The organism is Daejeonella sp. AP26 (assembly GCF_056680515.1).
On the sequence record NZ_CM155286.1, the window covers coordinates 4,669,411 to 4,784,753 of the forward strand.

At 42.6% G+C, this 115,343-nt stretch carries 102 protein-coding genes (2 of these 102 only partly in view); 66 read left to right on the forward strand and 36 right to left on the reverse strand.

Annotated elements, in window-relative coordinates:
- Window positions 1-277 carry the 3' portion of a BrxA/BrxB family bacilliredoxin gene (locus tag AC1MCB_RS19900; RefSeq protein ID WP_479966474.1) on the forward strand. The gene continues 134 nt to the left of window position 1, outside the view, so 277 of the gene's 411 nt are visible here — the last part of the coding sequence; its start codon lies off the left edge, out of view; it ends in the stop codon at window positions 275-277.
- A 236-nt stretch (window positions 278-513) separates the two neighbouring features.
- Here the strand turns inward: AC1MCB_RS19900 and cdaA are convergent, their stop codons facing one another.
- A complete protein-coding gene (gene cdaA, locus AC1MCB_RS19905; protein ID WP_479966475.1) occupies window positions 514-1,305 on the reverse strand; it encodes a diadenylate cyclase CdaA in 792 nt (263 codons plus the stop codon).
- 72 nt (window positions 1,306-1,377) lie between these two features.
- Complete coding sequence (gene folP, locus AC1MCB_RS19910) at window positions 1,378-2,241, reverse strand: dihydropteroate synthase (RefSeq protein ID WP_479966476.1); 864 nt, start codon at window positions 2,239-2,241, stop codon at window positions 1,378-1,380.
- Between the two features lie 50 nt (window positions 2,242-2,291).
- Between folP and AC1MCB_RS19915 the strand changes: the two genes are divergently transcribed.
- Genes AC1MCB_RS19915 through AC1MCB_RS19930 form a run of 4 tightly spaced genes read left to right on the forward strand, consistent with a single transcriptional unit; the run spans window position 2,292 to window position 5,623 of the window.
- The gene (locus tag AC1MCB_RS19915; protein WP_479966477.1) at window positions 2,292-2,834 is read left to right on the forward strand and encodes a DUF1599 domain-containing protein; all 543 of its coding nucleotides are present in this window, start codon (window positions 2,292-2,294) and stop codon (window positions 2,832-2,834) included.
- Between the two features lie 26 nt (window positions 2,835-2,860).
- Complete coding sequence (locus AC1MCB_RS19920; RefSeq protein ID WP_479966478.1) at window positions 2,861-4,018, forward strand: BT_3928 family protein; 1,158 nt, start codon at window positions 2,861-2,863, stop codon at window positions 4,016-4,018.
- On the forward strand, window positions 4,018-5,076 hold the full coding sequence (locus tag AC1MCB_RS19925; RefSeq protein WP_479966479.1) for an ABC transporter permease: 1,059 nt from the start codon (window positions 4,018-4,020) through the stop codon (window positions 5,074-5,076). The genes AC1MCB_RS19920 and AC1MCB_RS19925 overlap by 1 nt, the downstream gene beginning before the upstream one ends.
- A gap of 40 nt (window positions 5,077-5,116) precedes the next feature.
- Complete coding sequence (locus AC1MCB_RS19930) at window positions 5,117-5,623, forward strand: shikimate kinase (protein WP_479966480.1); 507 nt, start codon at window positions 5,117-5,119, stop codon at window positions 5,621-5,623.
- Window positions 5,624-5,658: 35 nt separating this feature from the next.
- On the opposite strand, the gene AC1MCB_RS19935 is transcribed toward AC1MCB_RS19930, so the two are convergent.
- Together AC1MCB_RS19935 and AC1MCB_RS19940 are read right to left on the reverse strand one after the other, a co-directional pair.
- A complete protein-coding gene (locus tag AC1MCB_RS19935; RefSeq protein ID WP_479966481.1) occupies window positions 5,659-6,267 on the reverse strand; it encodes a hypothetical protein in 609 nt (202 codons plus the stop codon).
- A 530-nt stretch (window positions 6,268-6,797) separates the two neighbouring features.
- A complete protein-coding gene (locus tag AC1MCB_RS19940; protein WP_479966482.1) occupies window positions 6,798-7,307 on the reverse strand; it encodes a phosphoribosyltransferase family protein in 510 nt (169 codons plus the stop codon).
- Between the two features lie 163 nt (window positions 7,308-7,470).
- Here AC1MCB_RS19940 and AC1MCB_RS19945 point away from each other — a divergent pair, with 163 nt between their 5' ends.
- Window positions 7,471-8,184, forward strand: coding sequence for a head GIN domain-containing protein (locus AC1MCB_RS19945; RefSeq protein WP_479966483.1), 714 nt, complete (start codon window positions 7,471-7,473; stop codon window positions 8,182-8,184).
- Between the two features lie 89 nt (window positions 8,185-8,273).
- On the opposite strand, the gene AC1MCB_RS19950 is transcribed toward AC1MCB_RS19945, so the two are convergent.
- The 8 genes from AC1MCB_RS19950 to kbl all read right to left on the reverse strand — a co-directional run bounded on the left by AC1MCB_RS19950 (window position 8,274) and on the right by kbl (window position 14,565).
- Window positions 8,274-8,669 (reverse strand): hypothetical protein, encoded by a 396-nt coding sequence (locus AC1MCB_RS19950; protein WP_479966484.1) that lies wholly within the window; start codon window positions 8,667-8,669, stop codon window positions 8,274-8,276.
- A gap of 65 nt (window positions 8,670-8,734) precedes the next feature.
- Entirely contained in the window at window positions 8,735-10,189 is a 1,455-nt protein-coding gene (gene rlmD, locus AC1MCB_RS19955) for a 23S rRNA (uracil(1939)-C(5))-methyltransferase RlmD (RefSeq protein ID WP_479966485.1), read from the reverse strand.
- A 434-nt stretch (window positions 10,190-10,623) separates the two neighbouring features.
- The gene (locus tag AC1MCB_RS19960; protein WP_479966486.1) at window positions 10,624-11,199 is read right to left on the reverse strand and encodes a TetR/AcrR family transcriptional regulator; all 576 of its coding nucleotides are present in this window, start codon (window positions 11,197-11,199) and stop codon (window positions 10,624-10,626) included.
- Between the two features lies 1 nt (window position 11,200).
- Window positions 11,201-11,617 (reverse strand): Rieske (2Fe-2S) protein, encoded by a 417-nt coding sequence (locus AC1MCB_RS19965; RefSeq protein ID WP_479966487.1) that lies wholly within the window; start codon window positions 11,615-11,617, stop codon window positions 11,201-11,203.
- Complete coding sequence (pheS, locus tag AC1MCB_RS19970) at window positions 11,617-12,651, reverse strand: phenylalanine--tRNA ligase subunit alpha (protein WP_479966488.1); 1,035 nt, start codon at window positions 12,649-12,651, stop codon at window positions 11,617-11,619. The genes AC1MCB_RS19965 and pheS overlap by 1 nt, the downstream gene beginning before the upstream one ends.
- Before the next feature lie 7 nt (window positions 12,652-12,658).
- Window positions 12,659-13,072: a type II toxin-antitoxin system VapC family toxin gene (locus AC1MCB_RS19975; protein WP_479966489.1), complete on the reverse strand. Its 414-nt coding sequence runs from the start codon at window positions 13,070-13,072 to the stop codon at window positions 12,659-12,661.
- Window positions 13,062-13,331, reverse strand: coding sequence for a DUF6364 family protein (locus AC1MCB_RS19980; RefSeq protein WP_479966490.1), 270 nt, complete (start codon window positions 13,329-13,331; stop codon window positions 13,062-13,064). Before AC1MCB_RS19980 ends, AC1MCB_RS19975 begins: the two co-directional genes overlap by 11 nt.
- 43 nt (window positions 13,332-13,374) lie before the next feature.
- Window positions 13,375-14,565, reverse strand: a complete 1,191-nt coding sequence (gene kbl, locus AC1MCB_RS19985; protein ID WP_479966491.1) for a glycine C-acetyltransferase — start codon at window positions 14,563-14,565, stop codon at window positions 13,375-13,377.
- Window positions 14,566-14,716: 151 nt separating this feature from the next.
- Here kbl and AC1MCB_RS19990 point away from each other — a divergent pair, with 151 nt between their 5' ends.
- The 14 genes from AC1MCB_RS19990 (at window position 14,717) to AC1MCB_RS20055 (ending at window position 38,074) form a co-directional block, all read left to right on the forward strand.
- The gene (locus tag AC1MCB_RS19990; RefSeq protein ID WP_479966492.1) at window positions 14,717-17,173 is read left to right on the forward strand and encodes a DUF5686 and carboxypeptidase regulatory-like domain-containing protein; all 2,457 of its coding nucleotides are present in this window, start codon (window positions 14,717-14,719) and stop codon (window positions 17,171-17,173) included.
- 79 nt (window positions 17,174-17,252) lie between these two features.
- Window positions 17,253-18,977 (forward strand): glycoside hydrolase family 26 protein, encoded by a 1,725-nt coding sequence (locus tag AC1MCB_RS19995; RefSeq protein WP_479966493.1) that lies wholly within the window; start codon window positions 17,253-17,255, stop codon window positions 18,975-18,977.
- Window positions 18,978-19,066: 89 nt separating this feature from the next.
- Window positions 19,067-20,023 (forward strand): oxygen-dependent tRNA uridine(34) hydroxylase TrhO, encoded by a 957-nt coding sequence (gene trhO / locus AC1MCB_RS20000; protein ID WP_479966494.1) that lies wholly within the window; start codon window positions 19,067-19,069, stop codon window positions 20,021-20,023.
- Window positions 20,024-20,221: 198 nt separating this feature from the next.
- The gene (locus AC1MCB_RS20005) at window positions 20,222-22,210 is read left to right on the forward strand and encodes an LTA synthase family protein (protein ID WP_479966495.1); all 1,989 of its coding nucleotides are present in this window, start codon (window positions 20,222-20,224) and stop codon (window positions 22,208-22,210) included.
- Window positions 22,211-22,349: 139 nt separating this feature from the next.
- On the forward strand, window positions 22,350-24,074 hold the full coding sequence (locus tag AC1MCB_RS20010; protein WP_479966496.1) for a family 43 glycosylhydrolase: 1,725 nt from the start codon (window positions 22,350-22,352) through the stop codon (window positions 24,072-24,074).
- A gap of 97 nt (window positions 24,075-24,171) precedes the next feature.
- A complete protein-coding gene (bglX, locus tag AC1MCB_RS20015) occupies window positions 24,172-26,451 on the forward strand; it encodes a beta-glucosidase BglX (RefSeq protein WP_479966497.1) in 2,280 nt (759 codons plus the stop codon).
- A gap of 109 nt (window positions 26,452-26,560) precedes the next feature.
- Entirely contained in the window at window positions 26,561-26,692 is a 132-nt protein-coding gene (locus tag AC1MCB_RS20020) for a hypothetical protein (protein WP_479966498.1), read from the forward strand.
- A gap of 260 nt (window positions 26,693-26,952) precedes the next feature.
- Complete coding sequence (locus AC1MCB_RS20025; protein ID WP_479966499.1) at window positions 26,953-29,970, forward strand: SusC/RagA family TonB-linked outer membrane protein; 3,018 nt, start codon at window positions 26,953-26,955, stop codon at window positions 29,968-29,970.
- 9 nt (window positions 29,971-29,979) lie between these two features.
- A complete protein-coding gene (locus AC1MCB_RS20030) occupies window positions 29,980-31,464 on the forward strand; it encodes a RagB/SusD family nutrient uptake outer membrane protein (protein ID WP_479966500.1) in 1,485 nt (494 codons plus the stop codon).
- Window positions 31,465-31,484: 20 nt separating this feature from the next.
- Complete coding sequence (locus AC1MCB_RS20035; protein ID WP_479966501.1) at window positions 31,485-32,318, forward strand: LamG domain-containing protein; 834 nt, start codon at window positions 31,485-31,487, stop codon at window positions 32,316-32,318.
- An 88-nt stretch (window positions 32,319-32,406) separates the two neighbouring features.
- Window positions 32,407-34,074, forward strand: coding sequence for a glucoamylase family protein (locus AC1MCB_RS20040; protein ID WP_479966502.1), 1,668 nt, complete (start codon window positions 32,407-32,409; stop codon window positions 34,072-34,074).
- A 38-nt stretch (window positions 34,075-34,112) separates the two neighbouring features.
- Complete coding sequence (locus AC1MCB_RS20045; protein ID WP_479966503.1) at window positions 34,113-35,489, forward strand: glucoamylase family protein; 1,377 nt, start codon at window positions 34,113-34,115, stop codon at window positions 35,487-35,489.
- 4 nt (window positions 35,490-35,493) lie between these two features.
- Window positions 35,494-37,251, forward strand: a complete 1,758-nt coding sequence (locus tag AC1MCB_RS20050; protein WP_479966504.1) for a family 43 glycosylhydrolase — start codon at window positions 35,494-35,496, stop codon at window positions 37,249-37,251.
- A gap of 46 nt (window positions 37,252-37,297) precedes the next feature.
- On the forward strand, window positions 37,298-38,074 hold the full coding sequence (locus AC1MCB_RS20055) for a carboxylesterase family protein (protein ID WP_479966505.1): 777 nt from the start codon (window positions 37,298-37,300) through the stop codon (window positions 38,072-38,074).
- Window positions 38,075-38,127: 53 nt separating this feature from the next.
- On the opposite strand, the gene AC1MCB_RS20060 is transcribed toward AC1MCB_RS20055, so the two are convergent.
- From AC1MCB_RS20060 to AC1MCB_RS20075, 4 genes are all read right to left on the reverse strand, one after another.
- Complete coding sequence (locus AC1MCB_RS20060) at window positions 38,128-38,349, reverse strand: DUF2442 domain-containing protein (RefSeq protein ID WP_479966506.1); 222 nt, start codon at window positions 38,347-38,349, stop codon at window positions 38,128-38,130.
- A gap of 107 nt (window positions 38,350-38,456) precedes the next feature.
- Window positions 38,457-39,182 carry a YebC/PmpR family DNA-binding transcriptional regulator gene (locus tag AC1MCB_RS20065; protein WP_479966507.1) on the reverse strand — a complete coding sequence of 242 codons (726 nt, stop codon included), beginning with the start codon at window positions 39,180-39,182 and terminating at the stop codon, window positions 38,457-38,459.
- Window positions 39,183-39,241: 59 nt separating this feature from the next.
- A complete protein-coding gene (locus tag AC1MCB_RS20070) occupies window positions 39,242-40,186 on the reverse strand; it encodes an NAD-dependent epimerase/dehydratase family protein (RefSeq protein WP_479966508.1) in 945 nt (314 codons plus the stop codon).
- Window positions 40,187-40,262: 76 nt separating this feature from the next.
- Complete coding sequence (locus tag AC1MCB_RS20075) at window positions 40,263-42,344, reverse strand: lamin tail domain-containing protein (RefSeq protein ID WP_479966509.1); 2,082 nt, start codon at window positions 42,342-42,344, stop codon at window positions 40,263-40,265.
- Between the two features lie 370 nt (window positions 42,345-42,714).
- Between AC1MCB_RS20075 and AC1MCB_RS20080 the strand changes: the two genes are divergently transcribed.
- Window positions 42,715-43,707 (forward strand): aspartate-semialdehyde dehydrogenase, encoded by a 993-nt coding sequence (locus AC1MCB_RS20080; protein WP_479966510.1) that lies wholly within the window; start codon window positions 42,715-42,717, stop codon window positions 43,705-43,707.
- Window positions 43,708-44,097: 390 nt separating this feature from the next.
- On the opposite strand, the gene AC1MCB_RS20085 is transcribed toward AC1MCB_RS20080, so the two are convergent.
- Window positions 44,098-44,310, reverse strand: a complete 213-nt coding sequence (locus AC1MCB_RS20085) for an addiction module protein (RefSeq protein ID WP_479966511.1) — start codon at window positions 44,308-44,310, stop codon at window positions 44,098-44,100.
- A gap of 155 nt (window positions 44,311-44,465) precedes the next feature.
- A complete protein-coding gene (locus AC1MCB_RS20090; RefSeq protein ID WP_479966512.1) occupies window positions 44,466-44,591 on the reverse strand; it encodes a hypothetical protein in 126 nt (41 codons plus the stop codon).
- Between the two features lie 435 nt (window positions 44,592-45,026).
- On the opposite strand from AC1MCB_RS20090, the gene AC1MCB_RS20095 reads away from it, so the two are divergent.
- The 19 genes from AC1MCB_RS20095 to AC1MCB_RS20185 all read left to right on the forward strand — a co-directional run bounded on the left by AC1MCB_RS20095 (window position 45,027) and on the right by AC1MCB_RS20185 (window position 62,765).
- Window positions 45,027-45,857, forward strand: coding sequence for an endonuclease/exonuclease/phosphatase family protein (locus AC1MCB_RS20095; protein WP_479966513.1), 831 nt, complete (start codon window positions 45,027-45,029; stop codon window positions 45,855-45,857).
- 80 nt (window positions 45,858-45,937) lie between these two features.
- Window positions 45,938-47,353 carry a D-alanyl-D-alanine carboxypeptidase/D-alanyl-D-alanine endopeptidase gene (gene dacB, locus AC1MCB_RS20100; RefSeq protein WP_479966514.1) on the forward strand — a complete coding sequence of 472 codons (1,416 nt, stop codon included), beginning with the start codon at window positions 45,938-45,940 and terminating at the stop codon, window positions 47,351-47,353.
- Window positions 47,354-47,505: 152 nt separating this feature from the next.
- A complete protein-coding gene (locus AC1MCB_RS20105; RefSeq protein ID WP_479966515.1) occupies window positions 47,506-47,955 on the forward strand; it encodes a DoxX family protein in 450 nt (149 codons plus the stop codon).
- Between the two features lie 166 nt (window positions 47,956-48,121).
- Complete coding sequence (gene crtD / locus AC1MCB_RS20110; RefSeq protein ID WP_479966516.1) at window positions 48,122-49,657, forward strand: 1-hydroxycarotenoid 3,4-desaturase CrtD; 1,536 nt, start codon at window positions 48,122-48,124, stop codon at window positions 49,655-49,657.
- A gap of 63 nt (window positions 49,658-49,720) precedes the next feature.
- On the forward strand, window positions 49,721-50,344 hold the full coding sequence (locus tag AC1MCB_RS20115) for a lysophospholipid acyltransferase family protein (RefSeq protein WP_479966517.1): 624 nt from the start codon (window positions 49,721-49,723) through the stop codon (window positions 50,342-50,344).
- A gap of 1 nt (window position 50,345) precedes the next feature.
- Window positions 50,346-51,437 (forward strand): glycosyltransferase family 2 protein, encoded by a 1,092-nt coding sequence (locus tag AC1MCB_RS20120; protein WP_479966518.1) that lies wholly within the window; start codon window positions 50,346-50,348, stop codon window positions 51,435-51,437.
- Window positions 51,434-52,069 (forward strand): carotenoid biosynthesis protein, encoded by a 636-nt coding sequence (locus tag AC1MCB_RS20125; protein WP_479966519.1) that lies wholly within the window; start codon window positions 51,434-51,436, stop codon window positions 52,067-52,069. The genes AC1MCB_RS20120 and AC1MCB_RS20125 overlap by 4 nt, the downstream gene beginning before the upstream one ends.
- Window positions 52,070-52,198: 129 nt before the next feature.
- Window positions 52,199-52,390, forward strand: coding sequence for a hypothetical protein (locus tag AC1MCB_RS20130; RefSeq protein WP_479966520.1), 192 nt, complete (start codon window positions 52,199-52,201; stop codon window positions 52,388-52,390).
- Between the two features lie 130 nt (window positions 52,391-52,520).
- Window positions 52,521-53,369, forward strand: coding sequence for a 4-hydroxy-3-methylbut-2-enyl diphosphate reductase (locus tag AC1MCB_RS20135; protein WP_479966521.1), 849 nt, complete (start codon window positions 52,521-52,523; stop codon window positions 53,367-53,369).
- Between the two features lie 31 nt (window positions 53,370-53,400).
- Window positions 53,401-54,069: a fatty acid desaturase gene (locus AC1MCB_RS20140; protein ID WP_479966522.1), complete on the forward strand. Its 669-nt coding sequence runs from the start codon at window positions 53,401-53,403 to the stop codon at window positions 54,067-54,069.
- 87 nt (window positions 54,070-54,156) lie between these two features.
- Complete coding sequence (locus AC1MCB_RS20145) at window positions 54,157-56,541, forward strand: TonB-dependent receptor (RefSeq protein WP_479966523.1); 2,385 nt, start codon at window positions 54,157-54,159, stop codon at window positions 56,539-56,541.
- A gap of 2 nt (window positions 56,542-56,543) precedes the next feature.
- Window positions 56,544-57,560, forward strand: a complete 1,017-nt coding sequence (hemH, locus tag AC1MCB_RS20150) for a ferrochelatase (RefSeq protein WP_479966524.1) — start codon at window positions 56,544-56,546, stop codon at window positions 57,558-57,560.
- Window positions 57,561-57,829: 269 nt separating this feature from the next.
- Window positions 57,830-58,285, forward strand: coding sequence for a DUF1569 domain-containing protein (locus AC1MCB_RS20155; RefSeq protein ID WP_479966525.1), 456 nt, complete (start codon window positions 57,830-57,832; stop codon window positions 58,283-58,285).
- 59 nt (window positions 58,286-58,344) lie between these two features.
- A complete protein-coding gene (locus tag AC1MCB_RS20160; RefSeq protein ID WP_479966526.1) occupies window positions 58,345-58,737 on the forward strand; it encodes a VOC family protein in 393 nt (130 codons plus the stop codon).
- 301 nt (window positions 58,738-59,038) lie between these two features.
- On the forward strand, window positions 59,039-59,347 hold the full coding sequence (locus AC1MCB_RS20165) for a YdhR family protein (RefSeq protein ID WP_479966527.1): 309 nt from the start codon (window positions 59,039-59,041) through the stop codon (window positions 59,345-59,347).
- A 155-nt stretch (window positions 59,348-59,502) separates the two neighbouring features.
- Window positions 59,503-60,075, forward strand: a complete 573-nt coding sequence (locus AC1MCB_RS20170; protein WP_479966528.1) for a dihydrofolate reductase family protein — start codon at window positions 59,503-59,505, stop codon at window positions 60,073-60,075.
- 152 nt (window positions 60,076-60,227) lie between these two features.
- Complete coding sequence (locus tag AC1MCB_RS20175; RefSeq protein ID WP_479966529.1) at window positions 60,228-60,791, forward strand: DUF4256 domain-containing protein; 564 nt, start codon at window positions 60,228-60,230, stop codon at window positions 60,789-60,791.
- Window positions 60,792-60,838: 47 nt separating this feature from the next.
- Window positions 60,839-62,104 (forward strand): M20 family metallopeptidase, encoded by a 1,266-nt coding sequence (locus AC1MCB_RS20180; RefSeq protein WP_479966530.1) that lies wholly within the window; start codon window positions 60,839-60,841, stop codon window positions 62,102-62,104.
- Window positions 62,105-62,120: 16 nt separating this feature from the next.
- Window positions 62,121-62,765 (forward strand): trimeric intracellular cation channel family protein, encoded by a 645-nt coding sequence (locus AC1MCB_RS20185; RefSeq protein ID WP_479966531.1) that lies wholly within the window; start codon window positions 62,121-62,123, stop codon window positions 62,763-62,765.
- Window positions 62,766-62,816: 51 nt separating this feature from the next.
- Here the strand turns inward: AC1MCB_RS20185 and AC1MCB_RS20190 are convergent, their stop codons facing one another.
- Window positions 62,817-64,478: an FMN-binding glutamate synthase family protein gene (locus tag AC1MCB_RS20190; RefSeq protein WP_479966532.1), complete on the reverse strand. Its 1,662-nt coding sequence runs from the start codon at window positions 64,476-64,478 to the stop codon at window positions 62,817-62,819.
- A gap of 302 nt (window positions 64,479-64,780) precedes the next feature.
- Between AC1MCB_RS20190 and AC1MCB_RS20195 the strand changes: the two genes are divergently transcribed.
- The 7 genes from AC1MCB_RS20195 (at window position 64,781) to AC1MCB_RS20225 (ending at window position 70,378) form a co-directional block, all read left to right on the forward strand.
- A complete protein-coding gene (locus AC1MCB_RS20195; RefSeq protein ID WP_479966533.1) occupies window positions 64,781-65,308 on the forward strand; it encodes a DUF2975 domain-containing protein in 528 nt (175 codons plus the stop codon).
- A 2-nt stretch (window positions 65,309-65,310) separates the two neighbouring features.
- Window positions 65,311-65,532, forward strand: coding sequence for a helix-turn-helix domain-containing protein (locus tag AC1MCB_RS20200; RefSeq protein ID WP_479966534.1), 222 nt, complete (start codon window positions 65,311-65,313; stop codon window positions 65,530-65,532).
- A 4-nt stretch (window positions 65,533-65,536) separates the two neighbouring features.
- Window positions 65,537-66,145: a sugar O-acetyltransferase gene (locus tag AC1MCB_RS20205; protein WP_479966535.1), complete on the forward strand. Its 609-nt coding sequence runs from the start codon at window positions 65,537-65,539 to the stop codon at window positions 66,143-66,145.
- Between the two features lie 54 nt (window positions 66,146-66,199).
- Window positions 66,200-66,736 carry a MepB family protein gene (locus AC1MCB_RS20210; protein WP_479966536.1) on the forward strand — a complete coding sequence of 179 codons (537 nt, stop codon included), beginning with the start codon at window positions 66,200-66,202 and terminating at the stop codon, window positions 66,734-66,736.
- A 240-nt stretch (window positions 66,737-66,976) separates the two neighbouring features.
- On the forward strand, window positions 66,977-67,840 hold the full coding sequence (locus AC1MCB_RS20215) for a UDP-2,3-diacylglucosamine diphosphatase (RefSeq protein ID WP_479966537.1): 864 nt from the start codon (window positions 66,977-66,979) through the stop codon (window positions 67,838-67,840).
- Window positions 67,841-67,939: 99 nt separating this feature from the next.
- Window positions 67,940-69,025 carry a glycosyltransferase family protein gene (locus tag AC1MCB_RS20220; protein WP_479966538.1) on the forward strand — a complete coding sequence of 362 codons (1,086 nt, stop codon included), beginning with the start codon at window positions 67,940-67,942 and terminating at the stop codon, window positions 69,023-69,025.
- A 3-nt stretch (window positions 69,026-69,028) separates the two neighbouring features.
- On the forward strand, window positions 69,029-70,378 hold the full coding sequence (locus AC1MCB_RS20225; protein WP_479966539.1) for a GH1 family beta-glucosidase: 1,350 nt from the start codon (window positions 69,029-69,031) through the stop codon (window positions 70,376-70,378).
- A 248-nt stretch (window positions 70,379-70,626) separates the two neighbouring features.
- Here AC1MCB_RS20225 and AC1MCB_RS20230 read toward each other — a convergent pair whose 3' ends face one another.
- The 3 genes from AC1MCB_RS20230 to AC1MCB_RS20240 form a co-directional block, all read right to left on the reverse strand.
- Window positions 70,627-70,863 (reverse strand): TlpA family protein disulfide reductase, encoded by a 237-nt coding sequence (locus AC1MCB_RS20230; RefSeq protein WP_479966540.1) that lies wholly within the window; start codon window positions 70,861-70,863, stop codon window positions 70,627-70,629.
- Between the two features lie 12 nt (window positions 70,864-70,875).
- Window positions 70,876-71,001, reverse strand: coding sequence for a hypothetical protein (locus AC1MCB_RS20235; protein WP_479966541.1), 126 nt, complete (start codon window positions 70,999-71,001; stop codon window positions 70,876-70,878).
- Between the two features lie 100 nt (window positions 71,002-71,101).
- Window positions 71,102-71,911 (reverse strand): sulfite exporter TauE/SafE family protein, encoded by an 810-nt coding sequence (locus tag AC1MCB_RS20240; protein WP_479966542.1) that lies wholly within the window; start codon window positions 71,909-71,911, stop codon window positions 71,102-71,104.
- A gap of 461 nt (window positions 71,912-72,372) precedes the next feature.
- Between AC1MCB_RS20240 and AC1MCB_RS20245 the strand changes: the two genes are divergently transcribed.
- The 3 genes from AC1MCB_RS20245 (at window position 72,373) to AC1MCB_RS20255 (ending at window position 76,220) form a co-directional block, all read left to right on the forward strand.
- Window positions 72,373-72,855 (forward strand): GyrI-like domain-containing protein, encoded by a 483-nt coding sequence (locus AC1MCB_RS20245; protein ID WP_479966543.1) that lies wholly within the window; start codon window positions 72,373-72,375, stop codon window positions 72,853-72,855.
- A gap of 19 nt (window positions 72,856-72,874) precedes the next feature.
- Complete coding sequence (locus tag AC1MCB_RS20250; RefSeq protein WP_479966544.1) at window positions 72,875-73,258, forward strand: nuclear transport factor 2 family protein; 384 nt, start codon at window positions 72,875-72,877, stop codon at window positions 73,256-73,258.
- A gap of 367 nt (window positions 73,259-73,625) precedes the next feature.
- On the forward strand, window positions 73,626-76,220 hold the full coding sequence (locus tag AC1MCB_RS20255) for a BamA/TamA family outer membrane protein (RefSeq protein WP_479966545.1): 2,595 nt from the start codon (window positions 73,626-73,628) through the stop codon (window positions 76,218-76,220).
- A gap of 532 nt (window positions 76,221-76,752) precedes the next feature.
- Here the strand turns inward: AC1MCB_RS20255 and AC1MCB_RS20260 are convergent.
- Window positions 76,753-78,996, reverse strand: coding sequence for a PAS domain-containing protein (locus tag AC1MCB_RS20260; protein WP_479966546.1), 2,244 nt, complete (start codon window positions 78,994-78,996; stop codon window positions 76,753-76,755).
- Between the two features lie 325 nt (window positions 78,997-79,321).
- Here AC1MCB_RS20260 and AC1MCB_RS20265 point away from each other — a divergent pair, with 325 nt between their 5' ends.
- Entirely contained in the window at window positions 79,322-80,059 is a 738-nt protein-coding gene (locus AC1MCB_RS20265; protein ID WP_479966547.1) for an MBL fold metallo-hydrolase, read from the forward strand.
- 139 nt (window positions 80,060-80,198) lie between these two features.
- On the opposite strand, the gene AC1MCB_RS20270 is transcribed toward AC1MCB_RS20265, so the two are convergent.
- Window positions 80,199-80,909, reverse strand: coding sequence for a DUF4197 domain-containing protein (locus AC1MCB_RS20270; protein ID WP_479966548.1), 711 nt, complete (start codon window positions 80,907-80,909; stop codon window positions 80,199-80,201).
- Between the two features lie 167 nt (window positions 80,910-81,076).
- The gene (locus AC1MCB_RS20275; RefSeq protein ID WP_479966549.1) at window positions 81,077-81,766 is read right to left on the reverse strand and encodes a GNAT family N-acetyltransferase; all 690 of its coding nucleotides are present in this window, start codon (window positions 81,764-81,766) and stop codon (window positions 81,077-81,079) included.
- Between the two features lie 239 nt (window positions 81,767-82,005).
- On the opposite strand from AC1MCB_RS20275, the gene AC1MCB_RS20280 reads away from it, so the two are divergent.
- The 7 genes from AC1MCB_RS20280 to AC1MCB_RS20310 all read left to right on the forward strand — a co-directional run bounded on the left by AC1MCB_RS20280 (window position 82,006) and on the right by AC1MCB_RS20310 (window position 88,551).
- A complete protein-coding gene (locus AC1MCB_RS20280; RefSeq protein ID WP_479966550.1) occupies window positions 82,006-82,182 on the forward strand; it encodes a hypothetical protein in 177 nt (58 codons plus the stop codon).
- A 739-nt stretch (window positions 82,183-82,921) separates the two neighbouring features.
- Window positions 82,922-84,400, forward strand: a complete 1,479-nt coding sequence (putP, locus tag AC1MCB_RS20285; protein ID WP_479966551.1) for a sodium/proline symporter PutP — start codon at window positions 82,922-82,924, stop codon at window positions 84,398-84,400.
- Between the two features lie 109 nt (window positions 84,401-84,509).
- Window positions 84,510-85,322 carry a subclass B1 metallo-beta-lactamase gene (gene bla, locus AC1MCB_RS20290; protein ID WP_479966552.1) on the forward strand — a complete coding sequence of 271 codons (813 nt, stop codon included), beginning with the start codon at window positions 84,510-84,512 and terminating at the stop codon, window positions 85,320-85,322.
- Between the two features lie 164 nt (window positions 85,323-85,486).
- Window positions 85,487-86,524: a sialidase family protein gene (locus AC1MCB_RS20295; protein ID WP_479966553.1), complete on the forward strand. Its 1,038-nt coding sequence runs from the start codon at window positions 85,487-85,489 to the stop codon at window positions 86,522-86,524.
- Window positions 86,525-86,647: 123 nt separating this feature from the next.
- The gene (locus AC1MCB_RS20300; RefSeq protein ID WP_479966554.1) at window positions 86,648-86,854 is read left to right on the forward strand and encodes a hypothetical protein; all 207 of its coding nucleotides are present in this window, start codon (window positions 86,648-86,650) and stop codon (window positions 86,852-86,854) included.
- Between the two features lie 337 nt (window positions 86,855-87,191).
- Window positions 87,192-87,719 carry a hypothetical protein gene (locus AC1MCB_RS20305; RefSeq protein ID WP_479966555.1) on the forward strand — a complete coding sequence of 176 codons (528 nt, stop codon included), beginning with the start codon at window positions 87,192-87,194 and terminating at the stop codon, window positions 87,717-87,719.
- 160 nt (window positions 87,720-87,879) lie between these two features.
- On the forward strand, window positions 87,880-88,551 hold the full coding sequence (locus AC1MCB_RS20310; RefSeq protein ID WP_479966556.1) for an alpha/beta hydrolase family protein: 672 nt from the start codon (window positions 87,880-87,882) through the stop codon (window positions 88,549-88,551).
- 32 nt (window positions 88,552-88,583) lie between these two features.
- On the opposite strand, the gene AC1MCB_RS20315 is transcribed toward AC1MCB_RS20310, so the two are convergent.
- From AC1MCB_RS20315 to AC1MCB_RS20345, 7 genes are all read right to left on the reverse strand, one after another.
- Entirely contained in the window at window positions 88,584-90,893 is a 2,310-nt protein-coding gene (locus tag AC1MCB_RS20315) for an aminotransferase class III-fold pyridoxal phosphate-dependent enzyme (protein ID WP_479966557.1), read from the reverse strand.
- A gap of 5 nt (window positions 90,894-90,898) precedes the next feature.
- Entirely contained in the window at window positions 90,899-92,863 is a 1,965-nt protein-coding gene (locus tag AC1MCB_RS20320; RefSeq protein WP_479966558.1) for an MGH1-like glycoside hydrolase domain-containing protein, read from the reverse strand.
- Window positions 92,864-92,876: 13 nt separating this feature from the next.
- On the reverse strand, window positions 92,877-96,002 hold the full coding sequence (gene lacZ / locus AC1MCB_RS20325) for a beta-galactosidase, LacZ type (RefSeq protein WP_479966559.1): 3,126 nt from the start codon (window positions 96,000-96,002) through the stop codon (window positions 92,877-92,879).
- An 85-nt stretch (window positions 96,003-96,087) separates the two neighbouring features.
- Window positions 96,088-97,620, reverse strand: coding sequence for a RagB/SusD family nutrient uptake outer membrane protein (locus AC1MCB_RS20330; protein WP_479966560.1), 1,533 nt, complete (start codon window positions 97,618-97,620; stop codon window positions 96,088-96,090).
- 94 nt (window positions 97,621-97,714) lie between these two features.
- On the reverse strand, window positions 97,715-100,807 hold the full coding sequence (locus AC1MCB_RS20335; protein ID WP_479966561.1) for a SusC/RagA family TonB-linked outer membrane protein: 3,093 nt from the start codon (window positions 100,805-100,807) through the stop codon (window positions 97,715-97,717).
- 593 nt (window positions 100,808-101,400) lie between these two features.
- Window positions 101,401-103,062 carry a helix-turn-helix transcriptional regulator gene (locus AC1MCB_RS20340; protein WP_479966562.1) on the reverse strand — a complete coding sequence of 554 codons (1,662 nt, stop codon included), beginning with the start codon at window positions 103,060-103,062 and terminating at the stop codon, window positions 101,401-101,403.
- Between the two features lie 390 nt (window positions 103,063-103,452).
- Window positions 103,453-103,908, reverse strand: coding sequence for a hypothetical protein (locus AC1MCB_RS20345; protein WP_479966563.1), 456 nt, complete (start codon window positions 103,906-103,908; stop codon window positions 103,453-103,455).
- A gap of 371 nt (window positions 103,909-104,279) precedes the next feature.
- On the opposite strand from AC1MCB_RS20345, the gene AC1MCB_RS20350 reads away from it, so the two are divergent.
- From AC1MCB_RS20350 to AC1MCB_RS20375, 6 genes are all read left to right on the forward strand, one after another.
- Window positions 104,280-104,648 (forward strand): VOC family protein, encoded by a 369-nt coding sequence (locus AC1MCB_RS20350; RefSeq protein ID WP_479966564.1) that lies wholly within the window; start codon window positions 104,280-104,282, stop codon window positions 104,646-104,648.
- Between the two features lie 338 nt (window positions 104,649-104,986).
- Window positions 104,987-105,166: a hypothetical protein gene (locus tag AC1MCB_RS20355; protein ID WP_479966565.1), complete on the forward strand. Its 180-nt coding sequence runs from the start codon at window positions 104,987-104,989 to the stop codon at window positions 105,164-105,166.
- A 138-nt stretch (window positions 105,167-105,304) separates the two neighbouring features.
- Window positions 105,305-105,457 carry an ATP-binding protein gene (locus AC1MCB_RS20360; RefSeq protein WP_479966566.1) on the forward strand — a complete coding sequence of 51 codons (153 nt, stop codon included), beginning with the start codon at window positions 105,305-105,307 and terminating at the stop codon, window positions 105,455-105,457.
- 281 nt (window positions 105,458-105,738) lie between these two features.
- Window positions 105,739-106,395 carry a DUF4331 family protein gene (locus AC1MCB_RS20365; RefSeq protein ID WP_479966567.1) on the forward strand — a complete coding sequence of 219 codons (657 nt, stop codon included), beginning with the start codon at window positions 105,739-105,741 and terminating at the stop codon, window positions 106,393-106,395.
- 22 nt (window positions 106,396-106,417) lie between these two features.
- Window positions 106,418-106,951, forward strand: coding sequence for a DUF4331 family protein (locus AC1MCB_RS20370; protein WP_479966568.1), 534 nt, complete (start codon window positions 106,418-106,420; stop codon window positions 106,949-106,951).
- 73 nt (window positions 106,952-107,024) lie between these two features.
- Window positions 107,025-107,681: a HupE/UreJ family protein gene (locus tag AC1MCB_RS20375; protein WP_479966569.1), complete on the forward strand. Its 657-nt coding sequence runs from the start codon at window positions 107,025-107,027 to the stop codon at window positions 107,679-107,681.
- Here AC1MCB_RS20375 and AC1MCB_RS20380 read toward each other — a convergent pair.
- The 4 genes from AC1MCB_RS20380 to AC1MCB_RS20395 all read right to left on the reverse strand — a co-directional run bounded on the left by AC1MCB_RS20380 (window position 107,673) and on the right by AC1MCB_RS20395 (window position 114,411).
- Complete coding sequence (locus tag AC1MCB_RS20380) at window positions 107,673-108,953, reverse strand: tetratricopeptide repeat protein (protein WP_479966570.1); 1,281 nt, start codon at window positions 108,951-108,953, stop codon at window positions 107,673-107,675. The two genes, AC1MCB_RS20375 and AC1MCB_RS20380, sit on opposite strands and share 9 nt — an antisense overlap.
- A gap of 201 nt (window positions 108,954-109,154) precedes the next feature.
- Entirely contained in the window at window positions 109,155-111,095 is a 1,941-nt protein-coding gene (locus AC1MCB_RS20385) for a KUP/HAK/KT family potassium transporter (RefSeq protein WP_479966571.1), read from the reverse strand.
- Window positions 111,096-111,148: 53 nt separating this feature from the next.
- Window positions 111,149-112,900 carry an ATP-binding protein gene (locus AC1MCB_RS20390; RefSeq protein ID WP_479966572.1) on the reverse strand — a complete coding sequence of 584 codons (1,752 nt, stop codon included), beginning with the start codon at window positions 112,898-112,900 and terminating at the stop codon, window positions 111,149-111,151.
- A gap of 212 nt (window positions 112,901-113,112) precedes the next feature.
- A complete protein-coding gene (locus AC1MCB_RS20395; RefSeq protein ID WP_479966573.1) occupies window positions 113,113-114,411 on the reverse strand; it encodes a sigma-54-dependent transcriptional regulator in 1,299 nt (432 codons plus the stop codon).
- A gap of 370 nt (window positions 114,412-114,781) precedes the next feature.
- Between AC1MCB_RS20395 and AC1MCB_RS20400 the strand changes: the two genes are divergently transcribed.
- Together AC1MCB_RS20400 and AC1MCB_RS20405 are read left to right on the forward strand one after the other, a co-directional pair.
- Window positions 114,782-114,961, forward strand: a complete 180-nt coding sequence (locus tag AC1MCB_RS20400) for a hypothetical protein (protein ID WP_479966574.1) — start codon at window positions 114,782-114,784, stop codon at window positions 114,959-114,961.
- Window positions 114,962-115,128: 167 nt separating this feature from the next.
- Window positions 115,129-115,343: the beginning of a helix-turn-helix domain-containing protein gene (locus AC1MCB_RS20405; RefSeq protein ID WP_479966575.1), read on the forward strand. 793 nt of this gene lie beyond the right edge of the window; the window shows 215 of its 1,008 coding nt (coding positions 1-215); its start codon is at window positions 115,129-115,131; its stop codon lies off the right edge, out of view.

Sequence of the window (115,343 nt, forward strand, 5' to 3'; positions counted from 1 at the left end):
TTGCGGTTGTGCTGCAGCTAACGCTCGTCCCGCTGCAAAGATTGCCACCAAGCAAGAAAAGCGCCCTGATAAATTCATAACTGTTTTCGCAGGAATGGAAAAAGAGGCCGTTGACGCAGCACGCAGCAACATGTTGCCTTATCCTCCATCTTCGCCGTCTATGGCTTTATTTAAGGATGGTAAATTAGTTCACATCATCGAACGCCACCAGATTGAAGGTCGCCCCGCACAAATGATCGCTGATAACCTGATTCAGGCGTTTGAGCAATATTGCTAAGGCTTTATTTGGATTGCACCGATTTCAGGGGATTACACCGATTTAAGAATGATTATCCTGATTAATTGTGAACATCGTAATTATAGGATTTAAAGATTGAAGAAAGATTACACCGATTAAACAGTGTAATCTTTTTTTTTTCGGTGCAATCTCTTAAAATCGGCGTAATCATCCCTAAAGAAATCCTGCTAATCCCTCAATCTAACAAATTCTGATAAAGAAAAGACAAATCTTAATCAAAAGTCTTTATTCAATAATTTCTCCAGCTCCATAAAGGTCAGATTCATCTTCACCCGTCCTTGTTTGGCATAAGCTATTTCTCCGGTTTCTTCCGAAACTATCACCGCTACCGCATCACTCATTTCCGACACCCCGATACCAGCCCGGTGACGTAAGCCAAACTGTGGTGGTAGCTGATCGTTTTCAGTAAGGGGAAGGATACAGCTTGCACAGCGAATCTTATTTTCAGAAATAACTACAGCCCCGTCGTGCAGCGGACTGTGTTTTTGAAAGATACTTTCAAGTAATCTCTTGGAGATTCGGGCTTCAACTATTTCCCCGCTATTCTGATAAAATTGCTCATCGAAGTATTTGGCAAACACTAATAATGCGCCTGTGCGGCTCTTCTGCATGCTTTTACAGGCGTCAATGATCGGCTTGATCCTGGCTAAATTATTCTTCTCAATTTCTTTACGTCCAAAAAGAAACATCCACCATGCTTTATCTTTCTGTAAGGAAGCATTCTTACCGATCAGCAGCAGGAAGCGCCTGATCTCCTGTTGAAATACTACAATAAGGGCAATAAAACCTACACTGACAAACCCGCCGAGTATCTCGGTCAGCAAACGCATATTGGCCTGCTTCACCACTAGATACACGACGTAAATAATTACAAGTCCGAAAAGTATATTAAGGGCGATAGTGCCCCTGATGAGGTTAAATACATAATAAATAATAATTGCTACCAGCAAAATATCTACTATATCTAAAAATCGTAAGTTGAGGAATCCGAAGTCAAAGCCTTCCATAGGGCCGAAAATTACAAATTTGAATTCGGATTCCTGAGGCTTAAATGGTTCAGCGGGCTAAGCATCCAGAGATTAACCCCTTGCAACTGACTTTTCAACTATTGTGATAGCTTCCATAGCTTCCCGCACATCATGAACACGAAGGATTTTTGCTCCCTTTAATAAGGCGATTGTATTGGCAACAGTAGTGCCATTCAAAGCAAGATCAGTAGTAGTGTTAAGCGTTTTGCTGATCATTGATTTTCTGGACATGCCTGCTAAAACCGGCAGCTCGAGTAATTTAAACTGGTCCATCTTGCCCAGAAGCTCAAGGCTTTGGTCTGCTGTCTTTGCAAATCCAAAACCCGGGTCTAGAATAATATCAATTACCCCAAGTTGTCGCAAAGTATGGATCCTGGTAACGAAGTACTGATACACTTCGTCGAAAATATCAGCGTATTGCGATTCGCTGACCATGGTCTGCGGCGTTCCTTTCATGTGCATCAGAATGTATGGCACTTTAAGGGAAGCTGCGGTTCTGAACATGTCGTCATCCATCTCACCGCCCGATATATCATTAATGATATGCGCACCCTCATTAATTGCCGCCTTTGCAACTGACGCCCGGAATGTATCTATTGAAATTATGGCTTCAGGGTATTCTTTCACGATCGCTTTTAACACCGGAATAAGCCTGTCAATCTCTTCTTCAGCACTGATATGCTGAGCATTCGGCCGCGACGAGTAAGCGCCCAGGTCAATGAAAGTTGCCCCCTCGCCCAGCATTCTGCCAGTCTGTTCTAGAGCCTTGTCAATCGAGAGGGTTTCACCGCCATCATAAAAAGAGTCCGGAGTGATATTTACAATCCCCATCACTTTGGGACTACTGAGATCAAGCAATCTGCCGCGAACATTAAGTGTTGACTTCTGATGAAAAAATGTATTTTTATCGCTCATACTAACAAAATAGCGATAAATTCATCGTTTTATCAAACAATACCTTCGTTTTGGCAAATAACACTTCCGCAGAATATCTATCAGTTATCAAAGTTTGCAAAGAACTCTTCATTAAGAAGACCAACGATTACGGAACCGCCTGGCGCATCCTCCGGATCTCATCCATTACCGACCAGATTTTTATCAAAGCGCAGCGTATCAGGACACTGGAAGAAAAGAAGATATCGAAGGTAGGGGAGGATATTACCTCCGAATACATCGGAATTGTTAATTACTGTGTGATTGCCATGATGCAAATGGATATGGAACCCGACAGTTTAACCGAGATACCGGCCGAAATTGTTAGCCGTATGTACGACGAGAAAGCGAAAGAAACCGAGGAACTCATGTTTGCCAAAAACCATGACTACGGCGAAGCATGGCGGGATATGCGCATTAGTTCTCTGACAGACCTGATCCTAATGAAGCTGCTCAGAGTAAAGCAGATTGAAGATAACATGGGGCAGACTTTAGCATCCGAAGGAGTCAAAGCAAACTACCAGGACATGCTAAATTATGCTGTATTCGCGCTTATTAAACTAGGTGTAAAGTAATTTGATCTGACAAGAAACCATTTTATATGAAGAAACTTTTAATAAATTTTAGTCGCCTGTTTACAGGCATACTTTTTATTTTTTCCGGCCTCATCAAGGCAAACGACCCTTTAGGTTTTGGTTATAAGCTTCAGGAATATTTTGAGGTCTTTCACACCTCTTTTTTGCATGATTACGCTACTGCGATAGCAATCCTGCTATGCACACTCGAGATAATTTTGGGCGCCATGCTGCTTCTAGGGTTCTTCGCCCGCAAAGTTGCCTTAGGCTTATTGCTGCTGATTATATTTTTTACGTTTTTAACCTTCTACTCGGCATTTTTCGAGGTAGTTACCTCCTGCGGCTGTTTTGGCGATGCCATTCCGTTAACACCATGGCAGTCCTTCAGCAAAGACCTGGTGTTGTTATTCTTTATTGTGATCATCTATTTGAATCGCGACAGCATCCGGCCGGTGATCACTTCGGTGAAAGCCCAGCAGGTGATCGTTGCTTTTATCATCTTTATTTCTCTCGCATTCAGTTTATACACCTATAACTTCCTGCCGGTGCTTGATTTTCTGCCTTACAAAAAGGGGAACAACCTGCCGTCGTTAATGGTAATGCCTGCAGGAGCAGAACCTGATCTTTATGAGATCACCTATACTTTAAAAAATAAAGAGACCGGCGAAACCAAGACCATGTCGGACAAGGAGTACCTGAAAACCGAAATCTGGAAAGATAAAAACTGGGAGATCTTTGGTGATTCGGAGAGCAAGCTTATTAAGAAGGGTTACGATGTGAAGATCAAAGACCTGAAGATCAGCGACTCAATGGGTACCGATTATACTACCGAGATTGTCGAAAACCCGTATTACAACCTGGTTATAGTAGCTTACGATCTGGATAAAGCCAATTTGAACGCTATAGGAGACCTGAACGCGATAGCCATGAATGCTGCGGAGGATTTCAATATCCGTACGGTTTTACTTACTTCAGCATCTGCAGAAGGTGCAGAGAAATTCAGCAAAGAGAATAAGCTGGTGATGGAGATCCTTTATGCGGATGCTATACCGCTAAAAAGCATGGTACGGGCTAACCCCGGACTAATGCTCTTAAAAAATGGAACTGTGATAGATAAATGGCACTTTCATGCTGCGCCATCCTATGATCAACTTGCCAAAACCTATTTCGAAAAGAATCAATAATGTTGCGTTACGCCCTTCAGAAGATCATTTACGGACTGGCAGTATTAGCCGGAATTGTAGTGGTGGTTTTCTTCCTTTTCAACATCTTACCCGCCGATCCTGCCCGAATGACCCAGGGCCAGCGCTCCGACGTGCAGTCGCTGGAAGCGGTACGTAAAGAGTTCGGACTGGATAAACCGATTCCCATGCAGTTCGTATACTATGTAAACGATCTGATGCTGGTAGCCGTTCATGAACGGGATTCGGCGTCCAAAGAAAAATATCGGTATGTGGAGCTTATACCTTTCAGTAAGGAGAAGGCTATAGCGCTTAAATGGCCCTACCTGCGCCGGTCGTACCAAACAAAGCGCGACGTAAGTAATATCCTGGCAGAAACAATACCGAACACTTTTATATTGGCTACAACCGCCATGATCTTTGCCACCTTTATTGGCATCTTTCTGGGAGTGATCTCTGCCGTAAATAAAGACACCTGGATAGATCGTTCAGCTAATGCCTTTGCGATCCTGGGCATCTCGGCGCCATCGTTCTTTGCGGGTATTATTATTGCCTGGCTCTTCGGCTTTGTATTGGGCGATTATACCGGGCTCAACATGTCCGGAAGCTTATATAATTACGATCCCTTCCGGGGGGAAGTGATGAACTGGAAAAATCTGATTCTTCCGATGATCACTTTGGGATTGCGCCCGCTGGCCATCATCGTTCAACTTACCCGAAGCGCCATGCTGGATGTACTGAGCCAGGATTATATCCGCACAGCCAGGGCCAAAGGCTTGAGCAACCGCCAGGTAATTTACGGACACGCCTTAAAGAATGCCCTGAACCCGGTGATCACTGCTATATCCGGTTGGTTTGCTTCTTTGCTGGCCGGCTCCTTTTTCGTAGAGTATATCTTTGGCTACAACGGTCTTGGCAAAGCCACCGTGGATGCACTCGAACTGTCCGACTTCCCGGTAGTAATGGGCTCCATTCTGTTTGTCGCCTTTATATTTGTGATCATCAACATCCTGGTCGATATAGCCTACGCATTCATCGACCCAAGAGTAAAACTGGCTTAACTTCTCAAATCTCATATCTCACCTCTCAAATCTCCCTAAGATGAAAATATTTCTAATCGGTTTTATGGGAAGCGGTAAAAGTACAATGGGCCGCAAGCTGGCGAACTTCCTTCATTACGAGTTTGTCGACCTGGACAAACTGATTGAGCACAAAGCCGGGATGAGCATTGCCGAATACTTCAGTAAGAATGGCGAGGAAAGTTTCCGTGAGCTGGAAAGAGATACTTTACAGCAAACCGAATTTAACAACAATGCGGTAATAGCGACCGGTGGCGGCGTACCCTGCTACTTCGACAATATGGATTGGATGTATAAAGAAGGGAAGGTTATTTACCTCTCCATGGAACCAAAAGCACTTGCAGATCGGTTAAAGCACTCCAAAGTTTCTAGACCATTAATCAAAGACCTTAACCAGGAAGAGTTGATAGAGTTTATCACCCAAAAATTAACAAGCCGAGATGTGTATTACAAGAAAGCTCATTATATTGTTAGCGGTCTGGATCTGACGGCAGAAAAGCTAGCCAGGTATCTGGGACTTCCGTCCTGATTTGGGGGACATACAAGAATAAAAACGATGTCGATCTAAAAATTATACCCAATCCCCATTCTAACCCCTAATTCTCCGATTCTTTCCGGGTGATTATTCGTGCTAACCACTGCATGTTTCTGGAAGAAAGGGTTTACGAGGATCGTTATCTTGTTAAAGTCGTATTTACCGCCCGCTCCAAACCCATAGCCCACGCCAGATTGTGAATTGAGCCCTCTTGTTTCGGATGCATACATATCCGTTTCAAGGTCGAAAATAACGCCTGCGTTCACAAAAAGATATTTCAGAAAGGTTAGGTTGCCGTAAAGCGGTACCGAAACCATTCGAACATTGTATTGATGAGTTGGTGCTGGCTGCCCCGTATACGTTGGAGCTGACTTAATTTTGTTTGATGAATATTCCAAACCTGTTTCAACAGAAAATGAGTTGTTCAAATTCCGTGTATACCTGATCCCAAATGCATTGGCACCTTTTCCTTCATTACTTCCCCCGCCTGCCATGTGCTGACTTTGAAAAACTTCATTAGATGAGATACCGGAGATAATGGCAATTCTGTTTTTTGTCTGAGCACTGGTGAGGCTACTAACCAGTGAACTCATTAAAACTGTCACAAATAGTATTGAATATTGATGTCTCTTTTGCATGCAATACTGATTGGAGGTATCCATGAAGATAATTAAATTTTTACGAATCTGTAGGTTTAATTTTAATTTAAAAGAAAAACAACATCGCTGCTTTTCGGCTCCTTTCGGGGCAATTAAAACCTATGAAACACGCATTTCAGTTCTGTCTGAGTTAGTCAAATGTCCGTGTCAATTCATTAAATCCGTAGTAAAGCCGGCTATCATCTCGGGTCCTTTCCCAACTTCAATTATGACCAGTGGCAGGATGACAATATATTAACTATGTGCTTACAGGGTCTTCACTATATTCTGATCGAAGGATGACATAGTAAGCATATAGTAAGCATATAGTAAGCACATGGTAAGTGAGAGGCCAGAGAGGAGGATGAATGGGTGTGCTTTCTTAACAGATTGCCTGGATAGACATGACGTAAAAGAGCACAAGACGCTGTGACCTCCTGGCTGCTAATTATTCTTTTTAATTTTGGAATTTTGCTGTAACTGCAGAGCTTGAAAGGCTGTACTGCCGATTAACTGGTGGTTAATTTGGCTTAGCTTAAATACACCGCATCCTTTTCGCCTTTTTCGTCCAGCACGACCGTAACATGTTCTTTCAATACGGTGGCTAGTTCCAGACCTGTGAAATCTGGTGATACCGGGAAGATCCGGTGATTGCGGTCAACTAATACGAGTGTTCGAAGTTTTTTGAGGGGCACATCCAGGAAGATACCCAGCCCGTAAGCGAGGGTGCGGCCGCTGTTCAACACATCGTCTACCAGGATGATCACTTTATTCTGCACCGATTCTGCTGTGAAGTCTGTATCAGCTTTCAGATGGGTACTGGTCTTATCCAACTCGATCTTCATAAGCAGAATTTTAATATCTGAGATCTTTTCAATTACTTTCTTCAGGCGTTTGGCGATGGTATAACCATGATCAACAATGCCGGCAATCACCAGGTCGGTTTCATGCAGGTTATCTTCAAGTATCTGGTAAGCCATCCGGTCTATTTTCTGACTGATTTGTTTTTCATTGAGGATCAGCAGTTTGCGTTCGTGCATATTGATAGTGAATTTCGTTTGATCTGTTATTTCTTCAGATTGCTCCGAGAACAATTACAGGCATGAAAATTACATAATTCCGGATGATTTGCCAGTTTTAATTATCATTCGCGGTGCAACCTTTCCAAAGGCCAAACGTCATGTATTTAAAAGCAACAAGAAAATGAAAAATCTTTTGAGACTAAGCGCCGTGATCGCTTTAATCACGGTTAGCACGGCGGTGTTCGCCCAGGACGAGATGATCCGCGAAGAGCGAAAGGTTTCCGGCTTTTCCGCCATTAAAGCAGCAGGCATAGCCAGTGTTTACCTTGAAAAAGGTAGTCAGGAGAAAGTGAGTATTGAGGTAAACGACCAGGAATTTAAAGATCATCTGGTTGTTGAAGTAATTAATAAGGTGTTGGTTATCCGGATGGACAACAAAGAGAAAAGGGAACATCGGAACCAGAATGTGAAACTTAAAGTTTACGTCACTTATAAAGAACTGAATAGCTTACTGGGCACCGGTGCAACCAATTTCTATGCGGACGATCAAATAGACGCTGATCAGTTTGACTTGAAACTTTCCGGAGCTAACAACAGTAAATTAAATATCCGTGCGAAGAAACTGGAAGTGGAAACCAGTGGTGCATCCAATGCTACGTTAAGCGGCCATGCTGATGATCTGCTGGTGAGATCTTCCGGAGCTTCCAACTTGAAGGCATATGATCTGAAAGCTGGTAATGTGGTGGCAGAAACAAGTGGAGTGGCTAATGTATATGTGTCCGCAGAAGATTCACTGGAAGTTAAAGCAAGCGGTCTGTCGAATATTAATTATAAAGGGGATGCTAAACTGCTAACTAAGGAAGTATCCAAGATGGCGAACGTTAAAAAGCAATAAGCCGTTTAGATTTATTGAAGCCAGCTATTTCGGAATCAGTTTTCTGATGTGAAATAGCTGGCGTTTTTATGCTTATTTGATCAGGATAACTAATTATACGGGAAGAAGATAAAGTTAGCGCCTTCAGGGACGATTACAAATAAGCACATAAAGTCACCAGGCTCTTTAAACTGCTTGATGAATTTATCTTTCTTTTCCGGATGAATGATGCCACGCTCTACAAACTCTTCTATGGTTGAAGCCTGGATGGTCCAGCTCATATTTAACTCGTCTTTGTCAAGGATCATTTCACCCAGCTTGACTTCATGCTGATGTGCCACAAAAATAGGGTAGAGGGATATTCCTTCAGCCATTATTTCAATGGCGACTTCCTTGATAGACTCGCTGTAAACTTTCAGGTCGGCTTCGAGGCTTTTCAACGGGCTTTCTGTTGCCTGGTTGTTTTCCCTGTTATTTTCCTGGTCTAATAAGTCTTTTAATTCCATGATTAAAGCTTGTAAACTTTAAAGGTCGAAAGCACCCGAAAAGTTTTATTGTAAGGTTTTTTAAGTTATAGATTTTGAGCTGAAAGTTCTTTTTTCAACGTTAACAGGACAACATTTTCAACGTGCTGGGTATGCGGAAACATGTCAACGGGTTTAATGCGGCTTACGTCGTATTTCTCGTTCAGCAACGCGATATCACGTGCCTGGGTTGCGGCGTTGCAGCTCACATAAACAATTTTAGGAGACTCCATTTCCAGCAGGCGCTTCACGACGTCGGCATGCATACCCGCTCTTGGCGGATCAGTTATGACCACATCTGGTTTACCATGTGTAGCAATGAAATCTGCGTTTAAAACATCTTTCATGTCGCCAGCATAAAACCTGGTATTGCTGATATGATTTACCTCGGAATTGATATATGCATCTTCAATAGCAGTTGGCACATATTCCACACCGATAACCTCCCTGACATCAGCAGCTATAAAATTAGCGATGGTTCCGGCACCAGTATATAAATCGTAAACCAGTTCATGACCTTCAAAACCGGCAAATTCGCGCGCAATTTTATAGAGCTCGTAAGCCTGGTCGGAGTTAGTTTGATAGAAGGACTTGGGACCGATCTTGAACTTCAACACCGGGTTACCGGGCTTACCCGCAGGCATACTTTCAAAAATATGATCCGGACCGTGGTAAACCAGGATGTCCTGGTCAAATATGGTGTCGTTTTTCTTATGATTTATGATGTAGAGTAACGAGGTGATCTGAGGAAAACTGTCTTTCAAAAACTGCATGGTTTTGCTAACCTCCTCTTCATTAGCGAAAGCAAATACCATGATAACCATTAGCTCGCCGGTTGTTGATATCCGCATGATCAGGTTACGTAAAGCACCCTGGTGATTACGAAGATCGTAGAAGGATATATTCTGCGCTAAAGCAAAGCTTCTTAAAGAATTCCGGATATCGTTAGAGGGATCAGCCTGCAGGTGGCAGTGCACAATGTCAAGGATCTTATCAAAACGACCGGGAATGTGATATCCCAGCGCATTCATCTCCATCTCATCCGAATCACGATTGGCCATGTCCTCATCCGTAAGCCAGCGTTTGTCAGAGAATGTATATTCCAGTTTATTACGGTAGTAACGTGTGGCTACAGAAGGTAAAATAGGCTCTATGCCCGTAACATCCACCTTTCCTAAACGGTGCAAAGCATCAGTCACACTTTTTTGCTTAAATACCAGCTGAGCTTCATAGCTCATGTGCTGCCACTTACATCCACCGCAGGCACCAAAGTGAATACAAAATGGCTCGGTGCGATGCTCAGAAGGAGTTACTATCTGCTGGATGCGTGCTTCATAAAATTTTTTCTTGCGACGCATCACTTCAACATCAACTAAATCGCCGGGAACGGCTTTGTCGATGAAAATAACCATCTCATCTAATTTGCCAATGCCTTTGCCTTCTTCGGCTATATCAACGACTTGTATATTTTGGAGGAACTTTTTGTCTGGGGAGAATTTCATTAAGATTGAGTTATTAGCTGTCAGCTATCAGCCGTCAGCAAGCAACTATCAAAAGCCACCAGCCAATTTTTTGCTGATCGCTGACAGCTGATCTCTGATAGCTGAAAGCTACAAAGGCGCAAAATTACAATAAATCAGGATATAAGGTAGTAGGGATTCGGAAGTGTTAGGAAGAAAATTAAGGCGCAAGGACTGGTAATATCTTCGGAGAGATTGAAAAAGACGGGAATATTGATTATCTAAATAACTTCCGAAAGAAAGAAAAGAACCCTCCGGTAGTGTTATCGTTGTAATCAAACTGCTGGTCTATGAGGGTAGAAAAGTTAAGTATCTCGTTGCTCATGGCGCGTAATGTTTGCTATTTCTCTAAAAATAGCATTATTTATACCTAAAACCAAATTGGTATAAAACTTAACAATACCTTGACTTTGAGGTTACTTTACTGCCGCTTTTACGAGGTATGGCAGAATTTCCTTTTGAAACGAGATAAAGTTTTTCCGGACATCCGAGTCAGTTACTGAAGTAAAGGCGAAAGAGAAAACGATACTTTTGCTCGCCTTGATCAGAAAACGCAGACGTTCGGTGTAATCCTCGGCACTAAAGAGAGGCTCTTCATTGAACGACTGGATCAAAAGATTTTCCAGTTCGTCAGAAAGTACTTTTAAAAATTCCTGCGAATTGGTTGATTCCCGGATAAATTCCCAGCCGATAAACTCATTACAAACGGTATAAGATAGGCGGCTGGTACGTAAGATGATACTGCTCAGGTAACTTTCCTGGTCAATATCCTTTTGTGGATTGTGGATGATCTCATGAACACTATGGCGGATATAATCCATTAAGATAGCCTGAAGCAACATTTCTTTGCTATCAAAATATTTATAGATGGTAGCCTTGGCTATTTTGGCTTTTTTGGCGATCTCATTAACACTTGTTTTGTGATAACCATACTTTCGGAACAGTTCGCGGGCTGCTTTCTTAATGCTTTCTTTTATCTTATCGATTTCCATTCTAGTTAATTACCGAAAGTTCAAAATTGGTTACTATCACCTGATATTCTTTTAGGGGCCGTTTAGCAGGTGCCTTAACCGGTGTACCATCATACAAGGAAAACTTAGCGCCGCTGCAGGGATCTGTTGCTGTCAGGGCGGGGTCATCTGGCGTCACCGCGCAGTTTTGTTCCGGATTAACGGAACTGCAGCGATCAAAGGCGACGAGTGCATTATCCGGACGACGGAAAATAATGATTCCCGCAACTCCATGTCCGGTTACCACTACTACTCCTCCGGGACTGTTTAGTCTTGCCAGCCGCGGATCACTAAGCGGGGCCCTGAAATTGACAGGAACTTCCGGTATGCGTCCTTCCTTGTTTTTAGTGCAGGATAGAAAGGTCACGCATAATACCAGAAGAGTGTATCTAAGTCTCATCAAATCATTTCTGATTGGAACTGCTTCAGGAAACGAACATCGTTTTCGGAGAAAAGACGTAAATCTTTAATCTGATATTTGAGATTAGTGATTCGTTCAATACCCATCCCGAAAGCAAATCCGGTGTATTTTTCACTGTCAATGTTACAGTTCTCGAGCACGTTAGGATCAACCATACCACAACCCAGGATTTCTACCCAGCCACTGTATTTGCAGAACTGGCAGCCATCTCCTTTGCATATAGTACACGATATATCCATTTCAGCGGAAGGTTCTGTGAATGGGAAGTATGAAGGGCGGAAGCGCACTTTGGTTCCTTCGCCGAATAATTCCTGTACAAAGTAGAAAAGGGTTTGTTTCAAATCGGCGAAAGAGACATTCTCATCAATATATAAACCCTCTACCTGGTGGAAAAAGCAATGTGCCCTGGCAGAGATAGCCTCATTACGATAAACCCGTCCCGGCATAATGGCGCGGAAAGGTGGTTTCCCATTTTCCATCATCCGTACCTGTACCGAAGAGGTATGCGTACGTAAAGCGATATCGCCCTTTTCACCGCCTTTTTTAATGAAGAAGGTATCCTGCATATCTCTTGCGGGATGTTCTTCAGGGAAATTTAACGCAGAGAAATTATGCCAGTCGTCTTCAATTTCCGGACCTTCGGCAACAATAAAACCCAGCCTTTTGAATATTTCAATGATCTCTTTTCTGATCAGTGAAAGGGGGTGGCGTGAACCAAGTTCGAACCCTGCACCCGGCAACGTCAAATCCGCTTCCGTCTTCGGGGCCTCCGTTTCAGTGCCCAGGCTTTCCTTTAAGTTCTGATATTTAGCCTCAGCGAGTTGTTTAAATTCATTCAGCACTTTTCCCATCACCCGCTTTTCTTCAGATGATACCGTTTTGAACTCTTCAAACAGATCTTTAATAAGACCCTTAGTACCTAAAAAGCGGATGCGGAAAGTTTCCAGCTCTGCAGCATCTGCTGGTTGAAAAGCGTTTATTTCGGCGGTGTATTGGGATATTTTATTTTGCATTGTAATTTTAATATTTAAAGAAATTCTCTGCGGTTATTACCGGTATAGATGATTGTCTATAATCCTTTATATTCCGACTTAAGATTGTTGTGCAATGGTTTTTTTTGGCGATATGATATTGTATAGCATCTTCAAAATCGCCGAAAACATTACTAATGCCATATTTTACCGCGTCAACTTCCATTGGCAAAACTTGCATATGTTTCAACAATATTGAGATACATTCATTAGCATAGCTCTTGTTACGTTGTTTTGATATGACGTAGTATAAGTTTGCTGTAATTAGTGTTGAAGTATACAGGGTGAAATTCTTTTGTGAATTAATGTCAAATAGCTTGATAGCAAATGTTGAATGAGGTTTTCGGTCGAAAAATAAATCCAGTAGAATATCTGAATCAACAAAGACTTTCTCAAAGCCCATATTTATCTTTTAGATATTCATATTTCATTTCTTTTAACTGTTTTTTTGAAATATCAGGACCTTTCAATATTCCAACAATCGATTTGATATCTTCGGGTATATTCGCTTCCTCTTCTTCTTTCAAATTATCACTTTTAATAGCTTGTTCCAAGAAGTCTTGAATCAGTTTGGATAAGCTTATTTGTCTCCTTTTTGCATATTGTTTAGCCCGACTCACAATTTCGGGCTCCATACTAAGCGTTAGTTTTGTAGTTGCCATGATAATGAAATTGATACGTACAAAGATAAAAATAATACACGTACTATTTTAAGACACCGAGCTCTGTACCGACCTTAATGAATGCAGTGATAGCCTGGTCTAAGTGATGCTGATCATGGGCAGCAGATATCTGCACCCTGATACGTGCCTGTCCTTTAGCCACTACCGGGAAGTAAAACCCGATAACATAAATGCCTTCTTCAAGAAGCTTTGTCGCAAAGTCCTGTGCTAGTTTGGCGTCGTACAGCATGATAGGCACGATAGGGTGTACTCCGGGTTTGATATCAAAGCCTGCTTCAGTCATCTTTTCGCGGAAGTAGGCAGTGTTACGTTCGAGTTTGTCCCTCAAGTCGGTAGTCTCGCTGAGCATGTCAAGTACAGCAATAGAAGCACCAACAATAGAAGGGGCGAGGGTATTAGAGAATAAGTAGGGACGTGAACGCTGGCGTAAGATATCGATCACCTCTTTAGGGCCTGAAGTAAAGCCTCCTGAAGCGCCACCTAAGGCTTTGCCAAGAGTTCCGGTGATGATGTCAACACGGCCCATTACATTGTGGTGTTCGTGCGTTCCGCGACCAGTCTTACCGATGAAACCTGAAGAATGACATTCGTCAATCATCACCAGTGCTTCATACTTGTCAGCAAGATTACAGATCTGATCCAACTGCGCGATAGTTCCATCCATTGAAAACGAGCCATCAGTAACGATGATCCGGTGACGAAGGTGCTGAGTTTCTTTTAGCTTCTCTTCCAGATCAGCCATGTCATTATGATTATAGCGGTATCGCTGTGCTTTACATAAACGGACACCGTCAATAATGGAAGCGTGATTTAACGCATCCGATATGATCGCATCCTGTTCGTTAAATAAAGGCTCAAAAACGCCACCATTAGCGTCGAAAGCTGCAGCATAAAGTATAGTATCTTCGGTACCAAGGAACGCGGAGATCTTTTTTTCAAGTTCTTTGTGAATATCCTGGGTTCCGCATATAAAACGTACCGATGACATGCCATATCCATGCGTATCAATCGCATGTTTAGCAGCTTCTATCACTTTAGGATGAGAAGAAAGACCGAGGTAGTTATTTGCGCAGAAATTGATTACTTCCTTGCCACCCTGAACCTTAATGTCAGCTCCCTGGGGTGTAGTAATTATTCTTTCACGTTTATATAATCCGGCATTTTCTATTTCGGCTAATTCGTTTTCTAAAACAGGCTTTAGGGTTTTATACATGGTTTGGCGATTTTGAAGGTGTAAAATTAGCAATTCTCTGCAGATAGCCCGTGTTTTGCCCTGCTTAATGCTTTGAACGCTTTAACATAATTTAACTTCCCAGGCAGTGTATCTTCTGCGCAATTCTACATCTTTACGGCAAATGACGCCGATGAAACCAGCCTTTGCCTTCTTAGCTTTCCTTTTTTTAGCACTTTCCGCCTCTGCACAAACCTTTTTAGTTAAGGGCAAGGTTACAGATGAACAAGGGAATCCGGTTCCTTTTGCAAGTGTTTATCTTAAAAATACGAGTAAAGGAACCTCTGCCAATAGCGAAGCGATTTACCAGTTAAGGCTTCCTGCAGGAAAGCATGAGATTGTATTCAAGGCAATTGGCTATAGGCAACAGAGTGCCGAACTGCTTATAAGCTCTGACCAGGTACTGGATGCTAAACTGAAGACTGAAATTTACGAGTTGAATGATGTGGTGATCCGCTCTGATGGGGAAGATCCCGCCTATGCAATTATGCGAAAAGCGATCAGGAAACGTAAAAGTCATTTGCAAGAAGTGGAATCATATACTACTGACGTTTATATTAAAGGTATGCAGAAATTGTTGGCGGCGCCCAAAAAGTTTTTAGGTAAAGATGTTGCCAAGCTAGGAAAGGAAATGGGTTTGGATTCTAACAGGCAGGGAATTATTTATCTCTCTGAATCTGAGTCGAAGCTAAGCTACATGCAATCGGATCGTTTTCGGGAAGAGATGATCAGTTCGAAAGTTTCGGGCAGTAACAGGGCTTTCAGTTTCAACAGGGCGTCGGACATGAAGGTCAATTTTTATCAAAATCTACAGAATTGGGAAGGGCTGACTACCCGGCCGATCATTTCGCCCCTGGCTGATAATGCCCTGTTTTATTACCTATATAAATACTTAGGCTCTGCCGTCGAGAATGGCCTGCCAGTTAATAAGATCCAGGTAATTCCCCGTCGCAATACAGATCCGGTGTTTCGGGGAAATATTTATATTCTCGAAGATAGCTGGCGACTGCATAGCGCCGATCTCTACCTAACGAAAGATGCTAACATTAACTTCGTTGACACGCTAAACATTGATCAGCAGTTTATTCCGGTAGGCAATAAAGTATGGATGCCATCATCAATGAAGTTCGATTTTACGGGGGGAGTATTTGGATTTCGCTTTGGGGGTTATTTTATGGCTGTCTACGAAAACTACGATCTTAAGCCTGCATTAAACCGTAAGGATTTCACAGAAATTCTACGAATTACGAAAGAAGTAAATAAGAAGGATTCCAGTTACTGGGCACGGGCACGACCAGTTCCCTTAACGGATGAAGAGAAGAGTGATTATCGTAAAAAAGACACTCTGGCGGCAAAGCGTGAGTCGAGACCTTATCTCGATTCACTTGATAAAGTAAGTAATAAGTTTAAACCGGTAGCATTTCTCATTGGCTCCGGGTATAATCCTAGAAACCGTTATAAAAAGGAATATTATCGTTTCAGCTCACTCGCGAGTTCTGTTTTTTACAACACTGTTGAAGGTTTCGGCATAAATTACTCTACTTCATACAGTAAACAAATTGATTCTGTCACCAACAAATATCTTTCACTCACCGGGAAGCTCAGGTATGGCTTTTCCAGTGAAGACTGGTATGGAAGTGTCTCTGGAAACGTGCCAATTGGTAACTCTAACCTTGGATTTAATGTAGGCAGTGACGTGATGGATTTAAATAATTTAGGATCAATCCATACGCTCGGGAACTCGATAAATTCCCTGTTCTATGAGCGGAACTTTCTAAAGCTATATGAGAAGAAGTTTGTTTCGCTTTGGGCTACAAGGCGTATAAGCGGAGGCTTAATTGCTACGCTTTCAACCGAGTGGGCAAGTCGTAAAAGTTTAAGTAATACAAGCAGTTATAGCTTCATTGACGATAAAGAGGAAGTATTCTCATCTAATAATCCTTTTACTCCATTAATTGATACTCAACTATTTCCGGAGAACCAATCATTCAGCGTTGGCCTAAGGGCTACTTATGACTTCAGTAACGAATATGCCACTTATCCGAACGGAAAAGTTTATCAACCCTCCCGATATCCCCGTGTTGGCGTCAGTTTTACTCATTCTTTCAGAGATGTGTTGGGGTCTGATACGCGGTTTGACCTTTTATCATTTGATATAAGTAAATCAGATATCAAACTTGGTTTATATGGAAAATCTTCTTTTTGGCTTGGAGCCGGCAAATACCTGAACTCAGAACAGATGTATTATCCGGATTTCAAGCATTTCATCGGTACCCGAAGTCTGGCCTATACACCGAAAATTAATACCTTCTTATTTCTGGATTATTACCAGTTCAGTACTGCTGATAAATATATTGAAGGTCACTTTGAACATAACTTTTCGGGATTCATAACCAATAAACTTCCGTTGATCAGAAAGTTGAAACTACAGGAAATCGCTGGCTTCAATTACTTAAGCACACCCGGTTTCAAGGATCATAACGAAGTCTATTTTGGGTTGCAATACCTTAATTTTCGTGGATTATATGGGATGTCTTATCAGCGGGGGAGGCAAACAGACAGAGGTTTCAGAATTGCTTACGGATTTTAAGACGCAGATGACGAAGTTCTTTCATGTCTGATGCTTTTTTGTATTATTATAAAAAGTTAATTTTCGTATTTGCTGTCTTATGAAGAAAAAATTAGGTTGGTTTTTGATTCTTTTTGCTCTAGTGGGTTTTATTGTGATTTTGATGGTTCCGAAAAGAACCATCCTTAACATTTACCGGTACGCAAAAGGTGCCAGGTTTGAAGAGCGATCAACGGAGCCCGTGCTCGCCATATTGGATTGGGATACCAAGCACTTAAAGATTAATTCTGATTCATTTCAATATTTCAATTTTCGGATCTCTGATTCAGGTTATGAAAAGCCTGAAGGTATTGAGAAACTAGACCCGCGCCGGCCTGCATTTGTTTCGGTGGATATGTGGAATAACTTCCTTGTAGAGAATCCACTTGAATCGATAGTTAAAGGCAACTATGACAGCAAGATCATAGAAATGTGCAAGCTTTTCTCAAAAAAACAAAGTGTAATTTTTATCAGGTGGAATCCGGAGATGGAAGTGCCGGCAAAGATTTACCCATGGCAAAACCAGTCGCCAAAACTCTATAACGAAGCCTTCAGGTATTTTTCAACCCTTTGCAAGAAATGGGTTCCCGGGGCCAGGATAGTGTGGTCAACTGCTGGCTATCCGGGTGTGTTGGAGTATTACCCTGGAGATGAGGTGATTGATTATGTCAGCGTAACTCTGCAAAGCAAATCGGAGAAATCCACTAAGGCATTTCCCGATTATAAATCTGTTGCTGAAGAGGTAGAGAGAAAAATACACAGAATGCGTTTTATAAGTAAGCCGGTGATAGTGCTTGGAGAAACGGAAACTGATAGCAAAGATTCAGTGCTGACCGGAATCAACGAGGCAGCCCGGTATATCAGCAACAATTCGGAAATTATTTATCAAACAGCCGTGCTAACGGATACATCTATGGTCGGGAAGCGAGAGACCGATTTGAAAATTGGAGTGTACGACCCAAAGGGGCAATTAAATCAGTTGAAGGAAGTCTCCACTGAACATATTTTTCCAAACTGGAAAGATCTGCAGGATGGATCATTTGAGAAAGATTTTAATGCTATAGTAGGCCGTAATCACGATATAATTGTTACGATGGAACCATGGCGTGAGATGAACGCGAAGCCGGATTCTAACCTCCTGGAAAGTATTGTAAAAGGTCGGTACGATAACCTTTTGAATAAGTTATTCAGCACCATATCTAAGGTCGATCAAGTTGTTTATTTGCGCTGGATCCACGAAATGGAAATACCTGTAACGCGCTATCCATGGCAAAGTCAGCCACCCGTTAACTATATTAAAGCTTTCAGGTACTTTGCTTCTTTTCGAAAACCTGAGCATACTAATATTAAGCTGGTATGGGGGCCGGCGGGAGACCGTGGTTTACAGGATTTTTGGCCCGGCAATGATGTAGTCGATTTCATCAGTATGGCGATCTATGGCTTACCCGATAAAAATATTACGGATCATAAAAAGCAGGAGTCATTTTATTCCATTTACGATCGTAAGGCATACCGGATGCGCCTGTTTGATAAACCTATATTTGTTACTGAATTTGGAATCAAAGGGCCTGAAGACTACCAGCTGGAATGGCTGTTAGCTGCCTCTGAAACCATTAGTAAAACCCCACGAATAAGGGGTGTTAGTTACTTCAATATGGTTGACTCGCCAAAAGCGTGGGGAGATATTGAAGCTCCCGATTGGAGCATATCTAAGGAAACATTCATCAAATTTGTCAAATCGTTGAACCTGAACGTCCAGGAAGACAAGTCGATTGTAGCAAACTAGTTTAAGAGAACATCTGTTTTGCTGATTTCCAGGCAGACCCCTATATTTGCACCTGCATTAAACGCTGTTTGCAACAGTATCAATGATTTATGATGAAATACCAAACCCTGCTGTACTATTGTTACAGCACCATAGAAAACGCGGAGCAATTTGCCGCGGAACACCTTCAATTTTGCAAATCGCTAAATCTGGTAGGCCGCATTATTGTAGCCGATGAAGGATTGAACGGAACGGTTTCCGGCACCGAGGAATCTTGTCAAATTTACATGGATGCGGTTCATACTGATCCTAGATTTGCAAAGACAGACTTCAAGGTTGATGAAGTTGCCGAACCTTCCTTTATAAAAATGCACTGTCGATATAAGTCGGAGATTGTTTACTCAGGCTTACGGAATCCACAGATCATTAACCCTCAGCACAAAACAGGAGTTCACCTTGAACCGGAAGAATTCATGAAAATGAAAGATCGGGATGATGTGGTGATCCTGGACGTACGTTCAAATTACGAGCATTCTGTTGGCCGCTTTAAAAATGCAGTTACGCTGGATATAGAGAATTTTCGTGAATTTCCGGACAAAATCAATGAGCTCGCTCAATTCAAGGATAAGACGATTCTGACCTATTGTACCGGGGGAATTAAATGCGAAAAAGCATCGGCTTTGTTACTCCATGAAGGGTTTAAAGATGTATACCAATTGCATGGCGGGATCATCAAATATGGCAAAGAGGCTGGGGGTAAAGACTTTGATGGTAAATGCTATGTATTTGATAACCGTTTGACTGTAGATGTCAATTCAGTTAATCCGGCAATTATCTCTCACTGTCGTAATTGTGGTGCTGCAACGGATAAGATGATCAATTGTGCCAATCCTGAGTGCAATGAGCATTTCACGCAGTGCGATGAATGCGGCGAACGTTTGGAGGGTGCATGTTCTAATCAGTGTAAGACGCATCCCCGGAAACGTGAATATGATGGTACCGGTTATTATGTAAAGGTTCCACAGCCTGTGAACACCAGAAAGCGAATTGTAACTGCCAACCTCTAATCTTTAATGTACCCGGTTTCTTTTGGGGGAAACTACCTATTTTAAACTTACTGGTATTATCTATTCTCTTTCAGAGCTGTAAGCCTTCAATTATTAATTAATTTATTCCACGTAAAAATAAAGTGTGTATACTTACTCAAGCTTATGCTGTCTGGTTGCAGAAATGCAAATTATTCGACTGACTGCCTTTAAGAATAAATGAGTAATAAACCTTCATCGTTAAATTTAGCTGCGCTTAAGACCTGGCGCGCGCTTAATACTTCTCCGATAATCAAGATTATTTATACGGCCATAGCCGTTTTTATCATCATGGTTATTATCAGGGGCAATATACTTGGGTTTGAATGGCGATCGCCCATTGCTTTAACAATGTATCTCCCCAAATCATTTTTATCATCCTTTTATGATTTCAGTTTTCTCCTGATTTTAACACTTTGCTTCGTGCTGTTGTCATCCCTTTTTAAAACGAAGCCAAGTTATCAGCAAGCGCTTTATTATCTTTTCGTTCTGGTCGCGCTAATGTCAGCCATTGCTGCTGTTCTGAATAAGCGGTCGATACGGATTATAGGTGGTCCGTTTAATTATCAGTGGCTATACTATTCTGATTTTATGGGGAGTGCGGATTCAAAAAACGCAATGCTTGCTAATGTTTCCTGGCAACTTTCCGCGAGGTGCTTCATTGTCGTTGTGCTAGTGCTCACCATGGCTAAACTTTTTTGGACACTTCATAGCCATTTTGTAAAGGGGTTGACAATTGATGTTAAGTATGCTTTTGTCATGCTTGGATTATTTACTTTGTGTTATTCGCTAACCTTCAACTGGTATAAAGAACGGCAGGTATGGCAGCAGAGTAAACTAGTTAATCCCGTCACTTTCTTTTTTAATTCTGTAGTATCCACTGACAAAAGTAATTTGCTCTTTTCGATGAAGATGCCTGGTAAGTTTGAAGATCTGCCGGATCCGTTGATAAAGCCTGGAATCAACGCTCCGGCACTGATAAAAAATGTAGTTTTTTTCGTCCTGGAATCGGTACCGGCGCAGTATCTTGATCAATATAGCGGGAAATATAATGTTACACCGGAGCTTAGTAAGCTAATGCCTAATTCGATGCTGTTTGAGAATGCATACGCACATTCACCGGCGACAAATAATTCGCTGGTATCTATCCTCGGCTCAATTTATCCTTGGATATCTTATAAAAGCCTCACCAGAGAATATCCGGATATCGAACTTAATTCTATTGGCAATCTTTTGAAAGAAAATGGATACCGGACAGCTTTCTTTAATTCGGGTGACCTGAAGTACCAAAAGGCCAATGAGTTTCTTCTTAATCAGGGTTTTGAGAAGGTTGATGATTTTGCCAGCCAATATTGCCGGGATAGGCAATTTATTGTACATGACAAGCGCTGGGAGAACCCAGACGGATCGGATGATGATTGCATAGTTGACGCTTTTGGTGATTGGATTGACCATGGGGAGCAAAAGCCATTCTTTGCGACCCTATGGAGCGTGCAAACACACTATCCCTATTTCTTTTCCGGAAAAGAAAAGGACTACAGAGTGCAAGATTCAGATTTTAATCGTTACCTGAACGCCTTGCGCCATACGGATGAAACGCTCGGAAAATTAATGGCTGCGTTAAGAGCTCGCGGCCTGGAGGAATCTACACTTGTGGTAATTGTGGGGGATCATGGTGAGGCATTCGGGCAGCATCAGCAATACACCCATGCTTCAAAGATCTATGAGGAAAATGTTCATGTGCCATTGATCTTCGTAAATAAGACCCTGTTTAATGGGGAAAGGAAGGGTATTGTTTCCGGTCAGATTGATATTGCACCAACGGTGGTGAACGTTCTTCGGCTACCCGTCGATAAACAGTGGCAGGGTCACAATTTGCTTTTTGAGAATCAGAATAAGAGAACATACTTTTTTGCTCCGTGGTCAGACTTTTTGTTTGGCTACCGTGAAGGCAGTAAAAAGTTTATTTACAATGCAACTCAGAACATCACAGAAGTCTACGATATAATCAAAGACCCTTATGAACAGTTAAATATTGTTAATGAACTTTCTTCGGATGACATTGCAAAAGTTCATAAGCGACTTGCACAGTGGATACAATATCAAGATATGTTTATCAAATCTTCAGTAAAAAAGTATGCGGTAGAGAGCAAGTTAACTGAGGACTGACGTATTCCTCATCCCAAAGACTGCACAATATTTACTAGTGCTAAAAGAGGGTAAAACAATTTCGAAGTAATTGGTTCTTATAAATGAAAGTGAAGTGACGCCTTGTTGGCTTGATTCACTTGAGAATTAACCGCAAGAAATGAGGAAATATTTATTAATGTGGGTGGCAATTGTTTTATTTTTCTCCACTGTACACGGCCAGTCAACTCAAATGAGCACCTATTGTAATCCCATTAATGTGGATTACACCTACATGATCTATAATTCAAATAATGATATTTCTTACCGTTCGGGTGCTGATCCGGCAGTAGTTAAGTTCAGAGACGAATATTATATGTTCGTAACCCGGTCAATGGGATACTGGCATTCCACAGATCTGCAAAATTGGTCGTTCATTACTCCCGAAAAATGGTACTTCCAGGGGTCGAATGCTCCTGCCGCTCATAACTACAAAGATTCGGTGTTGTATGTGACCGGCGATCCATCTGGCTCGATGAGCATCCTTTTTACAGATAATCCTAAAAAAGGAGATTGGAAAGCTGTTCCATCAATTTTGAATGATCTTCAGGATCCTGATCTGTTTATTGATGATGATGGCAAAGCCTATGTTTTTTGGGGCTCTTCCAATACATTTCCCATCCGTGCAAAGACTTTGAATAAGGATCTCCGTTTTCGGCCTTCCGAGAAAACGTATGAGTTGTTCAATCTTGATGGACAAAAACATGGTTGGGAAAGATTTGGTGAAAATCATTCTGATACTGTCTTGGGCGGATATATTGAGGGACCCTGGTTGACCAAGCACAATAATAAGTACTACATGCAGTACGCTGCTCCCGGCACAGAGTTTAACGTTTATGGTGACGGTGTTTACATGAGCGACTCCCCGCTTGGCCCCTATAAATATGCTCCCAATAATCCGGTTTTCTATAAGCCAGGAGGTTTCATGAACGGTGCCGGCCATGGCAGCACCGTCTTAGGTCCGCAGGATACTTACTGGCACTTCGCATCGATGGCCGTATCCATTAACGTTAACTGGGAGCGTCGCCTCGCAATGTTTCCTGCTTACTTTGACAAGGATGGGCTGATGTATTCTAACACATCATTTGGTGATTACCCGCATTATGCACCTGCGGTCCCGGGTAAGCAAGGCAAATTTACAGGTTGGATGCTGTTATCATATAACAAACCGGTAAAGGCATCCTCAGTAATGGAAATATATAAGGCAGAAAACGTAACTGATGAGAACGTTAAAACATTTTGGGTAGCCGCAAAGAATGATGATGAACAGTGGTTGGCAATAGATCTACTAAAACCCGGAAAAGTGCATGCTATTCAGCTTAATTATCATGATTATAAATCTAATTTATATGGAAGAGTTCCGGGGCTTTATCACCGTTACGTAATTGAAGGGTCAGATAACGGAAAGGACTGGCGTCCCCTGGTAAATCGTGCTAATAGCTTTAGAGATGTCCCGAACGATTACGTTGAACTTGGCACTCCGGAAACGGTACGCTATATTCGTTATAAAAATATTCATGTGCCTACCCCTAATCTTTCTATCTCAGGAATTCGGGTATTTGGACTGGGGGAAGGAAAGGCACCTTCAAGCGTGAAAGGTTTCAAAGTAAACCGGAAGAAAGATAGGCGCGACGCAATGATTAGCTGGGATAAGCAAGCAGGGGCACAGGGTTATAATATCCTTTGGGGGATTGCACGCGATAAATTATATAACTCATGGATGGTCTATGATGGAAATTCCCTGGAACTGAAAAGCCTGGGCATTGATCAGGGATATTACTTTTCTATTGAGACATTCAATGAGAATGGCATGTCCGGGAGAACTGCGCCAGTAAAAGTTGAATAATGTGGAGACACGATTGTGATTGATTCAAAAGGATATTAGCGTATCCGATACAAAGCGTTTCTTATTTAGTATATCCATTTAACTAAAGTATTTGACTATGAAATTTATAAAGATTTACCTGCTGTTATTAGTATTTGCCGCTACCGGTGCAATGGCGCAAGCTCCAGCAGATCCAAAGATGGATCGTTTCATTGCTGACCTGATGAAGAAAATGACTCTTGAGGAAAAGCTTGGACAGTTGAACTTGCCGGGAGCCGGAGATATAACCACCGGCCAGGCTTCGAGTTCGGATATAGCACAGAAAATAAAGGACGGCAAAGTTGGCGGTCTGTTCAATATTAAAACCGTTGAAAAAATAAGGGATGTTCAAAAGATAGCGGTAGAAAACAGCCGATTAAAAATACCCTTGATCTTTGGTATGGATGTGATCCATGGATACCAAACAATCTTTCCTATTCCACTTGGTCTTTCAAGCACCTGGGATATGACTTTGATAGAACAAAGTGCGAGGATTGCTGCTGTTGAAGCAAGTGCTGATGGCATTAACTGGACATTTTCGCCCATGGTGGATATCTCACGCGACCCACGGTGGGGCAGATTCTCTGAAGGCTCCGGCGAGGATCCTTATATCGGATCTCAGATTGCGAGAGCAATGGTAAAGGGCTATCAGGGGAATGATCTTTCTTTAAATAACACCATCTTGGCTTGCGTAAAACACTTCGCCCTTTACGGCGCAGCCGAAGGTGGCCGGGACTATAATACAACAGACATGAGCAGGGTGAGAATGTATAATGAATACTTCCCACCATATAGAGCAGCTGTAGATGCTGGTGTTGGAACTGTAATGACATCTTTCAATGAAATTGATGGTATTCCTGCCAGTGCTAATAAATGGTTGATGACGGATGTGCTTCGCAAAGAGTGGGGATTTGGCGGGATGGTTGTCACAGACTATACAGCAATTAATGAGATGATTGATCACGGGCTAGGTGATCTTAAAACCGTATCGGCACTAGCCTTAAAAGCCGGAGTGGATATGGACATGGTTGGTGAGGGATTTTTAACAACGTTAGGTACGTCATTAAAAGACGGTAAAGTCACCCAGCAGCAAATTGATCTGGCTTGCAAGAGAATATTGGAGGCAAAGTATAAGCTGGGATTGTTTGCTGATCCTTATCGCTATTGCGATGTGAAACGCAGTAAATCGGAGATTTTCACTGACGCTAATCGGAAAATTGCAAGGCAGACGGCTGCCCAATCATTTGTCCTGCTGAAAAACAACAACATCCTCCCTTTGAAAAAAGCAGGAACAATAGCCTTAATCGGCCCTTTGGCAAATGCTAAAAATAATATGTCAGGAACATGGAGCGTTGCTGCGGATAATGAAAAGTCAATATCTGTTTTGGCAGGGCTTCAGAGTGTAGCAGGTAACAAGGCTAAAATCTTATATGCGAAAGGTTCAAACCTAACGGCTGACAGTTTATTGGAAGAACGGGCAACCATGTTTGGCAAATCTCTTGGAAGAGATAAGCGGCCGGCAGGTATAATTCTAAAAGAAGCGTTAGATATCGCGAACAAGTCTGATGTTATCGTTGCTGCATTGGGTGAGTCAGCAGAAATGAGCGGGGAAAGCTCCAGTCGCACCGACATTGAGATTCCGGAAATTCAGAAGGATTTGTTGAAGGCTTTGCTGAAGACAGGCAAACCAGTAGTTTTAGTTTTATTTACCGGCCGTCCGCTCGCTTTGAAATGGGAAAGCGAAAATGTGCCCGCTATCTTGAACGTTTGGTTTGGTGGAACAGAGGCTGGAACTGCAATAGCGGATGTTATATTCGGTGATATAAATCCTTCAGGAAAACTGACTGCAACATTTCCACAGAATATCGGTCAGGTGCCCATATTTTATAATCACAAAAATACAGGCAGGCCTTTGCCGGATGGCAAATGGTTTCAGAAATTTCGCTCAAACTATTTAGATGTTTCCAATGATCCCCTATATCCCTTTGGTTATGGACTAAGTTATACCACCTTTAAATATGGTGATATTAAACTGAGCAAATCATCGTTCAAGCCAGGGGAAACCGTTACAGCGAGCGTATCAGTTACTAATTCGGGCTCCAGAGATGGGAAAGAAGTGGTGCAGCTTTATATACGTGATCTTGTAGGCAGCACCACTCGTCCCGTTAAAGAGTTAAAAGGTTTTCAAAAGATACTTCTTAAAGCTGGTGAATCAAAAAATGTAACCTTCAAAATATCGGAAGAAGACCTTAAGTTCTACAATAGTGATTTAAAGTTTGTGGCTGAACCGGGCGATTTCACATTGTTTATAGGCACTAATAGCAGGGATTTAAAGGAAATCGCTTTCACACTGCAGTAGCGGGTTGCAAAGTTGAAGATGTAATGAAAAAGCTCCTTCTAATTTTGTTTCGATCCCTTTTCTTGGTCTGCAGGCTCTGCAGAAGAAGACCAGCGTCAAAGCTAAACAGATGAATAGCATCTACATCCTTGCGGATGATCACCGGTATGGTGCTATGGGATTTATGAATTTAATTAAGGGCTTGCAGGCACCTGCTATAGATGGCGGCGGAAGGGGTAAAACGGATTGCAAACTCCGTTGAAGTAGCCCGTTAACATACGTTTTGATAACCGGTTCGATCAAACTTGAACGATATTTAGAATCACTGATCTAATCTGTCTTTTAATCTATTACTCCTGTCTGAGGTAACTAATTCTCCAGGAGCCGATATCTTCTAACCTAAAATATCGTTCAGGTTAGCTGAAACAAATCGCCGCGTAAACCCTTTATGCATCATGGGAAATACAGAGTTGCAAATTATTCTTATTTCTTTGGTAAATTTATATATCTAAACCAATCGTTATGAAGAGATTATTTACTTTCATTACGTCTGCGGTACTATTTCTCACCATCTTAACTAATGTACTTTTTGCCCAGGAAGCGATTTCTGTTTCAGGCAAAGTAACTGATGCTGCAACAAGCGAAAGCTTAATTGGGGTAACAGTAGCTGTTAAGGGAACAACACAGGGAGTAACCACAAACGTAGACGGCGCTTACACAATTAAGGTGCCCGCAAATGCAACACTAACTTTTTCTTACCTGGGGTATACTACGGTAGATATTCCGGTAAATGGTCGCACCACCGTGGACGTTCAGCTAAAGGCTTCTTCGGAAGTTTTGGAGCAGGTGGTGGTGGTTGGATATGGTACCCAGCGCAAAGTTGACGTGACGGGTTCTGTGGCAACGGTTAAAGGTGAAGATATTTCAAAACAAGCCTCGGTTAATCCGGTGAGTGCCTTACAGGGGAAAGTTGCGGGTGTAAACATTACCAACAGTGGAGCTCCCGGCTCCTCTCCGCAAATAACCATACGTGGTACAGGTACCATTTTCGGAAATACAGGTGTTCTGTATGTGGTTGATGGGGTCTGGTATGATGAAATTAGTTTTTTAAACCCTTCAGATATTGAAAGCTTGAGTATATTAAAAGATGCTTCAAGTCAATCGATTTACGGGATAAGGGCTGCAAATGGGGTTGTTTTGGTTTCGACCAAAAAAGGCAAGGCAGGCACTGCGTCAATTAACTATAACGGATATGTTGGTTACCAAACGGTCACAAATCCAATAGAAATGACCAATGCTGCCGAGTATGCTACGATTATTAACGAGTTATCGGTATCGAATGGAAGTCCGCCATTATTTGCCGATCCGACGAGTTTTGGCGAAGGTACCAATTGGTACAACCAAGTTTTAAGGGACGCAATGGTTAACAATCACCAGGTATCAATCACCGGAGGCACTGAAAAAACCAGTTATAATTTTTCTCTTGGGTTTTTAGATCAGGACGGTATTGTTAAAACGAATAATTATAAACGGTATACCGGCAAATTAACAAACGATTTCCAGGTATTGAATCCGTTAAAGATAGGATATAGTGTTACGGGGACGGCAAGCACGTCAGATGATATTAATAGTGGGATATTTCGCCAATTGTATTCCGCCGGGCCGGTAGTCCCTGTCTATTATTCAGATGGTACTTACGGTGATGCGAACGACTTCAACTTAGGGGGCGGCAACAATTTTAACCCCCAGGTTACCCTTGACTTTTTTAATCAGATATCTAAAAACTACCGGGTAACCGGAAATGTTTTTGCCGAATTATCCTTCGCCAAAAACTTTGTTTTTAAAACTACAGCAGGTGGGGAGTTTGGTCAGGCAGAAGTAAGAAGCTATAATCCGGTTTATCGGGCCACGCAAGGCCAGCAAAATGATATAAGCAGACTAGGGGTAAACCGAGATGAAGCCAGGAACTGGATTATTGAAAATACCCTTACTTACAAAAATGTTTTTGGCGACCATAACCTAACTCTTTTGGCAGGTCAAACTGCACAGAAGAGGAAATCTTATTTCATCAATTCGAGTGCCCAGAACGTACCTTTCTCCAGAGAAGGTGATTTGTACCTTACCTTGGGCGATGCTGCCGGACGAAATGTAACTGACGGCGGAACCTTACAAACCTTTTCTTCCTATTTCGGTCGTATAAATTATTCCTTCAAGGCTAAATACTTGTTAAACGCGTCTTTACGGGCTGATGCAGCTTCGCAATTTTATGGCGGCGGCGATCTTTGGGGTTACTTTCCTTCAGTAGGTGCCGGATGGGTAATTTCCAATGAGGATTTTATGAAAGATCAAACGTTCGTCACGGATTTGAAATTACGCGGAAGCTGGGGTAAAGTAGGTAACGCAGGGGTACCCGTAAATCCAACGACTTTACTGGTTAACCAGGGTCCGACTTATATCGCATTCTTTAACGGCGTAGCTTACACCGGTGCCAACGTTAATTCAATTGTGCCCTCATTCTTAAACTGGGAGCGGACCGTAGGTACTGATGTTGGTTTAGAGGCGGGATTTTTAAACAACCGCTTGCATATCGAAGCGGATTTTTACAACAAGAAAACTGAGCAGGCGATATTTGCGATTCCGATTTTATCTTCCGTAGGTACAGGTTCCGGCTCCCTAATCGGCAATCAGGCCGATTTTCAAAACCGGGGTTTTGAATTCGTCGCCTCATATAATGATAAGACTGCAAATGGGTTTACATATTCAATAGGTGGTAACATCGGCATTAATGATAATAAAATCATTTCTGTTGTAACCGGTCAAAACCCTATATATGCTGGCGGTGCCGGAATTGCTAATGGTGCTTTGGCAACACGCACTGTTCTCGATGGTTCGATCGGCGAATTTTACGGTTATCAGGTTGAAGGCATTTTCCAAACTGCCGCTGAAATTGCTAGCTCCGCGCAGATAAATGCGAAACCTGGTGATTTTAGATATTCAGACCGAAACAATGATGGTATTATTGATGGTAAGGATAGAGTTACATTAGGAAACCCTAACCCTAAATACTCTTACGGAATCAATACCAATTTTGGCTATAAAAATTTCGATTTAACCCTAGACGTACAAGGAGTTGGGGGTGTAGATGTTTATAATGCTAATGTTTCGTTTCGTTTCGGTAATGAGAATTTTAGCAAAGATTTTTATGACAACCGCTGGCGTGGCGCAGGAACATCTAATACTTATCCTTCCGCTAACGTTGGTTCAACAAGTAACGCGGCACCCAACTCATTCTATGTGGAAAGCGGTGCTTACATCAGGTTGAGAAACGTGCAGTTGGGGTACACGCTGCCAGCACCTTTATTGACTAAAATGAAGATGAAACAGGTTAGGGTATTTGTTGATTCTCAAAATCCAGTTAATATTTTTGATTACAAGGGTTTCAGCCCTGAAGTCGGAGGCACGCCTACTAATGCGGGTATTGACGCCAGTGTTTATCCATTGTCTGCCACTTACCGATTTGGGGTTAATGTTACTTTTTAAATTATAGCGATGGAAAGAATTAAGAATTTTTATATACGAAACATTGCCTTAATGGTATTAAGTTCAATGCTCTTTGTACTATCTGCATGCAAGAAGGATTTTTTGAATGCGGATCCGCAGGCACAGCAGCCTGCAGTTACTTTTTGGCAATCACCGGATGATGCTGCCAAAGCAGTCAATTCAATTTACGGAAACTTAAGGAGTTGGGAAAATGTAGCCTTTGCTGCCATAGCGGTAGAAAGCATAGGGTCTGATGAAGCCGAAAAAGGAAGTTCTCCCAATGACGCTAGTTTCTTCAATAATTACGACAATTTCACCGTTACTTCAACCGATGGCCAGTTGGGCGGTTTTTGGACAGGCCAATATCAGAATATTAATCTCTGTAATCAGGTTTTAGATAACATACCCGCCATTAGCATGGATGCCAATTTAAAGGCTCAATATTTGGCTGAAGCAAAGTTTTTAAGAGCATATTCATACTTTCGTCTAGTTCGTGCTTTCGGGGATGTTCCTTTGCGGCTAAGTGTCCCCAAAGATGCTACGGAGTTTAACATTCCGCGCACACCGAAAGCGGAAGTATACGCTGCCATTGAGAAAGACCTTGAGGAGGCAGCAGCTGTTTTGCCTCAGTCTTATCCTGCCACCGGGATAGGGAGGGCCACTAAGGGAGCTGCTTTGGCTTTACACGCCAAAGTGTCTATGTACCAGCAAAAATGGGCTCAGGTGCTTTCCTTAACCAATACCGTCATGACCCTGGGTTATGACCTCTTTCCAAACTACGAGCAGCTGTTCAGAACGAATAACGAAAACAACATTGAATCCATATTTGAGATTCAATGTGAAATACTACCAGGCAATAGCGCTGCCTCTAATTCACAGTATAGCCAGGTACAGGGTGTACGCGGGAGTACAGGGGGGGGCTGGGGCTTTAATGTGCCAACGGCAGAGCTTGCTGAATCTTATGAACCAGGCGATCCCCGACGGGATGCAACGATTGTTTTCAGAGGGGAAACCACTCCTCAGGGTGATCCTATTCCGGCTAGCGGAGACAATCCCAGGTACAATCAGAAATCGTATGTTCCTTTTAGTTTATTTGTATCTGGATTCAACGAAGGTGCCCAGCAGAATATAAGGGTACTTCGTTTTGCCGATGTATTATTGATGAATGCTGAAGCAGCAAACGAATCCGGTGACCCTACGCTTGCTTTGTCGTCATTGAATAGGGTGCGTGCACGGGCCAGAGGTTCCAACCCCGCTATCTTGCCAAATGTGACAACCACCGATAAAGCTGCACTTCAAGCCGCTATCTGGGATGAACGGCAAGCTGAATTGGCTATGGAATTTGATCGTTATTTTGATGTAATACGCCAGGGACGGGCTGCTGCGATTTTTGGCCCTAAGGGCTGGAAGCCGAACAAGAATGAAGTTTGGCCGATTCCACAAACGGAGATTGATTTAAGTGCCGAGGTCTTGACTCAAAATACTGGTTACTAAACGTTCTAAAATCTAAGGAAATGAGATTCAAATTAAATATAATCCTTTGTGTTGCAGCTGTGACCTTAAGCATATCTTCCTGTCAGGAGGAGTTTGATCCGGCGAGCTATGCACCCGAACTAAACATCGGAGGATATACGAGTGCAAAACAAGTTGCTACTACCAGTTTGGTAGGCTATTGGGCATTCGATGAAAGTCTGGTCGATAGTATATCTAATACTGCAGGTGAAAACACAGGGACAAGTTTTACTTCGGGTGTTAAGGGCATGTCTTTACAGGGCGCTTTAAACAGTTATGTAACAACAACCCCCGGTACCGCCATTACGTCGTTAAATAGCTTTACAGTGACATGCTGGGTAAAAACCCCAGTCCCTTCAACAGGTATAATAGGATTGTTCAGCCTGTCAAACACTACTGAATTCTGGGGAAATATTGAAATGTTCATAGAAAACGGGAGTACTAACGAAAACGGAAAATTGAGACTTCATATTAATAACGGGAGCGGAGATAAGACATACGCTGCAGATAATGTATTGAACCTTTTTGATAAATGGGTTGGATTAGCCGTTTCATACGATGCGACAACTTCAATGATTAAGCTGTATGTGAATGGCTCAAGGGTTAGTTCAGGGTCAATTGCCGGAATGACAGGGCCATTGAATTTCGCCAATTCCGGCAAAATTGTGTTTGGTACAACCCAGTTTCAAACTACACCCAGCCAAACTTCGGCAACCGGTAAACAAGATTGGGCTAGTTATTTAACCGGTCAGTTAGATGAATTCAGAATATATAATAAGGCGCTTACGGATGAAGAAGTGGGTGCTCTAGGAAAATTAGAAGGTCGCGGGAAGTAGACCTGTTATTACCTTTAATAATCTTAGTTTAGGCAATTAAATAAAGATGAGGGTTGTCAATTGTGGCAACCCTTATTAATTTGAAGTGATGACTAAAGTCCGTTCCTGTTTAATACTAATCGCATTTCTTTTTTGGAGTTGTCAAAAAGAGATCAAGCCTGAGCCCATAGATTCGGGTTCTGTAATAACCTATTCCTTTTCAAGCTTGAAAGTAAACGGTACTTTCAACGGTTTCATATATCACGGCTTAAACAGCCGTCCGGTTATTAAGATAACCTTTTCCTCACCCATCGACGCTACTTCAATTCCAGCGAGTGTGACCCTAACTGATCCTTCAGGAATCACAGCATCTTTCAGTTCAGCTTTAGAGAAGAATGACAGCACGGTTGTGATTACACCCTCTGTAGCTCTGCCGGCCATAACAAAGCATACGTTAAACGTATCCACAGGTCTGCTTTCTAAAACAGGCCGAAAATTACAAAGCAGTATAACAGTTAGTTTAATTACGGCCGTTAACGATGCAGACAAATTTGCACGCATCGCCGACGATGCCCTGCTTACTCTCGTTCAAAAGCAAACCTTTAAGTATTTCTGGGATTTTGGTCATCCTATAAGTGGCTTATCGCGTGAACGTGATACCTCAGGAGATCTGGTTACTACCGGTGGTTCTGGTTTCGGAATTATGGCTATAATAGTCGGCGCACACAGGCAGTTTGTAACAAGAGCGGAGGCACTGGCCCGTATGCAGAAAATAGTCAGGTTTTTAAAAACTGATGCCAAAAGATTTCATGGCGCTTTCCCTCATTGGCTCAATGGCGCCACGGGCGCAGTTATTCCCTTCAGTGCAAAAGATAACGGTGCCGATCTGGTTGAAACTGCCTACCTGATGCAGGGGCTACTAACAGCACGGCAATATTTCAACAACATGGATTCGGATGAATCCGCTTTAAGATCGGATATCAATCTCCTGTGGAATGAAGTCGATTGGAACTGGTTCAGGAAAAATAATGAGAACGTATTGTATTGGCACTGGAGTCCTGAATTCAACTGGGATATGAATCATAAAATTGAAGGTTGGAATGAAGCGCTCATCACTTACGTTTTAGCTGCATCATCCAATACTTCAGCAACTCCCAGGGCAGTTTACGATAATGGTTGGGCACGCAACGGGACAATGCTGAACGGTTCCCAATATTTTGGTCATCAGCTCCCGCTAGGTCCGCCCTCGGGAGGCCCCTTATTCTATGCGCATTACTCGTTTTTAGGAATCAACCCAAAAGGGCTTACAGATAGTTACGCCAATTATGGAAATCAAACTCTTTCCCATACCCTGATCAATTATAATTATTGTAAAGCGAATCCAAAGGGGTATATCGGCTACAGCGAAGTGTGCTGGGGTCTGACTGCAAGCGATGATATAAGCGGTTATCGGGTTCATGAGCCGACTGCTGACAATGGAGTTATTTCGCCCACTGCAGCATTATCCTCGTTTCCTTACACCCCCGATCAATCGATGGCAGCTCTTAAATTCTTTTACTACAAACTCGGTGACAAGATTTTTAAAGAATATGGCTTTACCGATGCATTTTCATTAACGGAGCCCTGGTTCGCCACTTCTTCCCTTGCGATTGACCAGGGACCTGCATTGATTATGATTGAGAATCACCGTAGTGGTTTGCTGTGGAATTTATTTATGAGTTGTCCGGAAGTAAAAAGAGGGATGAAAAATCTCGGTTTTAATAGCCCTAAACTTTAGTCGACAGAAGTTATTAATCGTGTGTTAAATTGTAGATTATGAGACGAATAGTATCTGTGATTTTGCTAAGCATGTTTTCTCTGACAGCAGTCAATGCTCAGAAGACAAGTATTAAAGCCACTCAGCCGGTTTTAATTAAGCCAGCCGGAATAATTAAAAATCTTTCAGACAGTGCTTTGCTGGACCAGGTGCAAAAACAGACCTTTCGTTATTTCTGGGATTTTGGACATCCGGTAAGTGGGATGGCCCGTGAACGAAGCAACGTGTCACCTGAGTATGGTAATGAGGTAGTCACCACCGGCGGTACAGGCTTTGGGATCATGGCCATCATTGTAGCTGTCGAAAGAGGCTGGATTACGCGTGAGCAAGCGGCAGCAAGAGTTCAGAAGATTGTCAATTTCCTGTGGAAAGCAGATATGTTTCATGGTGTTTTCCCGCATTGGTTAAACGGCGAAACAGGTAAAGTCATCCGCTTCAGCTCGAAGGATGATGGCGCTGACCTGGTGGAGACCTCATTCTTATTTCAGGGACTGATCTGTGCAAGACAATATTTTACTGCTAGTAACCAGGCGGAACAACAGATCCGGAATAAGATATTATGGATGTGGGAAGGGGTAGAATGGAACTGGCACACACAGGGCGGACAGAACGTTTTATACTGGCACTGGAGTCCGAACAACGGCTGGAGCATGAACCACCCCATTCGTGGCTACAATGAGTGTTTAATTACCTATGTGCTTGCCGCATCCTCTCCGAGATATGCTATCGAACCAAAGGTTTATCATGATGGCTGGACAAATAGCATCCATTTCCGCAACGAGCGTACGTTTTATAACACTAAATTGCCTTTGGGCTTTGATTACGGCGGTCCTCTATTCTTTGCGCATTATTCTTTCCTTGGACTGGATCCACGCGGACTCAAAGACAGGTATGCTAATTATTGGGAACAGAACAAAAGTCATACATTAATTAACCGCGCCTATGTTATAGATAATCCTAAACAGTTTTTGGGTTATTCTGCAAAAAGCTGGGGCCTCACTGCCAGCGATAGCCACGTCGGCTATGCGGCACATTCTCCGACAGAGGATCTGGGTGTCATTACGCCAACCGCTGCTCTTTCCTCTATGCCCTATACGCCTGAATTCTCAATGGAGGCGCTAAGGCATTTTTATTATGACAAGGGAAATAAGCTATGGAGTGAATATGGCTTTGTCGATGCGTTTAGTGAATCGAAAAACTGGGTTGCTAAGTCACATCTTGCCATAGATCAAGGGCCAATTATTGTGATGATCGAGAATTACCGGACGGGTTTATTATGGAAGCTGTTCATGAGCTCGCCGGATGTACAGAGAGGACTAAATCGCCTGGGCTTTGAAAGTCCCGCAATTAAAAAACCGGAAGTCCTAAAAAATTAGAATTATGAAACGGTTGCTTATAATCCTGCTGTTATTTTTGCTTAAGCCAGATACCGAGGCTTCAGCCCAGCATAAACAAAAGACTTATTGTAACCCAATCAACCTGGATTATGGTTACACACCCATTCCCAATTTCTCTGAGTGGGGCCGGCACAGGGCAACAGCTGATCCGGTAATTGTGACTTATAAGGATGATTATTATCTATTCTCAACAAACCAGTGGGGTTATTGGTGGAGCAGCGACATGCTGAACTGGAACTTCATCTCGAAGAAATTCCTTCGGCCATGGAATGAAGGTTATGACGAGTTGTGTGCTCCCGGTGTGGGCATCATTGGTGACACCATGGTTGTGTTCGGCTCAACGTATACCAAGGATTTCTCAGTCTGGATGAGTACTAATCCGAAGGCAAATGAATGGAAGCCTTTGGTAGATTCCTTTGATATCGGAGGCTGGGATCCCAGCTTTTTTACGGATGATGATGGAAAGGTTTATATGTATAACGGCAGCAGCAACCGGTTTCCCATGTATGGCGTGGAGCTCGATCGCAAAACCTTTCAGCCAAAGGGAACCCGCCAGGAGATGTATCTTCTGGAAAGCTGGCGTTATGGATGGCAACGCTTTGGGGAATATTTAGATGACACCTTTCTTGACGCATTCATAGAGGGTAGCCACATGACTAAGTACAATGGCAAATATTACTTGCAATACGGGGCGCCGGGAACAGAGTTTAGCGGTTATGCTGATGGGCTGGTGGTAGGCGATCATCCTTTAGGCCCATTCACAGCGGTAAGCGATCCGCTTAGTTATAAGTTGGGTGGGTTTATTAGAGGTGCTGGTCATGGAGCAACCTTTCAGGACCGTGACGATAAATATTGGCATATCAGTACCATGGTTGTCTCGGTAAAGAACACATTCGAAAGAAGGCTGGGTATCTGGCCCACCGGCTTCGACAAGGACAGCGTAATGTGGTGCAATACTGCGTTCGGCGATTATCCTCAGTATTTGCCTTCCGCCCGTTCAGGGGATAGCAACGCACCTTCCGGCCCGGGCTGGATGCTTCTCAATTATAAGAAGCCGGTTACAGTATCTTCTACTTTGGGGAGTTACAATGCAAACAATGCTGTTGATGAAATGATTAAAACTTACTGGAGTGCAGCGACTGCTAACAAGGGAGAGTATCTGCAAAGCGATCTCGGGCGTATGAGTACCGTGAATGCCATTCAAATTAACTATGCCGATCAGGATGTAGACAGTTCGTTTCTCGGAAAGTCTGCAGGCGTCTATCACCGCTATAAACTATATTACTCAACTGACGGAAAGAATTGGAAAATACTGAAAGACAAAAGCAACAACAGAAAAGATGTTCCGCACGATTATGTTGAACTGGAAAAGCCCGTTCAAGCCAGATATGTGAAATTGGAAAATATTCAGATGCCTACCGGTAAATTTGCTATCAGTGGTTTACGCGTTTTCGGCAATGGTAACGGTGCCAAGCCAAAAGCAGTGAATCAATTTATGGTGTTGCGTACAGAGAAGGACAAAAGAAGCGCATACATCAAGTGGAGTCCTGTTGATAATGCTTTCGCTTACAATATATATTACGGCACTCATCCGGATAAATTATATAATTGCATAATGGTGCATGACTTTAATGAATACTGGTTTAAGTCAATGGACAGTAAAAAACCGTACTATTTCACTATTGAGGCCATAAACGAAAACGGGGTTTCCACGCGCCGACAGGTACTTAAAGCCGATTAGGAAACAAATAGCAAAGATTAGAAAGGGCAATCTTAACTAAAGAATTATGAGGAACCTGTTCATTTTTATTTTTCTGATCATACCAGCTTTTTCAGCATGTGCTCAAACATTGGATGAATACAAAGCCGAGACTTTTATCAAGGGGAACGATACTCTATTATACCGTGTTTTGATGCCTGTCAACTTTAATCCGGAAATGGAATACCCGGTGGTATTTGTTTTACACGGCTCCGGTGAGCGGGGAAATGATAACGTGGCCCAGCTAACACATGGAAGTCAACCTTTCCTGGATAGCATGGTCCGCGAAAAATTTCCAGCGATTATTGTCTTTCCCCAATGTCCAACTAACAGCTACTGGTCAAATGTTGACATTGCGACGGTTAATGGGAAACGCACGTTTAGATTTGTGAAAGGGGGGAAACCAACTTCTGCAATGAGATCACTAATGAGACTGGTTGAAGATTTTGAAGATAGACCATACACGGATGACGACCGGCTTTATGTTGGCGGATTATCGATGGGCGGCATGGGGACATTCGAAATCCTTCGTAGGATGAAAGGCGAGTTTGCGGCAGCCTTCCCTATCTGTGGTGGCGATAACCCTAAAAACGTTAAAAAGTATAAGAGTATTCCTCTATGGGTATTTCATGGGGCTAAAGACGATATTGTTCCCCCGGAACATTCACAAATAATTGTAGATGCCTTAAAAACCGCAGGTTCAAACGTGAAATTCACCCTTTATCCGGAAGCAAACCACAACAGTTGGGATCAAGCGTTCGCTGAACCTCAGCTATTGCCATGGCTATTTTCCCAAAAAAAGTAGTACCCTGTTTGCTAATTGATAAACAGGCGGGCAATGTATTCTTCGTGCAACAATTAAAAATCTATATCGGTATCCAGTTTATTCCAATGGATACCTGAGCCGTCAGGTTTCATTTCCCAGTCTGCCCGTTCTTCATCAGTTGCATTGAGCAACTTTGGATGCCAGTCAAGAGGGTAGGCAACATCTTTCCCATTGTCGATCCTGACAAAAAGTAATCCTTTTTGAAATTTTATCTCAACTGGTTTTTGTTGCTTTCTCGATGTAAATAGTGCCATGTTAATAAGCCAATATGTTATCTGTAATTGTGTTGGTAGATAATCGCTGATAATCAGACCTGATAGCTGGGTGCTGATACCTGACAGCTCACCTCATACCTGAAAGCTTATTCAGCCATATTATGATAAACAGCCTGTACATCATCATCATCTTCCATTTTATCAAGGAGCTTTAATACATCTGCAGCTTGTTCTTCAGTAACTTTGGTGGTCGATTGAGGAACACGCTCCAGCTTTGCGCTGATGACTGTCAGGCCTTTTTCCTCCAGGGATTTTTGCATTTTGCCGAAATCTTCAAAAGACGTGTGAATTACTCCAATATCTTTCCCTTCTTCATCCTCCTCAACATACAAATCTTCTAATCCGGCATCGATAAGCTCAAATTCCAGTTCTTCCAGATCAAGATCGCCTGGCTCAAAGCGAAACACCGATTTGCGGGTGAAAATAAAATCTAAAGAACCGGTCTTACCCAGCGAGCCCCCTGTTTTCGTAAAATAGCTCCGTACGTTAGCGACCGTCCGGTTGGTGTTATCTGTAGCCGTTTCAACAAGAATGGCCACGCCGTGGGGCGCATATCCTTCGTAAACTATCTCTTCGTAGTTGCTCTCGTCTTTATTTGATGCCCTTTTAATAGCTGCCTCGACACGGTCTTTAGGCATATTTACAGCTTTGGCATTCTGCATGACTGTACGTAACCAGGAGTTAGTCTCAGGATTGCCACCTCCTGATTTTACGGCCATAACGATCTCTTTTCCAAGGCGCGTAAACTGGACCGCCATCTTTGCCCAGCGCTTAAATTTTCTTTCTTTACGGAATTCGAATGCTCTTCCCATTACTATATGTAGTGATTATAATTAACGATCTAATTGCCAGTTTGATGATCTGGTCTGATTTATTTCTTCAAATTTTTCAACATGTCGCAGGTCAGTTTTGCGAGGTCGAATTCCAACTTCCAGTTCCAGTCTTTTTGAGCCTGAGAATCGTCGATGGACTGCGGCCAGCTGCTGGCAATCGCCTGTCGTGGGTCATGTTTAAGATAGCTCAACTTGAATTCGGGGATGTGCTTCCTGATTTCTGTAGCCAGGACTTCGGGAGTAAAGCTCACACCTGCAAAGTTATAACTGGAGCGGATGCTGATATTCTCAGAAGGGGCATCCATCAATTCGATAGTTCCGCGAATAGCATCTTCCATATACATCATGGGAAGTTCAGTCTCTGCAGAAAGGAATGAGGTGTAACTTGCTTTTTTTAATGCGTCATGAAAGATATGGATGGCATAGTCGGTGGTGCCACCACCCGGTGCAGCCTTCCAGCTAATTAAGCCTGGATAGCGGATGCTTCTGACGTCCAAACCGTATCTCTGAAAATAGTACTCGCACCAACGTTCTCCGGCAAGCTTACTAATACCGTATATCGTGTTCGGATCCATGATGCAATATTGCGGGGTATTTACTTTCGGGGAGTTAACTCCAAATGCCGCAATAGAACTCGGCCAGTAAACCTTATGGGTTTTATAAGCCAGGGCAAGGTCTAAAATATTCAGTAAACCGTTCATATTCAAATCCCAGGCAAGTTTTGGGTTCTGCTCTCCGGTTGCCGAAAGCAAAGCCGCTAATAGGTAAACTTGTGTGGGCTTGTATTTTTTGAAAATGCTATTGAGGATATCTTTTTCAAGAACATTGACAAATTCAAACGGTCCGGCATTCTTAATATCATAATCAGGTCGCCTGATGTCGCAAGCTATAACGTGATTCTCGCCGTGTATTTTTCGTAATTCTGTTACTAATTCTGTCCCAATCTGGCCGTTTGAGCCAATCACCAAAATAGTTTCTTTCATGCATTAGGTTTTGATCAAAGGTAAAAAAGTTTAAGATTTAACCTTTCCCTGACGCTAAAAACCTTACATATAATCATTAATTGAGTTTTCTAGCTAACACAACGGTCTTACGAAATTTTTTCACCAGGCCGTGAGTGTTGAATAGCTCCGCATAAACCAGGTAAATTCCTGCGGGTTTAAGCTCCGAGAACTCATCCCGTCCGTCCCAGTTTAAGGTGCCCGATGTGCCTAAGCTGTAATTCTGATAGAGTTTTCGCACAACGTTTCCCCTGTCGTTATAAACGGTAATATTGGCGATGAAGCCAGGTTGGTCGAGGAGATAATCAATCTGCATCAGATCTTGAAATCCATCATCATCCGGGGAGAAAGTTGAAGGTGCAAGACTAAATTCATCCTTAGTTCCCGGCTCATCCAAATATTGAGAATTCTTGTATCCGGGCGTTGCAAATCCAACTGAAGCTGCGGCAGACCGGAAATTGCCGGGCTCATCCGCTGCAATCTGGTAACTGGATCTTTCAAGAGAAATGCCATCGGCGTTCTTGATGAGCTGCATGTGCATTTTTTCCGAGTAGCTAAACTGGTCAACCACCTTATTATTTCTAAGAATTGTGACGATGCCTTTATCATTATTAAATGAGGGAAATGAAGCGAGTTTTATAAAATTCCCCGGGTTTTCGGTATAATATTCATTTAAAACCTTTTCGGGATCCGAAGTTAAAACCAGGAATCCGCCCGGTTTCATTAATCGGGATTCAGGGCTCAGCCGTTTCGCTTTGCTTAGAGAATCGGGCAAAGGAACATTTAGAATATACAATTCATGAATGTCCAGTTCATGGGTCGAATTGTTATAGATCTCAACAAAATCCACTCCCTCCGCCCGTGGGTTAAATAAGACTTCATTTATCAAAATGTCACCCGCCAGGATTTCTTTAGGGATAGACACAGTTGCGGTATTGTATCCGGAACCCATTAGTATTCCGCTACAATCCCTAACATTGCTAAGAGAGATTTGGTAGATATTCCCGTGTCTTAAAGGCGCTGACAATTTAAGTATGACGGTAAATAAGTCTGAGTAATAAATTGAATGAGGTTTTCCTGCTCCATTGTTCAGCTGGTAGTTTTTTAGGTCAACGGCAGTTAAGCTATCTGTATAGCGATTAAACTGAAGCGAAAGTGAAGCACTATCGATCATTGCCACCTTCACTATTCTTAGTGGTTCAGCTAGATCAAATAATCTATAAATGGAATTTTTCCTGCCCGGCGTTCCGCCCGTTTGGTCGGTACTCGCTTGCCAGTTCCTAATGCCTGTACAAACTGCATCAGGATCAATCAACTCTAAAGTCCAGCCACCAGTTTTCTTCTCGTCATTTTGATACCACGTGTCGGAGTATCTAACTTCATTAATCAATCGTCCTTTGTCATCTGTTAGGATGAGATGATCTGAACTATTATTTAAGGCAGGCCAGCTTTCAATTCCTATGACTCTTCCGAATTCGTTCACCTGACTGGTATCCGCTTTGGAGCAAAGGATAACATGTTCACCCGCGCTTATACTGTCATTGCTGAACCGAAAGCTTCTGGTCGCATCAGCGTAAGTCCAATTTCTTAGTGAAATAGTATGTGGTGTCCGGTTCCACAGTTCAATGAATTCGGCCCCTGGTAAGCTAATTTCTGGATCCGGATCTGCAAAGATTTCATTGATTACGATATCATTTGCGTTTGCTTCATATCCGTTCGGAGAGTTAGATTTCCAATTTTCTACCTTGAAGTCATCAAAATAAAATTTGTCTGACCTGGTCGTTGTATATTGACAAACTACCCCGAACCACCCCGATTGAGCATAGGTATCGTCAGCAACTGTACCTTGGGTTTGGAAATCATAACCTCCGGTTGGATCAGCGCTTAAATTCCACAAGCCATTTTTGTCACGGGTGACCTGAATCCGGCTAACAAACTGATCAGTTGTGGTTCTCACTTGTGCCGGCCCGTCGATGATCTTCACTGTCTGGTTGCCTGATTGACGGTATAAATCATAGGAGTCGGAATTGCCCGTTTCGCCAATTTGGAGAAAATAGCCTTGCAAGGGTTCTCTTAAATTTTCATTGTCTGATGTAAGATAAACCCGCAACCGATTAGTTGTTGACGGATCGAAATCCATTAAGATAAAGAATTCCCACCTAACAGACGTAGCTAGCGTATTTTTTGTAGATAAATTCACTGATTGAGAGACACTCGAAGCCGTTGTTTGAAGATGGCCGCTATTGTTTATCGAAAATGAAGTTGTATCACCTCGCCACAACGGGTCATTCGTAAAATTCGCGTCATTAAAATTGTCATGAAATTGAGAAAAGGCAGATTTACAGATAAATAAGAATAAAATGAGTAAACAATTTTTCATATTTGCCGGAGTCAGATATCAATTTACAAAAGAAATCTAACAAAAACAGAGATGAGACCAGTTGTGTGCCGGCAAAGATTACGGAGCGACGCATAATTGCAGAATTGCCACTTAAAAACAAATTATACACATGAAAATTGCAGTAGTAGGCGCTACCGGTTTAGTAGGATCGGTGATGTTAAAGGTATTAGCAGAGCGCAATTTCCCAGTTACAGAATTAATTCCGGTTGCCTCTGCTAAGAGTGCGGGCAAACAGATCGAGTTTAAGGGAAAGAAGTATACTGTAGTTACAGTTGATGATGCGATCGCAATGAAGCCGGATCTGGCGCTGTTTTCAGCAGGCGGAAGTACTTCTTTAAAGGATGCTCCACGTTTTGCAGAAGCAGGTACAACTGTTATTGACAATTCATCTGCCTGGAGAATGGACCCGGATAAAAAATTGGTTGTTCCGGAAGTGAACGCCAATGTTTTAAGCAAAGACGATAAGATCATTGCCAATCCAAATTGTTCAACTATTCAAATGGTCGTGGTTTTAAAACCATTGCATGATCGTTATAAGATTAAACGAGTTGTAGTTTCTACCTACCAGTCGGTAACCGGTACGGGTGTTAAAGCGGTAGAGCAGATGATGAATGAGCGCAAGGGAATTGTTGGCGAGATGGCTTATGCTTACCCCATAGATCTGAACGTTATTCCGCAAATTGATGTATTTCAGGATAACGGTTATACGAAAGAAGAAATGAAGATGATCCTTGAGACTCAAAAGATCATGGGTGATGATTCTATCAAATTAACTGCAACCACGGTACGTATTCCGGTGATGGGCGGACACTCAGAGTCTGTGAACATACAGTTTGAAAATGAGTTCGACCTTGCAGAAATTCGCTCCATTCTTGAAAAAGAGGAGGGCATTATTGTCGTCGACGATCCCGCGAATTTAAAATACCCAATGCCAAAAGACGCTCACGAAAAGGATGAAGTGTTTGTAGGGCGTATCCGCCGCGATGAATCTCAAGAGAACACCTTAAATCTTTGGATCGTTGCTGATAACCTGCGAAAAGGTGCCGCCACCAATGCTGTGCAGATAGCGGAGCATTTGTTGAAGAATAGTTTGATTGGATAAATTAATTGCCCTAATATATTAATAGCCCGGCTTTCTACAGAACCGGGCTATTAATTTACAAATAGAATTTCTCTGAAATTGGATGTGTTGAAGCTTAATGACGTTTCCTCCAATGTTTTGGGCTTATTTTATAATGGAAAATTGCGATAATATAAATTGTGTTAAGTCTAATATAATAGTGTATGCCGTAAGGAAAGCCCTTTAGGGGAGCTATCCTCACGTATTTGCTATATCTGATTTGATATTTAAAGGGATGGTTTGAAACAGACTCGAGTCTGCTTACAAAATCATAATTAAATTTTTTAGAGACTTTTTCAGAAATTGAATCATACCAATCTATAATTTCTGAAACGTCTGTCAGGACATCCTCAGATATCATGATTTCATATTTCAATCCTGTCCGTTTTCAAGTTTCTCTTTAAACTCTTTTAAAGAGAAAAATTTGGTTTCTCCTTTTTCTATCTTCTCTATTCGTTCTGCAACAATATTTTGTTGATCAATAGGGACACGGTAGGAATCGCCGAACAAGTTGCTTTGAAGAAAATCAATGATCGCGAGTTTCTCATCCTCGCTTAACGCCAGCAGTTCTTTTTCGTCAATCATGATATCAAATATAGACAATTTATGAATAGCTGTTTACGAATACTCGTTGCCTAAATTCGGTTGCTTGCATGTGAATCCGGTTAGTTAAAATTAACGCTCATCATGAGGCAAAAGTAACGCTCAATTAAAATGGTGATCCACGTTCCCGCACTTCATTAATCAAAATCTACAAATAGTTCTACAATCTTCTCAACCGGGATCAGAAGCAGGTCCAAAGTCAAGAGCCCCATACGCTGCGAGCGCAGACAGTTATTAGCCAGAAATTTCCTTCTTCGTAACATAGATAGGTATCATTAAAAATGAATAATAGTTTTCTTGTATCATCCTTGTAGTTTACTAGTAGGATCTTACTAGCCGACTACTAGAAAACTACTAGGAAACTACTAGGAAACTACTAGGAAACCTCTACGAGACCTGATGAAAACTCAACTAAAATATAAGGAGGACCGCATGCTCAAAACTCTGAGGGATTTATGAAATTGCAGCAGAGATTATCGGAACTGAGGTCACGAATCAGTTCCTTAACGAGTTAGATGGCCGGTGCTGTTCTTTAACCTTCAAAAGAGACCTGACTGGGAGAATTTTTGCGATTAACTTGAATGAACTTCATGCGTTCAATGTTTCTAATGTCGGGTTGGAAGAATAGTCACTGTCTCAGCAGACCGGTTTCTGGTTTGTTTTTTTAGCTTTGGTAAAGGAAATATCGCAAAGCTATTATGAGGACAACTTTTATTTGCATCTTCTTCTGCCTTGTTTTGGGGCAGGCTGGAGCGCAACCGGCAATGAATGTAATGTCGTACAACATTCGATACAGTACTCCTAATGACGGAGTGAATGCCTGGGAGAACCGTAAGGACTGGGTAAAAGAATTGGTAGCCTATCACGAAACAGATATCTTATGTGTGCAGGAGGCTTTGAAAGAACAGGTGGACTATATTTTAAAAGATAGTCCGTTCGGGCTGGAGGGTGTAGGAAGAGACGACGGCCAGACCAAAGGGGAGTACACGGCCATCTATTATAACAAGGCTCGTTTTAAAAAACAGGACTCGGGTACTTTTTGGCTCTCTGAAACTCCGGATAAACCGTCCAAAGGTTGGGATGCGCACATCATCCGAATTTGTACCTGGGTGAAATTATCTGATCAGGCAACGAAGAAGGAGTTCTTTGTATTCAATACGCATTATGATCACATGGGCGTAATTGCCCGCGAAAAATCTTCAGAGCTGATTAAGAAAAGAATTCAACAGATTGCAGGTAAGTTTCCGGTGATCCTGACGGGCGATTTGAACACAACGCCGGACACTCCGCCCATCGCAGTTCTTAAGACTTTTTTGAAAGATGCGAAGGAGATATCGAAAGCTAAGCCCTATGGCCCGGAAGGTACTTTTAGCGCGTTTAAATTCGATGCGGAGCTCAAAGAGCGCATTGATTATATCTTCGTGAATAATCAGGTCACGGTGTTGAAATTCGCCGTTCTGTCCGACTCGAAAAAGCAGCGTTATCCTTCAGATCATTTACCCGTGCTGGTTAAAGTTTCTCTGAAATAAGCCAATTTCCCCAGTTTTATCAGACTGAACGATCCTGTTAACCGGGACCTTTATAAATATTGAATTCCTACTTTTACGAAATGAGAATCTCCCTGTCCGTGTTTTTTTGCTTTTTTATATTGAATGGTTTTTCACAAACCGTTGCTCAGAAGCTGGAAAATGCTTACACCATGCTGGAGAAAGATCCGCAATTAAAGTACGGTAGTGCCTCCTTAACGGTGCTGAATGGCGAAAATGGCGAAGTGGTATTTTCCCGTAACGGCAATACGGGTTTGGCTCCCGCATCTACTTTAAAAACCATCACCTCAGCTGCGGCTTATCACCTGCTGGGACCGGAGTACACCTGGAAAACCACCCTTGGTTATTCGGGAAGCATCAGCGCCGATGGCACGCTGAGCGGCAATGTTATCCTCACCGGCGGCGGTGACCCGAGTTTGGGAAGCTGGCGCTATAATGACACCAAGCCGGAAGTTCTTCTGAACAAATGGGTACAGGCCATCCGCGAAAGCGGTATTAAAAAGATCAGCGGCCGGCTCATCACCGACGATACCTTATTTGGAAGCCAGAGCCTGCCTCTGGGATGGAACTGGCAGGATATCGGGAATTACTATGGTGCCGGTCCGAACTCGCTTAGCTGGCACGAAAACCAGTTTGATCTGATCTTTAAACCGGGCATTAGAACCGGAGATCCAACCGTACTGCTTAAAACTGTTCCTGACATGTCTTATCTGAAGATTGTCAATGAAGTGAAGACGGGCAAGCCGGGCAGTGGCGACAACGTATATGCTTTCTCGGCTCCCTATTCGAATCTAATTTATCTGCGTGGTACGTATGGTATCGATCTTAAAAAGACAATTTCTGCTTCGGTACCCGACCCAGCATTAGAGCTGGCTTTCCGGTTGCAGGACACACTGAAAAAGTTGAATGTTCGGTTTAGCTTGCCACCCATCACCGGCCGCGCTTTGCTATCTGATAATATAAATGTTTTGCCGGTCGATAAGGTGTTAGCAGTCCATACCTCGCCTACGCTAAGTCAGATCGTTTACTGGTTTAATCAAAAAAGTATCAACTTATATGGCGAGCACCTGGTGAAATCCATCGCACTTCAGAGGGGTAAAGAAGCGGAAACCGATATAGGAGTGAATGCGGTTAAAGAATTCTGGAATGAAAAACTGGGAATCGACGAGAATGCGATGAACTTAATTGATGGGAGCGGCTTGTCGTCGGGCAACAGGATCACCACGATGGCTATGGCGCAGATATTATTCTCCGCGAAAAAAGAACCCTGGTTTAAAACGTATTTTGACAGTTTTCCGAAGTTCAACAACATGACAATGAAAAGCGGGAGCATTAATGGTGTTTTGGCTTATACTGGCTATGAGACCAGCGCATCAGCGGAAACACCGTTTGTATTTTCCATCATGATCAATAATTATAATGGCAGCAGCTCGGTTGTAAAGCAGAAGATGTTTAAGGTGTTGGATGTTCTGAAGTAAAATGGACCCCACCTAGGCCTGCCTGACTGCAGGATGTTAACCTGATCTTTTGCTCAGAACCTGGTCCACGTACCTCATTCTCACTATAATATCTATAAATAATTCTGTAAATTCATACTAGCAAATTCTTAAACATCTTAAAGGAGGCAATTATGAATACAGTACAAAAAATCGAACGCTGGGGCGATGTGCATCACGCTAGGTGGCTGGATATTCTGCGAATAGTGTTGGGAGTTATTATCCTGATGAAAGGAATCTACTTTGTTTCGAATATAGACGCCCTGAGAGGATTATTCGTTCAGAATAGTGTTTATGGTTTTTCAGGCTTAATGGCCATGGCTTTAACGCATGTTGTGGCATTTGTGCACCTGGTAGGAGGTGTGCTGATCATCATTGGTTTAGTTACCCGTTTCGCTGTCGTTATTCAGATTCCCATCCTGTTGGGGGCCGTTTTCTTTGTCAACATATCTAAGGGATTTTCTACCCTTAATTCAGAGTTATGGCTTTCCATAATCGTACTCATGCTACTGGTTCTTTTCTGGGTGATTGGCTCTGGCCCGTACTCGGTAGATCACTGGATGAAAATGAATAAATCAAAATAATTATATCGTATTTTCAGAGAAGGCTATCTTAAAAAGATGGCCTTTTTGTGAATATCTAAAAACGACGCGGTCGCCGGTTTATAGCGGTGGAAAGAATAGCAGCCTATGTTGGATAACTAATTTAAAATGGCCGCCGTATTTGTGAAATTCGTCAGACATAAAGCGAATGGAAGCGGATAATACGGTTGGCAATATTCTTAGTGTCCGGAATATTGTAATTTCACCCTTTATGGCCAAAGCAATAGTGATAGGTGCCGGCATAGCGGGTATAGCATCAGCCATCAGGCTGGCTGTTAAGGGATACGAAGTTGACGTTTTTGAAGCTAATGATTACGCTGGCGGAAAGCTGGCTGAAATTGAAGGAGAAGGGTTTCGATTTGATGCCGGCCCCAGCTTATTCACCATGCCTCAGTATGTAGACGAACTGTTTACACTGGCTGGAAGAGATCCCCGGAAGTATCTTCAGTATCAAAAACTAGAATTGGTTTGTAAATATTTCTACCAGGACGGAAGTTGTATTAACGCATGGGCAGAAGAAGAGAGATTTGCAAAGGAAATAGAAAAGAAAACCTCTGATAGTGCAATGACCGTTTCAAGGTTTTTGAAGAAAAGCGCAGAGATCTACCAAATCACTAATCACATTTTTCTGGAAAAGTCATTACACCGCATTTCGAGCTATCTAAATAGTCGCACAGTAAATTCGATATTGAGGTTTTTAAAAATAGATCCTTTTCGATCAATGAACGAAGCGAACAGCAGCTTCTTCAAAGACAGTAAAACTGTTCGTTTATTTAATCGATATGCTACGTATAACGGTTCGGATCCGTACCAGGCGCCAGCAACCTTAAATATTATACCACATCTGGAACATCATTTCGGGGCCTATTTCCCAGCCGAAGGAATGTACTCGATCACTAAATCGCTTGTTAAACTGGCCGAAGAACTAGGGGTTAAATTCCATTACAACATGGCGATTGATGAAATAGTTGAAGACAGAAATGCGGTCACAGGCAGCAAGGTTAATCAGGAAACCATTCCTGCTGAATTGATTGTTTCCAATATGGATATCTGGTTTACCTACAAAAAGCTTCTGCCTAAAAGGGAAATGCCCGCACGAATTGTCAGGCAGGAGCGCAGCAGCTCAGCCCTAATCTTTTATTGGGGTCTGGAATCTACTTTTGATCAGCTAGAGCTGCATAATATATTTTTCAGTGAGAACTACCCGGAAGAGTTTCGGCATATCTGGCAAGAAAGGGATGTGTATCATGATCCGACTATCTATATAAACATTAGTTCAAAGCTTAAGCCGGATGATGCTCCGCCCGGATGTGAGAACTGGTTCGTGATGATAAATGTACCCTCTAACTCCGGTCAGGACTGGGATAAGTACATTGCAGAAGCCAAAAGGAATATAATTAAAAAGCTATCTGATAGATTAGGACGGGATATTAGTAAATTAATATGCTTTGAACGCATCCTGGATCCCCGCAGTATTGAAGCGAATACGTCTTCCTACCAGGGTTCGCTTTATGGCAGCAGCTCGAATAATCGTTTTGCAGCTTTCGTAAGACATCCTAACTTCTCTCAAGTCAAGGGCCTGTATTTTGTAGGAGGAAGTGTTCATCCCGGCGGTGGCATTCCACTAGCCCTGCTTTCTGCCAGGATAGTGGACGGGATGATACCAAAGGTGGCTAACCATTAGAATGCGTCGGTGCAGCCGTAAATCAACAATTGGAATCTAACGCGTTTTTATATATTTACCCTAATGCTCAAGCCTCGCCGGAATAGATTCATTTATAACATATTTGCCTGGTACATCGGTCGGCTGATAAATACTGATTTCAAGACCTTTGATTTCAATCGCGTACCGTTTGATTCGGACCGTTCAATACTGGTATTATGCAATCATTTTTCCTGGTGGGATGGATTTTTCATCTTCCAGATCAACCGTTTGTACTTCAGGAAAGCTTTTCATGTGATGATTACTGAAGAGAATTACCACAAAGTATGGTTCCTGAAATATCTTGGCAGTTTCTCGGTAAAAAAGAATTCGAGAAGCGTAATTGAATCCCTTGAGTATGCCGGTAAACTTTTAGATGATCCGCAAAACCTGGTCTTGATCTTCCCTCAGGGTAAGCTTTATTCAAATCACCTGAATACTATCCCTTTTGAGAAAGGCTTAATAAACCTGGTGAATTCCTCTAACCGGCAGTTCCAATATATTTTTGCAGCTATATTTTCTGACTTTTTTGCAAATCGTAAGCCGTCCATTCAATGTTATTTAAGGCATTGGGATGCAGAGGAGTTCACTAGTTTGCAATTGATAAAGAGTACATTTAACAAGCATTACGATACCTCGCGGCAACAACAGGCACACATAACGATCTGATATGATCCTGGTATATCTGGTATTTTTCTTCCTGATTTTACGTTTTACAGTAACGCTCTTTAATTTTATTTCAAATCCAAAGCTCACACATTCAACCAGGCAATACAAGCAGCTGGTGTCTATTCTTGTGCCGGCTCGTAACGAGGCGGAGAACCTTCCGGCTTTATTGCATTCTATTCAAAATCAAGATTATAAAAACTTCGAATTGATTGTGCTAGATGATCATTCGGATGATGCCACGCTTGAGATTTGCAAACGATTCGCAGCCTTAAATCCGCGTGTTAAGATCATGGAGGGTCGTGACTTGCCAAAGGGTTGGTTGGGCAAAAATTTCGCCTGCAGCCAGTTAGCCCAAGCCGCCACAGGAGAATACCTTTTGTTTCTGGATGCAGATGAAATTGTGTCCAACGGCTTGATCAATAACGCGGTTCATCGCATGAGAATCAACCGTCTAAACTTGCTGAGTTTATTCACGGATCAAATTATGCTTTCAATTGGCGAACGACTGGTTGTACCGTTAATGCATTTTTTGTTGCTCAATCTTTTACCGCTTCGACTCGTACGATTGTCAAAAAATCCTGCATTTGCTGCGGCAAGCGGCCAGTTCATGTTATTTGAAGCGCAGAGCTATAAGGAGCATCAATGGCACGAGCTAGTGAAAGGCAAAGTGGTAGAGGATATTGAGATTATTAAGCTGGTTAAAGCTTACAAGCTTCGCGGTGAAGCTTTACTGGCCAATGGCTATATTCATTGTCGCATGTACAGGGGCCTTGGTCAGGCTCTGGAAGGATTTAGCAAGAATCTGCTGGCTGGTTTTAACAATAGCGTGCCAAGTCTCTGTATTTACATGTTTCTGGTCTTTTTTGGCCCGTTTGCCATAGCATACTATTTAGATCTTCAACTTTTGGTTTTTGCAATCGGCCTGATTATCTTGAGCCGTATCATGATCTCTCTTTCTTCCGGACAGAATCCATGGCTGAATATTATATTGCATCCCTTTCAGATGCTGATGTTACTTATTTTATCGGTTCTATCTATGCAAAAACATTTTACTAAAACCGTTACCTGGAAAGGAAGGATAATCAAAACATGAAACTGAACAAAGTCGTTATTTGCGGTTTCCTGATTGTGATTTTTTATACCGTGGGGCTTATCGGATTCCTTAGCCCATCGTTAACTCCCTTGTTTTTGAAACTGGTGCCTTTTCACCTGCTGCTGATGGTGATCTTATTAATTATATCACATCGTCAAAAAAACAAGGAATTTAAACTTTTCCTACTGGTGGCCTACCTCGCCGGGTATCTTATAGAGGTGATAGGGGTGAATACAGGTTATATATTTGGCTCCTACCAGTACGGTCAAACGCTGGGAATCAAACTCGCAGCGGTCCCGTTAATGATCGGAGTCAACTGGGTGATCATGATCTATAGTACGGGAGCCTCAATTTCATACCTGAAGATTCAAAACCACGTGGTAAGGGCTTTAATTGGAGCCTTTTTCCTGGTATTTATGGATATATTGATTGAGCCTGTAGCCATTCGGTTTGACTATTGGAATTGGGCTGACTTGAATATTCCCTTTCAAAATTATGTGGCCTGGTTTATATTCTCCTTCTGCATGATGCTGTTCTTTTTTGCCAGGAAGTTTCGTAAAAAGAACCCCGCCGCAATAGTTCTGCTTATTTCACAGCTGATTTTCTTTGCGACCTTAAATTTTTGGAACTAATTCCTGCACTCTTAAATCCTAAATTTCACTCCATGAGTTATTTTTGTGATAACATCATTGAGCTTCTGAGGATGATTGTTAAGGTTAAAAAAATAGGTAATTCAATAGCAGTGTTGCTTCCAAAGGCATTTGTGGAGCAATTCTATTAGAGATGAAGTTAGTCTGGAAGTTCGGGGAAATACAATCGTTATCAATGCTGTCACCGCTCAACCGCGTCAGGGACGGGAAGCACAGTTCCTCAAAGCTGGCTCATTGAAGGATAATGAAGCGTTATTGGATGAGTTCGGAAATTCCTTTGATAAGAAAGAATGGAAATGGTAGTCAAAAAGGAATGTTTTTATCGTCTTATCACCTGCAGGTAACTTTAATTAGATGGCATATTGAACTGCGAGGCTAAGGAACAATTTTTGTACTTTTGCAGAAGGCGTATTAGTCCAATTTTGATAAAGCAATGAGTTATAATCTTCAGGTATCAATTGACAGGGATTCAGGATTTTGTTTTGGGGTTGTCTATGCCATTGATATGGCAGAAGAGATCCTGGAAAACGAAGGGTATTTATACTGCCTTGGAGATATCGTTCATAATGATGAGGAGGTAGAGCGGCTTAAGAAAAAAGGTCTGCGAATTATCTCTCACGAGGAATTGAAAAGCCTGAGGGACGAGAAAGTCCTTATCCGTGCACATGGGGAAGCGCCTGAAACTTATAAACTAGCCCTCGAGAATAACATTACCCTTATCGATGCGTCCTGCCCGGTCGTTTTAAAGCTTCAAAACCGCATTAAAAACTCACATGATGCCAAAGAAAAGATCCTGATCTTCGGTAAGCATGGTCACGCAGAAGTGATAGGATTAGAAGGCCAAACAAATAATGAGGCGCTTGTTTTTCAGGACATCGCGGAACTGGAAGATGTAGATCTTCCGGAGAAGTTTACGTTATACAGCCAGACTACCAAGAGCACTGATAAATTCTATAAGATCAAGGATGAACTGATTAATCGCGGGTATGAAGTGAAGGCAAACGATACCATTTGCCGCCAGGTTTCGAATCGCTATGAGGATCTCCGAAACTTTGTTAAGGACTTCGATAAGATCATCTTTGTTTCCGGACTAAAATCTTCAAATGGTAAAGTGCTTTTTGAAGTATGCCGTCAGTTCAATGAAAACACGTTCTTTATCTCTAGTCCGTCTGAATTAGATATCACCATCTTTAATCCGAATGATCGGGTTGGCATCTGCGGTGCTACTTCAACGCCGATGTGGCTGATGAAGAAAGTGAAAGATGTATTGGAATCTTATTAAAGACGATTTCGGTTTTACCTAATGGCCGCACATGAAATCAGTACTGACTCCCGGTGTTTTAATTGCTTGTTTGGTAATCACGTTGTGGACGGTTAGCCTTTTCCTTCTGCTAAACCTCGACTTCAGGTTTCAAAATCCAGTAACTTATCTGCTTATTTTGGTGCAAATGCATCTCTATACCGGCTTGTTTATCACAGCTCATGATGCGATGCATGGTACGGTTTCTCCGAATCGGTCGTTAAATAATGCGATAGGCCAGCTATGCACCGCCCTTTATGCCGCCTTCCCTTTTAAAAGACTTTATAATAAGCACCATGAACATCATCGCCATGTTCATACAGAAGATGATCCGGATTATCATAATGGAAGTTTCTGGAAATGGTATTTAAATTTCATGAAGGAATATATTTCCTGGAAGCAGCTGCTGATGATGGCTGTATTATTTAACGTGCTGAAGATCTGGTTTACGGAGTCCAATATTGTTCTCTTCTGGGTTGTTCCGTCACTCTTGAGCACACTTCAACTATTTTATTTTGGCACCTGGTTGCCGCATCATGGTGATCACCATAATGTTCATCAATCACGTACACAGAAAAAGAATCATGTACTCGCGTTCTTTTCCTGCTACTTTTTCGGGTACCATTATGAACATCACGATTCCCCGGGAACCCCCTGGTGGAAATTATGGACCATGAAATAGTCACACTCCAGTAAAAAGAATTGTATAGTGCAATCCTTCCTTAAACTGATTTGGGGATTGCAGTACTTTTGATACGTACGTTACCACATGAAAAGACTTTTAATATTATTAATTATTTCATTTTGCGGGATTACAACACAGGGGCAAATAAATAGTTTGGCTACCGGTGTGATAAGGGGCAAGGTTACCGACGCATTAACCAACCAGCAACTCGCCGGAGTTTCAGTTTCGATACCCGATTTAAATAAAGGAACCACTACAGATTCTACTGGTAGTTACATCTTTAATGACCTTAAACCTGGGGTCTACAATATTCGCTTTTCCTATGTAGGCTACAAACCCAGGTCAGTTTTTGATATCCAGGTTAGCAATGCCCGAACATCTTTTATTGATGTGTCATTAGAAACAGAAGCTGCGACACTGGAAGAGGTTACCATAAGAAGCCCGGTCTTCATTAAACCTGTAGAAAGCCCGGTTTCACTAAGAACTATTGGTTCAACGGAGATCAAACGTAACCCTGGCGGTAACCGCGACATTTCCCGGGTAATTCAGTCATTGCCCGGTGTATCAGCGCCAGTTAGTTTTCGCAATGATATCATTATCCGGGGTGGGGCGCCCAACGAAAACCGCTTCTATATAGATGGCGTCGAAATTCCCAACATTAATCACTTTGCTACTCAGGGTTCTTCCGGTGGTCCTGTAGGTCTGATTAATGTTGATTTTATCCGTGAGGTCGACTTCTATTCCGGTGCTTTTCCAGCAAATCGTGGAAATACCTTGAGTTCTGTTTTTGAATTTAAACAAAAGGACGGCAACAGCGAGAAACTGGCAGCGTCCATAACGGCAGGCTTTAGTGACGCTGCTGCAACTCTTGAAGGACCTCTAAGTGAGAAGACCACCTTTATCGCATCTTACCGGTATTCTTACCTGCAAGGCCTGTTTAAGATCATTGGATTGCCTTTTCTTCCTTCTTACCAGGATTACCAGTTTAAAGTGAAGACCCGCTTCAATTCGAAGAACGAACTGACACTTCTTGGCCTTGGGGCAATAGACAGGTTCAAACTAAACTTTGATTCTGATCCGACTGAACAAAATCTCTATACACTTGGAAATATTCCGGTGAACACGCAGGACAACTACACCGTAGGCGCCAATTATAAAAACTACCGCTCAAAAGGTTATTCCACCTTCGTATTAAGTCGTAATTATTTAAGTAACAAGGCTGTTAAGTTTCAGGATAACGATGAGAGTAAAATTCTAACATTAGACTATCTATCAACGGAGACGGAAAATAAATTCCGTTTTGAAAATAATAGTCAGGAGGGTGCTTACAAGATTAATTACGGTGCCGGAATAGAAAGTGCCGATTATACAACAAACACATTAAATGTCCTTCCATTTGGGAACGTAGAATACTCTTCAGAACTTGACTTTATTAAATATGGTCTATTTGCACAGGTAAGCAGATCAATGTTTGGCGAGAAATTAATTGTATCAGCTGGCTTACGCGCCGACGCGAATACCTACTCGGACAAGATGAAAGACTTGAGTCAGACAATATCTCCACGGATATCTGCTTCCTACAACTTCACCGATAAATTGAGCCTTAATTTCAATTCGGGTATTTATTATCAGTTACCTGCCTACACTATTTTAGGTTACCGGGCAGAAAGTTCAGGTCCATTATTAAATAAAGAGGTAGACTATATTCGATCCAGTCAGTTAGTGCTTGGGGTAGAGTATAACACACTGAAGAATACTCGTTTTACCGTGGAAGGATTTTACAAGGGCTACGATCAATATCCGATTATCAATGTTTTGGGTAATGACATTCCACATGCTAATTTAGGTGCTGATTTTGGCGTTGTAGGAAACAGGCCGGTAACGGGTTCCACGGAAGGGAGAGCCTACGGCGTCGAATTCTTAGCTCAACAGCGTTTAACCAAAGGATTTTACGGGATAATGGCGCTGACGCTTTTCAACAGCGAGTTCAGGGACAAGAATAGGCAGTATGTGCCTTCGTCGTGGGATACAAGATATAATGTCAGCCTTACCGCCGGAAAATTATTTAAAAGGAACTGGGAGCTGGGCGCCAAGCTCAGAGTTAATGGCGGAAGTCCGTATACGCCTTATGATCTTCAGGTATCATCGCTAAAAAGTAATTATTCTATTTATCCACAGGGTATTCAGGATTATAACCGACTTAATGAAGGCAGGTTGGGTGATTTTTATCAGCTTGATCTCCGGGTTGATAAAAAGTACCCCTTCAGGAAGTTCAACCTAAATGTATATTTGGACATTCAAAACCTAACGTATAACAAATACTTGCTTCAGCCGATACTGTTGTTAGATCGCTCGGCGGATGGATTGCCGCAAGATGATCCGACAGATGCGAGCAGGTATAAGACTAAATTAATAGATAACGAGAACGGAAACGTTCTCCCAACAATAGGAGTGATCTTCGAATTTTAAGAATGGGCAAAAAAGGAGTTTTATTAGTGAATTTAGGAACGCCGGATAGTCCGTCAACAGCGGATGTACGCAAGTACTTAGATGAGTTTTTAATGGATGAACGTGTAATCGATGTTAATCCGGTATGGCGCGCTGCTCTGGTAAAAGGTCTAATTGTACCCTTTCGCGGGCCTAAATCCGCAAAACTATATAAAGAGATATGGTCGGATACTACCGGCTCACCACTTTTATATTATAGCATCAGGCAATTAGAATTACTAAGAGAAAAGCTGGGTGAGGAATACCAGATCGAGCTGGCCATGCGCTACCAAAGTCCTTCAATCGAATCGGCCTTAAATAAGCTGCAGGATGGAAACGTTGACAGTATCAGGGTTTTACCCTTATTTCCGCATTATGCGTCTGCTAGTACCGGCTCTGTACTAGAAAAGGTAATGGAACTGGTGCGCAAATGGCCAACTATTCCAAATATCTCGTTTATTAACTCCTTTCATGATAATGCCGGGATGATTGAAACATTCGCAGAGAATGCCGAGAAGCATCAGCCTGAAAGTTTTGATCACATACTGTTTAGTTTTCACGGATTACCTCAGCGCCAGCTCATAAAATCAGATCATTCCGGTGTGCATTGTTTGAAAAAAGACAATTGCTGCTCAACATTGACTGAGAATAATAAGTTCTGCTATTCAGCTCAGTGTTACGATACTGCTCGTTTAATTGCAGCCCGGCTAGGCATACCGAATGACAAATACACTGTTTGCTTTCAATCCCGCTTAGGGAAAGATCCATGGGTGCAACCTTACACCAGTGAAGTGATCAAGGACCTCGCGGCCAAAAACATCAAAAGTTTGCTTGTTTTTTGTCCGGCGTTTGTGGCAGATTGTCTGGAAACCGTCTATGAAGTAACGGTAGAATATGGTGATGAATTTAAAGCATTGGGTGGCGAACGTGTTCAACTGGTTGAAAGCCTGAATGATCATCCACTTTGGATTGAGGCGATGGAAGAATTAGTGACTGCCTGAGACCTTCAAGAGTATGGAGGGCAGAAACGCTCAGAAATCCTTTTTTGCAATAAATAAAAGCAGAAGTTTGATAATGTGAGTATTTTTCGAAATACTATTACCGAATGTGAGATATGCGCATGGCTTTACCAAAGATGGCCTTTGAGATGATTCACGCATTTTTATTTCCCCATGGGAATTTTAGGCGTAATTGTTAATTTAAAAAGTTAGTGTGTCAAACCATAATTGAGATAGAATATTCCTCACAGCACAGTTATATCAATAATTCAATGAGCAGCCTATTCAATCAACAAGACGTCTCTGAAGTTGTATGTCGAATTGAAAAACTCGCGCCTGGCAATCAAAGAAAATGGGGTAAAATGGACGTGAGTCAAATGTTAGCTCATTGCAATGTCTCTATGGAAACTGCGATGGGTAAGAGTTTCGTGAAACGGTTGTTTATTGGGAGAATAATCGGGACGTTGATGAAGTCAAGGGTTCTTGGTGAAAAGCCGTTTGGCAAAAACTCCCCCACGGATAAAACTTACATCTTTACACACAAACACGACCTTAACTTTGAGCAGGAGAAATCAAAGTTGAAGCAATTGGTCACTCAGTTTTTTGAAGGAGGAGCTGCAAATTGTACTATCAATTCACACCCTTTTTTTGGTAAATTCACACCTGAACAATGGGGGATATTCCAATGGAAGCATCCCGATCATCATTTCAGACAATTCGGGGCCTGAGAAAACAGGAGTTAGGGGCCAACGACTCAGGCTATTTGAAAACCTTTAATCGAAACCTCATGAACCCAAAAAAGATATGGTCAAATTTAGCAGTAAGCGATTTAGAGCGCACAACTAAATTTTATGCTGAACTGGGATTCAAACCTAACGGTACACATGCCTCGAAAGAGCTCGCAAGTTTTTTTGTTGGTGAAGATGATTTTGTGATCCACTTTTTCTTGAAAGATATCCTCCAGGCTAACATGAAAGTTGAAATAGCAGACTCTCAAAAAGTAACCGAAGTGTTGTTCACTCTTTCTGCCGAGAGCAAAGAGCAGGTGGACAATTGGGCAGTCGAAGTTGAAAGAGCAGGAGGGAGAATTATTTCAAAGCCGGAAGAATTTGGTGAGGGGTATTATGGTTTTCTTTTTGCTGATCCGGATGGTCATAAATTTAATGTTTTTTACATGTAAAGTCTTAGGGATAAGGACAACGATCGGAACAAACACATAATCTCTTTCAAGCACCAGATAGTCGCTTTCGCAAATGTGTTGGTGCCACTCAAATATTGTCTTCACCCGATACGGTATGATTAATACTCTTATTCAAAGGAATGAAAGAAGTAAAACTTAGACTTACGAAACTGGTTTTGAAAATAAAGCATAATTGGTGGGTTTTTAAAAGTCAACAAGTTTCAGTACGAAAGAAGACCTGCGATTTCTGCATTCCTTACACATTGCTTTAGCATCATTATTAACTTAAAATAATAAAATAATGCGAGCACAAGTAATCACTTATCAGTTAAAGGATATTTCTCAATCGGAGTATCTTAAGCGAATGGTAGAACCAGATGCGCCCATTATAGCGGGAGTAAAAGGTCTTATTTCAAAAGTTTGGTTGGCAAACGAAGAGGAAAATACTTTTGGGGGTTTCTATTTATGGGAAGACAAAACAGCAATGGAAGACTTTATGCATTCTGACCTTGTGAAAACAGTTGTTAGCCGACCATTCGTAATAAACGTGTCTTCGGTCGACTTTGAAGTGAATCAAAATGCTTCATTAATTACGAGGGGGATAAACTAGGGCGTAGAGCTCTATAATATTGCCAAAGAACTACCATCAACATCAGTCTGGCAGTAGTGGGACAAACAATGTAAATGTCCTCACATCGCCCAGCCTTAAACTGTTATTGCAAAACGACAACAACAAACCATAGGCAACCATAAAAAACGTACCATATGAGAAAAATAATTTCATTTATGCACATATCGCTTGACGGCTTTGTTGCAGGACCGAACGGAGAGATGGACTGGATTAAAGTTGATGAAGAGATTTTTGATTATGTCGGTAAGCGGATAAGCGAAGGCGACACGGCACTGTATGGACGTGTAACCTATCAGATGATGGAAGATTACTGGCCAACCGCGGGAGACAAGCCTGCAGCATCTCAACACGATATCGAACACTCGAAGTGGTATAAAAAAGTTTACAAAGTTGTTTTATCAAAAACGATGAAAGAGGCGGGTTTGACTAACACAAAAATTATCAGCGATAATCTTTCAACCTGCATAAATGAAATAAAACAGCAGGCAGGTAAGGACATTCTACTTTTTGGCAGTCCGACAGCAACACATTCACTTATTCAACAGAACTTAATTGACGGTTACTGGCTATTTGTTAATCCTGTTATTCTTGGACAAGGTATTCCACTGTTTACAGGCATCAGAGATAAAATAAATCTAAAACTATTAACTACTCATCAGTTTGTTTGTGGAGTAACTGAGCTGAGTTACACCATAGACAGCAAATAACAACGAAAGGCTAACAGAACCAATTCATATACTGCTTTTTTTTCTTGTATTAAATGTTCTTAACTTTTCTAATACCTGCAGTTATTTTAACAGCTAAAAAGCAAAAACTTTAGGTATAAGGGATATTCCGACATTTCGTAATCATTATAACAATGGGAAATAAACAAGTGTTATCACCCGCACACAGCGAAGAATTGCTGGGATTATTAAAAGCCCGTTTTGAAAAGAACATGAGCCGCCATGAAGGTTCGAAATGGGTTAAAGTGCAGGAAAGGCTCGAAGCTGATCCTGGAAAACTCTGGTCCATAAATGAAATGGAAACAAGCGGCGGTGAACCGGACGTTGTTGATTGTGATGAAAATACGGGTGAATACATTTTTTATGATTGCTCAGCAGAAAGTCCCAAAGGCCGAAGAAGTCTGTGTTACGATAATGAAGCCCTGGAGTCAAGGAAAGAATTCAAGCCTGCAAAAAGTGCCCTCGGTATGGCAGCTGAAATAGGTGTCGAGCTTTTGACGGAAGAGCAATACCGCAAACTTCAGGAGCTGGGGGAATTCGATAAAAAAACATCCAGCTGGGTGCAGACTCCTGCAGCCATCAGAAAACTTGGCGGTGCTTTCTTCTGTGACCGCCGTTACAACCATATTTTCCTGTATCATAATGGCGCTGAATCTTACTACGCCGCCAGGGGTTTCCGTGGGCTGTTGAGGGTTTAGTCTTTCAAACGATTCAAAAATTTGTCATAAGAAGCTTAGCTTTATCTATGGAAATTTCGCAAATCAGAAACTTCAATAATAAAATCGACAGCCATATAGATCAGATGCTTCCGGAACTGGAAGAGATCTATAAAGATATCCACCGGAATCCGGAGCTGTCGATGGAGGAATTCCGGACTGCGAAAATTGCTGCGGATTACTTAAGCAAATACGAATTCGAAGTAACAACAGGCATAGGAGTAACCGGTGTGGTGGGTATCATGAAGAATGGAGATGGTCCTGTGGTGATGCTCCGGGCGGACATGGATGCGCTTCCTGTTACCGAGGACACCGGCTTGCCTTATGAAAGCACCAAAAGAGCCCTGGACGAAGAAGGGATCGAGGTAGGGGTATCACACGTTTGCGGACATGACTTGCATGTAACGTGGCTGATGGGTGCTGCCAGGTTGTTTTTGGAACACCGGGATCAATGGAAAGGAACGCTAATGGCCGTCTTTCAGCCTGGTGAAGAAGTCGGACGCGGTGCTCAGGGCATGATCGACGACGGTATGATAAAGCGTTTTCCTAAGCCGGAAATCATTCTTGGGCAGCATGTGATGGTAGGGGAAGCAGGTACCGTAGGGCATCGCAGCGGAACTATTTTATCGGCAGGCAACAGTTTAAAGGTAAAACTTTTTGGTCGCGGGTCACATGGTTCACAGCCGCAAACGTCCGTTGATCCTGTTATAATGGCGGCGGCTACGACGATGCGTTTACAAACTATCGTTTCCCGTGAAATAGCGCCGCTGGACAACGCTGTGCTAACCATCGGTTCACTGCAGGCGGGTACTAAAGAGAATATTATCCCTGATGATGCCACACTAAAATTGAACATCCGAACTTTCAATGATGGCGTAAAGGATCATATACTTTCAGCCGTAAAACGGATCTGCTGTGCCGAATGTGCGGCCTCTGATGCACCGCGTGATTCGGAATTTACAGAGCTGGCGAGCTATCCATTAACTGAGAACGACGCAGCAGCTACCTTGAAAGTAGCGGAAGCCTTTGCTGCGCAGTTCGGGAGTAGATCATATGTAACCCAGCCAGCTTCTGCCAGCGAAGATTTCAGTATTTTTGGACGAAACTGGAAAGTTCCTTACGTTTTTTGGTTTGTAGGAGGAACCGATCCTGTTGTATATATGGAAGCTAAAAAGAATAATAGATTAAACGATATCCCAAGTAACCATTCGCCAAGATTTGCTCCGGTATTAAACCCGACGCTGAAAACCGGTTTACAGACTATGCTGACAGCCGCTGCAGCCTGGTTTAATTAATCGGTGGGGTCTTAAAATGGAAAAATTACACGCCCTTTATTTCTATCTGGACCTTGCCGGTACTTTTGCCTTTGCCATAAGTGGCGCCACAGCAGCAAGGCAACGAAATCTCGACCTGTTCGGGATCTGTGCGATCGCCTTTACAGTTGCCTGCGGGGGCGGTATTATTCGTGATGTGTGTATCGGGGCCATTCCACCAGCGGGCTTAACTAACTGGCGCTACTTAGTTGTTTCAATTGTGGCTACAGGCTTAACAGTGGGCTTGTTTCCTATAGTGCAACGGCTCAATCGCCCGGTGCTGCTCTTCGATGCCGTTGGTTTGGCATTGTTTGCAGTAACAGGTGCTGAGAAAGCACTGTCTCATGGCCATAATGGTGAGGTGGCTGTGCTTCTGGGAGTTACTACAGCCGTGGGGGGCGGAGTGGTGCGTGATATTTTGCTTAACCGCATTCCTGTCATCCTGGAAAAAGAGATTTACGCATCGGCAGCACTTCTGGGTGCTGTAGTTGTGGTTTTGGGAAACTACCTGAAATGGTTATCAGTTGACTGGGTCGCGATCATTGCCCTGATTTTATGTTTCTCGCTCCGCATATTAGGGCTTCGTTTTCACTGGAACCTGCCTACTCCCGGAAACAATAAAAGTGACCCGGATACGCAGTAGAAAAGCTTGCTTTCATGCTTTGTATTCCAAATTTTAAAAGAGTGCAAATTCCTACTCTTTGCCATTCAGCCCGGGATCAATCACTGCGCTTGCGCTTTGCGGCTGCACCTTAGATACATTCTCGAAGACAGGCAAAAAGGTTGATGAGCTGCTGAGAGCCATATCGAGTTCGTATTTTGATGGATATGGTGTCTGCGTTAAGCTTCCCTCAGGTATTTCCGGGTAGGTTTCAGCGAACGTTTCTATCTTATTCGGACCGACACGACGGTATACATAGGTACGCTGTATATCTGCGGGGTGGCAAATGCCCGAAGCGCCCATTAATTGAATGGCACTGAAGACCGATGACCTATGATAGTTAAATACCCGCAGTTTCTTGTCGGAAACGACGAGGCCTTTAGAGAGCGCCGGATCCTGGGTAGCCACTCCTGTGGGACATGTATTGGCGTTACATTCCAGGGCCTGGATACAACCAAGGGCGAACATCATCCCTCTGGCTGAGTTACACATATCGGCACCCATCGCGAAGTTCTTCACTAAATCAAATCCTGTTGCAACCTTGCCTGAAGAGATGATCCGGATGTGTTTCTTAAGTCCAAAGCCGTTTAAAGCATCATACACAAAGGCCAGACCTTCCCGCAGAGGCATGCCTACAGAGTTAGAAAACTCGAGTGGCGCAGCTCCGGTACCACCCTCTGCCCCATCTACGGTGATAAAGTCGGCATAAATTCCGGTTTCATGCATGGCTTTGCATATGGCCAGGAATTCGCTTTTATTTCCGACGCATAGCTTGAATCCGATTGGCTTTCCCCCTGACAAGTCACGCAGCCTTTTAATAAAAGCAACCATTTCGAGGGGCGTGGAGAATTCGGTATGGGAGGGCGGCGATATCACATCTTTACCGGGCTCCACTAACCGAATAAGCGCTATTTCGGATGTTACCTTTCTGGCTGGTAATATGCCGCCATGGCCGGGTTTGGCTCCCTGCGAAATTTTAATCTCGATCATTTTGACTTGTGGAAAATGGGCCCGCTCGCGAAAAGCGTCGTCATTAAATGATCCATCGGTATGCCGGCAGCCGAAATAACCCGTGCCGATCTGCCAGATGATATCTCCTCCGGGCTCAAGGTGGTAATGACTTAAGCCTCCTTCGCCGGTGTTGTGTGCAAAGTTACCCATTTTAGCTCCCCCGTTTAATGCCAGGATTGCATTTTGGCTGAGCGAGCCAAAACTCATTGCCGATATGTTAAAGATGCTTGCCGAGTAAGGCTGCTTGCAATCTGGTCCACCTACCAGTACGCGCGGATCCTGGTTGAGATGCTCCGGGTGGATAGCTGCAATACTGTGATTGAGCCATGAATACCCGCTTTCGTAGACATTAAGCTGTGTTCCAAAGGGCACGGTATCGTCAACGGACTTGGCCCGCTGGTAGATCAGTGAACGATTTATGCGGTTGAAGGGCCTACCCTCCGTATTGGCTTCTATGAAGTATTGATATATCCCGGGACGGAGTGTTTCCATAAGAAACCTTACCCTGCCAACAACCGGGAAGTTTCGTGAAATACTATGCTTCTTCTGAAAGATATCGTAAACGCCGAGTAGCACAAACGGGGCAACAATTATTAGTGCCCATAGAATTGGCGGCCAAAATAGGCTGACCGAAAATATAATAGTGAGGGCAAGGGCTGACAGGATTATAAATAGTTTTCTCATGGTTATTTGAGACAGGGTTTATGCCGCGAACAATTAAAGGTAGACATTATTCCGTATGGGAAAAACAACCTTCAGGACAGTTGAGAAGTGAGATTTTGGTATTTCATTTAAACACGGAAACGGCACATAAGGTGATGCATTGTTCCCTGAAAGCAAGTGCAGATTCTGATATGAAATAACATCAATTGAATTAATGAATTGCGAATAAATTCAATAATCAGTAAGACTGATAAGTTGAATAAGAATAAATATTTATTGTTTATCAATGATTATTTATTACTTTAGTATCAAATCTTAGTCGTATGTCAACAAAAAACACTTTTATCCTGAACGCCATGAATGTGGTGTTCTGGATCATATTTATAGGCCTTTGCATTAAAACCGGATCTATCCTTTACTCCTATATTGTCAGTATCACTATAAATCCTTTCGCTTCGCAAAATTTGAATATGGGATTGAACCTCGGGGCGCTTTACCGCTACGGCATTGCACAGTACCACATCGTTGTCTGGATGCTGACCCTACTGACAGGTATGAAAGCATACATAGGGTACTGGGTGGTCAAACTCTTTCTGGAAATGAAGATAGAAAACCCGTTCAGTGAAGGTGTCCGAAAGATCATTAGCATGATTAGCCGGTTGGCATTGTGGGCCGGGTTGCTGTCGGTTATTGCCCAGGCATATTGCAATTGGCTGAATCAAAAGGACATTACGATTCCAATAGATTGGGCCTCAGGAGAGATTCTGTTCTTTGCCGGGGTGATTTATATCATTGCACTAATATTCAATAAAGGGATTGAATTACAATCAGAGAACGATTTAACCGTTTAATTATGCCGATCATAGTAAATTTAGATGTGATGATGGCAAAACGAAAGATGTCATTGAATGAACTTTCAGAGAAAGTAGATCTGACTTTATCTAATCTTTCAATTTTGAAGACCGGCAAAGCAAAGGCAATCCGTTTCAGCACTCTGGAATCAATTTGCAATGCCCTGGATTGTCAGCCAGGTGATCTTCTGGAATATGTAAATGAAAATAAGAATCACAAGTGAGACTATGAACCAAAAAGAAAGAATGCTTGCCGGCTTACCGTATAAAGCCTCCATGGATGGTTTACCGAAAGAGCAGATGGAAACGAAGATGAAGATCTACGAATATAATTTATGTCCGCCTGATCAGCCTGGGAAGATAGAAGGCCTGATAAGGGGGATTTTAGGAAAGGCCGGGGCAAATGTCAATATTCTAGCACCCTTTCATTGCGATTATGGGAAGCATATTGAAGTGGGAGACAACTTCATGGCAAACTATAACTGTGTCATCCTAGACGTGGCTAAAGTTACGATAGGTGACGATGTGATGTTTGGACCTAATGTTTCGCTTCTTACAGCAGGTCACCCGGTTTATGCGTCGTCGAGAAATTCTGGTTATGAATATGGTATCGAGATTGCCATTGGGAACAGCGTCTGGATTGGAGGAAATACCGTTGTGAATCCAGGCGTTACGATCGGGGATAATACCGTTATAGGCTCAGGTAGTGTGGTTACAAAGGATATACCCGCCAACGTGATTGCAGTTGGCAATCCCTGCCGGGTTTTACGAGCAATATCAGAAGAAGATAAGCACTACTTCCATAAAAACAAGCGATTCGACGTTGATGATTATTAAGTTAAGCCTGGAAGTAATGTCAGGAGGTCGACACACAAACGAGATCTTTTGAGAATGGCATCAGAAACCACCATTAACGAAATAAATTCATTTCATCCCGATCTGAAAATTGTGAAAGACCTCGTTTATGATCCCGCTGGTATTTCTTTGTCAAACTTAAAAATCGGTAAGGAAGGTGTTGAATACGGAGCTTGTTCATTTGAACTCAACAGCAGGTTAATCCAGCACCGCGTTTCTAAAATTACACCCACAAAAGCTGGGCAGTTTGTGACTATTTGGAAAAGAAGCGAAGATGGAGTGACGGAACCTTTTGATGATGCCGACGATATAGATTTCATCATTATTACCGTAAGAATGGGCGAAAATATCGGCCAGTTTATTCTTCCCAAATTGCTATTAATTGAAAATGGGATTATTAGCTGTAATGGTAAAAATGGAAAGCGCGGAATCAGGGTATATCCGTCATGGGACACCGTGACCAATAAGCAGGCAGCGAAGACAAAAAGCTGGCAAACGGAATACTTTCTGGAAGTTAAGAATAACGGCGCAACTGACCTTGACTGGGCTAAATCACTTTTATGTCAATATTAAAATTTTAGGATTGAAAACCGCGAAGGTCAGCCCAAATGATTCTGACTGTTAATTAATATTCTGGTAACAATTACTTCTTTTTGTACCCCTTACTTTACATAGCTGACTAAGAAAGATTTACATCATTAAATCATGACCTATGAAAAGTCTAAAATTCTTCCTGCTTCAAATTAGCATTCGCGTATTTCTTTACAAAATTTCGTCGTTCTGCTCGCCCTTTAAATTTCTAAAGGCCAGTTAATGAAGGAAGTGAAACGCAGAAAAATGGATATACTGGTATTGTCGGATATCCACCTGGGCACTTATGGCTGCCATGCTAAGGAATTGCTGCATTACCTGAAAAGCGTGAAGCCAAGGGTGGTGATCTTGAATGGCGATATTATTGATGTCTGGCAGTTTAGCAAAAGTTACTGGCCCCAAAGTCATATGAAGATTGTAAAGCATTTGATGGGCTGGATGAGCAAGGGCGTTAAGATCTATTACATTACCGGTAACCACGATGAGATGCTTCGGAAGTTTGTCGGTTTCAAAATGGGTTCGTTTACTATCCTTAACAAAGTGGTCCTTGATCTTGAGGATGGTAAGAAAGCCTGGTTTTTTCATGGCGATGTGTTTGATGTCACCATGCAGCACAGTAAATGGCTGGCTAAGCTTGGTGCCGCCGGTTACGATGGCCTGATCCTCATCAATCGTCTCACTAATTTTATTCTCGAAAAGGTATTCAGGAAGGGAAAGCTATCTTTTTCGAAAAGAATAAAGAACAGCGTGAAAGGGGCCATTAGTTTCATCAATAATTTCGAACAGACAGCTGCAGATATTGGCATAAGTAATCAATACGACTACGTGGTGTGTGGCCATATCCATCATCCTGAAATGAGAGAAGTTTCCAATGAACGTGGAAAGATTATTTACTTAAATAGCGGCGACTGGATTGAAAATCTAACGGCGCTGGAATATGTAAACAACGAATGGGTAATTTACAAGTTTGACGAAAGGGAGATGGCGGAGGCTAGGTACAAGCACACGATTGATGAGGAGTTAACTAATAATCAATTGTTCGATAATATGCTGGCAGAATTCAACCTGATGCGATTGAATGTCTGACATTCCCGGAGCAAATTGAAATAATAAAAATTCGCAATTTGCATCTAATCTGGAAAAAGCTGGCTCTCAGTGATTATCATCTGTTTTACAACAAATCAAATGAAGATATTATACGCAATTCAGGGAACAGGCAATGGACATTTAAGCAGGGCTCGCGATATCATCCCGCTTCTTCAACAAAAAGGTGAACTGGATATATTAGTGAGCGGTATACAGGCTGATGTAGAGCTCCCGTATCCCATCAAATATAAGTTTAATGGTCTGAGTTTTATTTTCGGTAAAAAAGGTGGAGTTGATCTGCTGGCTACTTACCGAAAGAGTAATATCAGAAAGCTGTTTAAGGAAATTAAGAGTTTGCCGATTGAACAGTATGACCTGGTTATTAATGATTTTGAGCCGGTTAGTGCCTGGGCTTGTAAGATCATTGGCAAACCGTGTATCGGCTTAAGTCACCAGGCGGCGGTAATAAATCCTAAAAGTCCTAAGCCGCTGGAAAAAGATCGTATTGGAAAATCAATCCTGGAGAATTACGCCCCGGTTTCAAAAGCCTATGGATTTCATTTTGAGGCATATGACGTAAATATTGCTACTCCTGTAATTCGCAGCCAGGTGCGGGACGTGTTTCCGGGAGATAAAGGCCATTACACCGTTTACCTGCCTGCCTATAATGATGAGCGCATCATAAAGGTACTGACTGAAATACCTGGGATCAACTGGCAGGTATTCAGTAAACATAGTGACAAGGAGTATGTTAAAGATAATGTCCACATCCGTCGGGTTAATAACGATTTATTTATCGACAGCATGATCAACTGCACCGGAATTCTTTGCGGGGCGGGTTTTGAAACACCTGCCGAAGCGTTATTTTTAAAAAAGAAACTAATGGTAATTCCGATGAAAGGGCAATACGAACAACAATGCAATGCTGCGGCGCTGCAAGCCATGGGAGTAGAGGTGCTGAAAAGTTTGAAGAAGAAGCATATTGACAGAATAAAGCTCTGGACCGAATCAAATAACCTGATCGAGGTGAGTTATCCTGATCTTACCGCAAGCATAGTGGATGACATTTTTCGGGAGCACAGGAATGATGCAACCTTTTTGGATCCTGCAACCGTTGAAACGGCTCTCACAGTAAAAAAATTAAAGGAAGCGGTATTGGACAATTTCGACCAAACCGGGCGCTGATCTATGCAATTCACAAAAGAGGATTTTGGTCAGGATTTTAAATGGGGAGTATCCACGGCAGCCTATCAGATAGAAGGCGGTCATGATGCAGATGGTAAGGGCCTATCGATCTGGGATACTTTTTCTAAAAAGCGCAAAAAGATTGCGGGTAATCACAATGGCAATATCGCCTGCGATTTCTACAATCGTTATTCGGATGATATCACCTTACTTTATAAATTACACATTACCAATTACCGGTTCTCCATATCCTGGAGCCGCATTCTTCCACAGGGCGTCGGCGCTATTAATCATCACGGAATCGACTTTTATAACCGGATCATCGACTTTTGTCTCGAGCTGGGAATAGAGCCCTGGATCACATTATATCACTGGGATCTGCCCGAAGCACTGCAGCAAAAAGGAGGGTGGACGAACAGGGAAGTAATCGATTGGTTTAGTTATTTTACCGAGGTCTGCGTAAAGCAGTTCGGCGACAGGGTAAAAAACTGGATCATTCTGAATGAACCTATGGTCTTCACCGGTGCAGGGTATTTTCTGGGAGTGCATGCTCCGGGAAAGAAAGGATTAGGAAATTTTCTGGCCGCATCCCATCATGCAGCGATGTGCCAGGCGGAGGGCGGAAGGATCGTAAAAGCTCTGATTAGTGACAGCAATGTAGGCACAACCTTCTCTTACTCGCATATCGAACCATTCAGCCAGAGGGATCGTGATGTAAACGCTTCAGTAAAAGTAGATGCCCTGTTGAACCGGATGTTCCTGGAGCCTTTACTTGGTTTGGGATACCCAACGAAGGAATTAAAGATATTGAATCGTATAGAGCGTTATATGAGCGCAGGTGATGAAGACAAACTGACATTCAATATGGATTTCATTGGTTTGCAGAACTACACCCGCGAGGTGGTTAAGCATGCTCCCTTCATGCCTTTTGTAAAGGCAAAAATAATTAAGGCTGATAAACGAGTGGTAGAACATACCCTAATGAACTGGGAGGTTTATCCCCCTTCAATTTATCATGCTCTGAAAAAATTTAGTGAGTATTCTGGCATTAATGAAATTGTCGTAACTGAAAATGGCGCTGCTTTTACAGATGAGGTGGTCGGGGGGCAGGTGCACGATACAAGACGGGTCAATTTCCTGAAAGATCACATAAGGCAGGTGCTGCGGGCAAAGAACGAGGGAGTGAATGTGAAGGGTTACTTCGTCTGGACTTTAACTGATAATTTCGAGTGGGCAGAGGGTTTCCATCCACGCTTCGGATTAGTACATGTAGACTTCCAAACCCAAAAAAGAATTATCAAGGCCTCCGGACTCTGGTACCGCGATTTTATTAAGAGGGAAGACAATTCATAATTCTCAATTCCTAATTACCCTATCGGGCCAGGTCACTGAGAAATTTTCCATATCAGGTGTATCATAATTAGCCATCCCTTCATAAGCGAATACAATTTATCCCCGTTTGTTGATGATTATGGTGGTGGGCAGGCTCCTTCTGCATAGTGCTCAGGTATTGAACCGGCAGGGGAATAAAATAGGCAGGTCAAATTTCTTTCTTTTCATAAGAGCAGTTGCCTTTTCAAAATTGTCATCTGCATCCGCCATCATAAAACGATGTTTTTGTTGTCTTTTAACTTGCTGTATAATCTGTTCACTGGGGGCAACTCGGCAATGCAGGGAGGGCACCAGGTAGTCCAGAAGTTAAGGAAGATCGCTTTACCCTTCAGGTTTGTCAGGTTTGTTGTTATTCGTTCAGAGGAGGTAAATAAGACCGAAGAAACAATTGGCAGGGCAGGCGCGGCTCCATTATTTCCTGCTTGCCCGCGTTTAAGGTTGCTCACATCCGGATTAAATTAGCCGGTGCTCACCAGCCCTGTCATAACCAGGCCTTTTACCTTAGGACTAAACGTGATAATTGCCAGGAGAATAAGCCTGATAATGAAACCTATGTTTGATCTGACTATTTTTACAATGTTCATGATGAATAGGAATTTGAGCCTGCAACCTTTCACTACTTGCCCGAAAGACATTGGTGAAAGGTCTTTCCCATTCTTTTTTGCCAAGGTGAAATATTCGGGTTTAATGTTCTCCCGGGAAAAATATTTCTTTAATAATAATGTAGATCCCCATGACCAGTACAAACCAGCCAAATGCTGTTTTCAGTTTTTCACCAGGGATCTTTTTTGATAGCATAATACCAGCGAATACGCCGGCAATCGCAAAGGCGGTAAAGCTGCCCAATAACTTCCAGTCTATAACCTGTTCTCCCTGTACATCGCCTACAAAGCCGATCAGCGATTTTACTGCAATAATGAAGAGTGAAGTGCCCACAGCCATTTTCATAGGCATCTTCGCCAATAAAACAAGTGCTGGAATGATGAGGAATCCGCCGCCGGCACCGACCAATCCTGTTAGGAGCCCGACAATCAGGCCCTCAACTAAAATCAGCGGGTAGTTATAGTGAAGTTGAGTCGTTTCTTCCCGGTCACACACTCTTGCCGGCCTGATCATGCTCCACGAAGCAAAGATCATCACTGCCGCAAACAACAACATCAGTGCTATAGATTTAGTTACTACCACCGAACCTATTGAAAATATCTCCTGCGGGATCATTGGCACCAGCCACATGCGGGTTATGTAAACCGCTGCAACCGAGGGAATGCCAAAGATGAACACTGTTTTAAAATCAACATGCTTGTGCCGCGAACTTTGGACTCCGCCTATCAGTGAGGTTGACCCCACTATGAACAAAGAATAAGCCGTTGCCAGCACGGGGTTTATCCCTAACACGTATACCAGTATAGGTACCGTTAGAATAGACCCGCCACTACCAATCAACCCTAATGATAAACCAACAATTACAGCTAAAACGTAGCCCAGTATTTCCATTAATTTAATTTAGAGAATACAAAGGTGTCAAAGGTAATCTATACACGTGACCAAAGTTACAAAGGCGATCTCCTGGCCGCTCGCGAATCTTAGCTATAAAGTTTTAACCAGCAGTCTTTTAACATTACTCTTTTTATCCTACAACTATTTCTCTATAACCAGCACTTTCTTCAGCTCTAAATAGTTCTGCTTCCACTTCCGGATTGCAGGAGTCCTGTTTTCTTAATGTGAAGCTGAAGCACCGGGTGAGGAAGAACTGATCAGCAGCGGCACAAAGTCATTTAGCTAGTGCTCATCTTTGATTATAGCTACCTGGGACCACATTTCCAAAGTATTTTAAATCCGGCATTTCGAGGATATTTCCTATATTAATAGATTATATTAGTGCAGTATTAATAAAAAAACTGCCGCCTATTACAAGCCATCAATAAGGATCATATTTTGTTATATAACTGGTTTTAATGTCTTGGAAAATAACCGATATGGAAAAAACAACGAAGGGGGAGTTTCAGCTGATCGGGCTCAGGCTGGGTAAAAAGACCTGTAATGAAGCGGGGCAGTCAGGTATTGATTGCGGAAGTTTATGGCAAAAGTTTGAAACCGGTGGTTTTGCGCACCGTATCCCAGACCTGTTGAGCGACGCGATCTATGCAGTGTACTTCGATTATGAAGGAGATTACAACAAGCCTTTTCGTTATTTTATTGGCTGTAAAGTGAATCCGGGCACGAAGGTTCCAGCGGGGATGGACCGTTTAATTATCCCATCACAAAATTACTCGCGGGTTATTGCAAGAGGGGAAATGCCCCATTGTTTATCCGAATGCTGGTCGAAGATCTGGCAGTCTGCAATAGACAGAGCCTATAAATTTGATTTCGAGGTTTATGACGACCGAAGCGAGGATTGGGATGATGCTGAAGTTGAGATATTTATTTCATCAAACTAGTTTAAGACTTCTTAAGATCATGAATAGTAATCGTTGTAAGGAAATCATTGAAAACTACGTTGCCGCCTACAATAATTTTGATTCAGATGGAATGTTGCGGGATCTCGATGATGATATCCTTTTTGAGAACATTTATCATGGTCAGGTTAATTTGAAGATCAGGGGGATATCTGACTTTAAGACTCAGGCTGAAACAGCAAAAAAGCTATTCAAACAACGCCAACAGAAGATCATTGATATCAAATTCGAGGACAACACTGCAGAAGTACGAATTGATTTCACGGGGATTCTCAGTGATGATCCTGCAAATGGAGGCCAGGGTGGCACTGCTATCAGTATGACTGGTAATTCAGAATTTGTTTTCGAAGAAGGAAAGGTGACCGGGATCACGGATAGAAGTTAATATATAAAAGCTTTTGACCACTCCGGGACTCTTTAGATAAGCCCGGGGCAACAAAAAGTTTCACCAGTGAGGTCGGCAACTTAACAAATTTGCCTATTGATGCTTCCCTGGATTAACATTAGTCGAAAATTTCTTTCACAGGCAGTACTTTGGCTAAGCTACGAGCTTTTAAATCAATGTAATTGCCTCCCGGTAAAACCGGATGCAATTGAGTTTAAACTGATCAACGATCAATAACAGCCTTATTTTACTACAAAAAAATCACCTAAATCACTTTGTTTAGAAGCCCATATTATGCCTCTTTTAAAAATTTGCTTATTTTAACATTAAGTTCCGGAATAGTATATGTCTTTAATGATCAACGTAAATGTTATCGCTCATCAACGTTATCCGCCAGGTCTGTTTTTGTTCAATCCTTTTCATTTCTATTTTATTATCCTTTGCGAGCTTCGCTCAGAATAAGGTGGCCGACAGCATTACGGTTCGGATTGCGCCGCAATATGATAAGGTGAGTAATCTGCATCGCTTCCTGTTTGGCGAAAGTCACCGAAAACTATGGGCTGCTCCGGTTAAGTTGAGAGTACTTAGCTTGAATACTGAGAGGGGAGGATTAAAGATCCTGCAGAAGGGAGGTGGATTGCAGACAAGGTCTTTAAGGCTTCAGGACTCTAACGGTAGAGAATGGGTGTTAAGGACTATTCAAAAGTACCCCGAACGGGGTCTGCCCGAGAATCTGCGGGCTACGGTTGCCAGGGATATCTTACAGGACCAGGTATCTTCCGGCCATCCCTATGCCTCGTTAACCGTGCCTTCATTTGCTAAAGCCCTTGGGATTCCTCACTCTAATCCTGAAATAATTTATCTAGCAGACGATCCCGGCCTAGGCGAATGGCGGAGTGAGTTCGCTAATTCTGTCTACTTGTTGGAGGAACGCGAACCGCTTGATATAAACGACACCGATAATACAGCAAAAGTTCAGAAGGAGCTTATGGACGACAATGATCATACTACCGATCAGAAGATTGTTCTCCGGGCCCGTCTACTGGATATGTTGCTCGGCGACTGGGACCGTCATGAAGATCAGTGGAGATGGCAGCAAGTTAATGAAAATGGGAAAACGGTTTATACTCCCGTGCCGCGCGACCGTGATCAGGTTTATTATAAAACTTCCGGCTTGTTTCCATGGATAGTTTCTCATCAATGGCTTAAATCTAAGTTCCAGCCTTACGAGGGGGAGATCAGGGATATTAAAGGCTGGAATTTCAACGCGCGTTATTTTGACCGATACTTTTTAAATGCATTAAATGAAAAGGACTGGAAGGAAGAGATCGACTATGTCCAAAAAACAATTACCGATGAACTGATCACCCGGTCGCTTCGCCTGATGCCGGATACGATCTATGCGATTTCAGGTGAGGAAATTGCCTTGAACATGAGAAGCAGAAGGGGGAATCTTGGGCGTCAGGCTCTTGAGTATTATGAATTTCTAAGTAAAACGGTAGATATCCCCGCATCGAATAAACCGGAATATTTTGAAATTATAAATAAGGATGATGGGGAGATTGAAATTGAAGTCAGCAACATAAAAAAAGATGGAAGCAAAGGGCGTAAGGTGTACGATCGCACATTTCATCCCGGGATCACCCAAGAGGTCAGAATGTACGGATTTGGTTCCCAAAACGTTTTCGCTGTGAGAGGCGATAAGCCATCACCGATCAGGGTTCGGCTGATAGGCGGTCCTGAGGCAGATAGCTTCTATGTCGATAAGGATCTTCAGAATAAAAGTAAGATTTACATATACGATCAACCGGCTGCCAGGAATATTCTTCCTCCTAAAAGCCAGGCCCGTATACGGCTTTCTGCTGATAGTGCGGTTCACGATTATAACAGGCTGGCATTTAAATATAATCGAAAGGGGCCGATGGTTCTGGCGAATTTCAGCGCCGATCTTGGACTGCTGCTGAGTCTGGGAATTATCTCTGAGAAACAAGGATTCAGGCGAGCTCCCTATGCCATCAAACATGAGCTTTGGGGCAACTATTCAACCGGCCGAAACTCCTTTTTATTTAACTATTCGGGGGAATTTAAAAGAGCTGTAGGCCGCCACGATTTGTCCATTGATCTGATTTCAAGAGGGCCGGGATATGTCAGCAATTTTTTCGGCGTTGGGAATGAAACAGAATTCCGGGATGAGGGCGACCGGAGAATAGACTACTACCGCAATCGATTTGAATATATTACCGGGGATGTAAGGTTGCATAACAATTGGTTGAATGGCATAAAAGTAAGTGCCGGACTTGGAGCTGAATATTATACCAGTTCATCAGCAAATAACCTGACCCGTTTTTTTAATGAATACGATGCAGTTCATCCAGAAGAGGATGTCTTTGGCGAGCGAATTTTCTCTGGTATAGTGGCGGGAGCAAATCACGATACCCGCATGGGGACTGTGCTGCCTTGGGGAGGGATGTACTGGAATACCCAGGTCCGGCTGATGAAACAGTGGAATGGGAATACGGATACTTATGGAAAGGTCGCATATGACCTGAATCTTTATGTCGCCCTGCTCCGGGATACCAGTTTCGTCATGACCAATCGTATAGGCGGCGGAATTACGGTGGGCGATCCTGCGTTCTTTCAACAGATGCAATTGGGTGGAGTGCAAAACCTTCGGGGATTTCGTACCAACCGGTTTACCGGGAAATCAATGATCTACCATAACCTGGAACTTCGAACCAAGCTTTTCGATTTTACTTCCTACATCACCCCCGGATCTGTGGGGATTATTGGTTTTAATGATATAGGGCGTGTATGGGCCCCTGGTGAGAGCTCAGAGAGATGGCATCACGGATATGGAGGAGGAGTCTATATTGTGCCTGCAGAATTAATCCTCCTTCAGGGTTTGGTGGCGTTTTCAAAAGAGGGAACGCAGCCTTATATATCCTTTGGGCTTAAATTTTAAAACTGATCACTACGCTAAGCCGGATATCATCCGGAAATATTTAAGGACACGAGAGTGGCTTTTGTCTGAATACTTCTCTTGCTCAATGCCTGATGGACCTGTCATTCTGAATGGGGTCGAAGAACGACCGGCGGGAACATTATGTTCTTATGGTGAAGGATGTAGATCAAGCGGAGTGAAAGAAATTTTGGGCGTTAGCTTTATTGTTGACGGAACCTGTAATTCTGAGCGGAGCCGAAGAACGACCGCTGGGAACATTATGATTCTATATTTGGAGCATAAAAATCAGGCCTGATGGAAGAGGTTTTGGACGTTATCGCTGTAGTCGTTGGAACCTATCATTCTGAGCGGAGTCGAAGAACGACTCTCAACGAACAGAACCCAAATTCCACGGAGTTTTTGATAGAGAATCTTACCCGGAGCTGTTCCCTTCGACTCCGCTACCAATGACAATATTGAGTGTCATCTCATTTCTTTGCGTTTTAAAATGCCGGGCACTGAGGATGACAGAATTAAAGGATACTTTGTTTTCTTATTCCACACGTGGAATGGAGAACCAGAAGGTGCTTCCTTTCCCCAGTTCGCTTTCAACCCATATTTTCCCCTGATGTCGTCCGATGATCTCGCTGGATATATAAAGACCGATTCCCAATCCTGATATGGTAGAATTTCTGTCTTCAACGCGGTAGAATCTTGAAAAAACATGAGGAAGCTTGTCGGTTGCTATTCCAAAACCCGAATCGGTGACACTAATAGTTACCTCCTGGTCGGTTGCACTAAGTGACAAGTTGATCTTTGCAGGGCTTGATGAATATTTGATTGCATTTGTGAGGAGATTGATCACAACCTGCTCCAGCCGCTGTTCATCACCGTATACATATAAACTCTGGTCCGTAGTTCGCAAAACGATGTCGTGATCGGCATGGGTATGTTCAATAAGCTCCAGCACACTATCTAACATTGCCCTGATATCAAAGTTCTCTTTGGAATAATGAAGTTTACCAGCCTCGATTTTCGAAACGTCGAGCATATCAGATACCAGGCCAGTCAATTTATTCACCTGGTGAATGGTCTTTTCTAAAAACTTTTTGCTGTTGCCATCTCTTTCTAACCTTTCAAGTATTTGAAGATACCCGCTAATACTGGTTAGCGGTGTTTTAAGTTCATGACTGGCAATGCCGATAAACTCGTCCTTCTTCTCATTTAACTCTTTAATTTCTTTGAAAAGCCGTTCGTTAGTTGCCTGGTTTTTTCTTTGTTCACTTATGTCACGGGCAATTTTGGAGGCGCCAATCACTTTTCCCCTAAGATCGGTCACGGGTGAAACCGTTAGGGAGATTGGTATTTCAGTGCCATCTTTAGTCAGTCGAATGGTTTCAAAATGATCTACCTTCTTGCCTTTAGCAATATTACCAATAATCAAGTCTTCTTCCTGGCGCCGGTCCGTCGGTATCAAGAGCGAAATATGTTTGCCGATCATTTCAGCGCGAGTGTAGCCAAACATCCTTTCAGCAGCAAGATTCCAGCTGGTAACTATTCCCTTCAACGTTTTACTGATAATGGCATCATCGGAAGTTTCGACAATGGCTGCGAGAGCCGCTTGGTTTTCCTCCACAATTTTAATTTGGGTGATGTCGCGGGCGATTTTGGATGCACCAATTATTTGGCCCTTTTTATCCATAATCGGTGAAACAGATAGAGAGATCTGGATCTCCCGTCCGCCTTTTGTTAATCGGGTAGTTTCAAATTGCTCGACTTTATTTCCACCGGTAATCTTATCCGCGATCACATTTTCTTCGGCCAGTCGGTCAGGTGGTATCAAAAGTGAAATATGCTTCCCTAAAACTTCATCAGAAGTATAGCCAAACATTTTCTCTGCAGCCAGGTTCCAGCTTCCGATTATGCCGTCAAGGGATTTACTGATAACGGCATTGTCAGAGCCTTCAATAATAGCAGCGAGTAAAGCCTGCATTTCGTCAGCAATATTCCTTTCGCTGATATCGCGGGCAATTTTTGAGGCTCCAATTACTTTCCCGGTGCTATCAATCAACGGGGAGACTGTAAGGGAAATTGGAACTTCACGGCCACCCTTTGCCAGCCGGATCGTTTCAAAGTGGTCTACTTTGACGCCGTTTGCAATGTTACTGATGATAGTGGTTTCTTCCTGTATTCGTGAAGCTGGAATCAGAATAGAGATATGTTTACCAAGAACTTCATTCGTTGTATAGCCGAAAATTCTTTCTGCCCCCTTGTTCCAGCTGGTAATAACTCCGCCCAGGGTTTTACTAATAATGGCATCGTCTGATGAGTTGACTATCGATGCCAGCAACGCCTGGTTCTCTTCGGCTTTTATGATCTCGTCGTGGTTGACTAACGTGTTAATTGCTCCGTTTACCAGTCCCGCAGAATCAAAGGTGGGAACAGGGTATGGTCTTACATTAATCTTCGTCCCATCAGGGCGTTCGATAATAATGATTTCACCCTCAATGGCAATACCTTCCTTTATTGTCCTTGACATTGGACATTGGTCCGGGGCCAGGGGCTGTCCGAGGGAATTATATAATTTCCAGGCACCGCACCATAATTCGCGGCCCAGTTCAGGTTCCCGGCCCCACAGTAAGGCAGCAGCCCGGTTATAGGAAGTAATATGCCCAAACTTGTCACAAGTATAGACTGCTACCGGCAAATGATTAAATAAAGTATGTGCTTGTATGTTGAGTGCCGGATCTGTTGTATCTTCTAATTTCTTGTGTTTTCCTATACGATCAGTATCCATTATTAAAGTTAAATTGAGCGTCGGGCGGTTAGAGGTTTACTCAAAATTGATACAAGGTCCGTATCTGATTCGAGTTTCCTGCTAAAGAAAGGTAAAAAAAAAGATTAATGGGTCTTTTTATATTATGATTGATCGGTTTCATCATGTAGCGGGGCTTTCTGATCTTAAATCTAAAGGTTCGCAGGGGAATAAAAAAGAACCGGGCTTCTTGAAAAAACATCATTCAAAACCATTTGTTATTGATTACACCTTTACTTGCTTGTGACCCGGGGGTAGCACAAACCTGTTGAAATTTATCAGACATCATCATGTTTCCGTTTAGCCTATGAGCGTTTCATTACAGATTATTGGATGCGGCGATGCTTTTGGAAGCGGAGGGCAAATAAATACCTGTTTTCATATGCGGGGTTCGTCAGTAGATATTCTGATTGATTGTGGATCTACCTCATTGCCCGCCCTCAAAAGGTATGGCACAGACCTGAAGCAAATAGATCAGGTTATCTTATCACACTTTCATGGCGACCATTTTGGTGGTGTTCCTTTTTTACTTCTTGAGCTGGCAACATTTGGTCAGACTAAACCACTTATCATCTTCGGGCCGCTTGGCTGTCAGGATAGAGTAACCAATCTTACGGACCGGCTATATCCCGGCTCAGGATTGGTAGATAAAGTGGAGGTTGAATTTATAGAGTATCAGCCCTACGAATCTGTTACCAGGCAGCAGGTAACAATACAGGCTTTCCCGGTTATTCATACCGAACAGGCTTCTCCGCATGGGGTTCGTATAATTATTGACGAGAAGATCATTAGCTATTCCGGGGATACAGAGTGGACAGATTCATTGATTGCCCTTTCGCAGGATAGCGATCTGTTCATTTGCGAGTGTGATTTTTACCGTCGCAAGGTAAAGGGACATCTCAATTACACCCAGCTTGAAGAGAACTTGCCGCGGCTCAAACACAAAAAGATTCTGCTTACGCATTTTGATACTGAAATGCTGGACAATCTGCAGCATATTAAGTTGGATTATGCGACTGAAGGCAGGGTCATTGATATTCACTGAACAAATCTAAATTCTGACAGAGGAACTGGAATTTAGTTGGATTTTAATATGTTAATGAGTAGACGTGCTAATGTTTATGAGTAAGTGAGGGATTCGCACTTCTAAGCCGTTAGAGAGGAGGTGAGTATCTTCACAACCCTCATTTCATTGCCCCAAAAACTTTCTGCAGCAGCTCAGTACTTCTTGCCCCAGGATTTTGCCGGATATTCTTCTCCTCCTGTGCTACTACCACAAATAAGCCGTCAATGGCTTTCTGCGTTGCATACTCGTCAAGGGCGGGATTAATTTTCTGTACTAGCGGTATTTTGTTGTAACTATTAATCAGATTTGAGTAGAGCGTGGTCGCATTAGTCTTGTTCAAGGCCTTTTGGATTACAGGCTTAAACTTTTCATTCAGTTGCGTTGAAGTAGTGCGACTGAGAAATTGGGTAGCGGCATCATCCTCCCCCCGAAGAATAGCCCAGGCATCTTGAATAGTCATTTGTTTGATGGCGGAAACAAACACAGGCTTTGCTTCGGTGGCAGCATCTTCTGCCGCCCTGTTCAGGGCGAGTACAAACTTATCTACTTCCGTGCCCATACCTATTCGTCGGAGCGTCGCTTCTGCCTTTTTTGCTTCAGGTGGAAATGGAATGTGGATAGCTGAATTTTTATAAAATCCGTCAACCTGCGACACCAGGTCGGAACCCTTCGAAACTCCCACCGTCAAGGCCTCCTTCAAACCCTGTCCAACTTCATCAGCCGTCAGCTGCTCACCCTTTACCGCTGATTTGATCTTGCTTAGCGATATCTGGGCCGTTGCATTCAGCGCTAAAAACAGAGTAATGGTTATAATTATTATTTTCTTCATATTAGAATGTTAACTGTTTGAACGATGGTTTGCACGATGTATCCTGAATCACGACCTAAACAATACTAATGTTTCCGGATTCAGCAATACATTCTTATGTCAGGGTATTTTTCGTCTTTTTCGAACAGAGGATTACCTATAAAAGTAAATTTAACGATTTGAACGCATCATTCATCAGACCGTTTTCTAATCACATACAAGTTCATTTCCTTCCTGATCGCAAATCCGAGGCGTTCGTATAACTTAATGGCAGTAGCGTTATCCTGTCTGACATGAAGAAAGGGAGTATCGCCCCCGGCAATAATACGATCCGCCTGGTTGTTGATAAGAGCAGTGCCATAGCCATTCCCAAGATGGTCAGGATGCGTACACACCGCACTGATTTCAATATATTTATTAACATGCATCCTCTGTCCGGCCATCGCGATCAGCTGAGAATCTTTAAAGATCCCGCTATAGTTCCCAAATTCAATAGTGCGTTCTAAAAACGGACCCGGATTAGTTAGTTGAGTCAATCCGATCATTTGGGAAATGTGCTTTGCTTCTAGTGGGACAATGTCTTTATCACTCCTCAGTGCAACCTCTGGCCTTTCGCACGTCATCTGGAATAAAACCATTTGGTTAATTAGGTTCCAATAGTCAGGGATGTTTACTTTGCCCGCTGCAACAATAACGACAGTCCTGTTAGGTGATAGGAGGTCAGATAAGGAACTAAATGATGCGGGACTAAAATGTTTTAGACCCGCAAAAGGTGCCACGTCTGCGGGAAACAACTTGACCAGGTCATCACCAATCGCCATATTACTGTTCGACGAGATCAGTGCATTCCAAACCGGGTTATCGAGTATATGGTCCATGGTTGTATGGATCGAGTTGTATGGCTATAAGGCTACGGGATTACAAAGTTAGCAGGTTATAGAATTAGAATTAACAGGTAGCTTATTTTTACGGTTCGTTAATAAACTTCGTAAAACTCTTTTTAAAGTTAACGGTGGGCTAATAGACTGTTAATATGTTGATAAAATGTTCGAATATAAATTTGGGTTCGGGAAACTTAACTATCCATAATTCGTTTAGTTACAATAAATACTCTGCTATGAAAATCTGGAAACTAATAAACAATAAATCTGAATATAGGGACGCCCTCAATAAGGCAATTACTACTATTTCCGCAGACCCAGGTACAGAGGAATTTGAAGAGCGGGAATTCCTGCTTGTTCTTATAAAGGATTACGAAGAAAGGTCTCAGGTCAACGTACCACTATCAAATTAGTAATTTTCCACTTTTTTGCTCAAATTATCGGTAGTATCAGCTTGGCAGTTCCTGTCCGAAAGATATCTCAAATGTAGCTGCGACTAAAAGTTTAGATAATAAGTTGACCGCGACGCGAGGTATAACAAAAAGAAATATCCGATAAGTGTGGAACCCTAACTGTTAAATATTCTACTGACGCCCTCTCCAGTCACCTCTCACCCGTCCGATTTATCGGGGCTTTGCGGTCAGTAAAGAAAAATTCTCCTTAATAATAGCTTAGCAAGTAACGCAGCTGCGGGCGTTTGATTAAGATTGTCTATTGTTTTACGCAGGAATGGTCTCCCCCGGGTCGGCATCACTTAATTTTTGCCTTTTTGAAGTACGTTACGTCCCCAGGTAGCGGCTGCGGAAGATAATCCACTGACTTTTATCTTTTTACACCTATGGATTGCTTATAGCAGAGACTACCACTGTAAGAGAAAGAAATATAATTGCTCGTAAAATGGTCCATCAGGAATAAGCTAGTCAGGCTTCAATATCAAATTTCCCACCTGCAAAAAAGGGATGATGGCGTTTATCAAAAAGGTTTTATAGTGCAATATTCCATCACGAAGAACGTCGGTATTACAGGGATATTGATTTTTTATCTTTTCTTTGGGACATTATTTTTTAGGCAAAAATCCTGAGCAATCGGCTGGGATAAATGCAATCAAATAATCTAACTCATTCAATTTTTCCTTCGGAACTACAACACGAAATGGATATTTATCAAATGATATCAATCGGCATCTACATGCTATTGATGATAGCTATAGGGTTTTATGCTTATAAAAAATCAACATCTAACGTAGATGAGTTCTTGCTGGGCGGGCGGAAAATGGGTGCCGCTGTCACGGCCTTATCAGCGGGCGCCGCCGATATGAGCGGATGGCTTTTGATGGGATTGCCCGGCGCTATGTTCGCGTCGGGAATTTCCGCCAGCTGGATAGCCATCGGGCTAACCATGGGCGCCTATCTAAACTATGTGCTCGTGGCGCCACCCTTACGTGTTTACACAGAGAAGGCACAGAATGCTATCACAATCCCGGATTTTTTTGAGAAGAGATTCCGTGACAAGTCGAAATTGCTCAGATTTATTTCTGGCGGGGTCATCCTGGTATTCTTTACACTCTACACATCGGCGGGGATGGTATCAGGGGGTAAACTTTTTGAATCTGCTTTTGGGATGGACTATAATTCCGGACTCTGGCTTACCAGCTCGGTAGTGGTACTTTATACCTTTTTAGGGGGATTTCTTGCAGTAAGCTTAACGGATTTTGTACAGGGCACCATTATGGTATTGGCGCTGGTCCTGGTGCCAATCGTAGTATTCACTGACCTTGGAGGCGTCAGTCCCGTCTTTGAGGCTATCGGTGCCAAGGATGCAAAGTACCTGAGTTTGTTCGAAGGAACCACCACCGCTGGAATCCTCTCCCTGATGGCCTGGGGACTTGGATATTTCGGTCAGCCGCATATCCTGGTCCGCTTCATGGCAATTGATACCGTGAAGCAGCTCAGATCGGCAAAAAAGATAGGGATCACCTGGATGATTTTTACTGTGGGAGGAGCTATGCTGGTGGGTCTGGTTGGGATCGCATACATGAAAGGCAAAAATTTAAGCATAAGCGACCCTGAAACTATTTTTATCTATTTCTCCAAAACCTTGTTTCATCCTTTTATAGGAGGATTTCTATTATCAGCTATTTTAGCCGCGGTGATGAGCACAATTTCCTCACAGCTGCTGGTAACCTCGAGTTCTCTGACTGAAGATTTTTATAAAGCGTTTTTTAGGAAAACTGCCCCTGAGAAAGAACTCCTGCTTGTAAGCAGACTATCGGTATTTTTGGTAGCCGTTGTTGCCCTGCTTTTATCGCTTAATCCTAAAGAAAGTATTCTTGAGTTGGTGGGTCACGCATGGGCTGGTTTTGGTTCTGCATTTGGTCCGCTCATCCTTCTTTCCCTCTTATGGAAAAACACAAGCCGGAATGGGGCTATTGCCGGTATGCTGGTTGGTGGCATCACTGTTCTTCTGTGGGTATATATGGATCATTCCTATAAGGAGGTATATTCAATGATCCCGGGATTTGGCTTCTCTTTGCTATCAATTGTAATAGTTTCGGCAATGGGTGGCAACACTTCTCTGGAAATTCAGCAGGAATTTGATGAGGTGAAACAGGAGCTAAGAGAGACTTATTAATGATATTTTATAGTGCATAATGGTGTTGTGGCTGATCGCTGAGACTTGAAATTAACGTTAATGATATTTTTCATGACGAACTTTAAATTTGCTCCTATACTTATTAAACATGATAAAGAAATTGATTAAAGTTTTTTTAACGCTGTTTGTATGGCTGGGGCCGTTCTCAACCTCCAATGCAAGTTCAGCTAAGGCCACTAATAAAATTGATACAGATGTTTCAAGAGAGCATCTGGTTTTCTCCATGGATTCCATTATTTATAAAACGGACGACCTGGTTATTCACAAAATATCGAAGAATGTTTATGTTCATGAAACTTTTCTGCAATCAGAAAGCTTTGGGAGAGTCGCATGCAACGGAATGATTGTATTGAATCAAAATCAAGCAATTGTTTTTGATTCTCCTTCCGACAATCAGAGCTCAACAGAACTAATCAGGTTTGTTACCAATCAACTGAATTCCAGGATCAATGCAGTGATTACTACTCATTTTCACGCGGATTGTGTAGGTGGACTGAAAGCGTTTCATGATAACAAAATCCCATCCTATGCGAACCAACAGACTATTCAGATACTTAAAGCCAGAGGATATGAGGATTATGCAATTCCTCAACAAGGTTTTGAGAATTCACTGATGCTTAGTGCAGGCAATGAAAAGGTATATGCAGAATTTCTGGGAGAAGGCCATACGAAAGATAATATTATCGGCTACTTTCCTAGAGGCAATGCCTTATTCGGGGGATGTCTGATAAAAGAAGTTGGCGCCGGTAAAGGCAATTTGGAGGATGCAAACGTGCATAATTGGTCCGAAACAGTGGGTAAGCTGAAACAAAAATATCCGGGTATAGAAACTGTGGTCCCCGGACACGGAAAATCCGGTGGGGTAGAATTGTTGAATTATACCATAAAGCTATTTTTATGAATGTAAAGAGTGCGGTAGGTAAAGGATCTATATTTTACTTTACACTATAATCTCTTGCGGAGGGAATTATAGCGACAAATAGGCCATCCAGATAGATTCGCAAGAACAAATAAGCAATTGACACCCTTATAGTATATTCAGGTGTGATTTCACAACAAAACAATATGTTCAAGCACTTTTTATTTTGCCTGATACTACTTTTGAATACCTCACTTCTCTTTGGACAAGGCTCCTGGAAAAAGATCAGGGAAGAGCAAGTGTTTAGAAATCCTCCGTTTAATTCGTGCCACGCATCTACTATTGCAGAGCTTAAACCGGGAAAACTACTGTTGTCCTTCTTCGGGGGTTCACAGGAAGGGAAAAAGGACGTGAGTATATGGACGGCAACCATAGAGAAAGATGGCATTTCAGAGCCAATCAAAGTAGCCGACGGTGTAGTTAATGATTCCCTGCGCTACCCAACATGGAACCCGGTCTTGTTTAAACCACGAGAGAACAAATTATTCCTGTTCTATAAAGTTGGGCCCAATCCGCGGGAGTGGTGGGGCATGTTGAAGACCTCGGACAACGACGGTGTGACCTGGTCGGCCCCTCAGGCATTACCGAAAGGCATACTGGGACCCATTAAGAACAAGCCAATTCAGTTAGCGGATGGAAGTATTCTTTCGCCATCGAGTGTAGAAGAGTCTGAAGAACGATGGAAGGTCCACATCGAGAAATCTGTCGATTCAGGACAAACATGGACGGCTATTCCTGTAGATCCGGGTTCGGAATATGACGTTATTCAGCCAAGCATCTTAGCGTATGGGAATAATAAACTTCAAATTTTATGCAGGAGTAAACAAGGAAATGTGATTCAATCCTGGTCTGCAGACGGGGGAAATACCTGGGGAAAACTTACAAAAACACAATTAGTAAATCCCAATTCCGGAACCGATGCAGTTACTTTGAAGGATGGCACACAGTTAATTGTTTACAATCCGGATCTGCCGGGTAAGGACTGGTGGAATGGCCGGGGAAAACTTCGGATAGCATCTTCTAAGGATGGAAGGTCATGGGAGGAGGTCGCAATACTTGAAGACGCAGCGACTGGAGAGTATAGTTATCCGGCGATTATACAAAGTAGTGACGGGCTTGTTCATATTACGTATACGTTTGACAGGAAGAATATTAAATATGTTGTTTTAAAATGGAAAGGGTAAGAACTCCACCCCGGGAAAAACGAACATTGCCATCAGCCCGGATTAATCCCCCGATCTAAAAGGGTTCCGGCGCTTTTTCAATTTTTATATTTCCCGTAACTTTAGATCATCAGGATTTCAATCGTGAAAAACAAGACAGGTATAATCAGCGGTTTTGTGTTAGGTGTAGCCGGTTTTCTATGGTTATTTAAGATAATTTTTCTTGATAATATTCCACCAGCAGATGAGCTCGCCCCAGGAGTTGTGGTTATTGCTGCGGTGCTCAATGGATTATTGTTTGCTTTTATAGGTTCTCTGATTCAGAATTATTTTGTGAAGAAGCAAAACTAAGTAGAAGCGAACATTAAATGACTTAACTTATAAATTGACCCGCCTCCGGATTTTTGTGCGTCCCTTACCCATTTCCTTCAATTGCAAATTTCCATATTCGTTCAAAGCCACCGATTAACGGAGTTCGGCTAGTTGGCTGGCACGAGCCAATAAAAGAGCAAACCTCTATATTTTTTAAGCAAAAAAAGACTATTACTATCCTTTTTTAATTTTTAAATAATACGTAAATTAATGTGAGCTGGAAGGAGTAGTACGGCTTAACAATCTGAAGTTCTATGCGATACTACTATTTCATAGGTTGAGGATTGAGTTGGTCAGATATAACTTGATACTCGAAATGAAAAAGCTTTCATTAATTATCCTTTTACAATTTGCAACTACATGCATCAACGCTCAATCTATTAATTTCAGCCAGGCAGTCAAACTTTTCAGTACCTGGCTCGAAACAAAAGGACAGCGTCCTGAACCCATTTCCTCACAATTGACGATGATAAATGCAAACTGGACTATTGAGCCTGTCAAACCGATAATAGAGGCTCATTCAAAGTATTTTCTGTGGGAGTTCCCTTTGGCGAATAACGAAAAACAACAATTTGCACTTTACCTCGAAGAAGATGGAAGAATTACCAAATACTCCCTGACATTTGTGTTCTTCTCGAAGGCTCAATTCGACATTTTTGAAAAGGCTATCCGGGCTGATGATCGCAAAGCTACAAGGTTTGTTAATAATCTAAAATCGGAGACTGAGATTTCTTCGCGTAGTTCTTCAAGATCAATATTATTACGGGCCTTTCCAATTGACGATTCCGGACAGGGGAAGTTTGCCTATACACTTGAGATTTTTTCGAAGTACACAAATAAATGAAGATAGGGTTATAGGTTTATAAGTGTATGGGTTTATAAGTTTATAGTATCCGGTATTTGTAACTTGATTAGCTTATTCTTATAGCTGAGAGTATTGAATCATTAAACAAAGATTTCCGGGAGTATACTCCGTAATTTTTGGAAGGTTCATTTCTTCAAATATGAACACTCACTACCTATCCCTTCACGTTTCATCTGAAATCGGCGATGTTTCAGCTGAGTTGATCACACCTGATAAACCAATCGGTGTAGTGACACTTGCGCATGGAGCAGGAGCGGGAATGAATCACGGGTTCATGTTGGCAATTTCAAAATCACTTGCCGTAAAAGACATTGCGACCCTTCGATTCAATTTCCCATTTGTCGAAAAGCAAAAACGAAGACCTGACTCTCCCGCGGTAGCTCACAAGACCATCGAAGTGGCAATTGCCAAGGCTCATGAATTGTTTCCTTCACTTCCAGTATTTGCATCAGGTAAATCTTTTGGAGGAAGAATGAGTTCACAATATTTGTCAACGCTACCAGCTGCTGATGTAAAAGGAATTATTTTTTTCGGCTTTCCGCTTCATCCACCCGGAAAGCCTTCTATTGAAAGAGCCGAACACCTTAAAGCCGTATCAGTCCCTATGCTTTTTTTGCAAGGTACAAGGGATGAGCTGGCATCCTATGAGCTGATAGACAAAGTGTGCGCTTCCCTTCAATTAGCAACCCTGATAACGATCGAAGGAGCGAATCATGCATTCAAAACAGGAAAGCAAGATCTCATGCCGATACTTACGGAGGCCACCAGAGCCTGGATAGGTGAGAAAATAAAATTTGATACTAACTCGTAAGAAAGCTGCAGTATGGAAGTTATCTATCAACCTCAACTTATTTGATAAGTCCTAAGAACTTCATCGAGGTTTCTGACCATGTCATCAGCATTCTTTTTGGAAAAAATAATGGGTGGTTTGATCTTCAACACATTTTGAAAAGGGCCGTCTGTACTTAAAAGAAAACCTCTTTGTTTCATCAATTCTACGATGGAGTTAATTCCTGAAACAGCGGGTTCTTTTGATGCCCTGTTGGTCACCAGCTCGACACCGATAAAAAGTCCATGTCCCCGTACGTCCCCGATCAGGCTATGCCTCTTCATCAGTTCTTTCAGTCCATTCATAAGGTGTTCGCCCGTTTCCAATGCGTTCTTCTGTAATTCTTCTTCTTCTATAACCTGTAGTACGGCGAGACCAGCGGCCATCGAAACCGGGTTACCCCCATAGGTATTGAAGTATTCCATCCCATTATTGAAAGCTGCGGCAATTTCTTCGCTTACGATCACGGCGGCAAGCGGATGCCCGTTACCGATAGGTTTTCCGAGAACTACGATGTCTGGTTCCACACCCTGTAATTCAAATCCCCAGAAGGCTTCACCGACTCTTCCGAAGCCAACCTGTACTTCGTCTGCAATGCAGACACCGCCTGCGGCTCTTACCTCCTGATATACCTGTCTTAAATAGTCTGGAGGTAATGGGATCTGCCCGCCGACTCCAAGTAAGGTTTCGCATATAAACGCTGCGGGTCTTTTGTTCTCTTTGTTTAATTCCGTAATGATCCCCTTCACATCGGAAGCATATTTTTTTCCTGCATCGGCATCGTTATACCCGTAATTACCCCTGTATAAGTCTGGGTTCATCGCTTTATGAACATAGGGTTTTTGCCCGAAACCGCCTTTTGCGTCAAATTTATAAGGACTCATTTCAATAGCAACGGTTGAGGTTCCATGATAGGCATGGTCCAGCACAATGACATCCTGCTGTTTAGTAAAATGCCGGCTCATACGGATGGCAAGATCATTCGCTTCACTGCCGCTGTTAGTGAAGTAACATACCTTGAGCTTTGCCGGCAGCGTAGCAGTAAGCTTCGCTGCATATTCTGCCAGGTGATCATGAAGGTACCTGGTATTGGTGTTTAAGGTGGCCGTTTGTTTATGAATGGCTTTGACAACCGTAGGATGGCAATGTCCTACATGGCTTACATTATTCACACAATCAATAAATGTATTTCCTTTGTCATCATACATGTATTGTAAAGCACCTTTAACAATTTTCAAATGATTCTTGTAACTGATGCTGAGATTGCGGCCGACATGGTCTTTCCTTTTGTTTTCCAGCCCGGTATAATCGTCATCCTGGTCAATAATAGAAGAAAAATTACATGCAAGTCTGAAAGCATTGTGGGCCTTAACAGGATTGATTTCAATCAGTTTGAATAATAATTTCCAGGCATGCGTTTCACTAATGAAGTGATGATCGTTTGAACTGTTCAAAGATGCGCTGAAGGCAGAACGGGTGACACTGATACACAGGCGTCCGGCGATCAGGTAATATAAAATAGAAACCTCCTGTTCTGTTAGTGGATAGTTTTGATGGTATCCTTTAACAACCAATGTGGCAGCACTTAAAACATCAGCCTGCCGGAACATAGCGTAGGTGCAGGCTACGGCAAGGTTGTTAATCAGGTGCGTATATACCATATCGCCAAAGTCGATCAAGCCTGTTACCCTGGTGCCGTCTGTCAGCACATTATAATCGTTGGCATCGTTGTATATGTAAGCTTTGCGAAGCGTATACTGAAACGGCTGCACTTCTGCCTGGAACTGCATGAAAAAATAAGCCGCCACTCTTCTTTTTTCATGGTCCTTGATGTGCTGTAAGTTTATTTGTGCGTCCAGAGTATTGGCGATATCCCATTCGTAATGCCTGTGCATCGCCGGATTACGAAAGTTTTTCAGGAAATCATCCATTACGGCCAGCGTCTTACCCAGGCTTAGGAATAACTCATCAGAACATAGGGCAACATCAGCCCAGAATGTGCCCCCGAGGAAGGTCAGGATTCGCAAGTAGTAGTTCCTGCCATCGATCAGAACCATTGTCAATTCCCTGCCTTCTGTATTGGTAAGAAAATGCTGAAATTTATCCGCAATACTGCTGTTTGACAGATGATTAATTGCTTTCACCTGTGCCCCCAGAAAATCATATCCAGGCTCATCGGTAGCTACTTTGAACACATAGCGCCTGCTATCTGAACCGGTGAGTAGAAAATTTAGTTCATCATATCCGTTCAGGGGTTTTACATCAGCATCCAGTTGGTAGTGTTCTTTTGCAAGGTGTTTTATATAGTGTTCTGTAAAAATCATTGTTTCTAGTTTTTTAATAGCATTAATACATGGGCTGCCGACCAGCTAAAGTTAATCGCATTTAACCCGTCGCCTGTTAGTGGATGATAATTTTCACGTATAGGCTTATCGCCAAGAAGGCCGTCTGCATTCGTCCATAACTTGTTGACAAACTCATTCGCCAACGGCGCATATCCGTATCTCTTCAGGCCTTCGATTCCAAAGTAAAACTGGTCGAGCCAAACGGGCCCGCGCCAGTAGCCATTTTTGGGATTAAATTTCGGATGATCTGCTGTAAACGTAGGAAGCGGAACATACGTATTAAACTTTGTTTTATCAGCCATAACAGCCCTTACTCTTTCGGCCTGCTGCTTATCGGCAATTCCCGCCCATAGCGGTATCCCGCCTTCGGTCCCCTCTATTGTAATAAGTTCATGTTTGTCAAACAGTTTATCGTAATAATACCCTTTGTACTCATCGAAAAAGTGTTTGTTAATTAATGAGGCTAGTAAACCAGCATCTTTTTTCCATTGTTCAGCTTCGGGCTGATTCAGGACGATTGCCAGCTTGTATAGATAAATTTTTTCAGCCTGGAGATATGCGTTCAGATCAACTGATTCCTGATTTAATGACCAGGCATTATCATTGTTTTTAATCATCACGGCGCTGTCAAACCTGACCGCATTGTCCATGCCGCTTTCCCATGCGGCCGCAACCCGCGTACCATCTGTTGACCCGTACTCGCACAAGCCATTTCGGTCATGGTCACGGTTTCGATACCACCATTGATGATATTTAACCAGCTTCGGATAGATCTTTTTTACAAAATCAATATCCTTGGACTGTTCAAAGATCTGCCACACGGCCCAGGCCGACAGGGGCGGTTTGGTATCCCGCCAGTTGTTTTCAGCTTTATCGGAGTAAATACAGTCGGCTATCATTCCCTGGTCGTCCTGGTAGTCGAACATGCACAATACGTTTTCTTTGGCCAGTTCCGGATGAAAATAACTCAGGGCCACAGCCTGTTTCCAACTATCCCAGCTCCAGACACCATAAAAGCCCTGATAGTTAACGGAAGGAAAAACGCCATCGTGCAGCAAGTCCTTCGCTTTACTGCGCCAGTTGGTTAATAACGTCATAATAGATTTTACCGCCAGGCGTTTTTTAGGCTCATCCAGACCCGGAACCGAAGAAAAGTATTTATTCAGATATCCATCCCATCGGATTTGATTTTTCGTTAGTTCATCAGCAAAATCGTAGGATGCAGTTGTGCCCGGCTTTTCATCTGCAAGAAGAAAGTAACGATGTATCTGGCTTGTGGTGAATTGCTCCTCTGGCTGTAATATAACTTTCCTGCCTTTCGTCTCATACGAGTTTCCATTTAGTCGGAGGTTTTCCTTTTCTTTTCCCTGGTATACTATTTCAAACCGATGGGGGTTGTTTTCAAAGTTAACCAATAAGCCGTCCGGTACTTTTTGCATACGGGCAGACGAAAGCAGAGCTTTTCCTTTCCACACCATTCTAAGCGTTCGTTTACCTGGCGAGAGATTTTTAATTTCCACCTGCAATAAGGACTCGCGGCTTGAAACAAAAATTAAGTTCATCCCGATCTTTAATCCGCTCGTTTCAAAGACCTGTTGTAACAATCCGGGGAAATAACGGAGGGATGCCTTAGCAGAATCGAGTGCTATTTTTTGGCCGCCCTCAAAAATATGCAGTTGTGCAAGGTTGTTGGCCAGCCATTCACCCTTCATATCCATCAGCAGTGGGCCCGTGAAAGAACCGAAGTCTGAGCTTTTTTCCGGCAGCGCATAAGCATGCCAGGCACCCAGGTCGCTAAAACATGACCGTTCAATGTTATTTATATTGGCATCGTTTACCGTTGTCTGCAGCTTCAGCATATTCGGGAAGTTGTTCCTCTGTGCATACAGCTCTGCACTTATCAGGAAAAAGAACAGGCTGCCTGTTATTCTGTAAAATATCGTACTCATTGGGATTTAATGGCTAAAAGATCATTGTTAATACGGGCCGCAGCGTGAAGGAATATTTATAATTCCGGTAGGGCAGCATATATTCGGAATGAGTTTGTGCCCCCCAACTGTTATCTCCACCAACGCCCATTTGTTTATAGTCGATATTCCACCAGATCAGGTCATCATTTAACATGGAACCGCCATGGTTATTTTCCGGGGCATGTCTGTCGAAATCAAGCTTCCTCATGTCAAAGTGCAGCACACCGGTGCTGATGGGCTTATTGGCGAGTACCATCAAACCCAGGCCACTGCTGTTTTGCATGGCCATCCAGCGCACATCGGTGCGGTAGCCACTTTCCTGTGCACGTGGATAGGGGTGAAATAATGAGTCGGCCGGCATGGAATATACGTCAACAGCCGCCGCTGCATTCCGGTCCCAGTAATTGTCAAAAGGCCCGCGTCCCAGCCAGGTGGTTTTGTCGAAATCCTTTTTGAGAATCACTTTCATGCCGAACCGGGGCAGTTCGGGGTGCTTTCCCTGCCCGGCATTCATCGATACATCCACCCGAATATCGCCACTGGCGTGTATAAGATACTGCACGAGATAATGGGCATCGACCGAAGGTAAATAGTGGACCGTACTGATCAGAAGTTGCCGGGTATCAAGCTGTCTCACAACAAATGAATCCAGCCTTGCATTATCCGGAGCGGTTTGCCAAACTGCACACCGGATTTGCTGACTATTGCCAATATCATTGTCAGTGGCAGCGCGCCAAAAATGTGGCATAAGGGGTTCTTTAACAATGGATGTTCCGGCTATAGAATAAGACTGCAGCCAGCCTGTTTTTTTATTGAAGGTCACCGAAAAGCTTTTATTGAGGATGCTTAATTTCCCGGAATCTTCGTCTCTCCGCAGGGGCTGATAGGTAGTCAGAAGACCTGCCAGCGGCTTTTTATTAACCACAGGTAATGCGAATTGCTCCCAGGCAACGACATAGCCTGCCGGCAGGAACAAAGTGCTGTCCTTTGTTTTGGCTTCTATCGTCAGGAAATATTCAACGCCTGGTTTTACCTGGTAATCCGGAATGCTTAAGTTATATTCTTTTGTTTCCTGCGGGGCCAAATCCTCGATCCCGACTTTTCCTTCCACTACCATCTTTCCGTCTGCTTTGATAAACCAATTGAAAGAAAAGTCAGCCAGGTTAGTGAAATCGAAGCGGTTGCTGATCCGGATGGTAGCGGCTGAAAAATTAACCGGCTCAAAGTGAACAGGCTGATGCACCTTCTTCAATTCATACGCCTGCGGGTGCGGTCGCCTGTCGGCCGTGAACAAACCATCAGCACAATAGCTGGTATCGCTGGTGGCACCAACATTACCCATATCTCGGCCGTAAGCCCAGATATCCCTTCCATTGCTGTCTTTCTTTTTGAAAGTCTGGTCAGAAAAATCCCAGATAAAACCGCCCTGCAGCTGTTCATACTTATAGATTAAATCCCAGTAATCTTTTAAATTACCCCCGCCGTTACCCATCATGTGAGCATACTCGCACAATATTAACGGCCGCGGCCTCCATTCTTTCACATAGTCCTGTAGAAAACCCAGGCCTTTATACATCGGGCAATAGATATCTGTATAAGGGTTGTCCCTCGCTTCTTCATACTGAACCGGCCGCGTATTGTCGCTGGACTTAAGATAGTTATAGGTAGCTATGAAATTATCTCCGAAGCGGCTTTCATTGCCAAGAGACCAAGTGATGACGCTGCAAAAATTTTTATCCCGTTCAAACATTCTTTTGGTGCGGTCGAGATAGGCCGCCATCCATTCAGGCTTGTCGGACAATGTTTTTACAGAACTGAAGTCCATGCCATCACATTCGATATTCGCCTCATCAACTACGTAAATGCCATACTGGTCACAGAGTTCGTACCATTCTTCTGCGTTAGGATAATGACTGGTCCTTACCGCATTGATATGATATAGTTTCATCAGGCGAATATCATTAACCATACTCTCCCTGGTGACCACTTTTGCTGTGATCATATCATGCTCATGCCGGTTAACACCTTTTAATTTAATAGCCTTGCCGTTTACCAGCATCAAACCGGTTTTAATTTCGATGCTCCTAAACCCGATTTTATGCGAAATGCTCTCAACAGGTTCCCCCTTTTCATCGACGTGATTAATCACCAGGGTATAGAGGTTAGGGTGTTCCGCGTTCCAGCTTTTGACATCCTTAACCCGGTGATTAAATTGAAACTCTTGCCTGCCTTCCAGCTTTGATCGCTGCTGATAAATTACTTTGCCACCATCATTCAGTATTTTTACCTGGAGAGACTGGCCGTTTCGTTTGGGCGATGGTTGTTTGTTAAGACTGACAGTCAGATCAAAAATCCCGTCCTGGTACCGATCATCTAAGCCGGCCTTTACAAAGAAGTCGGCAACCGACAGTTTCGGCCTTGCGACCAGGTAAACGCTGCGTTCAATACCGCTTAACTTCCACATGTCCTGGCCTTCCAGGTACGTGCCGTCACTAAAACGGAAAACCTGGATGGAGACCGAATTTTTGCCTTTCTGTAAGTAAGAGGTAATATTAAATTCTGCTGGTGTTTTGCTGTCTTTGCTGAAACCTACGTATTGCCCGTTTATCCATAAGTAAAAAAAAGAGTTTACCGCGCCCAGATGGATAAATATATCTTTTCCATCCCATGCGGAAGGTATGTTAAGATCCCTTCTGTACGACCCGACAGGATTATGGTCTTTGGGAACATAAGGGGGATTGGGCGGGATTGGATATTCAACATCCGTAAAAATAAATTTATCAAACCCTTCTGTCTGCCAGTTGGCGGGAACCTTAATGTTCTCCCATTTGCTGACATCGAACTGCGTTTTAAAAAAATCCGGAGGCCGGCTATCCGGATTGGTGGATAACTTAAATTTCCAGATCCCGTCCAGCGACTGAATGAAAGGCGAATTTTGCCTGCTTATCGCACTTTGCTCAGTAGGGTAGGGAATAAAATGTGCATGCGGAGCTTCTGTATTTAATGAAACCCTCACCGGATTTTCCCAGTCATTTATTTGTGCTTCAGCATTTATGCATCCAAACAGCAGAAGAGTAGTTACGCTTGTTATTACGATTGATTTTATTGCGCTCAGCATATAATAAGTAGCTAATAAGGAGCCCTCATAAAAGCCTCTTTATGGATTTACAGTCTAAAAGTTTTTCTACTAATGTATGCTGCGGTCAGTATCCTGAGTTTTGCTGCAGCAGCGGGTTTACATTGATTTCCTTCAAAGGGATAGGGTAGCGGATGTGCTTGGTTTCTACGAAATTATTTGCGGAAGCCTTGGTATGGAAAGTAAGCGTAGTTTTTATTGACTCCTTAGCTGTATTTCCACGGCCCCATCTAACCAGGTCAAACCAGCGGATAGCCCATTCCATCGAAAGTTCCACCGGACGTTCATGATGGCGAATGTGATTTCTTAACTGGTCTTTTGTAAAAGCGCCATCACTAATGGGGCTTGCGCCGCTTCGGATTCTCACCTCATTGATCCGATCTACAGCCTCCGCCTTTTTATTGTTCTCGTTCAATGCCTCAGCCAGCATCAGCAATACATCCGCGTAACGGATAACAGAAATATTCGTTCCTACATAAGCGCCGCCACGGTCGGTAGGATAGGCATACTTATTAAAATAAGCAGTTTCCTGTAGATTTGCTTTAACTGCAGAATAGGGTATTAAAGCAGCCGGGCTGTTAAGGTCCCACATTTTTGAATCCGCATCATCAAAGTAAATGCTGCCGTAAACCCGGTCAGAATATCTACCGTCTGGCTTTATATCTTTCTTCATTTCGGCGACCAGCCAATCAGAAGGGGTGAACAATTCCCAGCCATCTAAGGCAAAAGGCCTCACTTCAAAGTTGAAGGGGTGGCGTTCGTCCGAAATAGTCCGGTCGCCACTGAATTGAATTTCGAAGATGGATTCAGGACCATTCTCCGCCAGGCCGTTGAAATTATCAATGTAACTGCTGTTCAAAGAATATTGGCCGCTAATCTCTTTAAATTTGGCTTCCGCCTGAGGCCATTTTTCCTGAAATAAGTAAGCTTTAGCCAACAAGGCCTTCGCAGCGCCCCGGGTGGCGCGGCCTTTAAGTGCATCATCATAAGAAACTGGTAGAACTTGTTCAGCCTCCTGCAGATCTTTTTCGATCTGCGCCCATACATCCGCAGACGGAGCCTGTGAAACTTGCAGCTTATTGATATCTTTTTCGAATGTTAATACCAGGGGGACATTTTCATAACCATTAATCAGGATAAAGTAATTATATGCTCTCAAAAATTTCGCTTCACCGGTTATTTCGTTTCTTTCAGCCTCTGACATTACCGCTATTCCGGGCACTTTGTCGATTACCTGGTTAGCACGGCCAATACCTGCATAGCAGGTCGCCCACAAGTTCCACGGACCGCTTTCATCGGCACCGTTTGTAAATGAAGCCATGGTTTTTCCATAAGGCTCGTTGGTGTTATTCTTCAGGTCGTCCGCTTTGTAAGCAAGCGTGGTGTAAATCTCCTCGAAAAAAGTCCATTTGCTTCCATCATGTCCCTGAAGGGCTGCATAAGTGGCCGTGATTCCTTGCAGCGCATGTTGCCGCGTCGTCCAAAATGTGTTTTCGGTAAGACTTTGCTTGTCATTCTGCTCCAGGTAGTCTTTAGAGCATCCCGCAAAAATGAGATTTCCTGTAAGGAGCATCAGTGTTATTTTGAGATATATTTTCATCAGAAAAGATTTGAGATGTGAGACATAAGATTTGAGGACTCGCTGATTATTATAGCGTCGGTGTATTGCTTAAACATGCGGTAGGGGTGTTGCATCATAATCCGAGGTTAATACCCATAACAAATGATTTGCTTAACGGATAATATCCCCTGTCTACGCCCCGGCTGAATATGCTGGTATTGGAAAGGTCGGGGTCAAATCCGGAGTATTTGGTTATCGTTAAAAGATTATAGGCCCCGGCATAAATTCTAAGCCGGTTGATGGAAGCTTTGCTTAAAAATCTTTGTGGGATCGTATACCCCAGTTGGATGTTCCGCAGGCGGACAAAGGAGGCATCCTCCAGGTAATAGTCTGATACCCGAAGATTTTCGTTAAGGTCTGCGTTTGATAGCCGGTACATAGTAGCATCAGGGTTGGCTGGCGACCAGGCATTCAGCAGTTCGGTAGAACGGTAAAACCGGTTAAGGAACATCTGCGCTCCATTATACATCTTCTGCCCCTGTTTACCATTAAAAAATAAGGTGAAGTCAAATGCTTTATACGATGCGTTGAAGGTCAAGCCAAAATCGAGTTTCGGCAGACCGCTGCCCATCAACACTTTATCTGCATCATCCAGCGCACCATCTCCATTGGTATCTAAAAATCGCAGGTCTCCGGGTTTCGCATTTGGCTGAAGCAGCTCGCCATTGCCGTTTTTATGGTTATCTATTTCAGTCTGGGATTTAAATATTCCGGCAGATTGATAGAGATTGAAAGAGGCCAGCGCGACACCCTTACGCGTAACGGTGGTGGCCCGGTTATTATAATCAACATAGCCATCGGCTATCAAACCCTGATCATAACCTAGCCGGATTATCTTGTTTGTACTATGAGATATATTGGCAGTTACATCAAAAGAGAACTCGTTACCCGCCGTGTGCCGATAGGTGAGGGATGATTCCCAGCCTGTATTTTGCATGTCGGCAATATTAGTTAGCGGCAAGGCTGTGATTCCCGAGGAGGAGGGAATCGGAGTCTCCGCCAGCATGTCGGAGGTCTTCGAATTGAAATAATCCAGGGTAACAGCAAACTTGTTATTTAGAAAAGCAGCGTTTAATCCGGCATTTAAAGTCCCGGTTTCTTCCCACTTGATTTGGTCGTTAGCCAGCGAAGCTGCAATTGCGCCGACATACACCTGCTGACTCATTGCAGAGCCAAAAGGATAGTTGAGGTAAGGGTCAGAACCGTTTAGAAATATCTTGGCGAGGTACTGAAAATTGCTGATGTTCTGGTTGCCTACAATACCATAACTCAGCCGGGGTTTCAATTCGGTGATCCAGGGTATATTGAAAAAGTTTTCATTATGAACAGACCAGCCTGCCGACATCGAATAAAAGTTACCAAAGCGGTTTGCCGTACCAAACTTTGAGGAACCATCTCTGCGTAAACTGCCCTGCAAGTAATATTTATCCTTGTAGTTGTAACTTAAGCGCCCAAAGTACGACTGTAGTGTACTGGTAAAGTTCCATCCCCCGGAGCGGATATAATCTCCGGAACCCTCGACGATTAAGCCGGACAACGCTTCAATAAGAGGAGAAGATAGGTGATTTCCCCCGGCTGAAGTCCCCTGGTTTTCACTCTTTTCCCGTGAGAAACCGGACAACGCTTTTAGGTTGTGATCGCCGAAGCTTTGATCGTAGTTTAGCAAATGAGTAAACACCGAAAATTCACTTTTCCCTCTTGACTCAAACCGGGATGGATTTTCTACTAATGAAAGCGGACCGAAATCGTATGCCTGGGTTTGTGCATAATCAAAATTATTGATCATCGTTTTTCCGGCGGTAAAGTTGTAGGATAGACCCTTCCACAACTTCAAGTCGGCACCAATATTAAGCTGAAGATTTTCATCATTCGTCCGGTTATCGCTTAACATTCTTTCGCCAATGGCATTACCTGAACCTAACTCGGGTTCAGGTTTGGCAAAGCCGTTGGCAGAAGCCGGATCATATATTTTTTTGTGGGGTAAGGCATTGTATAGGTTCATAATGTCCGAGAAACCGGCGTTCCCGTCGCCGGTAACATCTGCAAAGTTTTTGTTGTTAGACCGTGTGTAGGCCAGAATTGGGCTTACTTTTAGCCGGTTATTCAATAGTTTAATATCCGTGTTCAGCCGTATATTATCTCTTTTAGCGCCAGAATTGTTGATCGTTCCGGAATGGCCCCAATGGCCCAGAGACAAGCGGTAATTCAACTTTTCGCTGGCTCCCGACAGATCCACATCATACTTTTGTTCAACCCCGTTTTTGAAATATGCCTCTTTCCAGTTTGTATTGGCGTATTTGGAATCGTCCATCACATAAGAAGGTGCTGCATCACCGTCATTGGCAAAAGCTTCTTTCACCACTTTGTTCATCTGCAATTTATCGAGCAGTGCTATGTTATTATTGAGCGTATGCGTTGAGGCGTATGAGCTGAAATTGATGCGGGGTTCACCTGATTTGCCCTTTTTTGTCGTAATAAGGATCACACCGCCTGCAGCTCTTGATCCATATATGGTGGCCGCGGATGCGTCCTTTAAAATACTGATCGCTTCGATGTCATTTGGGTTGAGGTCATATGCGGTTCCCAACGGAATTCCGTCTACCACGTAAAGCGGGTTAGCATTGTTGATGCTATTCAATCCCCGGATAAGTACCGCTGGGCTGGCCGCCGGATTGCCCGATCCTGATGATACAATTACACCTGCGGCTTGTCCCTGCAATAAGGTTCCCAGATTGGCAGCAGGTTGATTTTCAAGGTTTTTCATGCTGACAGAAGATATCGCTGAGGTCACATCACCTTTCCTTTGCGTGCCATATCCGATTACAACGACTTCGTCTAAGCCCACCACCGAATCTTCTAATTGAATTATCAGGGTTGGGTTATCGGTTAACACTTGCTCAAGCGTGTTGTAGCCGGTTGACGAAACAACCAGTATGGCTTTCTGCGGAACACTGAGAGAAAACTTCCCATCCGCATCGGTAGCGGTTCCCCGGGCGGAGTTTTTGACGGATACGGTGGCTCCGGGAATTGGCTTGCCATTCTTGTCAACTACCTGGCCGGTGATCTGCTGATCGTTTTGATAGGCATCGGCTAGCATAGGCAGAGCCGTCAGGAATAACATGAGTAAAAAGATGCTCCTGCAGAGCAATGGTTTTGATTTTAGCATGTGGTTCGGTTTTAAATTATTGGTCTGAATTTCCGCCCGGTTGATATCATGATTTGCTAAAGAGAATCTCCGTTTCAATAAAGCGCTGTGCCAGGCGTTGATTTCTAAAATAAATCTATCACGTATTTAAACTAAAAAAGCCTTCACTAACCTATATGTGATCCCCTTCTGTACCTCTATTTGACCTCTACCTGGTTATCAATATATTGAATACCAGTGGGTTGCTTTTCTGTAAATACTTACTTATTGATGACAGGAGGAAATAAATGGGCTGACAAAAGGGCGACGCCGATTGCGTTGCCTTAAAACTTGCAGATAATGACAGTTCTTGTGGGAGGGGGACGATCTTTATTATTTGTCAGAAAGATATTTTTTGAAGTGTGCCAATAGCTTAAATGAAGGTATCCAAAAAGACCTTCTAAACAGGAGGATTTTAGACCGATTCATGGCTGAACAGGTCTGTAATATTACTACTTCCATGAGATTCATCGAAGTTAGTTAGTAGGAAAAGGTTTGCGTGATCACTTACCCCAACAGCGACATTTCCAAGCCTTTAACTTGGTGCTGCGAATTGATTTTAAACCGGTCTCTCTTCAGAATTTTTTCAAAAACTCGTTCAGGCTATCTTCGTGGACCAGGTTAAAATGCTTTCGAAGACGATATCTGGCCATTTCTGCAGATTTAACAGATATGTTATTCAGCGAGGCAATATCCTTTATAGATAGGTTAAGGCGGATCTGGGCACAGAGCCGTCTCTCATTCTGAGTTAGGTTCGGATACTTTTGCAGCAGATTATAGAAGAAATCCTTGTGCATTTCCTCAATGTTTATGTTAAAATCCTGGGCTTCCTTGTTTATATCGAGGTCATACTGAAACTTGCGGAGCAACTGGTTGAATTTCGTCATGTCATCCTGCACTTCATTTTTCAGGCTGTTCAGCTCGCCTGTGAAACCTCTTACCAGCTCATTCCTCTGCGAGATATACAAGGCATAGTTTTGAAGTTCCGTCTTTTTATAGTCCAGTTTATCGGTTAGAGCCTCTTTTTCAAGCATGGCATTATCCAGTTCCTGCCTGATCAGTTCCTGCCTCACAGCGTACAGTTCCTTTTCTTTTTTCTGCCGCTGTCTGAGCCTGCTATAAAGAAGGAACCCTATAATAATCAGCAATACAATTCCGGTAGCCAGTGCATTACGCTGAAAAGCGCGCAGTTCTCTTTCTGCTAAGAGCGATTTTATCTGCATTTCATTTTCAGCAGTTTCCCGTTTGAGTTTGTTGGCAGCTACTGCATCGCTCTTTGTCCGGGAAATGATCTGATCGCGTATAAGTGTATACTCTTGCAGATCTTTGAATGCATCACTATAATTACCCAGAGCTGCATTCAGTTTCGAAGATATACTGAGGTTATCCAGTAGTTTTTCTTTCTTCATGTTCGAACTTGCACCTTTAATAAGGTGCCTCGACTGGGCGAGCATTTTTCTGGCCTCAGGATAATTTTTCAGCTTTAACTGCGAAAAAGCAAGCTGATTCAGTGTTTCAGCTTCAGATAGTTCCAATCCAAGTGTCTGGAATATTAACAGAGATTCGTTTAGTAATGAAACGGCCTGGTTGTAATTGCCAAGGTCGTTTTCACAGATTCCAATGTTATTTATTGATGCTGCGATGGCAGATCTGTTATTCACCTGCCGCGCAAGGGTCAATGCCCTTTCAAAATATGGCTTTGCTGAAGCATGTTCGTCCTTGAGTTGGTAAACCAGTCCGATAGCGTTCAGCGATAAGCCCATACCTTTCCGATTGTTAAGTTCTGTATATGCTTTGTAAGCTTTCCGGTGAAACTGCATGGCAAAATCGGCGTTTTCGGAATCGTAAAATACCCAGCCTAAAAGACGGTAACATTCGGCCAGATCTTCTTCCCTGCCAGATATTTGAAAAATATCCAGGGCACTGAATGCATATTGCAGTGCCTGGTCGTACCCGTCGTTATACAAGTAGCCCTCTGCAAGGTTTAGTAAAGACCGACCTTGTAAGTATTTATCGTTTTCCTTTAAGGACAGTAAGTAAGCTTCATTTGCATACAACAAAGCCTGATTTGTAGAGTCCTGGTTATAATACGAGGCAAGAATGTTTAGCGAATTTATCCTCTCGGTGACCGTCAGCTTTTGATGATTTAAGCTGTTTCTGACGCTGTCCACATTAACCTGTGCTTTTGTAAATAAAAAACTTAGCAAAAAACACAGACTGATACCAAAAAATTTCATTCTTAATTTTTCAACGGTTGATCCCGCTAAACAAGGATAAGCTAAAAATACCAAAATTACCTATTTTGCAAATTCCCGACTTCGGGGCGCTTTCCGGGGAATACTTCGGTGCGCTCCAAAAATGTAACGTCGAGGTTATTAACGTAGCCAATTAAACAGGCGAATTTGTTGGACTTTTAACTGAGCAGGGTATGAACAACATCATTAAATTAAGGAGTCTATTCTTGATAAAGTCGTTTTGGATTAAATTCTGGAAATTGTCATCCTGCACGTCATCACATCTACGATAGCCCTCATGGTTTTCTATATGCACTAAGTGTGTAGTGGGCATGGGATGTGAGGCAGCCCGTAACGGCGGAATCGCGAGATCTTCCAAGATTTTATTTACGCTTAACAGTTTTCAAAGCCGATATTTTTGCGATCCGGTTTCATCCGTTTTAGTTTCTGAATTTTCATTAATTGAAGAGCGGTTGCAATAACCGGCGAATCTATGTCCACAGAAGCAAGTGCCGGTTCATTGCAAAGTGTGTTTTCGTTTTCTCTTTGACCATAAGCAATCAGCAACTCACCAATTCTGATTAATTCCTGACCTTCCGAAATCAAGCTATTGTTCATGTCACTCTCAATTGCTTTTTGTTCCACTTGTGGTTTTTTCGGTCCGAAGAAGATTCTTTGATAAACCTCTTCTATGAACAAGTGCTCACCAGAAATAACTGGCAACTGACGGTAGTTAAAATATACATAGTTCCTATAGCTGAAATCCTGTTCACCCCTCTCAATGCTGAGACGATCTAATTCTGAATAAAACTGGTATTTGCATTGTTCGTGCTCTTTCGATATTAACATAATTCGATGTATAGACTGAAGTGATTTCCCCTGGGATTTTACGATACTAAATGAGAATCCTATTCACACCCAGACGATAATTGTACCAAAGCCCGGATATTTCAGGAAGGGCTGTTAAGAAGCTTATAAGGTCTAAAACAGGGGAGTTCATCGTTAGAAATTTTAAAGCATGGGGCATTTTTTACCCATTTTTTTCCATTTAACATTTCACGCTAACAGGGTCTTATCCCTTCGGGTCCTTAATTAACTGGTTGAGAGGTCCAGCAAGCAAAATGGATATATATGGAATAATTGTATAAAAGATTGATTGTCTTTTTGCGAACAAACATCTTAATTTGGATTACAATTTTGTTGGCGTTTAACTTGCAAAAATGGATACTAATTTACTTCAGGGCATTGACACGGTTATTGTTCGGGTTTCAGATGTGAATCTTTCGAAAAACTGGTACCAAGAGAAGCTTTCTTTCAACATCATTTATGAAGAGCTGGCCTTAAATCTGGTAGTCTTAAATACACACGGCCCCACCAGCATTACTCTCTGGCAAACGGATCAGCCAGTTCAGAACAATAAAGACACAGCTACTTATCCTATTTTTAAAACTCTTGATGCCGAAAAAGCAAAAAAGACTCTGCAGGAAAGCGGGGTAAAAACCGATGAAGTGATCAATGATGGTTTTGTGAAATACTTCTTCTTTTTTGATCCGGACGGCAATGTGCTTGAGGCCTGCCAGGTGCACTAGAGGCTATCAGCTTTCAGCTCAATTACTTAATCAAGCCTATTTCATAAACCCTCAATTCCCCTCCTTTGTTGTATTTATCGTAGTGTCCGCGATCCCCAATATTATTTTACCGCTTTCCAACCAGTTTGCAAATGTTTGTGTTGTTGTTTTTGATGCCAGGTCAATTTGTCGCCTTAGTTTAGGAGATCAAGAATAAAATCAGGCAAATACATTAATCTTATTGCTATCCTTTCTATTGGTTCGACAACCTCACCCGCTCAGCAGCTGTCAAATCAGGCAACTGTTGCGAATGGCATTAGTTAAAGAACCATACGAATGTAAGCTTTGTGAGCAGCGATATGCGTTACGCCAGGGACGCAGTACCCCAGATTGAACAGGCGGATCGATGGAAACCTGTCGGATGGAAGGGTGAAAAACTGCATACGCAAATATTGGTGTGGAGTAACCGGGATGATTCAGCTGTGACGCTGCATACAGGGGATCTTACAACATGCGAATGTGCAAATGGGGAACGGTGATAGTGACTAACCGGTGTAATGAAACGTGCAGATCATCAATTCCGACGAAACAGTGCCCGCAATAGAGCGTCGTTGCGAGGCTCCCTGAAATGGATATTGGAGTAATCATTCCAATCAAAGTTTCTTACATCTCCCGGGTTGCACATTCCCTTAACCCAGCATATTTCAAGTTTTGGTCTCGGGCTGTATCTTAGTGCAGAAATTATTCGGACTCACCACGGAGAAATTTGGGTAGATAGTGAATGCGGCAAGGGATCGACATTTTATTTCAGTTTGCAACTAAGTCATTAGAACTGAGGCGGCGCTAATTTTGCGACCAATAAGCCTACTAATGGTCGTTCTGTTGATTTATCTTAAAATCTTTCCCCGACTTTTAAAATATTTCTCGCTATTCCAATATCTGTGTGGTGACTCTACGGCATTTCCTATCCCAGGTATCCTTCGTGTTTCACCTCCTTTTAACATTAGCTTGAATCTCACGATACAAAACTCTCTTAAATTTAATTTTCAATTAAAAAAAACCAAGGTATTACCGTTACCGTAATTGAGTTTGAAACCAAAAAATGAGAGAAATGAAAATTAAAAAAACACTCCTCACAGTAGCCGTGGCTATCGGCGTAGGAGCAGGAGCTTTATGGGCAGCAGATCACATCGATGCGCCTGCAGTAACCGGTAAGCCGGCCGATATTGCCGATCTTTATGTATTCCAGGGATCAAACGGTGATAATTTAGTTTTTGCTGCTACCTGGCAACCTTTATTAAGCCCCGCAAGTACCGGCTCAGTTGTATTTGAGGACAACACAATGTTTGAATTCAACATCGACAATAATAATGACAATGTCGAAGATCTTGTTATTCAGATGGTGTTTAAATCAAATAAAATGTTCGTTTACGGCCCTCTAAAACCGGGAGCCACGGGATTAAGCAGTACCATCGAATCAGAAGCCTCCGTCATGGTACCAACAACTCCCTACTCCTCATCTGCAAACCCGATTACGGCTACCCGAAACGGTATCTCTGCCTTTGCAGGCCCGCGCGATGATCCCTTCTTTTTCGATTTGGATCAGTATAAAAAGATCCTCGGGGGTACCGCAACTTCTTTTAACAAACCCGGTAATGATACCTTCAAAGGGACAAATTTATTAAGTGCTGTTATCGAGGTACCTAAGTCAATGTTAAAAAGTACAGGCAAAATTAATGTTTGGGTAGAGAGCAAAAAGAAAATTTAATATCAATAAAAAGAAAAAAATCATGAAATTCAATTTTATATACTCAGTTGGTCTAGCTGTATTAGTCCTTGGATCTTGTAAAAAAGACAGTAATGTCCTGGCAGATCCCAACCAGGGAGTAACCTTTGCTGTAGCCGGTGACCAGGCTGCACGGCCAGGCATTGCAACGGTTTTTGTCGGCCCGGAAGACAAAGATAAGTTCAATGTTACTTTGCCGTCCATGATGAGCGCTGCCTTTCAATCCAAATTTCAAGCACGCCTCATGGCTCTAAATCCTGGCTATAGCACAAATGCATTGGGTCAGACCGCTGCACAGCTTAGTGGGTTGCTAGCGACGGATGTGTTGAACGTTTCCACAGGTGGCAAAACCACTTTCTTTGACGGGACGAATGTCCTAACCGGTCGTGCATTAGCTGACGATGTAATTGATGTGGAGTTACTGCTTATTTTTGGCGGCCCCGCCGGAACTTCTAATCCCGGGCTGACTTCGGACAATGTCGGCGCGAACGACAAGGTGTTTTTAAACACGTTTCCATACCTGGCTACTCCTCACTAATTTTAATTAAAAAAACTTAAGAGTCGGGAATTCCGACTCTTTTTTTTTAATCCGATTTAATCAGATAAAAGCTGTGAAAAAGCTCATTATATTATTGTTGCTTATTACGGGTATTTACACCTCTTCAAAAGCCCATGTCATTGTCCAGGAGCTCGAACATATGTCTGAATCTGACGCTGCTTCGGTTTATCTTATCCTTGGTTTTAAGCATATTCTGCCCCTTGGTCTCGATCATATTCTGTTTGTTCTGAGCTTATTTCTCTTGTCACCACGCCTTAAACCTGTGCTATCCCAGTCCGCAGCGTTTACCGTTGCTCATTCAATTACTCTGGGGTTATCTATGTACGGTATAATCTCACCACCGATCAGCATTATTGAGCCACTTATAGCTATTTCTATTTTTTATATAGCCCTTCAAAATATTTTCACAAAAAAAGTAAAGCCTGCCCGGGTCGGGATTGTGTTCTTATTTGGACTAATACATGGGATGGGGTTCGCAGGCGCCCTTAATGAGATTGGCTTGCCTCAAAATGCTTACCTTCTTTCACTTGTCATGTTCAATATAGGAGTGGAGTTAGGCCAGGTTACGCTTATCCTAACAGCCTATTTTTTTATGGCCAAATGGTATAGCGCTAAACCTTATTATCAAAAAAGAATCGTTCTTCCTTTATCTGTTGTAATTGCCATAATTGCGGCGTACTGGACCGTGGAACGGATCTTTTTATCTTGAATTCAGGTGTAGGATCATGGCCGGACTCAGATCAAACTTGTTTTCAGAGGCTGCCTTGTAAAACTCTTCTGATGTATAGGCTCTACCAAGCCCTTCCATCAATTTCCCCATATAATACAATTCAAAGCCTTCCAGAGGTTTGCCGGATACATACTTTCTGTATACCTTCTCTGCCTCCCCGGGCTTTTTGTTGTTATACAAGGTCCAGGCATACCACGCTGCTGTCTGTGAGGTTAAGCGATTCTTCAGTTCTTCCCGGGCGATTTGCTCGGCCAGCAAGGGCTTGTTAAGAATGCCGGTATATACTTCAATTAAATATTTACTGTACATCTTTCCGTATCGCGGCTGACCGGCCATTGAGACGAATTGTTGAGCGTATAACTTTTCCTGCGTTGGGCTCTGCATACTTTGCGCCAGCTGGTATAGTTTAAATGCAGGATCGGGAAGTTTGTATTGTGATTGTACTAGCTTAAATAAAGATCCGGCGACTGCAAAATCCTGGTCATACTTCATGGCAATCGTTCCAAGACCTGAAATGCTGTGATTATCGATACTATTGATTGAAATGCACCGCTTATAAAGATCTGCCGCCGTTTCGAGTTCTCCAGTATGAATATAGAAGTCTGCCGCATTGGATAGCGCTGCGCCCTGCAAGTATGAACCTCTGGGAGCCAAAGCGGCAGCCCTAAGCATGTAGTGGATCGCCGTATCTACTTCACCCTTCAGGTGAGACATTTTAGCTTTCCGGAAGTGGTAGCCGTAATCGCCCGGAGATTTTAATTTATCCAGATAAAAGGAGGCAAGATTATAATGACCCAGCTCATACTCAACATCAAAAGAAAAACTATTGAGGACGTAATTTTGGATCCCTAATTTTTTAGCTGCATTTAATAAACCTTCCGCATTTTTAAACTGGTGCTGTAGAAGCGCAATCTCTGTCAAAGCTAAATACACTCCAGCTTCTTTATTCTGATAAACCTCACTAATATTTAGTAAGATTTTTTTTGCTTTGCTCAAGTCATTGATGTCGCCTGTCAGGTGAAACTGCCTGACAAGTGAAGCGGCATATTTGAGCTCATTTGAGATGCCGGGAATTAGTGGATTGATCCGACGTTTCCAAAACTGCATCTCTAAAGTATTTGTTTTAAAGACTTCGGAATTCGGGTAATTCATAATTACACTATCTGCGTAACTCTTTTCTACAATTTTAGTTCGACTGTTACACCCTGCAAGTAGTAGTAAAACCAGTACGGAAATAGATATATAATTCATGAAAGTGTATTGTTTAATAACAACTACGAAGGTTAGTACATTACGGATTCGCTGAATCTATTCTGTTGTTAGCAAACTTGACTGTAGAGTAGGGGCGTAACGTTTTCATTCGGTCACAAGAGAAGTGAAAGGTTTAATCGCATAAAAACGGAGTTTCGCGAGGTAAAAGACAGTACAAGACATAATAGGCTTAAAAGAATATTATACTAACCTTTTCAAGTCGATGAACCTGTTTTCTGCATTGATCAATAATGGTACTTTTTCTACGGTTACGAAGCTTTCATCCAGCCCAAAACTACTTTCTTCTGATAGACTGAGGGATTTCAAGATAGACTGATATCCGAGAATAAACCGATCCCTAAACGGCAATTTGAAAGTTTTGGATAAGGTTTTCTCCAAAACGATAAATCTGAAGTCACCAACGATGTTGTAACGCTTCAACGATTCATAGTGGCTGGTGATATCTACTTCGCCATTTCTGACAAGGTCTTCCACTACCAGCCGGTACAAAATATTAATACTTTGCTCCACTTTAAATCCTAGTTTGAAATCCACCCTGATTAATTTTCCCGGAATCAGAAATTGCACTTTATATTCGTTTGTAAAAGGTTCATCCATTACATCCACATGAATTAGCCAATATACGTCGGCCCGCTTCGGCTGCTTATGCAGTATGGAATACATTATTTTTGATTCAATTTCTGAAGAGAAGTTGGAGCTGGTAAGGTAAATTAACTGAGAAGCATATTTTGGTACGCTTTCGTCCTCGCTCAGCTCCCGCAGAATAGTATAGTAGTCGTCAATCTCTACAAATTTAACATAGCTATTCTTTATTTTTCGGCCACGAGACCATGTCCACATTACCGAAAATAAGATAGAACCAATCAGTAGCGTAAACCAGCCGCCATGCAGGATTTTGGTCAGATTTCCGAATAAGAAAGTTAGCTCAAGTAAAGAATATACCCCCACAAAAAGCACAATCAGGTAGTTGGGGAATTTTCGACGCTTCAAAAACATCGTTACTAATACAGTGGTCATCAGCATAGTTATCGTAATTGATAATCCATAGGCTGCTTCCATTCGAGCTGACTCTCTAAAGATAAACATCACGGATATACAACCAGCAAGCAGAATCCAGTTGATGGAAGGAACGTAGAGCTGGCCTTTTTGTATGGATGGGTAGTTGATCTTCACCTTGGGCCAGAGGTTTAACCGGACGGCTTCGGAAATCAAAGTAAAGGAACCAGAAATAAGCGCCTGGCTGGCGATGATTGCCGCCAGAGTAGCAATCCCAATACCTGTAATCAGAAACCAATCAGGCATTAAATGGTAAAATGGATTGTTGCCTGCCAGTTTTGTTCCCTGATTCTGAACTAACCAAACTCCCTGGCCAAAGTAGTTAAGTAAGAGACAAGTTTTTACATAGATCCAGCTGATGCGAATATTGGAACGGCCGCAATGACCAAGATCGGAATATAGTGCTTCCGCTCCGGTAGTACAGAGAAAAACGCCGCCAAGAATTAATAATGCATTGGGGTTAGTGGTTAATATATGGTAAGCATAATATGGATTAATTGCTTTAAGAATGTCGGGCATTTGAATAATAAACCCGGTGCCAAGTACGGCAAGCATGGTAAACCATACCCACATGATGGGACCAAAGGCTTTTCCAACAATAGAAGTTCCGAATTGCTGAATAATAAAAAGGCCGGAAAGAATGGCTATAACGATGGGGATGGTGGGTAACCCCGGATAAACCATGTCTAATCCTTCGATGGCGGATGATACGGTTATCGGAGGCGTGATGATTCCGTCTGCCAGTAAAGCGGCGCCGCCAATCATTGCCGGAATGACGAGCCATTTGGCTTTGCGTTTGACCAGGGAATAGAGTGAAAATATACCGCCTTCACCCTTGTTATCTGCCTGAAGCGTGATAATGACATATTTAATTGTTGTTTGAAGGGTAAGGGTCCAAAAGATACACGATAAACCACCCAGGATCAGGTCCGGGGAAATGATTTGATCGCCGATAATAGCTGTAAAAACGTAAAGAGGAGAAGTACCGATATCGCCATAGATGATACCTAAACTAATTAGAATTCCGGCTCCGGATAACTTATGAATGTTTTTATGACCTGACATGTATCAATGGTTTGATGAAGCCCTAAGGCGGATAACGAGTGAATTATACTGTATTATACTATGGGTAATCTGAATCCAAACAAGCTTCCCGATCCGAGGCGGCTATTCACAAATATTTCACCTTTCTGGGCTTCAATAAAGTCTTTTGAAATGGCCAGACCAAGTCCCGTCCCTGATTTCGTTTTTTCATCGGTTGGAACCCTGAAATACTTGTCGAAGATCTTTGTTTGGTATTGCTCGTGTATTCCTTCGCCAAAATCCTTGACAGAAAATTCAACCATACTTCCTGCTTCACGTACATTGATAATCACTTTTGAATCGGGGGGACTGTACCGGATCGCGTTTGAAAGAAAGTTGACCAGTACCCAGGCCGTCTTTTCTACATCTGCATAAACCCGTTTTAAATGTGGGTCGGAAATAATCTGAAGCTCAACTTTCTGCTGATCTGCCTGAAACTTTACGGAACTCATGGCATACTCAACGATCTGTTCCGGATCGGTGGGCAGGAAGTTCAATTGGATATTCCCGGTTTCTACCTGGGACATTTCCAAAAGCTCACTGGTGATCTTTAAAAGGCGCACACCGTCATTTTTTATATGGCCCAACAAATCCTTCTGTTCCTTATTCAGGATACCTATACGCTCATCATTTAAAAGCTTTAAACTCATTTGAATGGAAGAAATGGGCGTTTTTAATTCATGTGAAATCGTAGCAATAAAGTTTGTTTTCGCTTCATCCAGTTCGCGGAAACGAGTGATGTTTCTTAATATAAAAACCTGGCCGGCAAATTCGCCTGATTTAGCGACAGGCCCGTTACTGTCTATTTCATATTCCGGAACGAGGATTTCATGACTTTCCATTTGGAAATAAGACTCTTTCCCTTCAGAGTAAATCTTTAATGGTTTTTCGTCACTCTTAGATTCAAGAAGGCATTTAAGTAAATCATTTTTTTCGGCCAGTTGTGATGCGTTCTGCTCATGGATTTCTTTGTCTGTTAGGGTCAGGAGTTTTTTAGCAATCGGGTTGATGAAAATAATCTCTTGTTCTTCATTTAATCCAAGTATTGCATCCTCCATTTTTTCAATAATGGTCTCAATGCGGAGCTTTTCAGAGATGATCTTAGCCAGATTACTGTTTTCCCATTCGTTTAAACGGGATGCCATTTCATTAAAAGCGGAAGCCAGTTCACTAAATTCATTATATGCCGGAAAATCAAGTCTCTTTTGATAATTTTTGTTGCTAATCTCTTTTATTCCTTCGGTTAATTCGACCAATGGATTAGCGATAAATCCGGGGAAGTTTGCGATGAAACTGAACAAGATCAGAAACGTAATGCCGGCCAGTATGCCCAGGTATAATATTGCTTCGTTAACTGAGGCCTGCGCCCGATTATTTTTCAATAAAATAGCCTCCATATTCAGTTCTTCAATTTTCCGAATGTTCTGATGGAGGGATTTAAAAGCGTTACGGTTCAATGAATTGGAAGGAGATGTTTCAGAAACTTGGTTGAAATCCCGCAAGATCAGCCTCGTCAGATCCATTTCACCCTTTTCCGTTACATTGTTGGTTTGCCGTTTCAGCTGCGCCTTAAATTGTTTAATCGCATTGCCCGGAAGGGGAAATGGGTTTTCATCCAGGATCTGGCGCATTTGCCGGGCGATGGTCAGCGATTCAAAGTTGTCTTTTAAAATTACTTTTGAAGTTTTGGAAATGTCATTGAGATAATAGGCAGCTACACTACCTATTAAAAGCACCAGTACGAAAAGAAACCCAAATCCTAACCTTAGTTTAGTTTTGATGTTCATTGTTTAAAATTGTTTATTGTTACCGGGAGGCGTAGGTGATATGTATTAAAAACGTCCTGATCGTTTTGCGCTAATACAATTATTACACCATGCCTAATCAATGATTGTTAGAGTGCTCTAATCCCCTAATTATAAGATTTTGGGGGCATCTGAAAATTCGGAGATGCAAAAAACCCTTCCGTTTTGGCAGGGGTCTTTTTCATTTTGGTAAATTATCGATGAATTTTATATTCTTCTAGTTTACGATATAGGGTGGTCAAGCCGATATTCAGCAGGCGGGCTGTTTCCGTTTTGTTGCCTTCCGTTAGTTTGAATACTTTCTCAATATGGTTTTTTTCTATGCTGGCCAAATGTAAAGCATGTTTGTTTTGACTGTCTGGAGAATGAAATTCGGCAGGAAGCATAGACGAGCTGAGCACTGGCAGATCATTGAGAATCAGAGCTCGCTCAAGGATATTTTTTAATTCGCGGATATTTCCTTTCCAGGAATGTTTTTTTAGTTGTTCGAGGAAGTCCGGATCGGGTTTGGGGACCGGCTTATTCAATTTTTGGGCAAAATGATCAATGAAATAGTTAGTCAGTGCCCCAATATCATCTTTTCGTTCCCGGAGTGGCGGAAGCGCAATCGTAAATACGGAAAGCCGGTAATAAAGGTCTTCGCGAAAGTGACCTTTACTAATTTCTCCCTGTAACTCCCTGTTGGTAGCGGCAATGATCCGGACATTTACTTTGCTTGTCCGGGTGTCGCCGACCTTTATAAACGTTCCGTCCTCAAGAACCCTTAACAGCCTGGCCTGAACATTAATATTCATTTCACCAATCTCATCCAGAAAAATGGTTCCCTGATCTGCCTCTTCCAGAATGCCTTTTTTATCTTTTAGGGCACCCGTAAAAGCACCCGCTTTGTACCCAAACAGCTCGCTTTCAAGTAATTCACCCGTGAAAGCACTGCAGTTGAGCGCCACGAAGTTTTGGTTTTTCCGCTGGCTGCTGTAGTGAATAGATTGCGCAAATATTTCTTTCCCCGTTCCGGTTTCGCCTAATAGTAAAACAGTTGTATCGGTGACCGCAACTTTTTTAGCAAATTCTATGACCTTTTGGATGGCGGCTGACTGGCCAATAATGGAGTCAAAGCCATACCTGGTTTCCAGCTTCCTTTCCAGTTGCTGCACCTTAAACTGTAAAAGTGCTTTTTCCATTGCTCGGGCAACCAGGGGAATGATCTTATCATTATCATCGCCCTTGACAATATAGTCGAAAGCGCCATTTTTGATGGCAGTTACCCCGTCGTTGATGTTCCCGTAAGCTGTGAGATTAATTATTTCTGTAGCCGGGCTTATTGATTTTATTTTAACTATCAAATCAATTCCATTTACATCCGGCAGGCGGACGTCACACAAGACGACGGCAATTTCTTCTCGTTCCAAAATCGAAAGGGCGGATCTGCCATCCGGAGCTTCTACAATCTTATAACCCTCCAGCTCCAGAATGCGGGAAATCAAAGAGCGCAAACGCTCCTCATCGTCAATGACTAAAACCTTTTTGATAATTATTTTTTAACAAATAACGGATTTTTTTTTGTTTGTCGTACGGCTATTCCAATCCGTCGCGCAATCCGGACTAAATAGCTCATCACTCAATCATTCCTAATCATTGTTCGCGCCAAATAATTACCCGAACCAGAGCCCAACAATGGTTTAGATCAGCCGTTTTCAGAACGCTATAAATGAGGATACAATAGGGGTTGTTTGCGAGTCCTTTTTAAAAGGAGATAAGTGAGTAGCTCCATCGAATCGTAACGGTAACGCTAAACTGTAACTTTAAGTTTATTTATGGTAGATATAATTAATACCTAAGGGGCCAAGTCACTTTGCAACCTAATTGCACATAACTGTTTTCAAACTTATCAACAAGGAAACTGATTACATTGAAACCATCAGCAGGGTACTTGCATTGACAGCCGCCCAACCCGGAACCATTGAATACGAAGAGAGAGAATTCTTGATCGTTCTGATCAGGGATTACGAATACCGAAAAATCAGGTCTGCGTTTTTGGAATAGAATTGCAAAAGGTTATTGGCAATTAGTGGATCTGTGAAATTCCTGCTATTAGGTTTGAAGGTTTTTTTCTAATTTTCTGGCTGGTTAAAAAGCAACCTCAACATCATAGGTTTAATTTTTACATTTTTAAAATTGGCACTCATCTGTTGCAGATAATTATTTTATAAGTGAACTCAAGTTCTTCGTCAAAATACCCTTTCACTATTCAACAAGATACGTCCTGGCAAAAAGCTTGCGCGGGGGATGTTTCGATGCTGCTTGGCTTGTTAGAACCTATATATCCGCTGAGTGAAGAGTTGAAAACCGAAGCTTACAGTTCGATGCTCGCCTGCAAATTAAAAAAGGATGCGATTCTTCTGAGCGAAGGAGATAGATGTGATTA

Bases quoted from the DNA above. Each gene is read 5' to 3' on its own strand.
- cdaA (WP_479966475.1), bottom strand. From the start codon at position 1,305: ATGGAAGGCTTTGACTTCGGATTCCTCAACTTACGATTTTTAGATATA.
- folP (WP_479966476.1), bottom strand. From the start codon at position 2,241: ATGAGCGATAAAAATACATTTTTTCATCAGAAGTCAACACTTAATGTT.
- AC1MCB_RS19920 (WP_479966478.1), top strand. From the start codon at position 2,861: ATGAAGAAACTTTTAATAAATTTTAGTCGCCTGTTTACAGGCATACTT.
- AC1MCB_RS19925 (WP_479966479.1), top strand. From the start codon at position 4,018: ATGTTGCGTTACGCCCTTCAGAAGATCATTTACGGACTGGCAGTATTA.
- AC1MCB_RS19930 (WP_479966480.1), top strand. From the start codon at position 5,117: ATGAAAATATTTCTAATCGGTTTTATGGGAAGCGGTAAAAGTACAATG.
- AC1MCB_RS19935 (WP_479966481.1), bottom strand. From the start codon at position 6,267: ATGCAAAAGAGACATCAATATTCAATACTATTTGTGACAGTTTTAATG.
- AC1MCB_RS19940 (WP_479966482.1), bottom strand. From the start codon at position 7,307: ATGCACGAACGCAAACTGCTGATCCTCAATGAAAAACAAATCAGTCAG.
- AC1MCB_RS19945 (WP_479966483.1), top strand. From the start codon at position 7,471: ATGAAAAATCTTTTGAGACTAAGCGCCGTGATCGCTTTAATCACGGTT.
- AC1MCB_RS19950 (WP_479966484.1), bottom strand. From the start codon at position 8,669: ATGGAATTAAAAGACTTATTAGACCAGGAAAATAACAGGGAAAACAAC.
- rlmD (WP_479966485.1), bottom strand. From the start codon at position 10,189: ATGAAATTCTCCCCAGACAAAAAGTTCCTCCAAAATATACAAGTCGTT.
- AC1MCB_RS19960 (WP_479966486.1), bottom strand. From the start codon at position 11,199: ATGGAAATCGATAAGATAAAAGAAAGCATTAAGAAAGCAGCCCGCGAA.
- AC1MCB_RS19965 (WP_479966487.1), bottom strand. From the start codon at position 11,617: ATGAGACTTAGATACACTCTTCTGGTATTATGCGTGACCTTTCTATCC.
- pheS (WP_479966488.1), bottom strand. From the start codon at position 12,651: ATGCAAAATAAAATATCCCAATACACCGCCGAAATAAACGCTTTTCAA.
- AC1MCB_RS19975 (WP_479966489.1), bottom strand. From the start codon at position 13,072: ATGGGCTTTGAGAAAGTCTTTGTTGATTCAGATATTCTACTGGATTTA.
- AC1MCB_RS19980 (WP_479966490.1), bottom strand. From the start codon at position 13,331: ATGGCAACTACAAAACTAACGCTTAGTATGGAGCCCGAAATTGTGAGT.
- kbl (WP_479966491.1), bottom strand. From the start codon at position 14,565: ATGTATAAAACCCTAAAGCCTGTTTTAGAAAACGAATTAGCCGAAATA.
- AC1MCB_RS19990 (WP_479966492.1), top strand. From the start codon at position 14,717: ATGAAACCAGCCTTTGCCTTCTTAGCTTTCCTTTTTTTAGCACTTTCC.
- AC1MCB_RS19995 (WP_479966493.1), top strand. From the start codon at position 17,253: ATGAAGAAAAAATTAGGTTGGTTTTTGATTCTTTTTGCTCTAGTGGGT.
- trhO (WP_479966494.1), top strand. From the start codon at position 19,067: ATGATGAAATACCAAACCCTGCTGTACTATTGTTACAGCACCATAGAA.
- AC1MCB_RS20005 (WP_479966495.1), top strand. From the start codon at position 20,222: ATGAGTAATAAACCTTCATCGTTAAATTTAGCTGCGCTTAAGACCTGG.
- AC1MCB_RS20010 (WP_479966496.1), top strand. From the start codon at position 22,350: ATGAGGAAATATTTATTAATGTGGGTGGCAATTGTTTTATTTTTCTCC.
- bglX (WP_479966497.1), top strand. From the start codon at position 24,172: ATGAAATTTATAAAGATTTACCTGCTGTTATTAGTATTTGCCGCTACC.
- AC1MCB_RS20020 (WP_479966498.1), top strand. From the start codon at position 26,561: ATGAATAGCATCTACATCCTTGCGGATGATCACCGGTATGGTGCTATG.
- AC1MCB_RS20025 (WP_479966499.1), top strand. From the start codon at position 26,953: ATGAAGAGATTATTTACTTTCATTACGTCTGCGGTACTATTTCTCACC.
- AC1MCB_RS20030 (WP_479966500.1), top strand. From the start codon at position 29,980: ATGGAAAGAATTAAGAATTTTTATATACGAAACATTGCCTTAATGGTA.
- AC1MCB_RS20035 (WP_479966501.1), top strand. From the start codon at position 31,485: ATGAGATTCAAATTAAATATAATCCTTTGTGTTGCAGCTGTGACCTTA.
- AC1MCB_RS20040 (WP_479966502.1), top strand. From the start codon at position 32,407: ATGACTAAAGTCCGTTCCTGTTTAATACTAATCGCATTTCTTTTTTGG.
- AC1MCB_RS20045 (WP_479966503.1), top strand. From the start codon at position 34,113: ATGAGACGAATAGTATCTGTGATTTTGCTAAGCATGTTTTCTCTGACA.
- AC1MCB_RS20050 (WP_479966504.1), top strand. From the start codon at position 35,494: ATGAAACGGTTGCTTATAATCCTGCTGTTATTTTTGCTTAAGCCAGAT.
- AC1MCB_RS20055 (WP_479966505.1), top strand. From the start codon at position 37,298: ATGAGGAACCTGTTCATTTTTATTTTTCTGATCATACCAGCTTTTTCA.
- AC1MCB_RS20060 (WP_479966506.1), bottom strand. From the start codon at position 38,349: ATGGCACTATTTACATCGAGAAAGCAACAAAAACCAGTTGAGATAAAA.
- AC1MCB_RS20065 (WP_479966507.1), bottom strand. From the start codon at position 39,182: ATGGGAAGAGCATTCGAATTCCGTAAAGAAAGAAAATTTAAGCGCTGG.
- AC1MCB_RS20070 (WP_479966508.1), bottom strand. From the start codon at position 40,186: ATGAAAGAAACTATTTTGGTGATTGGCTCAAACGGCCAGATTGGGACA.
- AC1MCB_RS20075 (WP_479966509.1), bottom strand. From the start codon at position 42,344: ATGGATTTCGATCCGTCAACAACTAATCGGTTGCGGGTTTATCTTACA.
- AC1MCB_RS20080 (WP_479966510.1), top strand. From the start codon at position 42,715: ATGAAAATTGCAGTAGTAGGCGCTACCGGTTTAGTAGGATCGGTGATG.
- AC1MCB_RS20085 (WP_479966511.1), bottom strand. From the start codon at position 44,310: ATGATTGACGAAAAAGAACTGCTGGCGTTAAGCGAGGATGAGAAACTC.
- AC1MCB_RS20090 (WP_479966512.1), bottom strand. From the start codon at position 44,591: ATGTTACGAAGAAGGAAATTTCTGGCTAATAACTGTCTGCGCTCGCAG.
- AC1MCB_RS20095 (WP_479966513.1), top strand. From the start codon at position 45,027: ATGAGGACAACTTTTATTTGCATCTTCTTCTGCCTTGTTTTGGGGCAG.
- dacB (WP_479966514.1), top strand. From the start codon at position 45,938: ATGAGAATCTCCCTGTCCGTGTTTTTTTGCTTTTTTATATTGAATGGT.
- AC1MCB_RS20105 (WP_479966515.1), top strand. From the start codon at position 47,506: ATGAATACAGTACAAAAAATCGAACGCTGGGGCGATGTGCATCACGCT.
- crtD (WP_479966516.1), top strand. From the start codon at position 48,122: ATGGAAGCGGATAATACGGTTGGCAATATTCTTAGTGTCCGGAATATT.
- AC1MCB_RS20115 (WP_479966517.1), top strand. From the start codon at position 49,721: ATGCTCAAGCCTCGCCGGAATAGATTCATTTATAACATATTTGCCTGG.
- AC1MCB_RS20120 (WP_479966518.1), top strand. From the start codon at position 50,346: ATGATCCTGGTATATCTGGTATTTTTCTTCCTGATTTTACGTTTTACA.
- AC1MCB_RS20125 (WP_479966519.1), top strand. From the start codon at position 51,434: ATGAAACTGAACAAAGTCGTTATTTGCGGTTTCCTGATTGTGATTTTT.
- AC1MCB_RS20135 (WP_479966521.1), top strand. From the start codon at position 52,521: ATGAGTTATAATCTTCAGGTATCAATTGACAGGGATTCAGGATTTTGT.
- AC1MCB_RS20140 (WP_479966522.1), top strand. From the start codon at position 53,401: ATGAAATCAGTACTGACTCCCGGTGTTTTAATTGCTTGTTTGGTAATC.
- AC1MCB_RS20145 (WP_479966523.1), top strand. From the start codon at position 54,157: ATGAAAAGACTTTTAATATTATTAATTATTTCATTTTGCGGGATTACA.
- hemH (WP_479966524.1), top strand. From the start codon at position 56,544: ATGGGCAAAAAAGGAGTTTTATTAGTGAATTTAGGAACGCCGGATAGT.
- AC1MCB_RS20155 (WP_479966525.1), top strand. From the start codon at position 57,830: ATGAGCAGCCTATTCAATCAACAAGACGTCTCTGAAGTTGTATGTCGA.
- AC1MCB_RS20160 (WP_479966526.1), top strand. From the start codon at position 58,345: ATGAACCCAAAAAAGATATGGTCAAATTTAGCAGTAAGCGATTTAGAG.
- AC1MCB_RS20165 (WP_479966527.1), top strand. From the start codon at position 59,039: ATGCGAGCACAAGTAATCACTTATCAGTTAAAGGATATTTCTCAATCG.
- AC1MCB_RS20170 (WP_479966528.1), top strand. From the start codon at position 59,503: ATGAGAAAAATAATTTCATTTATGCACATATCGCTTGACGGCTTTGTT.
- AC1MCB_RS20175 (WP_479966529.1), top strand. From the start codon at position 60,228: ATGGGAAATAAACAAGTGTTATCACCCGCACACAGCGAAGAATTGCTG.
- AC1MCB_RS20180 (WP_479966530.1), top strand. From the start codon at position 60,839: ATGGAAATTTCGCAAATCAGAAACTTCAATAATAAAATCGACAGCCAT.
- AC1MCB_RS20185 (WP_479966531.1), top strand. From the start codon at position 62,121: ATGGAAAAATTACACGCCCTTTATTTCTATCTGGACCTTGCCGGTACT.
- AC1MCB_RS20190 (WP_479966532.1), bottom strand. From the start codon at position 64,478: ATGAGAAAACTATTTATAATCCTGTCAGCCCTTGCCCTCACTATTATA.
- AC1MCB_RS20195 (WP_479966533.1), top strand. From the start codon at position 64,781: ATGTCAACAAAAAACACTTTTATCCTGAACGCCATGAATGTGGTGTTC.
- AC1MCB_RS20200 (WP_479966534.1), top strand. From the start codon at position 65,311: ATGCCGATCATAGTAAATTTAGATGTGATGATGGCAAAACGAAAGATG.
- AC1MCB_RS20205 (WP_479966535.1), top strand. From the start codon at position 65,537: ATGAACCAAAAAGAAAGAATGCTTGCCGGCTTACCGTATAAAGCCTCC.
- AC1MCB_RS20210 (WP_479966536.1), top strand. From the start codon at position 66,200: ATGGCATCAGAAACCACCATTAACGAAATAAATTCATTTCATCCCGAT.
- AC1MCB_RS20215 (WP_479966537.1), top strand. From the start codon at position 66,977: ATGAAGGAAGTGAAACGCAGAAAAATGGATATACTGGTATTGTCGGAT.
- AC1MCB_RS20220 (WP_479966538.1), top strand. From the start codon at position 67,940: ATGAAGATATTATACGCAATTCAGGGAACAGGCAATGGACATTTAAGC.
- AC1MCB_RS20225 (WP_479966539.1), top strand. From the start codon at position 69,029: ATGCAATTCACAAAAGAGGATTTTGGTCAGGATTTTAAATGGGGAGTA.
- AC1MCB_RS20235 (WP_479966541.1), bottom strand. From the start codon at position 71,001: ATGAACATTGTAAAAATAGTCAGATCAAACATAGGTTTCATTATCAGG.
- AC1MCB_RS20240 (WP_479966542.1), bottom strand. From the start codon at position 71,911: ATGGAAATACTGGGCTACGTTTTAGCTGTAATTGTTGGTTTATCATTA.
- AC1MCB_RS20245 (WP_479966543.1), top strand. From the start codon at position 72,373: ATGTCTTGGAAAATAACCGATATGGAAAAAACAACGAAGGGGGAGTTT.
- AC1MCB_RS20250 (WP_479966544.1), top strand. From the start codon at position 72,875: ATGAATAGTAATCGTTGTAAGGAAATCATTGAAAACTACGTTGCCGCC.
- AC1MCB_RS20255 (WP_479966545.1), top strand. From the start codon at position 73,626: ATGTTATCGCTCATCAACGTTATCCGCCAGGTCTGTTTTTGTTCAATC.
- AC1MCB_RS20260 (WP_479966546.1), bottom strand. From the start codon at position 78,996: ATGGATACTGATCGTATAGGAAAACACAAGAAATTAGAAGATACAACA.
- AC1MCB_RS20265 (WP_479966547.1), top strand. From the start codon at position 79,322: ATGAGCGTTTCATTACAGATTATTGGATGCGGCGATGCTTTTGGAAGC.
- AC1MCB_RS20270 (WP_479966548.1), bottom strand. From the start codon at position 80,909: ATGAAGAAAATAATAATTATAACCATTACTCTGTTTTTAGCGCTGAAT.
- AC1MCB_RS20275 (WP_479966549.1), bottom strand. From the start codon at position 81,766: ATGGACCATATACTCGATAACCCGGTTTGGAATGCACTGATCTCGTCG.
- AC1MCB_RS20280 (WP_479966550.1), top strand. From the start codon at position 82,006: ATGAAAATCTGGAAACTAATAAACAATAAATCTGAATATAGGGACGCC.
- putP (WP_479966551.1), top strand. From the start codon at position 82,922: ATGGATATTTATCAAATGATATCAATCGGCATCTACATGCTATTGATG.
- bla (WP_479966552.1), top strand. From the start codon at position 84,510: ATGATAAAGAAATTGATTAAAGTTTTTTTAACGCTGTTTGTATGGCTG.
- AC1MCB_RS20295 (WP_479966553.1), top strand. From the start codon at position 85,487: ATGTTCAAGCACTTTTTATTTTGCCTGATACTACTTTTGAATACCTCA.
- AC1MCB_RS20305 (WP_479966555.1), top strand. From the start codon at position 87,192: ATGAAAAAGCTTTCATTAATTATCCTTTTACAATTTGCAACTACATGC.
- AC1MCB_RS20310 (WP_479966556.1), top strand. From the start codon at position 87,880: ATGAACACTCACTACCTATCCCTTCACGTTTCATCTGAAATCGGCGAT.
- AC1MCB_RS20315 (WP_479966557.1), bottom strand. From the start codon at position 90,893: ATGATTTTTACAGAACACTATATAAAACACCTTGCAAAAGAACACTAC.
- AC1MCB_RS20320 (WP_479966558.1), bottom strand. From the start codon at position 92,863: ATGAGTACGATATTTTACAGAATAACAGGCAGCCTGTTCTTTTTCCTG.
- lacZ (WP_479966559.1), bottom strand. From the start codon at position 96,002: ATGCTGAGCGCAATAAAATCAATCGTAATAACAAGCGTAACTACTCTT.
- AC1MCB_RS20330 (WP_479966560.1), bottom strand. From the start codon at position 97,620: ATGAAAATATATCTCAAAATAACACTGATGCTCCTTACAGGAAATCTC.
- AC1MCB_RS20335 (WP_479966561.1), bottom strand. From the start codon at position 100,807: ATGCTAAAATCAAAACCATTGCTCTGCAGGAGCATCTTTTTACTCATG.
- AC1MCB_RS20340 (WP_479966562.1), bottom strand. From the start codon at position 103,062: ATGAAATTTTTTGGTATCAGTCTGTGTTTTTTGCTAAGTTTTTTATTT.
- AC1MCB_RS20345 (WP_479966563.1), bottom strand. From the start codon at position 103,908: ATGTTAATATCGAAAGAGCACGAACAATGCAAATACCAGTTTTATTCA.
- AC1MCB_RS20350 (WP_479966564.1), top strand. From the start codon at position 104,280: ATGGATACTAATTTACTTCAGGGCATTGACACGGTTATTGTTCGGGTT.
- AC1MCB_RS20355 (WP_479966565.1), top strand. From the start codon at position 104,987: ATGCGTTACGCCAGGGACGCAGTACCCCAGATTGAACAGGCGGATCGA.
- AC1MCB_RS20365 (WP_479966567.1), top strand. From the start codon at position 105,739: ATGAAAATTAAAAAAACACTCCTCACAGTAGCCGTGGCTATCGGCGTA.
- AC1MCB_RS20370 (WP_479966568.1), top strand. From the start codon at position 106,418: ATGAAATTCAATTTTATATACTCAGTTGGTCTAGCTGTATTAGTCCTT.
- AC1MCB_RS20380 (WP_479966570.1), bottom strand. From the start codon at position 108,953: ATGAATTATATATCTATTTCCGTACTGGTTTTACTACTACTTGCAGGG.
- AC1MCB_RS20385 (WP_479966571.1), bottom strand. From the start codon at position 111,095: ATGTCAGGTCATAAAAACATTCATAAGTTATCCGGAGCCGGAATTCTA.
- AC1MCB_RS20390 (WP_479966572.1), bottom strand. From the start codon at position 112,900: ATGAACATCAAAACTAAACTAAGGTTAGGATTTGGGTTTCTTTTCGTA.